Source organism: Chryseobacterium balustinum (assembly GCF_900168205.1).
GTDB lineage: Bacteria > Bacteroidota > Bacteroidia > Flavobacteriales > Weeksellaceae > Chryseobacterium > Chryseobacterium balustinum.
On sequence record NZ_FUZE01000001.1, the window covers coordinates 343633 to 458975 of the forward strand.

A 115343-nucleotide genomic window follows, 5' to 3' on the forward strand; every position below is an offset into this window, starting at 1 on the left:
TTTTAATCATATCTGTAGGATTTTTAAACTCTTGCTATTCTTTTTCAGGCTCATCTCTTACAGATGAAAAAACTGTACAGATCAATGAGTTTCCCAATAATGCAGCGTTAGTAAATCCTACTTTGGCGCAGCAGTTTTCTACAGATATTCAAAACAGATTCTTGCAGCGTACCACTCTAAAAGGAACGAAGCAAAATCCGGATATTTTGATTGAAGGTGAAATTACAGATTATTCAATTACTCCAACTACGATTAGCTCTACAACACAGCCGACCAGTGGTGGCGGAACGATTCAGGAATCACAAAATAAATTGACAATCACGGTGAAAGTTCGTTATGAAAACAAACTACATCCTGAATTGAGCTTTGAGAAAAGCTTTTCTGATGAAGCTGTGTTTAATAGTAGTCTTTCTCAAAGTGATATTGAAACTTCTCAGGTAAAATTGGCTACTGATAGAGTTATCAATAAAATATTTAACGACATTGTAGCGAACTGGTAATATGATGAATACTAGAGTTTTAGAGTTACTAAAAAACCCGAAAAATATACAGTCAGAAGATTTACATCTTTTGAAACAAGAAATAAATTCTTTCCCTTATATTCAAAACATCCGTGCTTTGCATTTATACGGTGTTCATCTTTTTGATAAAGAAAATTATCAGAAAGAATTATCAACTACTGCTGCTTATACCACCGATAAGAAAATTTTGTATCAGTTGATTAACGGGAAAATTTTACAGACAAAAACCGAAACGGTAAAAAAAGAAACTGCGGTTATTGTTGAAAATAAAACAAAAAGTACCAAAGAGCCTTTTTGGTGGGTAAATGAGAAAAAAACCTTCCCTAAACATGATTATAAAGCAATTTCAGAATCTTTGGTTAGTCCGAAAGCTGAAATTAAGCATGTTGTTGTTAATGGTGAACCTAATAGAATCTTATTTGAAGGAGAAGAAAACTTCCTGGATGAAAAACATTCCGAAATCATCGATTTGGAATCTACACTGGAGGCTGGAGTAATTGTTACCCAAAAATCTTCTTTCCCAATTAAACGTGTTGTTGAAGAGGAAAAAACTCCAGATGATACACTTTCTGTAGAAGCTTCTACTGAAATTATTCCTCAGGAAAATACCATTGATTCTGCAGAAACTGCAGAAAAAATAAACGATAATGCTGAGATTAATTTAGATACAGTAGAATCTTTGCCAGTAGAAGATGAAATTTCTACTGAAGGTATTGATTCAGAAAGTATCACAGAAGTTTTAAACCCGGAAAAAATTATTAATGAAGATGCAATTGATTCTGAAAAAACCGAAGAAAAAAGGAGTGATGAATCTGAGGTTAGTTCTGATGCAGTAGAATCTTTGCCAGTAGAAGATGAAATTCTGGAAGAAAAATCTATTGAAAATGAAATTTCTACTGAAAGTATTTCAGAAGCTTTAAATCCTGAAACTATCATTAATGAAGATAAAATTGATTCTGAAGATGTTGCTGAAAAAATCAATGACGAATCTGAATTAAGCTTTCATGGAACAGACTCGTTTTTTCCGGATGTGAAAATAGAAACAACAGTTTCAGAACAAAAAGATTTGAAAGAGGCTCCAAAGTCTACTATCAATAATCATGAAGACGAAATGAGACGTCTGATTGAAGAGGTTGAGAAAAAGATGAAAGCCAATAAAAAAGATTCCGACACAAAGATAGCCGAGCCTGAAGAAGAAATTGGGAAAGAAATCAGTTTTGCCGAAACGCAGGATTTTGTAGTTGAAGCTGCCATTGAAAATGAAGCTAAAGTTAATCAAGAAATAGAAGCTATTCTAAAATTTGAAGAGGATTTTTCTGAAGATAAAAATGAAATACCTGTTTTAGAAGAAATAAAAGAAGAAAATTCTGTCTGGAAACCTATGAGCTTTGAAACGCATACACCAGATTCATTTAGCAAAAAAGTAGAATTAAAAGCTGAACAGACTGATAGTATAGAAGAAATAAAAGAAGTTTCAGGTGAAATTTTTTTAGAAGAAGAAAAATTGGAAACTATTACAGAAAGTATTTTAGAAGAAACGGCCAGTGAAGTTGAAACTCTAGAAGTTGAAGGCACTGATTCTAATGAAAAATTAGAAGCTCCTGTAATGAATTTTTCGTTCTTTGGAGCAGATATTTCAAGTTTGGCAATCAAAAAAGAAGAAGAAAATCAACCAGAAGAAAAAGTAGAAGAACAACCTTCAAAACCTAAGATTCAAACTGTTTTAGATAGTAATGTTCCTAGTTTTATCAATACTTGGCAAAGCTGGCTAAAAATCGACAGAACAGATGAGATTGGAAAGGTCAAAATAGAGAGTAAAAATAAAGTGATTGAATCTTTTATAGAAAACAATCCTAAAATAAGCCAGCTAAAGGATGAAGTGAATTTTGTGGTTAAAGAGAAGACAGATGACATTTCTCACCTGATGACCGAAACTTTAGCTACTCTATACATTGAGCAGAAATTATACACGAAGGCCATTAAAGCATTTCAGGTATTGATCAATAAGTATCCTCACCGAAAAGAACATTTTGAAAATAAAATTAAGGAGATCAAAGATAGCAGAGGAAAAAATTAGAATGAAGGCAAAATTTTGCTGTCAATTCGAATCAAAAAAACAAAAAGCTCATGAAAATGAGCTTTTTGTTTTTTTAATAATTGTAAGAATATTGGTCTTCTTTATTTTCAATGGTGTGATTTGTAATTTTTACGCTGTGTTTAATATTGTCCGGAATAGTATGATAATAAAGAACAGCGGAGTTTCTGCTATCCGTTTTTATAGCAAATCTATCCTTGAAGTTAACTGCTTTTGTTTTTGAAAGTTTCCAGTCTTCTGATTTGTTAGACGCAACAAGGCTATCAATCACAGAATTTTTACCATAATTTACATACTCGGTGTATAAAGAACTTTTTGCTTCATCTGGTGTATCTTCTTTGAAATAAGCATCTTTAATGATATAAACATCAGATAGCATTAATGTTTTTCCTAAAGAATTGATCATCTTTTTTGAAAACGGACTTTTTGATGCAATACTGTTTTTAATTTCCTGTTTGGTTACCCAAATGCTGTCATTGGTATTTTCTTCATCTTTAGAAGAAAGATAATAGCTGATAGAATGAGGGATATTTATCATCATTCCTTTATTTACTTTTTGTAATAAAAATTTGTCTCCTTCTCTTTTTAAAACTGCATAATTGTCTTCACCATAATTATCATTTTCAAAAGACATGATCACACTGTTTTTATTATCTATAGAATCAAGCTGTTTGGTTAATAATACACCTTTGTTTTCCATCTCGGCGACGTACCTTTTTTCAGATTGATAATTGGCTATTTTCTCATAAGTAAAATAACCAAAAAATCCCAAAATTAAGATCAGAGGCAGTGCAAAAGCACCCATATGAACTCGGGAAGGATAGTGGTAAAGAAGCCTGTGTTGCAAATCATTGATAAGATGATACGATTTTCCGTCTTTTCTTAAAACCCACTCTTGCCCAATCGGGAAAACCGGAATAAAATAAAGATGCGCATATTTCTGAATAAGCTGTATCTCTGCATTTTTCATTTCAGGATTATTTTCCAATCCCAGTTCTTTTGGCGATAATCTTTTAATGACAAAGTTATTGTGTCCGAAAACAATACTCATGGTTCAATGTTATTAGTGTTGCAATATAAAAATTTTTGGTTATGTTTATAAAAAAATAACCTATGAAATTCAAAACTACTCTTCAGTTACTTATTTTAATTATAACGATGATTTCCTGCCATAAAGCTTCGGTTGCAGTTGATGTAAGTTATGACCCCGAAACCCAAAAAGGCATATTAAAAGTAGATGATAAATTTACATTTAAGCTTTCAGAAGATTCTACAAGCACAACAATCACCATCACAGAAGGAAGTCATACATTTAAGCTTAATAACGGAAAAGAATTTACTCAGGTAATATCAAGTAAAGGTGGAATTTTGAATCTTAGCAATGAAGATTTTGTAGTAATGAGCCAACCTTACGGGATGGATGTTGAAAATTTGTCAGGACTTAATGCTAATATTGATTTTACAGCAGGAAATCATTTTGTGGTAATAGACAGTATGCTTTATTATTCTAAAACAGATTCTTTGGAAGAAGTTTCTGATGCTCGTTTGAAAAAAGCACTTGATATGAATAAAAGGCTCGATGGGAAAGGAAATTACATGAAATATCATAAACCTGCCAAGTTTATTGTAAAAGATTGGGACTTTGGTTTGAATCAGGATTTTCCGAAAACCATTGAGACAAGATCTTCCGGAGGTGCTTCCGCTTTCAACACTCTTACTTATAAAACAAAAGTGATTCCTGCCACTTTATTCAAATTATATGCTTTGATGAGCCCTCAATATTTTGTAATACGGAATCTTAAAGATATAGAGTCTGGTAAAGAAGATATAAAAGAAGACATTGGAAAAACCAGTAAACAAATGGAATTTGATCAATAAGGCTATGCAAGAACTCTTTTTAGTTTTAAAATAAATAAAAGCTCATGAAAATGGGCTTTTGTTCTTCGTTGTCAATTCCGTATCTTTGCAAACTAAATTTTTAATATGTCTAAATCATTAATTCCAAAATTAGAAGCGATAAAGCAGAGATATAATGAGGTTGCCGATCTTATTATTCAACCTGATGTCATTTCAGACCAGAAAAGATATTCTTCTTTAAACAAAGAATATAGTGATTTGGGGAAAATTGTAAAAGTTTACGATCAATATAAAGGGGCTTTAGATACGATCGAAGAGTCTGATGAGATCATTGCAGATGGTTCTGATAAGGATTTTGTAGAATTGGCAAAAATCGAAAAGTACGAAGCTTTAGAAAAGATCCCTGCATTTGAAGAAGAGCTTAAAGTTCTTTTAATTCCTAAAGATCCTGCAGACGATAAAAACGTTATTGTAGAACTTCGTGCCGGAACCGGTGGTGATGAAGCTGCAATCTTCGTAGAAGATGTCTACAGAGCTTATGCTATGTATTTTAAAACAAAAGGCTGGAAACATGAGATCACAGATTCTAGTGAGGCTGCTAAAGGATACAAAGAACTAATTCTAAAAATTGAAGGAGACGGAGTTTACGGAATCATGAAATTTGAATCTGGTGTACACCGTGTACAAAGAGTTCCTGAAACAGAATCTCAAGGTAGAGTACACACTTCTGCGATTACCGTTGCTGTTTTACCGGAAGCGGAAGAAATAGATTTTGAATTGAATCCTGCAGATATCGAGATGCAGACATCACGTTCAGGTGGAGCGGGTGGACAAAACGTAAACAAGGTTGAAACAAAGGTACAGTTGACGCACAAACCTTCAGGAATGGTGGTCGTTTGTCAGCAAGCCCGTTCTCAGTTGGCAAACCGTGAGTTGGCAATGGAAATGCTTCGTACCAAATTATACGATATAGAAGTTCAGAAATCAGTGGGAGATATCGCTGCACAGCGTAAATCGATGGTTTCTACCGGTGACCGTTCTGCAAAAATTAAAACCTACAACTATCCGCAGGGAAGGGTTACAGATCACAGAATTGGTAAATCAATGTACAATCTAGATGCCTATATGAATGGTGATATATCTGAAATGATTGATGCCGTAATCATGGCAGAAAACGCTGAAAAAATGAAAGGTGAAGAAGATAATTACTAAATTATTTCTTTTAAATAAACACAAAGTTTCTGAGTAATCGGAAGCTTTTTTTGTTAGCAATCTCTTAAGAGTCCCGAAGGGACGGTCTATTAAAGGATAGGATAAAATCCTATCAACATTATTACATTGCATTTTAGTTACAATTATCATTGTTTGTAATCAAAGTAAAAGTTATTTGGTCACAAACAGGGTTGTTTTAAACCAAGTGCAACTGTATTTTATGACAAACAAGGTTGTTTTAGCTTAATGTAAAACAGATTTGATTACAAACAGTACTGTTTTAACCTAATGTAAAATGTATTTACATCTAAACCAACCTGTTTGAGTAAAAACGAAATTTAATACGCCCTCGAATACGATTTTTTCTCTTCTAGATATTCAACTTTATCTCCGTATCCGGTTTTAAAAAGTGTTTTTACAGTAATTCTGTTCTTGTCACCTGTTGCACTTGGTAAATAGGTTACGAAATGCAAATGCGGACCACTGCTCCAACCCGTATTTCCGCTGAGTGCAATAAACTGTCCTTTCGTTACGGTATCACCGATTTTTACTTGTGCTCCATTCTGTTGTAAGTGATAATACTGTGCAATCGTACCATCTGAATGTAAAATTGAAATATAATTTCCATAAGGAGCACAATTTCTGGTTGGGCAACCTTGATTATTGTTTTGTACCACATCAATAACCAAACCTTCTCTTGCTGCTAAAATTTCAGTTCCATCCGGCATGATAAAGTCTAAAGAATTTTCGTTCTGATGAGAAAATGTTCCATTATATCCCTGATGTATCCAAAAGGCTTTTCCTTTGCCAAATGGTAAGTCGTAGACGTAGTTTTTGTCATAGTTTTTTATAGTGATGTCTCCAATATAACTATTATAACCAGGCATTTTCTTTACGCCCCAACCTTTTTGCTTATCATTCACCACAAAATAAGTTACTCTCATTTTTGTGGTTTTTGCAGGAATTACCTGTGTCGTTTTAAAAAGTTCAGGCTTTTTCATATTATTTACTTCAGGTTGACCTTTAAAAACCAAAGAGACAGGATAAATTTCGAGATTGTCTGCATAGTACGTAATAGAGTCGCCGTTTCTTTCGGGATACATTTTTATATTTTTCTGAGCCATTATTGTTACAGCCTGAATAATGAGAATAAATGCAAAAATATTTTTCATAAGTGTTTGGTTTAAAACAAATCCATTACAAGTATAGACCATTTTCATTGATTTTAAAAGCTTATTTTAATGAAAAGTATTATTTTTACCTCTGAAAAATTAATATGGATATTCATCTTTCATTAATAGATTTTGATGAATTTCCGACTGAAAAATATATCAATGAATTCTATCGTAATCAATGTTGGAAACAGCAATATCAGATTTGGTCTTTTTGATGATGACAACTGTGATATTTCATGGATAATCAATACAAAACCTTACCGTACTGCGGATGAACTGCATGGTCAGATGTTGATCTTGTATCAAACCTATAAAATTGATCCTAAGGCTATTAAAAAAGTAATTATAGGCTCTGTAGTACCGCAATTAACAAGAGAAATTACTTCTGCGATCAGAAAAATTCACGGGATCGCTCCTGTAATGGTTGATAGAACGACTCCTTCAGAAGTTGTTGCGAAATCTAAACAGATGGGAACAGATATTTATGCGAATCTTGTGGCGGCTCACAATATGTATCCGGGAAGAAAGAAAATCGTTTTAGATTTCGGCACCGCGCTTACCGCAAGTTGTGTAGCCGAAAATGGTGAATGTTTAGGGGTAATTATCGCTCCCGGAATTATCACTTCTCTAAATTCTCTCATCAGTCAGACTGCTCAACTTCCGGAAATTGAATTGGTAAAACCAAAATCTGTTTTAGGTTTAGACACCGTTACCTGTATGCAAAGCGGAATGGTTTACGGTTTTCTTGGAATGGTAGAAGGTTTTATTGACAGAATAAACAATGAAGTGAATGATGAGTGTTTTGTAATCGCAACCGGTGGAGTTTCCCATGTTTACAAGCCTTTAACGGAAAAAATTCATATTGCAGACCGACTTCACACCTTGAAAGGACTTTATTTCCTTGGAAAAGATTTATAACTAAGGTTGAGATTAAGGTTGAGATTAATGAATTCTTATTCTCAGCCTTAACCTTTACCTCAACACCTTATCTCTTAGCCTTAAAAAACTCTTTCACAATCGTAGAACATTCGTTTTCCATAATTCCTGAAACAATTTCTGTTTTGGGATGTAGGCTTAAATTTTTATTGATAAAACCACGCTGTTCGTCTCTTGCTCCAATCACCACTTTTGAAATCTGCGACCAGGAAAGTGCTCCCGAACACATTACGCAAGGTTCTAAAGTCACATACAAAGTACAGTTGATTAAATATTTTCCGCCCAAATAATTGGCTGCTGAAGTGATTGCCTGCATTTCGGCATGTGCCGTAACATCGTTTAATGTTTCAGTAAGATTATGAGCTCTTGCAATCACTCGATTGTTGGCAACAATTACGCATCCGATAGGAACCTCATCTTTTTCTAATGCAATCTCAGCTTCCTGGAAAGCCATTCTCATAAAATATTCGTCTGTAAACATAAAAATAAAGCTTAGTGCAAAACTAAGCTTTTCAATATAATATTTTTTGGAAATTTAGAATCTATAACCAATATAACACTTACCATCGAGTGAAAAAGCCAATTTAGTTAATTGTATGATTGTCTTTGGTTAGTCAAAATTAAGCACTAAAGGTAATCTGAAACGGTATCTTACAGGGTTTCCGTTAGTGTAAGCGGGAGAAAATTTTTCAGAAACAGAGTATAATGCAATTTCTGCCTGTCGGTTGAATGTGAAGTTGTCGCCTTCAGCTTTTACATCGCTGATCGTTCCGTCTTTTTCAACAATAAATGCAACGTTGGTTTTTATGTTTCCTGTTTCAGAAAATACACCACCTCCATAAAAAAGCTGTGCGACTTCTTTTCGTAAGGCATTCATTCCGCCGGGATAATCTGCAGTTTTTTCAATTGATTTTGGAAAATCCTGCTGTGGAGACAGAGCTGTTTTAGAATTGATTTTTTTTAAATCTTCAAGATTTTTTACTTTAAGCAAAGCTGCAATCAGGGCTACATTTTCGATGCTGTCCATCTTTTTCATAAAAAAAAGGAAATCATTTTTGACAGCAGTTTTATACAAAGGATTTTTTTCAGTATCAAACTTTTTTTTAAACTCCTTATTCAGCATTGTTCTGTGCTGGTTATAATAATTTTTCACCATCTTGAATTCTTCTGTTTGCTGAGAAAAACAAAATGTTGAAATGAGTATAAAAATTAGATATAAAGCCTTCAATACATGATTATTTATGTAAATATAATCAAAAAGATGCAAAATTCTATTCTTTCAAATAACTGTTTAGTGATTCCTGTAAATGTTTTTTGATGTCTTCAACTAGATTTATAGGTTCTAAAACTCTTACTTCCTTTCCGAATGATAAAATTTCCTGCATAAAATCGTAAGTAGGGTGGAGGAAAAACTCAAAATAAATATCCTGCTGAGTTTCTTTAGTCTCTTTCTGAGACAGATGCAAAGGAAAACTTCTGATGTATTCTCCTTGGTGTCGGCTGCATTTCAATACAATTTTTTGTGGATTTTGCTCGGTAAGATTCATCACGCCAAAAGCATTTTTGAAATGTTCTCTAAAGTTATACTTATATTTTTCCCTGAATTTTTGTGGAGTAATATCCAGATAATTGATTCTGTCTAAACCGAAAGATTTCAGTGCTTTGTCTTTGGTGTCAATCGCAATCAGATACCATCGGTCTTTAGATTCTTTTAATGCTAAAGGATGAACTTTTCGGGAAGTCATCAGTTTATTTTTATAATTGTAGTGTTCAAATAGGACAATTCTTTTGTTTCTGATGGCAAAGAAAAGATCATAAAAATGTTCAACTCCGGTTGGTTTTCTGCTTTCAAAAAAGATAAAATTGGCAAAATCGGGATGATTGTTTAATGCATTGCTTACCTGAAAAGATTCTAATAATTTTTGGTTGTACTCATCGACTTCCATCATTGGTCGACTTTCGATATAGTATCGATTGTCACCTTTCTTTTTGTTGTGAATAGATAGATTAAAAAGATTGGATATCTCGCGAATATCCCTTTGCAAAGTACGAATAGAGTAGCTCTTGATTCCCGCATCCTGAAATTCGAAGGAATTCAAAAGATAATCTTCCATCTGCGAATACGTAGCCGGAGCGCTCTCTAATTTCTTAATGATTAAGGCATATCTCGTAAGGTAAAAATCTTTTTTCATTTCGTATCGTTTTCTAAAACAAATATAGGCGGTAAATGCGACAAAGGGTGTCGTGTTTTATTTTTTTCTTTAAAAGTTTAAGCTAAAATATCTTAATTTGTCATTTTGTCATGATACTATCGCTGTATCATCGCTATATGGTCGCTGTATGCTTTTTTTATTTGGAACAAATTTTAAAATTTTATTTATGTCAAAATGACAGGGGATTTTATGTAATTATAAATTTTTGTATTTTGAGCATATAAAAAGCACAGATTCAAAATCTGTGCTTAAAAGTTCTATTAATTAGGATTCCAAACACCATATGACGCAGGTTTCCAAGTGCCATCCTCATATCCTTTAATATAGTAATCAACATCCATGGCAGTGCCAAATGGAATAACAATACCTGTATCATTTCTAACAAGAAAAGGTCCGTTTCCTGCTAATCGATGTTTCTTGTAATCTTTAGCTCCATAAAAATAAATTCTTCCATAAGATTTATCAATTATAACATCTTTGGGAATAATTAACTCTACGTTTATATTTTCAGATATCATTTTTACATATCTTTCTGCGACTTTATCCATTTTTTCATTATTTAACATAATCTTATTTTACTTTTAGATATTCAAAATATTTATAATCTCAAGCATTCTCAGCGGAAATATAAAGTTTAAAAAATAGCTTTCGTTAACAGCAAAAAACCACCCGAAGGGTGTTGTAAATTATTGAAAATCGCTAAGTCTTGGCATATCCGGCAATCTTCCTGCTTCATATTCCTCAATATAAAAATCTATTCCTCTTGAAGTTCCAAACTCAATTATCTTACCTGATTTACTTTCTACCAAAAATGGTGCATTACCTAACAGTTTTTCTTCCCAATCTTTAGTTTCCCAATATTTTTTCGAATGATATATAAAATATATACCATACTTTTTTTTGATCATTAATTCTTGTGGAAGAATAAGTGGCTCTCCAACTTTCTTTTCTATAGCTGCCAAATAGGTTTTGGCAACATTTATTATTTCATTTTCCGATAGCATATAATTACTTTTTTTTAGTTTTTAATAATTTAAAATTATTTGGCATGTATGTCTTTTTAAGGTAATCTATAGTAACAAATTCCTGCGATATTGATTGAGCATCTTTAAGCACCAATCCCCTCTCTTCCATAAAAACATTTAATACATGATCATAATCATTTGGCCCTCGGTCGCAGTATAGAATTCCTTTTTCTCCCACTTTGAAATAATTTTTATTTTGTAATGTTTCCAATTTTAACGTAAGAAAAGGTTCTCCATATTTGTTATTACCCTAAGTTTCTGTGCTTCAGAAACTTTTGCTACAATAATTTTACCAGTTCTTAAGAAGTCTTCTACAGCTTGTACGACATTTACGCAGTTACTATCAGCAATCTGTACCACAATTCCATTTACAACACGGTGATTAAAATAAATTAAAGCCTCGTCAAGGTACTTCATAGCATTTTCAGGGGTAATATTGGCTTTTTGAAGTTTTTTGAGCCCTGCTTCAAATTCCTCTGCAGACATTTTAATATATTTATCAATGTCTTCAGCCATTCCGGCTTTTAGTCTAACTTCTTCACGAATCTGTTTCTTTTCTACTTCATTTAGTTTTCTACTTTTTCCGTTTTCTTCAATAACAGCTTCATCTAATTGCTTTTCAAGTCTAGCAAAGTCTTCTTCTTTACCTACAAGTTTAGTAGCAGAACGTTTAAAGCCATTTCTAATTGCAAGAGTAAGTTCTCCACTCAAATATAATATTTCTATCCATACTTATTTCACAAAAAACCACCCGAAGGTGGTTTAACAAATTAATCAGTATTTAAAATTTAAATATGAATATCTGGTTCAAAATTATTTTCAATAATTTGTCGTATTTCTTTTACTTCATATTGAGTAAGAGATGGGTTAACAATAATAATATTATTTTTGATTAAAAATAAATGTTTTAATTCTTTACAATTTTCAAGTAAGTCATTGTAAACATCTTTGTTTTCTAAAATATTGAATTGTTCAGTATTAAACATACTAAAATTTTTCAATGCTTTTCCTTTTGCCATTGCTCTATAAACAGTTTTTTGCCAAAACAATAAATCAGTTAAAGCATCATGAATCTTTAAAAAGTCTATTTTTTTATTTGATTTCAAAAAAGTAGGAACATTTGAGTAATCTTTTCCAAATTTAATGATTTCATTTACAATTTTTATTGTATCCATATTCTATTTTTTAGGGTATAAAGTTTTGATATGTTGTGTCTGTTGTATTTTTGTTTTAAACATAGGTTCTTGACCTATGGCTTTTTGCCAATCTACTTGATGACTATAAGCCCTTTCTTCTTCATCCCAAAGATTTCCAATAATTTGCTTTACTTCTTTTTGGGATTTACCTTGTGCGATTAATTCTTTTTTTAATATATAATCTCTAGTATGTGATGCTTCATGTGATAAAAAGTCTAATAATTCCCCAGCTGCCGCACGAATCTTTTCGTGTGGTCAATCATCTTAGATATCAAACATTCTAAAAATGACTATATCATCCAAAAGTCCTTTTTCATCAGAATAATCTAAAGCACTGCTATATCTATAATCTTCCGCACGGAAAACCAAACCTGCTTCAACTGGATTTTGGTGCACGTAATTTATTTTTTGATTGATTACATGATTGCTCCACAACTCAATAGGTTTATTATCATGTCTCCAAAATTGATATTGATTTACGTTGGAAGTTTTTGCACACCTTCTTTAAGAAAGAAATTCAAGAGAAATTCTTTTCTGCTTTCTCTAGGGTTTTCTTTAATAGCATTAACAATTGCCTTGCTTGTAAATCGTTTGAAATCACCAATCAGTAGTTCTGGTTTCTGACCATCGATACTTCGAAAAACTAAATGTACATGGCTTGACATAACGCACCATGCATGTATTTCTAAGCCTTTATTCTTCTGACAAAATATTAAACTTTCTAAAAGAATATCTTTGTATTCAGTTCGGATAAATACATCAAGCCAACCCACGACGGCAAAACTTATGAAGTATAAACCTTCAGGATTATGGAATTTGTAATTTCTGCTCATCTTTTATGTTTTTTATAAAAATAAAAAATAATACAATTGGATGAGAAGATTTTTTTTTTTTAAGCCACACGAAGGGATTCGTGCGGCAGCTGGGGTATAAAAAGTAAAACGGCTCTAAAAAAGAGCCGTAAAATTAATTATTGTCATCCGTTATGCTTAAATACACAGGTTTGCCTTCAATTAAACACGAATCAATTAACTCAATTAAATTGTATAATTTCCAAATTAGATGATCACTATCATTATGTCCTGTTGGTCGAGGGTCTAATTCGATTTCTTCTCCTAAAAAAGTAATTGTATAAACAGCTTCTCCTTTTTTATAAAGTTCTCTTGGTACTAAAAGCTCTTTTATTTTGTTTTCCAAAATAAACTTCATTTCTTCGGATTCTTCCTTTGATAAAGGTTGGTCTTTAAACTTTTCTGTATTTATTCGTGAAAGAGTACTTTTAGGAACAATAAACATATCTTCCACATCAAAGGTGGAAGATTTATTTTTAAAATTTTTAGTAAAGTCTTCAAAAGATTGATTAAATCTAACTGTATTTGAAATTAATATCATTTCCATATTTTATTTTTTTAAAAAATTAACAATTACTTCAGTTTCGCTAATCTTGTTTTTGGAAGTATTATACCTCACTTTTCCAAATCCTTTTGCTTTCATTTTAGAACCTGTAAAAGTTTCTAAAGCTGCTTTTTCATAAGACATTCCGTCATCTACAGCTTCCCAGAATTTTTTGAGGTTTATAGATTGTCCGCCGTAGTCTTCATACATACTGGCTTTTTTCCACCAACCAATAACTCCATCTAACCTTCCAAATTTCTTATTAGATTGATAAAAAACTATTGCATCTGAAAGAATCAAATCTCCTAAACCTGAATATCTATATGTTATAGCTGTGGGAATATTAAAATCACCCATCAACATTTTTTCATCTCCAAAAATAGGTAATTCGTTAAGCTTTGCAGCTTTTTCATCTAATAAACGAGTAAAACAATTTAATTTTTTCGGTATTTCCTTTTATTTTAATGCTATACACTAATTTATCTGTTTTTTCTTGCGCTCGCACGAGCTCTCCTATATAGTTTCCGAACTCATCTTTTAAAAGAAAACTGTTTTTAATCCCTTTTTCAGGTGTCTTCTCTAAAAGTGAAATATCATCTGCGATTACAATACGTCTTCTGTTGATAATTCCGTCGAGAATCTCTCCAACTTTTTCCACATCATAACTCACCCTCCTCAAATCCATCAAAGCCTTTTGATACGCTTTGTCATAACGATTACCCTGAGCAACAATTTCTCCTTTATAAACTAAAGCAAATTTTCTACTCGGACTTATTGCTCCTATAATATCAGGATTAATTCCACTTCCTTTATTGATACTTTCCATAATGGCTGCTGCATCCAGCTCCATAAACCACGCTCCATTTTGTACCAAAGCATCGCATTCAACAGTTTTAGAAAAGAATCCACTGTTTGGGATTACCCATTCTGTTTGCTCAAACAATCTCAAATCTTGTCTTTGGAAAGCTCCGCTATTTAAATCCAAAAAAACCGCCTTTTTGACGGTTTTAATTTTACATGTTTTCTATTTCTGAAAGTCTTATAGTATAATCACCACTGAAATATTTATTTAGTTTAAAAATAATACTTTCATAGTATATTTTAAAAAATCTAAAAAGTTCTTCATTGCTATAAGGAGATTCTAATAATTCTTTATAATCATATTCGGGATGTTGTATTATCCATTCAAAAATCTCTTTATTTTTTAAAACGATATCAATTTTTAAATTTGATAGATCCGAGTCGCCTGTCATGTCTTTATACATATCTTTTAAAGTAAAGATTTCTCTAATTTTTTTTCTCCAAACTGCACCGTGTATTGCATCTAGAATTAATTTTTGCTCCATTGTAATTAATAATTTGATTTGAATATAATTTTTTCTTTAGTATTTTCTACATTAAAATAATACCTTGCTTCTAATTCTTTTAAAGTGTTTTTCTTTACAAAGTCTAAAGATGGTATATAATGACCACTATCATTTGTTACTTCCTTAATAACACCTTTCTCTATATATATTTCTCCTGCTACTGAAATAGGTTTTCCTGCTAAAAATGAAGAATGATCAAATTTACCATATGCGTAATTTTTTGAAATATACATTTTACCTTCTTCTGACATTACAAAAATCGCCATATTTGTTGGGATTGAATCACCATCTATGGAAATGTAATTGCTTCCATTGGTATCTACTAAATTTCTTTTAACATCTACAATCTTGTCGTGTTGTACAAAAACCTCATAGGATTCCCTTTCCTTTTCATTAAGGTATTTTACACCTCTTTCAAAATCCTTTTTTGAGCCTTCTTTATAAATTCGTTCCAAGTCTTTTGTTTCATATTTTCCTCCAGAAGCAGGCTCTTTATCCATGTATTTCCAAGTATCATCAAGAGCCTCGTCTATAACATTTACCATTTTCTCTTGGCTGTAGCTGGCCTGTCTTACTTTCCGCATTAAATCGGCATAGTTTTTTACATATTTGTTGCCTTTTGCTACTGGTAATCCTTTGTAAATGAACAAATATTCCTGTTTTGTTGCTTTTCTAGATTCATTAGCTATTTCAATAAAACCTGCGCCAATATTTTCAAGCCACATTGCAGAGTTAGAATCAAAAGAACCACAACTAGGAAGAACCCATTCAGTAGTATCTAAAAATTTTAATTGACTACGTTCAAATCGTCCTGAATTCAAATCCAAAAATAAGGAAATTGCCATAGTCCGCAAACCTTGCTGTACATTTTTTGCAGCTTTAGGCAGTAATATAAAAATACCCTTATAAACAGAAATAATTAACTGTGGTCCTGCTACAATAGCTCCTCCAACACCATAAATGATATCCCATTCTTTTAGAAACTGTTCACCACCCTGTAGCTTTGCAATTTCATGCCGTAAAGCTTGTACCGTGAGATCTATTCCCGCAAGACTTAGATCTGCCATTGCAGCTAAAATAAGATAAGGGTTTCCTGTTGTGGCTAAAGTAACTATTCCTAAAACAACAGCTATAATATCAGCCGTGATACGAATAAGATAATTAATGTCATCCCATTTTTTGGCATCGGCCAAGGCTTTTACATAGATTGCAGGAACATACATTTTTATTGGAGGTAATTCTTCACCAGTTTGAGGATTAAAGTTTTTCTCATCTTCATTTATAAAATATACCATTTCTAAAGGAAAATATTCCTTTCCTTTTGTTAAGGCTTTTGTTCTGCTTTGACTATTAATGGGAATAGAAATTCCAAATTCGTCTGTTTCATATTCAGTTTCTTCATCAGATGTATATATCTGTTGTTGTTGAAGAAAAAATGATTTTTCATTAGACTGTCCAAAGCCTAAATCTTTTCCTGAAAGTTCAGTTACACTCGTAGCTATTTGATAATCCTCACCCACCCGAAATGTAGGAGCATTTTCTTTTGGGCGGTTATGGGAAAACAAACAGTATTGCATTAAAATGTTTGCAAAAATCAAGCGGTTGAGTTGTGGTTTCCCGTTGATAAAACTAATTCCATCCAAATTATAATAGATTCGGTTGCAAAGTTCAGGCTCTGTCTTGAATCTATTAAGAATATATGTATTTGTTGAAAATGCTTTCAATGCATTTACTATAGCAGAACTTCCGTCTTTCCAACCGCTGAAGAACCCGGTGTCATCATATTCTGCTAACATAATAAGATGTTCCATGATTTTTTCATCATCTAATGACATTCTTTCAAAGACAAAATCGGGAGTATTAGTGTAAAGAAATATTAGTTGTTCTGTTGTACTCGCTTGTTTAAAATAGAATTCATAAATTTTAGAAAAATATCCCCAATAATCATACGAAGAATCTTTTTCAAAATCACCATAACCAACATATTGTACTAAATTTTTAAATTCATCATAAGAAAATGTTTCAAGTACAATTGCTTTATTTCTACGTAGCTCTTCAGTATTGGCTTGTCTGTGAAAAAAATACTTTAAACGGAAATATAGTTTTTTTTCATTTAAATCTATATCAAACTCTATTTCGTTTTGTCTTTGCACTAAATCTACGAGCTCTGTGTTTTTATTGAGATAAGTTTTTAATCTTATTGTGTTTTCATTATTGTCTGTAATAGAAGTTTGTTCTGCGTGCCAATCATAATTATCTATGTTATACTCCAAAATATAATAATTAGAAAGAATGTTTCTTCTTCGAAGCTCTGAACATAAATATTGTTTGTTGATAAAATCATCTGTTCTCCAATCTTCTAATATTTTTTTAGGATTTTGTAGTTTTTCCATTTTCTGTGTTTTTATCCATTAAAAATTCCAATTCATTTACAGGAAAAAGCTCTTTGGTGATTTTGTTTTGGCAAAACTTTTTTACCTGGTCTTCATCCAATACTAAAACATCTAAATGATAGTTTTCACCAACTAAAACTCTAGCATTTTTTACCTTACATCTTGCCTGTACCAATATATCCCAGTCTTTTCCTTGTAATTCGTCCCAGCGTTCCACAGGAAGTCTTCCTCTGCTGCCGAAAATGATGATTTTTTCAACTGCAGTAATGTCATTAATCTTGTCCTTTAAGGATGTGAGAATATAAGGCAGCACTTTGTAGTGCTGCCAAATAGACTCAGGTTTTACCTGGCTCATTGTTACTTAATTAAAAATTAATAGTTAATAATTAAGAATTACAGTAAAAATTTGCTTAAAGGAACTTTATCTAAATATTCTGCTTGTGGAATAACCTGACCGTCTTTGTCTAGAATTCTTTCTGCTCCATATGAGCTATATTCCGGAGAATGCATTTTCAGTATATCATGACTATCGTCTCCATCCGGTTTTGTGAAAGAGAAATTTTTAATTTTACTTACATTGATTTTAAATTTAATTCCTCTTTCCATTGGATAGCTTTCTAATCCTTCGATTTGAGAAAGTTCATCGGATAATGCTTTATATACCACAGCAAAAGAATCTGTTTGTTGCCATGTTGCGTCTCGGTCTATCGTAATGCTGTTTCCTAAACACAAATATTGTCTTGGAAAATAACCTTCTTTATCCGCTTCTCCAATATTTTGAACTGTGGTATCCATATTCTTAAAACTAATCTCCATCCATTTATCACCAGACTGGCCAATTTGATTGTTGTTAAGCGCAAAATTACTTCCGCACATTTCACCTAACTGATCGTCAAATTTCACTCCCGGTTCACAGTTGCAAGGCAAAGCTTTTTCTACTCTCAAACCGATAGAATCTGCCTGAAGAATAGTCAATGAAGTAGGGATTTTCTCTCTCCACGGTTCACCTTGTTTTTTACCTAATGCAGAGCGCATTTCGTCTACAATTGATAAGAATAATGGATCGTCAATTACAGGAACTTCACCGCCGTTCCAGATTTGTCCGGTTGCAAGGAAATGTCTTACAGCTTCTTCAAAGCCTGGTCTTACCGTAACAATTACTCTCGCCATACCCGACTGCATAAATGCTCTGAATGTAGGATCGTTATCATCAAATTGGTACATTGCTGCCCATTTTTCTCTGTTACCCCAATAATAAGGATAGAAATAGTAGCTCATAATATCCCATTCAAATGCCTGTTCCATAAACTTTACAAAAGCTGCATACTGATCTAATTTTGCGTCTACTTTAATATCTGTATTTAAGAAAGTTTCTTCCCCTGAAGAATATCCGTTGTTGTGATATTTACCTTTGCCAAATGTTAATTCAACATTTGTATTTTGATTAATCATATAAGAGATACAGTTTCTTCTTAAAATTGTATTCTCAATCTTTCTGTAGAAGCCTGGGTTTGAACCTTTTATTTGTACCCCTAAAGCTTTTGCTTCTGCTAAAGCTTGGTTGTATTTATCCATTTCTACTTGGTAGGCTTCGATAATTTTGTTGAAGGTGGATTGTAGCCAAGCATTTTTTGCTTCAGTAGAAAGATTGCATCGAATGTCTAAACTTCCTTCCATAATTGGACTTTCACCTGCAGCAAATGAGTAAGCTAGTTTGGTTCTAACATTTAGATTTTCTAAGATTCCATATTTTTCTGTATCATGAATAGATTCAATCCAAGGTAAACGTCTTCCGGCGATAGTCATAAATGCTTGATGCGAGCCAAAAAAACCGTGTGGATAGGTGTTGAATGTATAAGTAACCTGATCCGCAATGTAACCTTCGGGGATTTCTACTTCTCCAGAACCATTGGTAACTTGTACTTTACCCTCATCCCCACCTGTGTGTGAAGCATCTCTTTCATGGAACGATTTGTTTATATTAAATGTTGCCATAGGAAATTCATCTATTTCAACATTATATTTACCTGTCCAAAACTTTAAAATTGTTTCACCCGTAAGACCATTTAACGACGTGAAATTTTCCATTTTATTAGTAGGAGATTCTCTTGGGTCAATAGGTTTTACTAATTTTTCGGCTTCATCAATCATTTTTATTCCTAAAGTATGAAGCTTGGCTGGTTCAGGAATCATAAATTCAAACATCATACGTTTGCCATAATTGTAGATTTGGTTTTTTACCACTTTATCTACCCATCTGTAAACTCCTACAACGTGGCTACTTCCTTTGGTGTTATCGAAACCGTGTTTATTATTTTCTTCGTATTCTTCTAAAACTTTATCAATACGCTCTTCTTTTACTTTCGTTACAATTCTGTCTAAAGCTCTTGCTGTGATGTCTTTAGCTTCGGTAACTGCTTGTCGGTTACTTTCTTCTTTAGAGTTGTGAGTAGCATAACTTGCATTTGCACTTGCCCCAAAAGATACTTTTCCTATTCCCCAACTTGCAGTAACCCCAGCTTGTGCTGCAAAATCTTTAGATTCCTGCATGATTTTAGAAATCTCACTCTGCATTTCATACCTTTCGGTAGAAGTAGTGTCTGTCAATTTTTCTTTTTCAGATTCTGAAGACTTTGTGGTTTGAGATTCACTTCGTTTTAATCTTCTGGTAGAACGTTCTTTATATTCACGCGCCATAATGTTTTCGATATGAGCAACGTCTCCTTCTACATAGCAGTACGTACTTTGTTCTACTTTTAAATAATCTGCGACACCAATATTTTTCATTCCAAATCCTGAAGGGATAAAAGAAGATGTTTCAGAAGGATTATACGGCGGGTTCTCTGGATTTTCCGGTGTTTCCGGTTTTGGCGGATCGACAGGCATACATCCATCGGCTCCTCTGAAGGTATATTGCTTAGTTATTCTGTCTAAATTATCCGGATCAATAACTAATTTAACATTGAAACGATAAGTGATCCCATCTTTTGATGTAAATTCTCCTTCTACAACAAACTGTTCAACTCCAGAGGTTTTAGAAACTGGAATTCTAGGTACATCAAACAATAAGTAAGATCCTCCACCTAAAGAAGATAAACTCGTAGAGGAAAGTTCCGTATCTTTTACAAGTACCTTATATTTCGCTGAAGCGATTTCAATATTGCTACTTAAAGCTAAAAGTAAGCTCCATTCGGATGAATTCTGAGCATAAGTTTTTATGCTGAAAGGAATATATCCTGCTGTATATGAATTATTATTTACGGGTATTACAACACCTCCCACTGTAGCAGAAACCTGTTGATCAAGAACGGTATTATTCAATACTGTTTGCTGTAAAACCTGATTATTTTGAGTAATATAGTGGTTCAATTCTTCAAATGAAGTAATTTCAGCTAAAGAATCTATAATGGTAGTTGTTCCAAATAATCTATTTAAAGTGTTTTGGTCTTGTGACTTTAAGGTTCTGCTTAATTGTGCTGCATCAATCTCAGGAATTTCAAATTGGAAATCAAATTCCGGTATTTCTACATCAGGAATTGTGATTTTCATGATCTCATCTTTGATGCGATGAAGCTCCGTATTCAGTTCACTGTTTGCATAGAACTTTTCAGGATCAGCGATACTGAGTTGAGTCAGATAATTAATTCTGTTCTCTAGAATTAACTTTTTTCTATCTGCTTCAGCTGAATCTTTTCTAGCTGATTGAATAATAGGTTTTACTTCTTTTTCATAGCTTGTATAAGCATTTTTGTATGTTTCAGCATATTTTTTTTTGTATGTTTTTTCTAATTTTGATAAAGTATTTGTAAGATTTTCGTTTTCTTTAAGACTTACAAAGGCTTCTGCCAATTTCATTGCTTTATTATCGAACATCACCCTCTGAGTAGATGAAGATGTTGATGTTCCATTAGAACCTGTAGAAGATACTTTAAATAGTTCTTTTGGTAAAACTACTTTTGCTTTTTTCATCTCTTCAAAAGACTCTTCAGACATATCATAATTTTCAAGAATATGTGCCAGATGGAGAAGCTGCATAATAAGTTCTTTCGCATAGAAATCTTTTTGGGTGACTACCTGATAAACGAGATTATCCCAAAGAACAGCATCAACGGTTAAAGCTCCTAATGTTTTGCAAAGTGCAATCTGCTTGTCAAATTCTTGTTTGGTAGCAGTGGATTTATTTCTTGCAACCCAAACCGCAAAATCGTAAAATTTAAGATAAAGAGTTTTTAGAGAGTCTTCAGAATGTACCGTGAGATTGATTGCCGAAGGTTTTCTTAAAATTAAGTTTAGGTTATTTGAAGAGTTTAGGTTAGAATCAATTTTACTATCATCTTTAGCTTTTTTCCCTCTGAAGATAAATCTTTTCTCTTTGTTTTTCGGATCAGATAATTCAGGGTTTCTCATTGCTGCAAATCTGAATAGCGTTTGCGAAGAGTTATTTGTGTTTAAATTTGTTGACATTTTAAAATTGTTTTACTTTTAATATTAAAATTTTTGAAGTCTCTTTTTATTATTGATCTTCAGGTTTTTAGCCTTATTTTTTTAAGGTGGTTTCCGGCAACGGGTTTTCCACCTTTATTTTTAATCGGAAGATTCATTTTTGTGTTTTTAATTGTTGAGTTTTAGACATATTTCGGGCTGTTCAACATTTTGAGAATGTTAAATTCTAAGACTTTTTCATGAAAATTGATATGATGAGTTGTGCTTGGTTACTACATTAAATTTAAGATGTTACAACGACAGAACTTGGCGTATTAGAAAGTTAAATTTTAGTTTCAATTTCTTCTTCAAGAATGTCATTTTCAAAATCGTCTCTGAAGAAATTTTCGATATCATTAAGGTAGTTTTCGTAATCTATTTCTGCGTTTTCGATGTCGCTCCATTCAATTGTAAAGAGGTCTTTTTTGGAGATTGTATCAGAATTGTGATTTGATGTTTCCATGTTTTGTGTCTTTAATTGTGAGGTTTTTTGAACATATTTTGGGCTGTTCAGCATTACTTTGTGTTGAATTCAAATGGATATAAAAGTTGTTTAGATTTGTTTTTGTGTCTTTGTTTATACTGTAAAGATATGGGCGAGGAGCGACAAAACTTGACGTGTTTAAAGTCTAAAATTTTATTTTTTAATTATAATAGAATAAGCTTATATTAGTCAATTATAATCTTAAAAGCTTATATTTTATTTCTAATTAATTTTTGTACAATTTGGTTTAAAATTTCTCTGTTGTCATCAATATAGCTCAATCCTGCCTGAATTAAATTCTCAATATTAGATCTTCTTACATTATCCATCGCAGGAGAAGCGTTTTTCAACGAAGGATTTAGACGATAATAATTCTTTTGATTTCTTTGCCCCAATGTCTGAAACATCTGGCAAAGCTGATAATCTACCGTTTCTGCATTGGCAGACATCAGAATATCAATAATTGGAGTCACCCAGCCGAGCTTTCCGGCTTTTTCCATTTTTTTAAACGAATATTTTTTCGATTCAATTCCGGTTCCGATTGAAATAATAATCATATCATTCACGGTCGGATAATTGGCTTTCTGATGATTTTTCAAAACTTCGGCAAAAGGAACCTTTCTTGCCTCTGCGTAAGCACAAAGTGCCGGATTATTAGCAAACATTCCTCCATCAATTAAGCTGAAAATCTGTCCGTACATCGATTTTATCTGAACTGGAGTAAAATAAGTTGGTGCCGCTGAAGTCGCTCTGCAAACATCTTTTACATAAAAATTATCGGTGATTAAATGGGCTTTCCAGGAATTGAATAATTTTGCTCTTCTGTTTTCTATGTCATAGCTTGTTATTAAGCAGGGTTTTATCAGTTCTTTTAATTCTAAATTTCCAAAAAATTCGTTGAGGTTTTTTTCTAAAGCTTCCTGAGAAATTTTTTCATTCAGCAGTCCAAATGGGTTGATCAGTTTTTCCCAAAAAGAAACCTGAAAGATATCGCCGCCTTTTTCAGAATACAATTCCAAACCTTTCTGAATAGAATATTTTGCTTTTCTATGTTCGTCGGGACACAAAATAATCGCTGCGATTAATGCTCCCGTGCTGCTTCCTGCCACCAGATCAAAATAATCTCCAAGCTTTGCGCTTGGTTTGTCATGAATCTGCAGCTGTTCTTCTATGTAGCGTAAAATAATACAGGTGATGATGCCTCTTATTCCGCCTCCATCTAAAGAAAGTAGGGTTGTCTTTTTCATTTTTCTACTGTTATTTTGGTAGAATAAAGATAGGGGAGGGAGGCGACAGAACTTGACGTGTTATAAAATTTAAGGTAACAAAATTAGTTAAGGATTTTCCTTTTTAACATTGTTTGCCTATCAAATTAAGATAAGTATTTCGAGAAATGAAAAACCGCCTCTAAAGAAGCGGTAATATATTAATTGAATTATATTAAATCTCATTTAATACCTCTTTTAAATCTTCTAAGTTCAGTAGATATTTTTCAATTATTAATTTAGAATCTATATATACTTCAATTTGATTTGAACTGGAAAAAAATATTTCTGCTTTTTGTGATTCTTCTTGTTGGAAGGTCATTGCATTAATTTCTTTCCAACCATTTTTTATTAGATATTCTGTAAATGAATTTTTCATTAATTATTTATTACAATAAATCAAATTTAGACATCCATAATTAAAGACAAAGAAAAGGATTAAGACTAAACCTTACCTTCTTTTAATATTTTGCAATGTTCAGGATGATGCCTTAACCATTCTAACAAATTTTTCCTTTCTTCTTCGTCCCATTTGTCAAATTCATTTTTAATTTTAAAATAATCTGTAGGGTTTAGATTTTCTATTGCTGAAATTGCTACTGTCCATGCTGACTTAATCCCCAATCTTACATTTTGAAAATGTATTTTTTTAGCCATTTCTTCTAATAATAATTTAGAGTATTTTTGATAGTCATTATTAATTCTAAGACCAATTAATATTGCTGCATGTGATCTAGGCATATCGTGGGTTGCGTGTAGAAAGTTGTCAATAATATCTTTAGTGTCTCTATTTTTAATACTATTGATTGTTTCTTGTGAAAATATTTTATTCATTTTATTAAAATTTGATGTTATATAGTTCTTCAAGATATCTTTTCTCATCCAAAGCATTTTCTAATAATTTTTTTGCAGTTTCAAATTCTTTATTTTTTCTTAAGAATTTAATTTCTGTCATGTAAGCATCATATTCCATACTCCATCGTAATTTGGGATTTTCCATTAGTCTTGCCATTCCAGGAAAACCCATTTTAAAATCATCTAAGAAATGTTTTGCTTCATGTAAAAGTGCTGTTATTGAAGCTTCTTCCGTTAATATAAGTCTTCCTGGTTCACCTGGAATAGTACTGGGTCCATATGCTAAATTTCTTTCACTGTATTTAATTTCGCATCCTTTACTAATGATGTCATCAATTGTGTTATTCCATAATTTAGTATGGGATATTTTGCCTGAACCCCATATAATAAATGTAGGATCTGGATCATAGCCATCTTTCCAAAACTTATCATATTTTATTTTTCTGATAATCTTATCTAATTCGTCTGTGGATTTCCCCAAACTCTTCCAAAAATATTTTCTCAAAAAAGCTCCTGCTTCATATTGCCCTCCTTCAAAAATAGAAAAACCTTTGTAAAAAATTTCATATTTTTCTTGAGAAATCTTTTTTACAGAAAGTCCTTTTTTAACAATATCTTCTACAATAAATGCCAGATTTTCTTGTGGAGAAGACACTAGTTTAAGAAGTTTTTTTAAAAGACCATTTTTCTCACCGACGATAACCACTTCTTCAATTACATTAGTAGAATTTCTTACTCGATAAGCTTCTAATTCTGTAATTAATTTCTCCAACTGCTTTGTAAAAGTAAGATAATTTTCTTTTACATTTTTTATGTTTTTAAGTCTTTCTAGAAGTGCAGGACCATGTATAAGAATACCTTCCATTATTACGGCGCTCATTATTCCTGCGCCTACAAAAGCATAGATTAAATCCCAGTTTTCTATAAACCATTTTCCTGCAGAACCTTGATCAGATAACCACTTTTGCACGTCTTCATTCATCAGTATCAAATCTACACTTGCCAAAGTAAGATCTGCAATTGCCACTGCAGAAAATCCTGAAGTTGTTCCTAATGTCATCACCCCTAAAATGATAGCAAAAATATCCCCACCAATACGGATATGATGCATTACTTCCGCCCATTCTTTCTCATCAGCAATCGCTTTTATAAATAACGCAGTCACTAAATGTGAATTTCCTTCTTTATCGAAATAGGTCACCGGACTCATTGGATTGTAGAAATAACCGGGATCTACATTCTCCTCTACAGTAATTGTTTCATCTGTTGCAATATCATTTATTGGCTCTCCGTCTTGTCCTATAAGTGGACGTTCTCTAGTTTTTGCTACCGTTCTTTTCTGTTGTAGGAAAATAGCATCTTTGTAATCAAAATCCCAATCGAAACTGACAATTCCTTTAATGGTATTAAGAGTGTCATTTAGCTCCAAAATATTTGATTCAATATAATAATTACCGTAACTGGTGAGAACATTGGTAATTTTTGTTTTTGCATCTTGATCTTGTTGCGTAAACAAATTTAAGGTAGATGCAAATAGTATACGGTTAGAAATTGGCTGTCCCAAAATTTCAGAATGCCTATCAAGATTATCATAAATTTCATTAACGAATTTTGGATTTTCATTAAGATAATCTACTACTTTGTCATAATCTCGAAACATTGCCAATACTGTTATCAACAAAGAACTGGTATCTTTAGTCCAGCTAAACCAGCCTGTATCATCCACTTCTGTAAGAATTTTGAGATGTTCTACAACTTTTTCAGTAGTGAGATGTATATGTACGATAAAACTTTTTGGCAAATCTGCATATACTTTGTATAAATCATCTGCTGTATTTTTAGTGTCCTTTAGAAAGTCAGTAAACTCCCTAATAAAAAACTTAGATGCATCATAATCGGTTTCCACATCTCCATAACCTAAATAAAGTAATAGATTTCTATATTCTTTAAAGCTATGCGTTCGCAATACGATTGCTACTTGCCTAGATCCTGAGTAACAAAAAGAAAGGGAGTAAGTTAAACGTTGTTTACTATCAAAAAACACTTCCATAAAAGGTTTGTCATTTCCGAGATTTTGAGAAACTTTTATAGAGCCGTTTTTTAATGCGATTTTTGCTGAAATGTCAATATGGTTCTTACTATCATCCATAATGTACATTTGTGGTGTATCATTGAAATATTTTGCAAATGTATATTGCATTTTACTCCTATTTCTGTAGGCGAGCCTAATGCTGTCTAAAAGATTTTTAAGATTAATATATTCATCATCTTTATATTCTGCACTTTCTAGATTTTTTATTCCTTGTAAAGGATTTTTATTTCCTTCGAACCCATTGCTCACTTCTTCAAAAGAAAGCATTTTAAATTCGGATAAATTATCACTCCATTCATCGTTAAATTGTTTCATAATTTTGATTCTTTTGGTTTTTACAAAACTATTCTCTCACAACGCCAAAACTCGACGTATAAAATTTTTTAAAAAACCACATATCCTTCTTCATCTGTTTTCAGCTTTGCAAGTGCTCTCCAAGTCGTTTTTACCAAACCTTTTTTAGTCGGAAAATTCTTCTTTTCAAAGTGGGGGAGATCTTTAAAAGTTTTCCAGTTTCCGCCCCAATCCCAACCGTGTTTTGCGAAAATTTTTACACATTCGTACCAGTCAGCAACTTTGTCATTGTCCCAGTCTTTTACAGTATCCCAACTCGCTATTTTTTTATTAATAATTAAACAGATATCAACGGCTAATCCGTAATTGTGGATGCTTTGTCCGGCTTTGGCATTCGTTACTTTTTTTCCGTTTGTAATTCTTCCGATAGCATAGAGTTTTTCCTGCTCCTCAAAACTTCGAAGCCCTTGAGTAATCTTAATTTTAGCTTTTCCGGTTAATGCTTCATCACATTCTTTGATGATTTGTTTTACTTCCTCCCTCACAAAAGGATGTAATTTTTCTATTCTCTGTAAGGTTATTTTATCCATATTTTTAGTTTCTTTAGAAAACAAATGTAGGGATGCAATACGTCAAAACTTGACGCATTGAGGAGAAAAAAGGGACCATTTAAAATGAAAAAAATAAATTTTCTGGAACCACTGATCAATACATTGGTACGACAAAACTTGACGTGTTTTAAAATATTTAACTGTTTGTATTTCATGTAATTAAATTGAATGTTAAAATCGTTTTTAAACTTAAAATTATCTTTTAAAAGTCATAGATTTGTACTTTCAAATAGTTTTTTTACCTCATGTACGCTCTAGTCGATTGCAATAATTTCTTTGTTTCCTGTGAGAGAACTTTAGATCCTTCGCTTGAAAACAAGCCCGTTGTGGTGCTTTCCAACAACGACGGATGTGTGGTGTCTCGAAGTCGGGAAGCGAAAAAGTTAGGGATCCCGATGGCAGCTCCTGCATTTAAGTATAAAGAACTTTTTAAACAGAATGATGTAAAAGTTTTTTCTGCAAAATTTGAATTGTATAATTTTAAAAGTCAGCAAGTCATTCAGTTGGCTAGTTCTTACGTTTTAGAATTTGAAACATACAGCATAGATGAGCTATTTTTAAATCTCACAGGCTTTAAATACATCAGCATTTATGATTATTGTCTTGAAATACGGGAAAGAATTAAAAATGAAGCAAAGATTCCCGTAAGCATCGGTATTGCACCTACAAAAACCTTGTGTAAAGTTGCCAACAGGATTGTAAAAGATTTTCCAGAACAATTTTATGAAGGGGTCTATATTTTAGATACTCCGGAAAAAATTGAGAAAGCTTTAAAATGGCTCAACATCGGTGATGTTTGGGGAATAGGTAGAAAACTTGCCGTAAAAATGCACGATAATGGTGTTTATAAAGCATGGGATTTGCTTCAAAAACCGGAAATGTGGGTTCGCAAGATCATGGGAATTCATGGCGTAAGAATGATTAATGAGTTGAAAGGAATTCGGCAGTTGGAATTAGATACGCCTTCGCCTAAAAAATCGATTGCCGTGACGAGAAGTTTTATGGAAATGCTTACTCAAAAAGACGATGTACGAGAACGGGTAGAAACATTCGGAATGTATTGTTCTGAAAGACTGAGAAAACAAAATACCTGCTGCAAAATGGTAACAGTTTTCGTGCAGACCAATCGTTTCAGAAAAGATTTACCCGAATATAGAAATGCTAAAACTCAAATTCTTCCGAACCCGACCAACTCATCAATTTTGATTGGTAGAGTCGTGAATGATTTGTTTGAATCTATTTTTGAAGAAGGCTTTCATTATAAAAAAGCAGGAGTTATTGTCAACGATTTTGTTCCGGAAGATCAAAGATTGATTAATTTATTTGAAGAAGATACACAAAATCAGCATTTACCTGTAATGAAAGCGATGGATGCGATGAATAAAAAATATGGTAAAGATAAAGTACGTCTCGGAAGTATGAGTGGACAAAATACTTTCGGTCGTACCCAAATGTCGCCTGAATACGAAGCTTTTCTCAAAAATAATACACTTCCCGAAGCAAATTTCAGATTCCACTAGAAGTTTAGTTAGGGTTTTTCAAAAAATATTTTCAAACTTGTAAACCTCCAGCTTCCATCACCCAATTTCCATCTAATTATTTCTTCTTCTCGTATTTCCAGTTTCTGCCTTTTTCTTCTGAGATCCATTCTATGGCCTGTTCAATCCTTTTATTTCGGGTGCCTTCTGTTTTAGCTTCCGTAATCCAATTGATATATTCTTTTCTGAATGAAGGTGATGCTTTTTCAAAAACGGCCAAAGCTTTTTTATTTTGATCTAAAATATTTTGAAACTCATCAGGAACTGCGATTTCAGTTGTAGACGGTGCTGCTTTTTTCAATTTTACACCCATGTCGGTAAGTTCCATTGCTTCAAGAATAATTTTCTTAAGCTGAGGTTTTAAAGGAAGATCTTCGAGTTTGGTGATCTTTCCTAAACTGAACATATTGGATTGTTCAACATCCGTTTCAAGATTTTTTATGGTCTGCATTTCACCGTGCAACCAAAATCCCATGCTGCAATATTGTTTAAATGAAACCATTGAGCAAAGAATTTTATCTTTATACATAAACGTCGGAAACTTCCATTTAATCGTTTCTTCTGCAACGGGGCAAAACTCGTGAACAATCTCTCGAATGTAATTTAAAATTGGCTTGGCAAAATCCTGAGATTTTTCAATATATTCATCAACTTTTGCGCTGTATTTTTCCATATTTTTAAGCAAATAATTTTACAACTTCATTCACCAAAAACTTCACCTGATCCGGTCTTCCTCTGTCGGTTTTAGGTAAATTGTTGTAGCTTCCGGTTCTTACAATTACCATTTTATTTTCCGGAATCATAATGATATATTGACCTTGAAGACCGAGGAAATAATAATGTTTAATAGGGTTGTCATTGTTGATCCAAAAGCCCATTCCGTAGATCTCATCAGACTTTTCGGTGGGCGTTCTCATCTGTTCGATAAAATCTAAATTCAGGATTTGCTCATCACCAACTTTTCCATCGTCTAAAAATAATTGTCCAAGTTTTGCAAAGTCCCTTGAATTGGAGTGAATACAGCAATATGTTTTTTCCATTCCGCTTTCATCAACGCTCCAATCTGCGTTTTGCTCCATTCCTAACGGGATCCAGAATTTTTCAGATAAATAACTTGATAAAGATTGATTGACTGCTTTTTTTACCGCAAATCCTAAAAGCTGAGTAGAGCCGCTTTGGTATTCAAATCTTTCACCTGGCTTTTCTTTAAATGGCCTCGAAAACGTCGCTTTTAACAAGCTTCTTCCGTAATACGCCCGAGCATTTGGCAAAAAAGGGTTTTTGTAATTTTCATCCCAGTTTAAGCCAGATTCCATTTGGGCAAGATGCTTTAAACTTACTTCTTTACCTAAAGGTTTATTTTTGAATTCATCATAAAATTCAGAGAAATTGGTGTTAATATTTTTAATTTTTCCTTCTTCCAAGGCTTTTCCAAAAAGCATAACGGTAACTGTTTTTGCCATAGAAAATGAATTCGTTTTTGAAAGCTCGTTATAACCATTCCAATATTGTTCGTGTAATAATTTTCCATCTTTTATGACCAAAAATGATGCTGTGTTTGATTGAGCTAAATCGTCAACGATGTTTTTAGGTAAATCTTTTTTGTTGTAATCAGAGTGTTCATCCCAAAGAACAGGTTTAGCTGTATGAATAATGTTGCTTGTAAAAAGTCTTCCATCATCAATATTGGCGCTCGATTTTCCACGAAGATAGGTTTTAGAAATGCCATTAAAAATATAAGCATATCCAAATAAGTAGAAAAGAACTACTACAGAGGCTAAAAAAGCGATTAGATAAATAATAACTATCATAAGAATTGGTCTTAAACAAATTTAAAATAAATTTGAAAAGAAACTCACAAATGTATTTTTAAATGAATTATTTTTGTAATTATTGATTTAGTACATGATATTTTTTTAACCGCAAAAGAATCAAAAGATTTTACTGTGCTTAAGTTATTTAAAAGTTTGCAAAACGAGCGATAACTCAGGTTTTTTACATTTTGTAAACTTTTGAATTTCTATGTTTTAATAATTTTTTTTTTGAATCTTTTGCGGTAAAATATTTTTTGTCATGTACTAAAAATTATTGATGAAAAATATGATGAAAAACTACATTACCTTTTTATTGATCTTTATTGGGGCTGTTTTTTTTGCGCAGACTTATAAACCAATTGATACTGCAGACTATAAGCAGAGAAAAGATTTTATTAAAAACTATTCTTTAAATAATGAACTTTTGGTAAAAAGTCTGAAAGGAAAGTACTCCGGGAAAACGGGTGGTGAGCTGTCTAAAATTTATAATGAGCTTGGGAAAGATTTTGAAAAGCAGGTGAAAAATAAAGACTTTATATTCAATTCGGTTTTTGATGCAAAAGTTAAAAATATCTTGGAACGATTAAGGAAAAATAATCCTCAGATTCCACAAAATCTTAAAATCCTTATTGCTAAAGATAATACACCAAATGCTTACTGTTTTGCGGATGGAACTTTCGTAATTAATATGGGACTTTTTAACTGGCTAAACAATGATGATCAATTGGCTGCTGTGATCTCTCACGAATTAGGGCATAAAATTACAGAGCATACTTTGAAAACTTTTCTCGGTCTCATCAATCAAGATCAGCTTGATAAAATGGTAGTTCAGGATATTAGATCAACTAAAGAAAATCGTAATCAGAGAGCGTTCAGTGTATTGAAAAATAGAGTTTACAAAAAAGGATCTGAAAACAGAAAACAAGAAATGCAGGCAGATTCTTTAGGGTATACCGTTTTTAAAAATAGTGATTTTACAAGAACAGAATTTATCAATACATTGAAAAGACTTGAAGATTTTGACACGATTTCTCCCAAAGAATTGAAAGTAGAAACGTACAAGAAGTTTTTCAATCTTCCAAAACAGGAGTTTAATGACAAATGGCTGAAAAAAGAAGACTTTTCGTTGTATAATTACAATCATTTTAAGAGTAAGCTCAACAAAGATTCGTTGAGATCACATCCGGAAATCACATTGAGAATCAATCATCTGAAAACGCTTTTTCCCGAACTGAAAACAGAAGTTGCCGACGAAAAAGCGTCGGAATCTTACGCAGTTCTTGAGAAAACTGCAAGAATGGAAACACTACCCAATTTTTATCATTCTGAGGATTATGGAATAGGAATTTATGCAAGTCTGCAGTTTTTGCAGGATGGGGAAGAAGAAAAATATTATAAAAACTGGCTCGGAAAGTGTTTCTCGAAAATCTATGAAGCCCGTAAAAATTATAATCTCAACAGATATTTAGATAGGGTAGACCCGAAAAACCAAAGCGAAAGCTATCAGCAATTTCTAAATTTTATGTGGAATCTGAGTTTGGATGAAATAAAAAATATTGCAGATTTTTATCAGAAAGAATCATAGAATTTTTCCATTTTCCTATGGGCTAAAAAAATAAAACCTAACAAATAATTAAAATCTGTTAGGTTTTTTAATGCTTTAATTTCTTAAATTAATAATTCAATCTTTCCAGACGAATCTTATTAAACTTTTCTTTTTCGTTGTACTCGCGTAGTAAAATGTATCCTTCTTTTGCCACATAAGGTGTAACGCTGTAATTGTCTTTTTCTGAAATAGGAACAATTTCCTGTTTAAATTTGCCGTCGATAATGGTATTAATAAAAAGATTCCATTTTTTTTCTTTCGTTACCTGATCTTTCTGATAATCACGGTAAAAGAAAACAACATCTTTTCCGTCATTCAGATATTGAGAAAAAAGATAATCGCTGTTGAACCATTTTGTTTTTTCCTTTTCAAATACCTTTACATCTTTAACTTTGAAATCTTTATCAGTATAAATATAAACCAGATCTGTAGTTTTTGGAGCATTATATTCAGACATTGGTTTGTATTTTTCCGCTAAAATCCCCACACTTCCGTCACTCATAAAATACATATCTCTGGAGTGAAGCATATAGCCGTTTTCTACATATCCGTTGGCATTTATTTTTGGAAGATAGGTGGTAAGATCCTGTTTGAAGTGAATAGATTTTGCACTTGTACTGAAGTCAGATTTATTCACAATCAACCTTGAAAATCCTAATTGATCAAAAGACGGCGAAAAAGTTTTACCTACAATAACCATTTTATCATCAAAAGTTTTGTCATTGTCAAGTTTTCTGTATCCTGCGTAGAAAGTATCTATATTGTCGATGGTCTCATCCGAAAATCCGGTTACGGGTTTGTTTGATACTTCTTTCCCTGTCTGCATATCGATTACGAGAAGGTTAAAAGTCTTTTTATCATCACTTACCTTTTTCATGATGCAGTACATATATTTTTCATCTTTTTCCAGCACGGTAAGAGCAGAAAAGTTCTTTTTGTCTCCGTTGGTATTGTAGCTGTATTTCCAGACTTCTTTTTTCTCCGGATTAAATTTCATCAGGCTGTTATTGCTGATGTATTTTCCAAAATCTTTATATTCTATAGCAAAATATCCACCTTGTTTAAGTTCGCCAACCGCCGAGATATAATTGTAGCCTTTTTCTTTTTTCTCTTCACGGTTTTCTTTGCGTTGTTCCTTCCAGTTTTTAGGTTCGTTAAGTTCTTTGAAAGTTCCGTTTTCCTGATAATCGTAATATATTTTTCGGGTAATGATATTTGCTTTTGGATCTATTACCATTGAAACGGGAGTGAACAAATCTTTGTTTTTCACCAACGTATAATCTATTCCGGAGGGTTTTAAAATAATCTGCCCTTTAGAATCTACATATCCAACATAAGATGCAGCCGTAATATCTCCTTCAAATTCTTTATTGGCAACAGGGTTTAGATTTTTATCTAAAATAACGTATTCGAACTTCTTCGTTTTTTCTCCGGATTTTCCATAAGAATAAATTGATACATAGCCGTAGAGATTATCTTTATCATCAAATAAAGCGTTCATACCGGTGTGTTCTCCCGAAGCTAATGCTGTTAAATCCTGAGTTTGAGAATATGCGAATGCCTGAAGCAGACAAAACATCAACAGTGTTATTTTTTTCATGGTAAAAAATTGATTTCAAAAATAATGATTTCGGGGATAAGTTGAATAAAAAAATAAAGCCCTGATTTCTCAAGGCTTTCAATTTATATTTTAGAAAGTAAATTTCTGAAGTTCGTTTTCTCGTCGATAATTCGTCTCAAATCAGAAACCGGAACTCTTTCCTGCTGCATTGTGTCTCTGTCTCTTATTGTCACGGTATGATCTGTTAGAGAATCATGATCGATGGTGATACAATAAGGTGTACCAATTGCATCTTGTCTTCTGTAACGTTTTCCGATCGCATCTTTTTCTTCGTAGAATAAGTTGAAATCGTATTTCAAGTCATTAAAGATATTCTCAGCATATTCCGCTAAACCATCTCTCTTCATCAACGGAAGAATGGCTGCTTTAATTGGTGCTAAAGCCGGAGGTAAAGATAAAACTGTTCTTTCTGAACCGTCTTCCAAAACTTCATCTTTCAAACAGTTTGAGAAAATAGAAAGGAATAATCTATCCAGTCCAACAGAAGTTTCTACCACATAAGGAACGTAGTTTTCATTTCTTTCAGGATCGAAGAACTGTAATTTTCTACCTGAATGCTTTTCGTGGGCTTTCAAATCGAAATCTGTTCTTGAGTGAATTCCTTCCAATTCTTTAAATCCAAATGGGAAATTAAATTCAATATCAGCTGCAGCATTTGCATAATGCGCCAATTTCTCATGGTCGTGGAATCTGTAGTTGTCATCTCCTAAACCAAGAGCCAAATGCCAATTCAGACGTTTTGTTTTCCACTGTTCGTAGAATTCCAATTCAGTTCCCGGAGCCACAAAAAACTGCATTTCCATTTGTTCAAATTCACGCATTCTGAAGATAAACTGTCTCGCAACAATCTCATTTCTGAAAGCTTTTCCAATCTGAGCAATACCAAAAGGAAGTCTGTGACGTGAAGTTTTCTGTACATTCAAAAAGTTAACGAAAATTCCCTGAGCAGTTTCCGGTCTTAAATAAAGATCCATCGCAGAATCTGCAGAAGCACCTAATTTAGTTCCAAACATTAAGTTGAATTGTCTTACTTCCGTCCAGTTTTTAGAACCTGTATCAGGATCAGCAATTTCCAACTCTTCAATCAAAGATTTTACATCAGCAAGGTCTTCATTTTCTAAAGATTTTGCCAATCGTGATAAAATTTGCTCTCTTTTTGCTCTGTATTCAATAATTTTAGGATTCGTTGCAACAAACTGAGCTTTATCGAAAGACTCACCAAATCTTTTGGCAGCTTTTTCAATTTCTTTATTCTCTTTATCTTCGATTTTTGCACAATAATCTTCTACCAAAACATCTGCTCTGAAACGTTTTTTAGAATCTTTATTGTCTATCAAAGGATCATTAAAAGCATCAACGTGGCCAGAAGCTTTCCAGGTTGTAGGGTGCATCAGAATCGCCGAATCAATACCCACAATATTTTCGTTAAGCTGTACCATCGCTTTCCACCAGTATTGTTTGATATTATTTTTCAGTTCTGCACCGTTTTGTCCGTAGTCATAAACTGCAGATAAACCGTCATAGATCTCACTCGAAGGGAAAATAAAACCATATTCCTTAGCGTGAGAAATCACTTTCTTGAAAACATCTTCTTGCTTTGCCATAAATTTTTCGTCTTGAGTGCAAAAATAGTGAAAATGTAGGAAGTTGGTATCGGGAAGATGGAAGTTTTTATGAAGCTGATTTTTAGGAGCTGTTTCCCGCTGTTCACTGTATCTTTTTTGTAGCGGTCTCCACTTCGCTGCGTCCGCCACAAAAAAGGATGCCGTTTCCATCGCGGCTATTAATAAAACCCGTTAGGTTTAAATTCTTGCGGCATCACAATAAGATAAAAATAAATCTAAAAATCTCTACTTTTGTCTAATGTTAGAAATTCTTTATCGAGACGAACATCTTATTGCCATTAATAAACCCAGTGGGTTACTGGTTCATAAATCATATTATTCAGGACAAGCAGACACCTATGCTATTCAGGAGTTGAGGGATCAGATCGGACAATACGTTTATCCGGTACATCGTTTAGACCGAAAAACTTCGGGTGTTTTGCTGTTTACTTTAGATAAAGATCCTTTGAGGATAATGAGTGATCAATTTGCAGCACGCGAAGTTGAAAAAAAATATCTGGCAATCCTTAGAGGATGGGCTCCCGAAGAAGAAACCATTGATTATGATTTGGTTAATGAAGACGAAATTCAACAAAATGCGATTACCTATTATCACCGTTTACAGACCTCAGAGATAGATCTAGTATTCGGAAAGCATCAGACCTCGCGTTATTGTTTGGTTGAAGCAATCCCCGAAACGGGAAGATTCCATCAATTGAGAAAGCATTTTAAGCATATTTTACATCCTATTTTGGGATGCAGACCTCATGGTTGCAATAAGCAGAATAAACTATGGCTGGAAACCTTTAATATGAATAAACTGATGCTTCATGCTCATCAATTGGTTTTTAATCATCCCGTTACCAACGAAAGAATTACGGTAAACGCTACAATAGATGATGAGTTTAAAAGAGTAGGAGACATATTGCATTTTGATTTAAGCTCGTATTCGTAAATAAACTGATGGACATATCTAAGATTTATTAACGCAAAGATTTATTTTAATATTACAAAATTTCAAGGAGCAAAGAGAAATCAACAAGTTGATTGATAAAGCTAACGTTCAAGCTTTGGTAGCAAATTTATTTGCCTTTGCCTCTAAAAATAAGAAGTTTGCAATAAATCTTTGCGTTAAAAAGCTCTCGCAGATTTTAAAGATTATGTAGACATTAATGTTTTATAGATCATATTCATAATAGATTTTTCATAAAAATATCACACATCAAGAATTCATTTATTTTAAAATGAGTATTTTTGTAAAACTTTTTTTCAATGTACAAATCGCTCATTCGCCCGATTCTTTTCAAATTTGATCCCGAAGAAGTGCATCATTTTACTTTTTCGATGCTTAAAAATTTTGGATTTCTAACAAAATTATTCCTTCCAAAACCAATTGTCGACAAACATCTTGAAAGAGAAGTTTTCGGATTGAAATTCAAAAATCCGGTTGGTTTAGCGGCTGGTTTTGATAAAAATGCTGTTTTGTTCAACGAATTGGGAGACTTAGGATTCGGATTTGTAGAAATAGGAACAGTAACGCCAAAAGCACAAGCGGGAAATCCTAAAAAAAGACTTTTCCGTTTAATAGAAGATGGCGGAATTATCAACAGAATGGGTTTCAACAACGATGGGTTGGAAACTGCCATTGAAAAACTAAAATCTAATAAAGGGAAAATCATCATCGGTGGAAACATCGGAAAAAACACCAATACAACGCCTGAAAATTATACTCAGGATTACTTAGACTGTTTCGAAGGTCTTCATCCTTATGTAGACTATTTTGTTTTGAATGTAAGTTGCCCGAACGTTGGAAGTCATGCGAAGCTGGAAGATGTAGAATATCTGAGAGAATTGATAACAGCTGTTAAGGAAATCAATCAAACTAAAGTAAATCCAAAACCGATTCTTCTAAAAATTGCTCCGGATTTAAATAATCAACAATTAGATGAAATTATCGAACTGATTGCAGAAACAAAAATCGACGGAATTGTGGTTTCAAACACATCAGTCAACAGAGAAGGTCTGAAAACTTCGCCTGAAGTTTTAGCAGAAATCGGAAACGGAGGACTTAGCGGAAAACCGATTCGTGAAAGAAGTACAGCGATGATCAAATATCTTTCTGATAAAAGTAACAGAGCATTTCCAATCATAGGTGTTGGAGGAATTCATTCTGCTAAAGATGCGATTGAAAAATTAAATGCAGGTGCAAGTTTAGTTCAGTTGTACACCGGATTTATTTACGAAGGTCCGCAATTGATTAACGATATTAATCAGGAACTTTTAACGAGAGCTGGTAGAATTTCGAGATAATTTGAATCTTAAAAATATGAAAAGCAAAACTGATGAGGTTTTGCTTTTTTGTTATAAAATATCTCGTTGATTCAGATAAAGCAGATTTTAGAATAAGTTTTATCTGCGAAATTTGTGAGAAAAACTTTAGGTTTCAGAGAAAAAAATGCGAAATCGTATAAATAATCAAACCAACCAATCCACCAACTAAAGTTCCGTTGACACGAATAAATTGAAGGTCTTTTCCAACCTCCAGTTCTAGTTTTTCGCTCAACTCTTTTCCCTGCCAATTTCCGACGGTTGAACTGATGAGGTTTCCGGCTTGATGGGTGTTTTTCAGAATATATTTATAAGCGGTTACTCTTACCCAATGATCGATTTTGTTCTGAAGCTTTTCGTCAGTTTTCAAATTTTGAGAAAATTCATTCAAATTTTTTGTGATGTATTTTTTTAATGAAGATTCGTCTTCCTGCAATTCATTATTCAATGTTTTTTTGATGGAAAGCCAAATATCGTTAGAATATTCTTCTAGTTTATCATTTTTTAGAAAATCATTTTTGATGGTTTTAAATTCATCATTCCATTTCGGATCTTCTTTTAGATCATTAGAAAATTCATAGATTTTTTTTGTGATTAAACCTCTGATTTCGTGATTAGTATCTTCCTCCACCTCTCTGAAGAAATCTGAAAGTCCACTCGCAATTTTATCGGCAATTTTATTATCAACAAAGGAAGGAATAAAAGAATAGCTGCCTTTTTTTACCCTTTCCTGAATCATTCCATCGTTTTCAATAAGATATTCTTTGATCTGTTTTGAAAGATTAGTGACGATTTTCTGATGATCATTTTTATCTAAAAGATAGATAATTCCATTTCCTAAAATTTTATTAAGCTGAATATCATTGGTCATTTCACTAACTTTTTTGCTGATGAAATGGCTTACTTCAGAATCATCCAGTTTGTTGAGAATATCCAAAACGATGTCTGAGAGATTTTTAATTAAAGCGTCCTGATTTCTTTCTTTTGTCAACCATTCGCCGACAAAATTTGAAATTTTTATTTTTTGAATATATGGACGAATTGTTTTTGGCGAAAGAAAATTAGAAACCACAAAGCTTCCCAGGTTATCACCCAGTTTTTCCTTGCTGTTTTCAATAAGATTGGTATGCGGAATTGGAAGTCCTAATGGATGACGGAAAAGAGCGGTCACCGCAAACCAGTCTGCTAAAGCACCAACCATTGCGGCTTCAGAAAATGCACGAACATAGCCAATCCAATGAGAATCAAGTGTTTTTTGCAAAATTGTAGTAATAATAAAGATAATCGCCATCAAGACAAAAAGTCCTGTGGCAAAAGCTTTATATTTTCTAAGCTGTTTTCGTTTGGCTTCGTCATTCATATTCTCAAATTTACTAAATTTGGTTGTAATTCTTTTACCACAAAAGTCGCAAAAGAATTTAAGCTTAATAATATCTTAGAAAAGTACACATCAGTTTTTACAGTTTGTGAGCTTGTCATTTTCAGCAGTCAAAACTTTAATAAGAGGAAAGCTTTTACGATTTTTGTGGTTAGATTTTACATTAATTTCTAATATTTAAATAAATTCTATGCATAACGAAGCAAAAAACAATCCATATTATTCAAGAGCAGATACTGCAAAACTGAACGTGTCAAATGATGAATGGTTTAAAATTCTTTCTCCAGATTTGTACGCAATTGCAAGAGAAGCAGCAACAGAAAGACCATTTACCGGAACATATAATGAGTTTGATGAATTGGGAGAATATTATTGTGCGGTTTGTGGAAATCACCTTTTCCGCTCTAACCAAAAATTTATGAGCAGTTGCGGTTGGCCAAGTTTTTTTGAAGCTGATAAAAATGGAGTAGGCTATAACCGCGATTCAACTCATGGAATGGAAAGAATTGAGGTAGTTTGTAAACGTTGTGATTCTCACTTGGGTCATGTTTTTAATGATGGACCTGCTCCAACAGGTACTAGATACTGCATGAATTCTATAAGTTTAGAGTTTGTTCCAGATTCTGAAGAATAATCTTTGTGAGTTAAAGTTTCTTAAATTGAGTTAAACTTTTTTTATTTTAACTCATTGATAATTATGATTTTATAAATTTGTACCCGGAATTTTAATTTAACATAATATTAATGAAAGGATTTTATAGCGTATTAGGCATTGTGTACATGGTAACGACTTCTTTTTATGTTTCTCCAAAAAACGAGAATGTAAAGAATGAAAATACCAACACAAAAAAAATAGAAACTGCAGTTGAAATTAAATCTGAAAAAAGCACAAATGAAATGAGTTCTTCTGAAGAACTTTATAATTCTATCTTATTCGAATCTGATCATAAACTGAATTTTGATGTTTTTTCTAAAGCTATTTTAGGTTTTTCTAATCTGAAAAAAGCTGGGAAATTAGATGAAAATGCACATTTGCTAACGATTTGTGATTTTTCAATATCATCAAATACCAAAAGACTTTGGGTGATTGATATGAATGAGAAAAAAGTTCTTTTTAACTCTTTGGTTGCTCACGGAAAAAATACAGGGGAAGAATTTGCAACAAATTTTTCTAATACCGAAAGCTCACTTCAAAGTAGTATGGGTTTCTATATAACAGAATCAACCTACAATGGTGACAACGGATATTCTTTAAAACTTTTAGGAATGGATAAAGGTTTTAATGATGCGGCTTACAAAAGAGCTGTCGTAATGCATGGAGCAGATTATGTAAGTGAAGAGTTTGCTGCAGCACACAAAAGAATCGGAAGAAGCTGGGGTTGTCCTGCAATTCCGAGAGCATTAACGGAGCCGATTATCAATACAATAAAAGGAAAAAATGTTCTTTTTATTTATTACCCCGATCAGAACTATCTTTCTTCATCGGAATGGTTGAAAGAAGCATAAAGAAAAAGCAGTCTATATTTAGACTGCTTTTTCTTTTAAAGTTATTCTATTTTTCTTTGTCATTTTGATGAAGAAAGAATTTCTTAATAATCTTAATTACTTAACTAAATCTTAATGGTTTAAATTAAGTCTATGAAAATTTCTTAAACACCAAAGTAGCATTATGTCCTCCAAAGCCGAAGGCGTTACTTAATGCAAATTGAATATTCTTTTCTTTTGCTTCACCAAAAATAATATTTACATCTTTTGGAATGTTTTCATCAATCTTATGAAGATTGATAGTTGGCGGAATAATTCCTTTTTCAATCGCTTTAATCGAAAGAATAGCTTCTGCTGCTCCTGCTGCTCCCAATAAGTGACCCGTCATTGATTTTGTTGCACTTAGATCAAGGTTTTTACTTCCTTTAAATAATTTGCTGATTCCTTTTAGCTCGACCAAATCTCCAAGTGGAGTAGAGGTTGCGTGAGGATTGAGGTAATCAATATCTTCAACGTTTGCTCCGGCTTCATGTAATGCCAATTGCATTGCTTTTATTGCCCCAACTCCGTCAGGATGAGGTGCGGTCATATGATACGCATCGGCAGTCATTGCTGCTCCTGCCAACTCTGCATATATTTTTGCGCCTCTTGCTTTTGCATGCTCATATTCTTCCAAAACCAAAGCTCCGGCTCCTTCTCCCATTACAAAACCGTCTCGGTTTTCATCGTAAGGTCGGCTTGCTGTAGCAAAATCATCATTTCTTGTAGACATTGCTTTCATTACAGAAAACCCACCAACTGAAGCGGGCGTAATTGCAGCTTCCGAGCCACCGCTGATAATTACTTTAGCTTTTCCTAAACGGATATAGTTGAAGGCATCCATCAAAGCGGTATTTCCTGTTGCGCAAGCTGAAATCGTTGTGTAATTAATTCCCTGAAGACCAAACTTCATAGAAATCATTCCCGAAGCCATATTGGCGATAAATTTTGGAACGAAGAAAGGGTTGAATCTCGGATTCTGATCATTGGCTGCAAAATTCATGACTTCGCTTTCGAAAGTCCACATTCCGCCTTGTCCGGTTCCCCAGATTACGCCAGTGTCAAAAGGATCCATTTTTTCAAATTCCAATCCTGAATCGTTTATTGCTTCTGCAGATGAATACATTGCGTACTGAGAAAACAGGTCGCTTCTTTTTATTTCGTTGTGATTTAAATATACCTTTGGGTCAAAGTTTTTTACTTCACATGCAAAGTGTACTTTAAATTTTTCGGTATCGAAGTGAGTGATTTTATTTGCTCCGCTTACTCCGTTGATGCTGTTTTGCCAGAATTCTTCAACATTATTTCCTAAAGGCGTTACTGCGCCCAATCCTGTAATGACAACTCTTTTCATAGATGGCTGTATATATTTTTTAAGTCATTAAAATCACAATTTTTACTGTTTTACTTATCAAAGATATTCAGTAACGGGGATTTTATATTTAGTTATTAATTTTAAATAGATTTGAGGTTCCTCTTGCGATGAGTCTTGTTTTGTCTGCGTTCCAAATTTCGCATTGTGCATTCACAAACTGTTTTCCTCTTTTGATGATTTTGGTTTCGGCTACAATCGTATCATTTTCTTTTGCCGTTGAAAAATAATCGATGCTGTTATTTACGGTTACAATAAAGTTTTTTTCGTTTAAAGAAAACATCGTTGCGCCAATGATATCATCCATAATTGCTGCCGTTAGGCCACCGTGCATATTTCCCATCGGGTTTAGCCATTCTTCTCTTACGATATACTGAAATTCAATTTGACCTTCTTCAGCCGATACGACTACCGGATTAAGCCATCTCATAAAAGGAGAGGGTGATGCGGTAAATTCTTTTCCGATGAATGATTTTAATGCCTGCAGTTTGTCCATACCATTTATATTATAAAGGATTTTTTTTAATTTCTTTGTCGATGAGTAGTAGAATTCTATCTAAAGCAAGGTTTAAGTGTTTTTCATCTTTTGTTGTTTTAGAAAGCAAAATTCCACCTTCAATAAGGATAATAAAAAGCGAAGCATATTGCTCGGAATCTATTTTTTTATTGAACTCATTATTGATTTGCCCGGTTTTAATGATTTCTGAAATAGTTTTTGTCCAGTCTTCAAAAGATAATTTAACCTGATTGTTTAATGCAGGAAAAGTATCGTCAGATTCTGTGGCTGCATTCATCAATGGGCAACCGCCATGTAGAAAAACCAATTGCCAGTTTTTTCTGTAAAAAGATACGAAAGCATACAGTTTATCAGACATTGTTGGAAATTCTTCGCTGAATGATCTCATCAAACTTTTTTTGAGAATTCCCGAATTGTATTTGTAAACTTCGAGCGATACTTCGTCTTTGTTTTCAAAATTTCCGTAGATACTGCCCTTTGTGAGGCCGGTTGCTTCTGTAATATCAGATAAAGACGTAGCGGTGTACCCTTTGGTATTAAACAAAGTGGCCGTTTTCTCGATAATGAATTGTTTTGTCTTTTCTGCTTTTGACATCTTCAATAATCAACATACAAATATACATAAATATACCGATTGGTATATTTTTTATTTTTAAATTAAATATATTGTTGATTTTAAGCTAAAATAATTTGAATTAAATTTAAAAATAAAAAAACGGGCTTTAACCCGTTTTTATTGATGCTATAATTAAGTTTTATCGTATGCTTAGTTTGTTAAAGTAGCATTCAAGCTAATCTCAAAACTGAAAGCCTGACTTACAGGACAGCCTTCTTCAGCGATCTTCGCATATTTTTGAAAATCTTCTTCAGAAATTCCAGGGATTTTAGCGGTTAATGTCAATTCAGATTTAGTGATTTTTCCAGCTGCAGGATCTAGCGTGATTACTGATTTTGTTGTAAGCTCTTCAGGAGTGAAACCTGCTTGAGTCAATTCTGCGCTCAGTTTCATGGTGAAACATCCTGCGTGAGCTGCCGCTAATAATTCTTCAGGGTTGGTTCCAACTCCATCTTCGAAACGGCTTCCGAAAGAATATTGAGTTTGATTTAAAGTTGTGCTTTGGGTAGTTAAATGTCCTTTACCTTCTTTTACAGTGCCATTCCAAACGGCTGTTGCGTTACGTTTCATATTAAAATATTTGATGTTTAAAATTTAAATTAAAGATACAAAAAAGCATGATTTCATAATCATTAATTATCGAAACCATGCCTTTTTATTTGTGAATTTGAAAATGAGCTAATTTGAAAATTATTCAAACCTCTCAATCTCAACCTTAAAATGTTACGTCAAACCCAACATAAAAATTAGCTTTCATAATTGGTGCGTAAACCATTCCGCCATCAAAATAGTTTCCGAAAGGATTTCTGAAATCCATAATCGCATTTTCCTGGTGATAAGAAGTTAGGTTTTCACCTCCTAGATAAGCTCTTAACTTTTTATTGAAATTTCTAGAAATCTGTGCATTCAAAACTGCATAAGATTCAGAATACATCGGCAATTGAAATTCTGCTGGATTGGTTGAAGTATTTGGAAGTCTTTGTTTTCCAACCCAATTCAATGTTGTATCAAAGCTCCAGAATCCTTCGTTTTTATTTTTGTTGGTAGCATAAGCAAGGTTCACAAAGCCTCTGTGTTTTGCCATGAAAGGAACTTCGCGTCTTCCATCCAAATAATCTGCCTGTACGTCATAGTATTTATAAGCCAATCTTACATCAAAATTCTTGAAAGGGGTGAAATCCCACTGCGTCTGAAATGAGTTGGCAAAAGATTTTCCATCAAGATTATAAAACGTTAATTGCTGAGGTGAACGATCAAGATCTACCAAAACCTGATCTTGGAAATCTGTTCTGAAAAAATCAGCAACAATGGTTGATTTTTTACCAAAAATTTTAAATTCCTGTTGTAAGCTCACGCCATAATTCCAAGCAATTTCTGGTCTTAAACCATAAATGTCTCCACCATTTTGTAAAATCTGAATGTTTCTGTTGGATGCAAAATATTGCTGACTTTCTGCAAAAACATTAGCTGTTCTGAAACCTCTTCCCGCAGAAATTCTAAAAATAGTTTGCGGAGTAAAGTCATATTTAAAATTCAATCTCGGTGTGAACTGTGTTCCTGCCAAGTTGTGAAAATCGGCTCTTGCTCCTGCTACCAAAGTATATTTTAAGCCTGTTAAAGTATACTCCGCAAAAATTCCAGGAACAATTTCATTTCTTTTAAAGTTATCAACTAAATAATTTTCTTCATAACCATCGTATAAGAAACTCGCTCCAGCTTTATATTTATGATTGGTATTTCCTAAAATACTTTCAAAAATCAAATTAGAATAATAAGTGTGTTGCTGTCCTGAATAATTTCTCAAACCGAAAAAGCTGTCTTGTTGATGATACACATATTGATTCATCCAGCCTAAACTTTGATAAGGTTTTCCTTTAAAAACATAACCCGTTTTGTTCCAAACCTGAAATCTTGAAATGTCAATTCCAACACCGTAAAGTGACTGCTGGCTTTGAGGAAGTTTTTTATCAAATCCAATTTGTCCTGCAGTTCGTTCGTCTTTTATGAAATTAATTCCGAAATGTGATCCAAAACCAGAACGTTCCAAATCATTATAATTCAATAGATAAGCCGCATTGATCTGTGTTCCTTTCGGACGGTCAAGAAAATTGTCGTCGTTCATATCGGTGTCTCCGAAAGTTCCGTTTCCGTGAAGTAAAAAAGTTTGCGACCATTTATCATTAATCGCTGCTACGTGCGTAACGTTTGCTTCGGCTCTTCCGTTGAAATCGGCAAAAAGGTTTAATGAAGTTTCAGGTGTTTTAGAATTCTTAATAAGCTCTGTGTTGATTTGTCCTGTAATACTTTCATAACCGTTTGTTACAGTACTTCCTCCTTTTGTCAGCTGAATGCTTTCGATCCATCTTCCTGGAATAAAATTTAATCCATAAGCGGAAGCCAAACCTCTGATTTCAGGTAATAATTCTTTCGTTAAGCTTGTGTATTTTTGATCTAAACCTAACATTTTAAGTTGTTTCGTTCCTGTCACAGCATTGCTGAAAGAAACATCAACAGTTGCGTTGGTTTCAAAACTTTCAGATAAATTACAACAAGCTGCTTTTAAAAGTTCTTTAGAATCAATATTAAATACCAAACCGGCTTCCTTTTTACTGATAGAAGTTGCTGCTTTTGTGGCAGTAATCGTTACCCCTTCAATGCTTTTTTCACCAGTTGCATGAGAATTGTGGTTAGAAGCTTCTGTGTTGGCTTGTTTTTCTGCAAATTCCTTTTCTGTTTCGTTAGAATGAACTTTTTCGTTTTTTTCTCCAAACTCAATATCACGGTCGTAAAGACAACATCCCGGAAGCTGCTTGTAAACATCATCCGTTGTTTTATACTTTTCATTATCATGACCTACTTCTGCGATTTTTTTAAGAATTTGATCGGCAGATGTTTTAGATGAGTCAAAGTTTAAAGTTACTGTTTGCTTTTCAGCGCTCCATTCCGCAGAGTTTGCTCCGGCAGATTTTGCTGCTTTTTCTATTCGGGCTTTACAAGATTCGCAATTTCCTTTCACAAAAAATTCATTTTCACCTTTAGAGTGATGATGATTTTCTGTGTCTGACGTTACTGGCTTTAGATCTCTGTCGTAATGGCAACATCCCGGAAGTTTTTCATAAGTTTCATCAGAAGCTTTGAATTTTTCGTTGTCGTGACCGGCTTCTGCAACTTTTTTTAGAATGTCTTCAGGTGAAACTTTTTCTGAAGTTTCAAGTGTAAGAGTTTGTGAGTCGATAGAATATCGAGCTGATTTTGCACCTGCTTTTTTTGCCGTTGTTTCTATTCTCTCTTTACACATCTCGCAGTTTCCTTTTACCTGAAACTGATTTTTAGAAAGATTTTGAGCTGATATGAAGGTTGTAAATAATAAGAATGCGCCAAGAATTACCTTGGTAAAATATAATTTCATTTTGTTTAAAATTTAGATTAATTGAATTAATGTAACATTCTAACAATGTATATAGTGTAACAATCATGGGTAGATTGGTAAACTGATACATCGTTAAATTAATTTTTAATTAACCTAGTTTAGGCGGTTGCCAAATTTCTTTTAAACCGTTTGAAATATAAGGATCAGCATACTGAACCTGAATTTTTGAGATTGTTTTGAATGAGGTGATTTCCCAACTGGTACTTTTCGCAAAATTGTTTTCTACGAAAGTATTGCAGGTCATACAAAACGAGCAACACTCATCGTTGCATGATTTGTGGTCGCTCTTGCTGTTTTTAGAATCATGAGTGTCGTGACTCTTTTCGCAGCACGATTTCTTAGATTCTGCTTTACAGCAGTTTTCCTGTGAAGCCTGAGCATAAAAATTATCTTTAGGAATCAAAAAAATTCCCAAGCAAAAGATAATTAATAATAGCTGTATTGGTTTCACCGTGCAAATTTACAAAAAATAATTAAAGTGCAGCACCTACTTGTTTTGCGCAGTCATGCCAAGGTTGACCATGCGCAGGATTATTCTTTGGTTTTGGTCCTGTATTGGCAACTGCAGCTTGTGGAGCTTGAACTGGTTGTGGAGCTTGCATAGGAGTACTATTCGTCTGAACAGCAGCTGATGCCGGTTTACTGTTTAAAGGTTGTCCAACCGGAATTTCGCATTTGTGACCAGGTTCTCCATGTGGAGGATTCATTCCTGGAGCAGTTTTCACGGGTTGACCATTTTGATTTGGTGTTATTTTCGTTGGACTTACAGCATTTGGATCAATTTGAACCGTATTGTTACCATTCACCTGAACGGCTTGAGGTGCAGAATTTTGAGGTGTAGGAGCGCTATTTAAAGGCTGTCCAACTGGAATATCACATCTGTGACCTGGCTGTCCGTGTGGGGGATTCATTCCTGATGAGGTAACCATTGTAGAACCCGTTGAAGTTTTTATTCCTGCCTGATCGATTAAAGAAGGTTTCGGAGCGGTGTTCATAGCAACATTAGGTTGCTGATTTCCGTTTTCGTCTTTTAAATATGTTGGTTTTTCGTCTTTTTTACATGAAACTGCAACTAAAGAAGTTGCTAAAAGGCCAAAAAGTAAGTTCTTCATAATTAGATTTATATTTTTCATGACAATAATGATTCAAATTTGTATTTACTTTTAATTAAATTTTAGAATTTTTCATCAAAAATTGCCCTGAAAAACAAAATTAGCAAAACATTTTGAATTGTTTTGCTAATTTTAATTTTATGTCGCTATTTTAACGTTCGTTTAGTTCTTAACCAAAAGTCTGAAACCTTCACCGTGTACGTTGATGATTTCTAAACCTTCATCATCTTTCAGTAGTTTTCTAAGTTTGGCAATATAAACGTCCATACTTCTTGCTGTAAAATAGTTTTCCTTTTTCCAGATTTTTCTTAATGCTAAATCTCTAGGCATAAAGTCGTTTCTGTGAAGACAAAGTAATTTTAAAAGTTCATTTTCTTTAGGTGAAAGCTTGTATTCGTTATCACCTACTCTCAATTGTCTCAGCATAGAATCAAAGAAAATATTGCTGATTTTAAACTGTTCCTGTTCTTCGTTTTCCAAAGTAGAACTTCTCTGAAGAATGGCTTTAATTTTATATAAAAGCAATTCGGTATCAAATGGTTTTGTGATATAATCATCAGCTCCCAACTGATATCCTTTCAAAATATCTTCTCTCATATTTCTTGCTGTCAAGAAAATGATTGGTGTGTTTTTGTCAATCTTTTTTACATCTTCTGCTAATGAAAATCCGTCTTTCTTCGGCATCATTACGTCAAAAATACAGATGTCAAATTCGCTTTCTGTAAACTCTTTCAATCCCTGTTCTCCATCTACGGCAAGGGTCACTTCAAAATTGTTTATCGTAAGATAATCTTTCAGTACCGCACCGAAACTCTGATCGTCTTCTACTAATAATATTCTGTTGCTCATATGTTTTATATTTTATTTTTCGTTTAACTTATTTTATGCCATTGGAAGTTTAATGATAAATTTACTTCCTTTATCTTTTTCAGAATCTACAATAATCTGTCCTTTGTGTAGTTCTACAATTTTCTTTACATAGGAAAGTCCGAGGCCTTGTCCTTTTACATTATGAATATTTCCGGTTTCTTCTCGGAAGAATTTTTCGAAAATTTTGGTTTTATTGTGGGTTTCCATTCCCATTCCTTTATCTGAAATTTCTAACACGTACCAATTTCCTTCATTTTTAGTTTTAATACTGATTTCTGGTGCTTCCGGAGAGTATTTGTTGGCGTTATCTAAAAGATTCACCAGCATATTAGAAATATGAAACTCATCGATTTTAAAAGTAAAATGAGTGGCATTAAATTCCTGAATAAGCTTTCCGTTTCTCTGCTGAATAATCAGATTAAATGACTCTGTAGTCTTTTTTATCAATTCTCTTACGTTGGTCTCTTTTAAGAATAATTCTACTTCATTTCTTTCCAATTTAGACATGTTCAGAATATTTTCTACCTGCTTTTTCATCCTCAGATTCTCCTGTTTGATGAGCTGTGAATAGTATTTTACCTTATCAGGATTGGTTGCAATTTTATCATTTGCCAAAGAGTCTGTAGCTACCGAAATTGTTGCTAACGGGGTTTTAAATTCGTGCGACATGTTATTAATGAAGTCTGTTTTCACTTCTGCTAATTTTTTCTGTCTCATCATATAATTAATGGAAATAATATAAATTCCCAAAATGGTCAAAAGTGAAAGAAAAGTTCCCAAAAGCATTGGCCAGTTATTCATTGCCAAAGAATATTCTTTTTTAGGAAAAACCAGAGCCAACGTGTACAAAGTTCTATCTTTTGTATCTGTAAATAAAGGATAAGAATAAGAATTGGTATCTTTTTTCTCTTTAAAAACTTTATTAACAATAGTAGTAAGCTTGTTGTTTTTATCTGAAACCCCGTAGCCAAAATCAGCGGTAATTCCTTTCATTTTAAGTTCTTTGGTAATTACAGAATCTAGAATTTTGGGGTCAACTCTTTTGGTAAGTGGTAAATTGTTTCCATTTACCCTTAAAAATTCTTTGAAATTGTAATCCCCACTTTCAATATCTCGATTGATTTCCGAGGTCAATAATTCGCGTCGTGAAGTGTCTCTTTTTACAGTATATGCATCGTCATCAGTATACATTTTTGTCAGGAGAAGAGAGTCGCCTCTTTTTGAAATGGGTAGCTGTTGAGTCTCAATAATGTTTCTGTAGTAAACGATCGATTTTTGAGTTCCGGAATCCTGGGTTTGCTGAATTGTGGTAAGAGAAGGCTTTTTGCTGTTTGCCCTTACATTGTCTCTTAAATTTGGATAATTCTCATTAAAAAGCTTTTCTGCTTCAATTTCTGCTACGTTTTTTGAAGTATTTTCCAAAGCGGAATAAACTTTGTTAGAAAACTCTTGTTCCAAAGCAACGTAATAATTTTTAAGCCAATAAAACTGCAGCGTGACAAAAACGATAAGGGAGATTGTCATAAAAACCGAGATTATCGGGATGAATTTGTTATTCATTGCATTGGAAAATTAAAGTTGTAAATGTTAAAATTAATCATTTTAAGATTTGATAAACAAAAAATGCGCCAAAATATTGTTTAATTTTTCTTAAAAGTAAAGGTTTTAACATTTTATTATAAATTTACAGCCAATTCCTTAAAGAAACTTATGAAAATTTATTAACCAAAACTAAAATAACTATGAGCTCAACAATTGTTTTTAATCAGGATTTTAATTCGAAGAGTATTTATGTGATGAAGGTTTATGATGAGGAAATATCAAAAGTATGGGACTATTTTACAAAACCTGAACTCCTCGATTTGTGGTGGGCGCCCAAACCTTGGGTGTGTAAAACGGATTCGTTAAATTTCGAGGAAGGTGGCGTTTGGCTATATTCGATGAATGGACCAGATGGGGAGAAAATATTTTCGTTGGTTAAGTATGGTAAAATAGATGAGCATAGAAGTGTTGATGGTATTGATGCTTTTTGCGATGCTAATGGTAATGTAGACGAAAGATTTCCGCAAACACAATGGCTGATTGGTTTCACAGGGGTTGAGCAAGGGACGAAAGTTTCTCTGAACATTCATTTCAAATCTGAAGATGATATGAAAAAACAATTGGAAATGGGATTTGAAGAAGGTTTTAAAATGGGTTTAAACCAACTGGAAGAAATTTTTAATAATCTGAAAATTTGATAGTGTATTGATTTGAAAATTATTTTTTTAATTCGAATAAAAAACTTCTCGATACGATTTTTTCAAAATCTACTCGAAGTGACGATGTATAAAAAACAAAATGGAAAGTAAAACTTACTTTCCATTTTTTATATAATTAATCAATTTTCAAATTATCTCCTTTTCAAATTAATTCTTCATCCTGAAAATACTGAATAATTGCTTTTTTCATCAGGATTTGCTGCTCGTTAGGTTTCAGCTCCGGAAGTTTTTCCGTCTCCTCAAAATGAGGGTAACCGTCGTCATCGTAATGTGAAAATTTAAAATATCCGAAAGGTTCCAGTAAACGGCAAACTGCAATGTGAAGGATATTCAGTTTGTCGTCTTTAGTATATTTCTGCTGTCCGCTTCCCAGTTCCTGGATGCCGATTAAGAATAGATAAGTCTCTATCGGAGCGTTTTTTTCGGTATCAAAATTTTCAATGAAAAATTGTTCTATTTTTTGCCAAATTTCACTTTCTGTCATAATATATAAATGATAAATAATAGTTGATCAATGATAAAGATTAGTCCTTTAGCATTTTACGATACGAAGAAGTCGTTTTCAGAACTTCTTCTGTTTTGATTTTTAAATCTAATAAAATTTCGTTTTGAACATAGTTCAATTCTTCAAGCATTTCAAGCCAAAATAAAGTTTCGTCGGTTTCTTCAATAACGATGGATAGTTTTGAAAAGCGTTCAGCTTTTGATCTTGCTCTACACATTGCTCTGTAATTTGCAGCCATTGATGTAGATGATCGATATATTTGCTTTCTTATTACAGAAAAGGCTTCGTTATAAGGAAGTTTTGAAAATTCCTTAATAATACTTATTGCAATTTGTTTTGTTTTTATTGCGAAAACCTTATTGTAATCTAAGTTATCCATCATTTATAAATTATCGCTTATCATTTATCATTTATCATTAAGAGGAATGCATATTCCAATGCGTCTTCCTTTAATGATTCAAATCTTCCGCTTGCACCGCCGTGTCCCGAACTCATATCGGTTTTGAAAATCAGAAGATTATTGTCCGTTTTTAATTCTCTCAGTTTTGCAGTCCATTTTGCCGGTTCCCAATATTGTACCTGAGAATCATGAAAACCAGTCGTAATCAATGTGTGCGGATAATCTTTTGCTTCAACATTATCATATGGCGAATATTCTTTCATGTAATGATAATATTCTTCGTCATTCGGATTTCCCCATTCGTCATATTCCCCGGTTGTAAGAGGGATGGTTTCGTCTAACATCGTAGAAACAACATCTACAAAAGGAACCTGCGCTACAATTCCGTTGAATAGAGTAGGTTCGTAATTCATCACAGCTCCCACCAATAATCCGCCTGCGCTTCCGCCCATTGCATACAAATGCTTTGAAGAGGTGTAATTTTCTTTAATTAAATGTTTCCCAGCATCAATAAAATCGAAGAATGTATTTTTCTTAAACAGCATTTTTCCGTCTTCATACCATTCTCTTCCAAGATATTCTCCACCACGAATATGAGCGATTGCATAAATAAATCCTCTGTCTAGAATTGATAATCTCACATTAGAAAAACTTGCATCAACAGTATGACCATAACTTCCGTAACCATACAAAAGGACCGGAGTATCTGCAGATTTTTTAGTGTCTTTATGATAAACCAAAGAAATCGGAATTTTTTCTTCACCGTCTCTTGAGTCCGCCCAGATTCTTTCAGAAATATAATTTTCAGGGAAAAATTTCCCACCCAAAACTTCTTGTCGTTTCAGGAGTTTGGTCGTTTTATCTTTTAAATTATATTCGTAAGTCGAGTTTGGCTGAGTTAAAGAAGTATAACCATAACGCAAAACTTCCGTATCAAATTCTAGATTTGTTCCAATGTAAGCGGTGTAAGTAGGGTCTGAAAAAGGTAAATAATACGATTCCTGAGTTTTTTCGTCGATAATTTTTATTTGCAATAAACCTTCCTCTCTTTCTTCAAGAATGAGATAATTTTTAAAAATCTCAAATCCTTCCAATAAGACTTCTTCACGGTGCGGAATTACATCTACCCAGTTTTCCATTCCGCAATTGTCGATTTTTGCTTTTACAATTTTAAAATTGGTAGCGTCGTCTGCATTGGTAATAATGTAAAATTCATCCTCATAATGTTCTACAGAATATTCCAGATCATCAATTCTGGGCTGAATGACTTTCCATTCTGCAAAAACATTATTTGCCGGAATAAAATGATGTTCATCTGAAATTGTACTCGAGCTCGCCATGAAAATGTATTCCATAGATTTTGTCTTGAAAACATTTACATCAAAAGTTTCATCTTCTTCATGGAAAATTAAAACATCTTCAGAAGTGTTGGTTCCTAATTTATGTCTGTAGACTTTGTAAGCTCTTAAACTTTCATCTTTTATAATGTAGAAAACGTGTTCGTTATCATTTGCCCAAACTGCTTTTCCGGTAGTATTTTCAATTTTATCAGGAAGAATTTCATTGGTTTTTAAATCCTTAAAATTTAAAGTGTAAATTCTTCTCCCAACATTATCTGATGAAAATGATGCTAATTTGTTATTTGGGCTTACCGCAACATTGGCAACTTCAAAAAACTCTTCTCCTTCTGCAAGAATGTTAACATCCAGAACAATTTCCTCTTCGTTTTCGAGAGATTTATATTTACGGCAGAAAATCGGGTACTCTTTTCCTTCTTCATAGCGCACGATATACCAATATTCATTAAAGAAATAAGGTAAAGATTCATCATCTTTTTTATATCGGGCTTTCATCTCCTGAAAAAGCTCCTCCTGAAATTCCTCAGAATCTTTCATTACAAAGTCTGCATAGGCATTTTCTTCTTCAAGATATTGTATAACCTCAGGATTTTCTTTTTCATTCATCCAGAAATAATTATCAATTCTTCTGTCATCGTGTATTTCGAGTACTTTTTCTATTTTTTTTGCCGTGGGAGCTTTCATTAATGTTAATTCTTGTTCAAATTTAATTAAAAAAAAACCATCTTTTCTTTTAATCGAAAAGACGGCTATTTTGTATCAGATACTTTAAAACTATTTGTGTAGGCTTTTGATGTATTTTTCAAGTGCCATAGTCATAGAAGGTGTCTCTTTTGTAGGAGCCATTAAATCTACTGTTAAGCCTGCATCTGTTGCTGCTGCTGAAGTAGTGGGTCCGAAAACGCCTATTTTTGTATCTTCCTGTTTGAAGTCAGGGAAATTTTGTTGTAGAGATTTTATTCCTTGTGGACTGAAGAAAATCAACATGTCGTAATCTTTAATGTTGATATCTGTCAAATCACTGCATACTGTTCTGTACATAATTGCTCTCGTCCATTCGATATTGGCTGCATCCAAAGTTTTTGGAATATCCGGGCTTAATACGTCTGAAGAGGGTAATAGGTATTTTTCGGAAGGAAATTTTTTGAAAAGAGGTAAAAGGTCGGCAAAGTTTTTTTCACCAAAACTAATCTTCCTTTTTCTATACACAATATGCTTTTGTAGATAATTGGCAATCGCTTCAGACTGGCAAATGTATCGCATTGTGTCTGGCACGGCAAATCTTAACTCTTCTGCAAGCCTGAAATAGTGGTCTATTGCATTTTTACTGGTAAAAATAATACCGGTATGCTGCGTAAGGTCTATTTTCTGTGTTCTAAGTTCTTTGTTATCTACTCCTTCGACGTGGATAAAAGGGCGGAAGTCAATCTTTATTTTTTCCTTCTTCGCAATTTCCAGATATGGAGAAGACTCACTAGGTGCTGGTTGAGAAACCAATATTGACTTTATTCTCATCATGTACTTTTATTAAATAAATAATAACTTCCAAAGCATCAACAGAGGTGCAATTTGGAGGGTGCAAATATACAAAAATTTATAATACCATTTTTCGGGTAAGATGTTGTTTCTGTGAAACAAATAGAAAAACACCTTGAAAATGAACACAAAAGAAAAAAAATAGATATAATAAATAAATGCACTATTTCTGTCAATCGGGAAGTAGTAGTGGCTTATGCACAAAATAATCAGCAAAGCTGAAAGTATAAAGTGGAATTTTGTGGAGGTAAAGTAAAAAATACTCCATTTTTTGCCGTCGCCTATCGCTTGGTAAAATAAAAAGCCGAGCGCAGTTCGGAATGAATAAAAAAGTGAAATAATTATCGCAGTATATCCTATCTTATTAAGTTGGTATCCAAAAGGTTGAAAGTCGGTTACATATTTCGGAACAATAGGTACATATTGAGAAATAAGAACACTTAAGCTTAAAGCCGTAACGAGCGACGTTATAATCCAGCTGGGAAGATTATTGCTGGCGTCATAATATTTCTGCAGAAGAAAATCTTTAAGATTGGCCTCACGCTCTATCACATTCATCATAAAGATGTATAAAAATAGACATCCGATGAGGATAAAAACCACCCAATCATTATTTTCGGGTATTCTTACTTCGTTTTTAAAATTTTGTAATACAGGCAACGCAATATTTTTTGCAAAATTATCGATTATTTTGTTTAAAATAAAAAGCTTAAATAAACTATCTTTGCAAATTGAAATGAAAAAACTCGTCATAATTCCGACCTATAACGAAAAGGAGAATATAGAAAATATAATTTCCGCTGTTTTTGCATTGGAAGAAGAGTTTCACGTCTTGGTAGTAGACGATTCTTCGCCAGATAAAACGGCAGACATCGTAAAAGAACTTCAAAAAAAGTTTCCTCACACCCTTCATCTTTCCATAAGACATATTAAAGATGGCTTAGGAAAGGCATATATTCATGGTTTCAAATGGGCGCTTCAAAACAATTATGATTACATTTTTGAGATGGATGCCGATTTTTCTCACGACCCAAAAGATTTACCTAAACTTTTTGAATCTTGCAAAAATGCAGATATGGCAGTCGGGTCGCGTTATTCTAAAGGCGTAAATGTTGTGAATTGGCCAATGGGAAGGGTTTTACTTTCATATTTTGCATCAAAATATGTGAGATTTATTTTAGGCCTTCCAATTCATGATACAACGGCAGGTTTTGTATGTTTTTCAAGAAAAACTTTAGAAGAAATTGGCTTGGATAATGTAAAATTGAAAGGATATGGCTTTCAGATTGAAATGAAGTTCCGGGCTTTCAAAAAAGGTTTTAAGATTGTAGAAGTTCCTATTATTTTTACCAACAGAATTTTGGGAGAAAGTAAAATGAATGGTGGAATCATCCATGAAGCCGTATTTGGAGTTTTAAATTTAAAATGGAAATCAATAATCAACAGATTATGAAAAAACTGTTCTTTATTTTTATTTTAATGGGTCTGTTGTCGTGTAACGAGTATATCGATAAACCAAAAAATCTTATCGATAAAACCAAGATGTCTGAGATTATCGCTGATTTAGCGATTAATGACCAGATTATTTACCAGTATCCTGGAAGCAATCTGGAAAGTGGAACAAGATTTATTCTGAAAAAGCATCAGGTGAAGAACGAAGACTTTATTGCAAGTTATCGATATTATATTATCAAACAAAAAATGAAGGGGATTGTAGAAGATGCCCAGAAAATTATTATAGAAAAAGATCCGAAGTCTGAAAAGAAAATTATAGGCGATACTCAATTGAAAGATGTAGAATTGCCAAAAGCAAAACTTGAAAGACAGTAATGAAGTAATGCTTTCCTGGAAAGCAGTTAAAATGTATAAGAATGAATTTTTTTAATATAGAAAAAACCTCAGAAAGTAAAGCAAGAGCCGGAGTTTTAACGACCGATCACGGAACTGTTCAAACACCTATTTTTATGCCTGTAGGAACTGTAGCAAGTGTAAAAACTGTTCACCAAAGAGAAATAAAAGATGATATCAAAGCTCAGATTATTTTGGGGAATACCTATCACTTGTATCTTCGTCCCGGAATGGAAGTAATGGAGGCTGCGGGAGGTTTGCATAAATTTATGAATTGGGATCTTCCGATTCTTACTGATTCAGGAGGTTTTCAGGTATTTTCACTTTCAGGAAGCAGAAAAATGTCTGAAGAAGGGGTGAAATTTAAATCTCATATCGACGGAAGTTATCATTTATTCACTCCTGAAAAATCAATGGAAATCCAGAGACAAATTGGAGCAGATATTTTCATGGCATTTGATGAATGCGTTGCTTATCCCGCACACTATAATCAAGTGAAAAAATCTATGGAAATGACGCATCGTTGGCTAAAAAGATGTATCGATTGGAATGCAGAAAATCCTGAGCTATATGGTTATAAACAAAGATTTTTTCCGATTGTTCAAGGGTCTACCTATTCTGATTTAAGAAAAATTTCAGCAGAAGTAATCTCAGAAGCAGGAGCCGAGGGGAATGCAATTGGCGGACTTTCTGTAGGGGAGCCTGAAGATGAATTGTACAGAATTACCAATGAGGTAACTGATATTTTACCAAAAGATAAACCAAGATATTTGATGGGAGTAGGTACTCCTTGGAATATTTTAGAATCAATCGGTTTGGGAATCGATATGATGGATTGTGTGATGCCGACCAGAAATGCAAGAAACGGAATGCTTTTCACTTGGCAAGGGGTGATCAATATGAAAAATGAAAAATGGAAGAAAGATTTTTCTCCGTTAGACGAATTTGGGACAAGTTTTGTAGATCAGGAATATTCTAAAGCTTATGTACGTCATTTGTTTGTATCTAAAGAATATTTAGCTAAGCAAATTGCATCGATCCACAATCTTGCATTTTACCTAGATTTGGTGAAAGTAGCAAGAGAACATATCTTGGCAGGAGATTTTTACCAATGGAAAGATTCTGTGATTCCTGTATTGAGACAAAGACTTTAGAAATAAAAAGGGAAATCCTGATAAGAACGATTTAAGAGAAAATAGGGTGAAATTCTATTTAAAAAATAAATAAAAATGCTTAAGATAGTAGACGGATATATCGTAAAAAAATACCTTGGAACTTTTAGTTTCATGTTGATATTGCTGTCTATTGTGGTTTTGGTAATTGATGTTCAGCAGAAAATTCCCAGAATAGAAAAAGCAACTGAAATTGATCCTAAATTAGATTTAACCTACTTTCTTATTCACTTTTATCCTTATTGGATTATCAATTTGGTGATAACATTTTTGGCGATTCTTGTTTTTATATCGGTGATTTATTTTACCTCAAGAATGGCAAATAATACCGAGATTGTTGCTATTATAAGCAGTGGTGCCAGTTTTCACAGATTTGCCCGACCATATTTGCTGACTTCTCTATTTATTGCTCTTATTTCTTTAACGGTGAATCATTTCGTTTTGCCTTGGGCAAATGTTAAGAAAAACCAGCTAGAAGCCTATACTTATAATGCCGCTGCTAAAGAGAAAATTCTGGGAACAGCTCCTGTTTCAGCTCAGCTCAGCAAAACGGAATATATTTTCATTAACTCCTGGAATAAAAGAGAAAAACGAGGCTACGGGTTTCTGTATCAGAAGTTTGATAAAGACCGAAAACTCATCTATGAGCTTAAAGCAACTGATGTCATTTGGCAGCAAGATAAAAAAAGTTTTTTGCTGAATAGTTATTTAGAAAAAACGATCAATAAAGATGATACCGAAAAGCTTGGACAAGGTTTTGAGTTGAAAAAAAATTACGGACAAGATCCTGAAGAGCTTTTTCCAAACGAGCTCTTAGGTCAAAATAAAGTAACTCCGGAGCTTGTAAAATTCATTGAGCGTGAAAAAGATAAAGGAAACAGCAATCTAAATTCTCACCTGAACGAGTTGCATCAGCGTACTTCAATGCCTGTTTCTATTATTATTTTGACGTTTTTGGCGCTTTCTCTTTCATCACAAAAGAAAAGAGGAGGTTTGGGAATTAACTTGGCGATAGGTATTTCTTTGGCGTTCGTATTTGTATTCTCTTTTGAAGCCTTAAAAGTGGTTTCCGAGAACAAAAGTATGTCACCAGCATTGGCGATGTGGTTCCCGAATATTATATTCTTCCCGATTACCTTGTTTTTATATCTAAAACGAGCCAATCAATAAAGCAATTTGATTTCTTTGTGGTAAAAAGATTTTAGGCCAGATTCTTCCAATTCAATCCAGATTTCACCATTTTTATCAGCATTTTTTATAATGCCATTTTGTCGTGTTTTATCTAATTCAAAAACAGAAATTTCATCTTTTTTAAATAGGTTTGAATTAAATTCGGCTAAAATTTCATCATCGCTAGGGGTATGAGTGAATTTTTCAATTAAAAATGAATGCAGATTTTCTGTAAATTGTTTTAAATTAAATCTTTTCCCGGTTTGCGTTAAAAGTGATCCTGCATTCGAAATTTTATCAAAATTTTCCTGTAAAATGTTAATTCCTATTCCAATAACAAAATAGTTCTCCTGATTGATTTTTTTCTTTTCAATCAATATCCCGACTACTTTTTTGTTTTTAACGATAATGTCGTTGGGCCATTTTATTTTTACTATCTTTTCAGTCATATTGGCAAGATAATTTTGTACAGCAATTGCGGTATAATAATTGAACAAGAAATCGGAGTGATTAATGCACGAGGTTTTTATGGCCAGTGTGTAAGCAAGATTCTGTTCTGCTACTGATGCCCAGGAGTTTCCGTACTGTCCCCGTCCTTTTATTTGATTAAATGTATAAAGACCAACAAAATTTGATTGCGGATAAAGTAAAACTTCAGTTATTTCGTCATTAGTAGAATAACACGCATTGCGGTAAAATAGCTCACTCATTTAAGAAAACTTTAAGACTTTAAAACGCTAAAAGTAAGGCTAAAGTAAAAGAAAAACAATAAATTTGCAGATTATAGTATATTTTAATGAATAAAACAGCAGAAAAGCAAGCGCTAATAGATAAAATTGTAGAGGCAATTCAAGACGTAAAGGGTGAAGACATTATGATTTTTGACCTGACTAATATTGAAAATTCAGTTGCAGAAACGTTTATAATTTGTAGCGGAAACTCAAATACACAAGTTTCGGCATTAGCAGGAAGTGTAGAAAAAAAAGTGAGAAACGATCTTCAAGACAGACCTTGGCATGTAGAAGGTACAGAAAACTCAATGTGGGTATTGGTAGATTATGTTTCGGTGGTGGTGCATATTTTCCAAAAAGAGACTCGTGAATATTACGATATTGAAGAACTTTGGGGAGATGCAAAAATCACAAGGATAGAAAGTGAAGTATAAATTTTAAAAGTAATAAATGAATAATAAAGGATTTAACTGGTTTTTCCCTGTAATGATTATAGCACTTGTGCTATTTTTTATCGCCACTTCTATGGGTGATAACAGTGCAAAATCGATCGATGAAGATTCGTTCTTCAAAGAGATGCAGGCTGGGAAAATTCAGAAAGTGTTGATAGACAAGCAAAAACAAAATGCTGAAGTCTATTTAACCAAAGCTGCTAAAACGGAAACGGTAAAAGCTCAAGAGAAAAGCTCAAACCCATTCTCATCATTGGGAATGACTCCAAAAGCAGATTATACACTTAAATATGGTGATTTGCAGTTGTTTTTATCAAAGTTTGAAACTTTGAAAACTGAGAATCCCGCATTAAAGACAACAAAAGATTATGCAGAAGGTGAAAGCCCTTTAATGAGTATTCTTATTCAGGCATTGATTTGGATTACAATTCTAGGTCTTTTCTATTTTATTCTTTTTAGAAAGATGGGCGGCGGTGGTGGTCCTGGTGGACAAATTTTTTCTATCGGAAAATCAAAAGCAAAACTTTTTGACGAAAAAGAAAAAATTCAAACAACATTTAAAGATGTTGCAGGTTTAGAAGGTGCAAAAGAAGAAGTACAGGAAGTGGTAGACTTCTTGAAAAATTCTGAAAAATATACAAAATTGGGAGGTAAAATTCCTAAAGGTGTACTTTTGGTAGGCCCTCCGGGAACAGGTAAAACCTTATTGGCAAAAGCTGTTGCAGGTGAAGCTAAAGTTCCTTTCTTCTCATTGTCAGGTTCAGATTTTGTAGAAATGTTTGTTGGGGTAGGAGCTTCAAGAGTGAGAGATTTGTTTGCTCAGGCTAAAGCAAAATCTCCGGCAATTATCTTCATCGATGAGATTGATGCAATTGGTAGAGCAAGAGGTAAAAATAATTTCTCTGGCGGAAACGACGAAAGAGAAAATACGTTAAACCAGCTTCTTACAGAAATGGATGGTTTTGGTACCGATGTCAACGTTATCGTAATGGCAGCGACCAACAGAGCAGATATTTTAGATAAAGCATTAATGAGAGCAGGTCGTTTTGACCGTTCAGTTTATGTTGACCTTCCGGAATTGCATGAAAGAAGAGAGATTTTTGATGTTCATTTAAAGAAAATCAAATTAGACGAAAATATAGACAGAGAGTTTTTATCTAAGCAAACTCCTGGTTTCAGTGGAGCAGATATTGCAAATGTTTGTAACGAAGCAGCACTTATTGCAGCGAGAAACAGCCATGAGTCGGTTACTAAACAAGATTTCTTGGATGCGGTAGACAGAATTATCGGTGGTCTTGAAAAGAAAAATATGGCAATCAAGCCTTCTGAGAAAAGAAGAGTGGCATTCCACGAAGCAGGTCATGCGACAATTTCTTGGTTGGTAGAGCACGCTTCACCACTTCTTAAAGTAACCATAGTTCCGAGAGGAAGATCTTTAGGAGCAGCTTGGTATCTTCCGGAAGAAAGACAATTGTCTACGACTGAGCAGATGCTAGACGAAATGTGTGCTACTTTAGGAGGAAGAGCTGCAGAGCAGGTAATCTTTGATAATATTTCTACGGGTGCCCTTTCTGATCTTGAGACAGTGACGAAAAGAGCTCAGGCGATGGTTACAATCTACGGTCTAAGCCCGAATATTGGGAATATTTCTTATTACGACAGCTCAGGTCAGTCTGAATATAGTTTTGGAAAACCGTATTCTGAAGCGACAGCCTCTAAGATTGATGCCGAAATTAAAGGTATTATCGAAAACCAATATGAGAGAGCGGTAAGAATTCTTACTGAGAATAAAGATAAGTTGAATGCTTTAGCAAATAAACTGTTAGAGAAAGAGGTTATCTTCCGCGAAGATTTGGAAGAGATTTTCGGTCAAAGAGCTTGGGATCCGGAATTGACTGAAAAACCGGTGACCAATACAATTCCTATTCTTGAAAAAGAAGAAGAGCAACCCAACGAAGAACTGAAGGATAGTGAAATTCAGGCTCCTGAAAGTTCTAGTCAAATCTAAAATATCCTCTTTGGATTTTAAAATAACTCCCGACGAATAATCTATTTGTCGGGTTTTTTGTTATTTAAACTATATTCTTAGACGAATTATAATTATATTTTCTATTTTTGTATATAAGTTGACTAAAAATATACTAAGTTGAGTTTATTTAAAAGAATTGTAAGCAGACTTACCAACCAGCCAGAAGATGATGAGAGGCAGAGCCTGGAAAAGCTTGGAGATTCGCTGAAAAATGCTGATCTCGACTACAAGTTTGCGCAATTATTTACGCATTCTGGTGGCTTTTTCAACTATTGTGCAGATGAAGCAGAAGCATTGCAGACTTTGAACCAGATTTTAAAAATCGAAGGGATCAATTCTGTTTTTTGCTGTGATAAAGATCTTCAAGGATTTTTGAATGTAATCAAAATCGATAATACGCCCGAGCTGGAATCGCGTAACGATGCCGCTTTTATATCATGCGAATACCTTATTGCGTACGATGGCAGAATTATGCTTTCGCACAATAATATTCTACATTATCATTCTTCAAGGCTGCCCGGTAAAATAATTATTATGGCGAATGTTTCTCAGATCGTCAATAACTTGAACGACGCGATGGGCAAGATAAAACGTACCGGAAATATCAAAAACCTTACTTCAATTAGCGGAAACCATTCTAAGCTGGATGCTGCTGCAAACAATAATACGAAGCTGTTTTTACTCTTAATTGAGGATTAGCATCATTTTCTAAATTTTAAATTTTGGACAAAAACCTTATTCAGAGAACGCTTTCAGGGCTTGTTTATGTAGCCGTCATATTTCTTTGTGCAACTCCTTTTGGAACGCAGCTTTTAGACTCGGTTTCTCCGGGGCTCGTTCAGCAGCAATATTTATACTATGGTTTAATTAGCTTTCTTTTGCTGGTTGGAACATGGGAATGCATGAAAATTATGAAATTCGGAGATGGCTACGAAAAGTGGGTTGTATTTCCGTTGGTACTCTTTATCTTCTATGTTTTCTCTAAACGATATTTTCAGCATGGGTTTTATTTTGACTTCAGACTGTCTGAAATCTTAGCAATTTCATTAACCCTTATTGCAGTAATTACGCTATTTAAATTCTCAAACGAACTGTACATCGACAGCGGAAAGCTTATTTTTACCGTTATCTATGTCGCTTTGCCGTTTTCTTTTGCTTTAGGTTTGCCTAAATATTCTTCAATTGAAAATACGTTTTCGCTTGAAGTTATTTTCCTGTTTATTTTAATTTGGAGCAGTGACACCTTTGCCTATCTGGTTGGGAAATTCTTTGGAAAACATAAAATGGCACCAAAAATTTCACCAAAAAAAACCTGGGAAGGCTACATTGGAGGTGTTGTTTTAACATTAGTACTGTCTTATTTTGTAGAACAATATCAACCACAGCTTCGTGGAAACTGGATGGTTGTAGGTTTTCTGATTGCTGCATTTGCACCTTTGGGAGATTTGGTAGAAAGTCAACTGAAAAGAAATTTTGGCGTAAAAGACAGCGGAAGCATCATTCCGGGGCACGGTGGAGTATTAGATAGGCTAGACAGTTTTTTAATTTGTGTTCCTGTCGTATATTTGTACTTTATTTTAGAAAAATTTATTTAAACTTATATAATTGTTATGCTTCACAAAGCGTGTTGACCATAACAAACAACAATTAGTATCATTATGAAATTACATAAAGAGTCGAAAGGAACTATTACAGTAGCAACTATACTTTTCGCAATTATTGCTGTGGCATCTATTTATTTTCTAGAGATGTGGGCGCTTTTGATTATTGTACCCTTATTGGTTATTTACAGTTTGGTATTTTGGTTCTTCAGAGTTCCGAATCGTGATATTTTGGATCACGTAGAAAATGTAATTGCTCCTGTAGACGGAAAAGTAGTAATGATTAAAGAAGTAGAAGAGGGTGAGTTTATCAAAGGAAAAGCAATTCAGGTTTCTATCTTTATGTCTCCGTTAAATGTTCATATTTGTAGATATCCGGTTTCTGGAGATGTAATTTATAAGAAATATCATCCAGGGAAATACTTGGTTGCATGGCACGAAAAATCGTCTACAGAAAACGAAAGAACGACTATTGCGGTACAAAGTTTAACCAATCATAAAGTGGTTTTCAGACAGATTGCAGGATATGTGGCGAGAAGAATTGTTTTCTACTGTAATGAAGGTGATGCAGCAAAAGCTGGTCATGAGTTTGGTTTCATTAAATTCGGTTCAAGAATGGATGTTTTCTTGCCGCTCGATACCGAGATTATCTGTAAAATAGGGGATATTACAAAAGGTGGAATCGATGTGATTGCTAAAATGAGAGATTAATATTTAAATAAAAATATATGAAGACTGTTTCGCGAGAAGCAGTCTTTTTTGTTTTGTATAATGAGTTTTTAGAAGTTGGATATAACCTGTGCTTAGATTGTTGTACGAAAATGGGCATATTAAAAAAATTGATAAATCAAATATTTGGGAATTTGGATTTAAATGAGATAGTAAACTGCTATTATTTTGGTTTTATTTTTATTAAATCATAATCATTTTTAATGAAATAATGATGTATTGATACTCATTACATGCTTTAAGTGATATTGGTATTGTTTTAATTGGTATTTTTGGCGTGAAATCAAAAATCTAAATTTTTAAATGAAAAAAATTCTACTTCCTTTATTGGTCTTCACGGGACTTTTTAAAATGCAGGCCCAAACAAACATCAATGTATTTTCACAGATCGTTTTTTATGATGGTTATGCTGCCAACGTTTCTAATCCGGTTCCGGCGAATACAATCCGACTTGCTAATTATAGATATGCTAAAAAATTAACGGATGCAGAGCTGAATTCTTTTCAGAATAAAATTACAATGAATGTTACCATTGGAGCTTTATGTGATAATTATGACAGAATTGGAGGGGTGCATCTGGCTTTAGTTCCGAAAAATCAAACGACCTATGCTTTAAGTGATACGAATGTGAAAAGAATTGAAATCGGAAGATACATCACACCGTTTATGAATAAAAATATTTCTCCGACTTCTGTTCCTTATACGTATAATGTTGATAATCTTTATTCGGTTTTTAGCAATACTGATTTAAGAAATATCTATGATATGTATGTAGAGCTTGATGTTTTTGGAGTTCCTTATGCAGCAAATACCCAAGTCGCAGGTTGCTCGGGAAGAAATGATGTCTTTGCCGGAACGCTTGATTTTGTTACTTCTAATGATCCTGCAATAACGACTTCTTACAATAATTTACTACCGTTATTAGATTCCAATGAATTAAATAATTATAACAATACAGATCAACCTGGTCAAACGGTAAGATTGGTGAATTTTTCCCTTAACCAAAGTACAGATAATGCCAAATTTTTCATTGTTACTACACCACATGGAGCTGGTTCGGGAGGAGAGGAGTATATTAGAAGGCAGAACTTTGTTTCTTTAGATAATTCTCAGGTACTGACCTTTACACCGGGTGGGAAATCTTGTGAACCCTACCGAATGTATAACACGCAGGGAAATGGTATTTATGGAACAAACGCACAAAGTACAACTTGGTGGTCATCTTGGAACAATTGGTGCCCCGGAGATTCAGTACCTATCAGAAGTTTTACCGCAGCATCGCTTTCTGCAGGAAGTCATACTATAAAATATGAAGTTCCGGCAGCGGTTTTTAACGGACAAGACGGAAGAATTGTACTTTCTATGTATATGCAAAGTTCTAATCAGTTTTTGTCTGTGAAAGATGTATCAACGGTTGATGTTTCAGTTTACCCAAACCCTACTGCGGATTTTGTGAATATTAAGTCTGATAAAAAAGTAAGAAATGTAATTATTTATTCGCTTGACGGAAGAAGATTGAATGAAGTAAAAGATTCTAAAATCGATTTTACAGCTTACCCATCCGGAAATTATTTGTTAGATATTACGTTGGAAGGTGGAGCTCAGTTTAAGCATAAAGTAATTAAAAAGTAGTTTAAACATTCATATCAACAGAAAAGAGAAGCCAATTGGTTTCTCTTTTCTATTGTATGTAGCCTTTTACTTCTTTAATTAAGCTTAAAATAAAATCCACAGGCAAATCCTCATTTTCATCAATTAAAAGGATTTTAAACTTCTTTCTGCCTTCGCTGATGAGCTCTGGGTAGTCTAATCGGTCACCATGATAAAAGCTGATGTAGTGTTTTTTATGCTTTTGGCTGTAATAAAGATAGCAGAGCATTTTCTTTTTAAACTTAAAAAATGGTAAGCCGAAACTCAGAGTTTCTGTAATGTTTTCGATGTCAGATTCTAAAATCTTTTTTCTTAAAAACAAAAGAGTACTTCTTTCAGGCTCATCGATTCTGTAGAAGTACTCTTGTATAGGATTCATTTTAAATTAGATTTAAAATAGTTTAGTCAAAATTCTGAAGTTCAACCAATTTGTGGTAAGTTCCTTGTTTAGCAATAAGCTCATGGTGGCTTCCTTGTTCTACAATTTCGCCTTTTTCCATCACAACAATCCAGTCTGCTTTTTGGATGGTAGAAAGTCGGTGCGCAATCACAAGCGACGTTCTGTTTTCCATCATTTTCTCAAGGGCATCTTGTACAAATTTTTCAGATTCTGTATCTAAAGCAGAAGTTGCTTCATCCAAAATCATAATCGGTGGGTTTTTAAGAACCGCTCTTGCGATAGAAACTCTTTGCTTCTGTCCGCCAGAAAGTTTTCCTCCATCGTCTCCGATATTCGTATCATAACCATTTGGAAGCTGAGAAATAAATGAATCTGCGTTGGCAATTTTTGCGGCAGCGATTACTTCATCTCTTGTTGCTTCAGGTTTACCCATCAAAATATTGTTGTAAACGGTGTCGTTAAACAATACAGATTCTTGGGTTACCATTCCTAAAAGTTTTCTGTACTCACTGATTTTTAAATGCTTGATATCGGTGTTGTCAATTAAGATCTGTCCTTCAGAAACATCATAAAAACGTGCTAAAAGATTGGCAATTGTAGTTTTTCCGCTTCCACTTTGACCAACCAAGGCAACAGTCTTTCCTTTCGGAATGATAAGATTAAAATTCTTTAGAATTAAATTAGATTTATCATAATAGAAACCGATATTTTTAAATTCTATTTGTTTATCAAGAGTAGAAATAGAAACCGGTTCTGCAACTTCTTCAATTTTTACATCAGCTTCAAGAATTTCTAAAACTCTGTGTAAAGAAGCTTCTCCTTTTTGAACATTAGAAATAGAAGCTGATAAACTTTTTACAGGAGGTAAAATCTGGAAGAACATTCCTAAAAACACCAAAAAGTCTTCCGGAGCAATACTGTGATCTACAATAATTTGTTTTCCACCATACCAGGCGATGATTAAGAAAGTCACGGATCCTAGAAATTCGCTTATAGGGGAAGCTAATTCTTTTTTTCTACCCAATCTTATCGAGCTGTTGATCCATTTTTGCATAGAACCCATGAATCGGTTGTCCATAATTTTTTCAGCGCTGAAAATCTTAATCACTTTTGATGATTTTAGAGTTTCATCAACGATAGAGAAGATGGTACCCATTTCGTTTTGAGCTTCGTGAGAATCTTTTTTAAGACTTTTTCCGATGAGAGCAATCATGGTTCCCATTACCGGTAAAACCAAAAGCGAGAAAAGGGTAAGTTCCGAACTCAGCCAAAAAAGACTGATTAAGGTACTGATTAGCATAAATGGAGCATTGATTAAATCCACTAAGCTTCCTAAAATGTTTCCTTCAACTTCACCAACGTCATTTGACATACGAGACATCATGTCGCCTTTTCTACTTTCTGTAAAAAATGAAACAGGCAAAGCCAAAACCTTGCGGTACATTTCTCCACGAAGGTCTTTGGTAACCCCAACACGGTAATTAATCAAAAGGTAAGAGCCTAAATATCTGAAAATATTTCTCAGTAAAAACATAAACGCCGTGATAACACAAAGCCAAGCTAAAACATTTAACGTACCATAAGCATCAACTAAAGTCTGAATGTAATAATTAGAGTATGACTTAAGATAAGTAAATAAATCGACGAGGTCTCCCGAATATACAGGAGCAGCTGTAAATTTTTGACGTTTAATAGTTCCAAAAAGCATTCCCAGAACGGGCAATATTGTTCCTAAAGAAGCAATCTGAAATAAAGAATAGAGAAGGTTGAAGAATAAACTCCCGTAAATATATTTCTGATGCGGTCGTGCGAATTTTAGTATTTTTTTATATTCGTTCATTAAATAAAATTGGATAGCAAAATTAATTAAAATATAATGATAAGACGTCTTTAATCGAATTTTACTTTATCATTATATTTTGGGTTGAAATTTTTAGGGCTCAATTTCTCCAAAGTTTTTGCAAAGTTATTGATAATCTGCGTCATATTTTCAGAATTTACGATGCTTATATCGTCATTTGACTGATGATAATGGGTGATTTTACTCATATCTGCAGTAGAAATAGAGTGTGCAATTATTTTCTTTTTCACAAAACTTACATTGTCTGATCTGTAAAACAATTGTTGTTTAGCATACGGGTCTGGGTAGATTTTTAAACCATTCACAGCATTTTTATTAAACAATTCGTCAAGGTCAGAAAACTCGTCACCGGTAATAAATACTGTGTTTTTACCAAATTCTGCTTCTGTTGCCACCATTTCAAAATTAAATAATGCTGAAAGGTTATTGTAAATAGGATCTAAATTTTTATCCTCAGAAATAGCAATCGAACCTAGCATTCCTTTTTCTTCCCCATTAAATGCCATGAAAACCATTGAGAAGTCAGGTTTTTTATTTTTAAAATAATCGGCAATACCTACTAAAGTTGTAATTCCGCTTGCGTCGTCATCTGCACCGTTGTAAATATTGTCACCTGATTTATTGCTTACTCCGATATGATCAAAATGTCCAGAGAATCCTAAAAGCTTCTCAGATTTTCCTTTTTTAATTCCACATACATTGTAAGCTGTTTTTCCTTTATAATCAAATGGAACGAGATAAGATTTTCCGGTACAATATTCTAAATTATTTTCTTTAAAAAGCTGAGCGATGTATTCTGCTGCTTTATCGTTTTCGGGCGTTCCGATTTCACGACCTTTCATTTCGTCTGAAGCAAGCGTTGAAATAATGGTTTTTACTCTCTCTTCCGAAACATCTTGTGCAAAAGCCGAAGCAGAAAAAAGTGAAAGGAAAATATAGGTTAGTTTTTTCATATCTAAATTGATTAGTTTAATTATAATCGAATCTGTCGCAATTTTAGATGAAATGTTGCAAAGTGATTAAAAATATCTAAATAATCTGTTGTGTATTTTTGTATTTCGGAAATAATTGAAACTCCATTGTTTATCTTATTTTCATAATATGAATTGATTTTCTTAGTCTTGCTTTGCGTTTACTTATCGCAATGCTAAACAAAGTCTTTTTGAAAAAGAAATATTTCTTAAAATAAACAAAGGCACTTCATTTTAAATAAATAATACAAAGAAAGTAGTTGTGGTTGATTATTAGCTGGTTCTATTTCTTTTACCCATAAAGGATTAAATTGTTTAATGTCATTTTATTTTCAAAAATCTGTGCAATCTGTGGGAAATAAAAAAACAGCTCCCAAAAAGGAAGCTGTTCTCACTCAAAAAATCGTTGTACGGTTATCGAAGTCTGTCTACAGATTTTACGAGCCTCTCATCTTTTTTGATAAATAGGTTTGCCAAAAACAAACAAATTACCGCAATCAATGGGAAAACTGGCTCAATACCCTTCTCAGGAAAATCTATTCCTCCGGATAAGTTTTGCATCCAGTACACCAATACACCAATCAACAAAGCGTTTATAATAATGCTGATAGTATTCAGCAAGATTTGTCTTTTTCTGTTTTTAAAACTGAATAAACTCAATGCTCCTAGTAAAACTAAAACAATTGATGCAACGCTTACAATCGGAGTTTTTCCGAAAACATCTACATCCTGTCCTGTAATATATAGGAAAGCTGCGGCTAAAACCGAGAGCAAAATCCAAATAGTCTGTATCCTCTGTAACATAGAATTTTAAATTCAGAAGCAAAAATAACATAAATTTTGCACAATTCAAAAATAAGTGTAGATTTGCAACATACAATGTACTTGAAAACAAAAGTCACCCGACTTACTTTTCTTACTCACAACTAATTACATTTTTACATAAATATGTTTAACATAGAAACGTTAAGGTCAAAATCTGTAACGGAATTGACTAAAATCTTAAAAGATTTGGGCGTTAAGGTTGCAAGAACCAGCAATGAAAATGATAAAATTTTTGCTATTCTAGATTTTCAGGCTTCCAACCCTAAAGTTACAAAAGATTACTTCAATACCACAGAAACACCAACTGCTGTTACAGAGGAACAGCCAGTGGAAAAGGTGGTAAAACCAGCTCCTAAAAAAGCTGCTCCCAAAAAAGCTGTAAAACCTAAAGTGGAAATAGCAACGGAGCCAAAAGAAACTCCGCCTGCAAAAACACCGGAAGTTATTGAAATACCGGAAGCGACCAAAGCTGAAGAAGTACCAGCAGAAGAGGTAAAAGCTGAAGCTCCGAAAAATACACCAGAAGAAAAACCTAGTTCTTCCAACAACAGACAAAAAAGAAAAAGAGTTACGCCTCCTCCTGCATCGAATAGTGAAATTGAAGCGCAGGGAACGATAGAACTTCCTTTAAATATAGATTCTCAGCCAAGTGCACCTGCACAGGCAAAAGAGGAGAGACCTAAAAGACCACAACAAGGTCAGTCACAACAAAATCAAAAAGGTCAAAACCATCCACAGCAAAACAGTGGAAATCCTCATAATAGAAATCAGAACAATAACCAAAATCAGAATTCTAATCAAAACAACCCTAATCAAAACCAAAATCCTAATCAGAACAGACAGCAACATGCCGAAAGACCTGAGAGACACGAGGAGCAGCACGAACAGAAAAAAGAGTTCAGCTTCGATGGAATGGTTAGTATTGAAGGAGTTTTAGAGATTTTACCAGATAACTACGGATTTTTACGTTCATCAGACTTTTCTTATATTTCTTCACCGGATGACGTGTATGTTTCGACAGCACAAATCAGAAATTTTGGTTTAAAAACCGGAGATACCGTAAGAGGAATTGTAAGACTTCCGAAAGAAGGCGAAAAATATTTCTCATTACTAAAGCCAACTGAAGTAAACGGTCGCGATTTAGCATATATTAAAGACCGTGTTGCTTTTGAATATCTTACACCGTTATTCCCTGAAGAGAAATTTAACCTATCTGGAGATAATTCTACGATGTCAACAAGAATCGTAGATTTATTTGCACCAATCGGAAAAGGACAGAGAGCAATGATTGTTGCTCAGCCGAAAACCGGTAAAACGATGTTGTTGAAAGATATTGCTAATTCTATCGCAGCCAACCACCCCGAAGTTTATATGATGGTACTTTTAATAGACGAACGTCCTGAAGAAGTTACCGATATGGAAAGAAGTGTGAATGCAGAAGTAATTGCTTCTACATTTGATGAAGCTGCAGATAAACACGTAAAAGTGGCTAACTTAGTTTTAGCGAAAGCTCAGAGAATGGTAGAGTGCGGTCATGATGTGGTGATTCTTTTAGATTCAATTACAAGGTTGGCAAGAGCTTATAATACTGTAACTCCTGCTTCTGGAAAAGTACTTTCTGGTGGTGTAGATGCAAATGCACTTCATAAGCCAAAAAGATTCTTCGGAGCTGCAAGAAAAATTGAAAACGGAGGGTCGCTAACCATAGTTGCAACCGCTTTAATTGATACAGGTTCTAAAATGGATGAAGTTATTTTTGAAGAATTCAAAGGTACCGGAAACATGGAGCTTCAATTAGACAGAAAAATTGCCAACAGAAGAATTTATCCGGCCATCGATTTGATTTCTTCAAGTACAAGAAGAGATGATTTGTTGCTTGACGAGGTAACTTCACAAAGAATGTGGATTTTCAGAAAGTATCTTTCAGAAATGAATCCTATCGAAGCAATGGAATTTGTCAGCAAAAACATCAGAGGAACTTTAAATAATGAAGAGTTCTTGATGTCGATGAACAGATAATAAAGTATTTACTTTAAAAATATAAAAGCAGTCAAATTTTTGACTGCTTTTTTTATTAACTTCTTTTAACCCATTCGTTATGAATTTTTCGAAAGCGGATAAATCTTGGTATACAATCGTTGCCTGTAATGTTCTTACATTTCTGATAATAGATAATTGCCTTCTCACCCGATTTATCGATGATGGGTCGGCTTAAAGTAATTTTGCCAAGAAATTCACTATTTTCGCTTGGCTTTTCTACCTTTTCATAATTTTCAGGAAATCTTATTTTGGTTAAATCTAAAGTCGTTGCCTTTAAGTTTTCTTTTGCCGGAACAATGCTGTCTAATTCTAAAAGAGAACGATACACATTGCTGCTCGCAGAAGAACTTTCGATACTGTCGGAAATTGCAAATTCAAATTTTCTTCTCATTGCAATGGCATCTTCAATTATTTTTGCATCTTTCTCACTCATTGTTTGGTTTAAATCAATTCCGTTATTAGCGGCAATTTCATTCATTTCATCTTGTGAAAGATGAGTCATTCCGTATGGTTTTAGAATTTCATTGACAGATTCATTAAGTAGAGCATATTCATCTTTAGAAATACCGTCATTGTTACAGCTTATCAATAATAAAAATAATGTGGAGATTGTATAAATTTTCTTCATAACGACAAATTTAAAAAAATAATGGTTTTATCAACATTTAGCTATCTTTTTGTTATTATCAATGTTAAAGATTTATTAAAATAATATACAATCTTTGATATTGGCTTGAATATTGGCTAACTTTGAATCATAACATTAAAAATAAACTTATGTCATTTGAATTACCAAAATTAGGATATGCTTACGAAGCTTTAGAGCCAACAATTGATGCAAAAACAATGGAAATCCACCATTCAAAACATCACCAAGCATATGTTGATAACTTAAATAAAGCAATCGAAGGAACTGATCTTGAAGGATTAACAATCGAAGAAATCTGCAGAACAGCTGTTGAAAAACCAGCGGTAAGAAATAACGGTGGTGGTCACTTCAATCACTCTCTTTTCTGGGAAATTTTAACTCCAGGAGGAAGTAAAGAGCCTGTAGGAAGCGTAAAAGCTGCTATCGAAAATTATGGTGGTCTTGAAAAATTCAAAAATGATTTTTCTGAAGCTGCTAAAACAAGATTTGGTTCAGGATGGGCTTGGTTGGTAAAAAATGAAGACGGATCTGTTTCTGTAACTTCTACTCCAAACCAAGACAACCCATTAATGCCGGTTGCTGATGCAAAAGGAACTCCAGTTTTAGGATTGGATGTTTGGGAACACGCTTATTACTTAAACTACCAAAACAGAAGACCTGATTATGTATCTGCGTTCTTCGATGTTGTAAACTGGGATAAAGTAGAAGAATTATTCAACAAATAATCTTCTATTACTTCAAATAAAAAAGGTTCAGAATTTTCTGAACCTTTTTTGTTACCTGAATGTGTCACTTGCTCCAAGTCCATTCATTCTCAGTTTGTATTTCCAATTAACATAGGCAAAAACTTGATATAGTTTATACTCAAACTTGATCCCATATTTTTCTCTTGGGTCGTAGTCGATGGAAGATTCTATTATATTACGGTACTTTCCAGACATGAAATAAGAATTCCATTCGTTGACCAAAATTGCATTTCTGCTTTTCAAATTAGCTTCAGTATATTGATTCATAGGTCTTGCAATGGCATTCATAAAATAATCAAATTGGGTGTCGATTACAATTAAATCCCATTCTCCATCCTCATTTTTTGATGGTTTCATTGCAGAATCTTCCTTTTCGTTTTTAGGATTATTCTGGGCAAATGAATGTAATGGAATAAGAACTATAAGTAATATGATAATTAAATTTTTCATAATGAGTAATTTACATAAAAAAAGCACTCCAAATAGAGTGCCTTTATTTTATTTTTTGATGTATTCTTTCTGAAGAACCGATACAGCAGGGAAGTGGTCGCTGTAACCACCGGTGAATCGGTCGCCATCCCAAGAACGAAGCGGATAACCTTTCCATTGCCCTTCTTTATTTACTAAATAAGACGGAGCATAGATTTCAGCTTTAAAAACACTGTAACCAGGAGTCAATTTTTCTTTTGAATATAAATTCTGAGAAATAATAATCTGATCGAATAAGTTAGGAGCATCTCTGTAAGCCAAAGAAGCAACTCCTGCTTTATATAATTTGTACATTAAATTATAATAAGGAGTTTTATCAGATAAGTCTTGAGGATTTTCAACTGCACCTAAATGTTTTTTCAAACTTGGGCTTACCGGATCATCGTTGTAGTCTCCCATTGAAATTAACTTGATTCCCGGATAATCTGCAGATAGTTTATCCATTTCTGCTTTCAAAACGGCAGCAGCTGCATTTCTTCGTGGTTGTGAAGCTGCTTCACCACCACTTCTTGAAGGCCAGTGATTCATGAAAACCGCAATTTTTTCACCATCTAAAAGTCCGATTGCTACCAAAACATCTCTTGTATATTGTCTTCTTCCATCTTCGTTGTAGACTTTTATTTCTTTAGTGTAAGAATTTTGAACTACAAATCTGTTTTTCTGGTAAATGATTGCAATGTCAATTCCTCTTGCATCATAAGAATTGTAGTGTACAATTCCATAATTACTTTTGGCTAAAACCGGTTGCTTAATAAGGTCTTCAATTACCTGTCTGTTTTCTACCTCAATTAAACCACAAATTGCAGGATTATCGTTGGTGTACTGTCTTCCAAGCTCAGAAATTACCTTTGCTTCGTTCGCTAATTTTTGGTTGTAGTATTTCGTCCCCCATCTTTTTGGGCTGTTTACCGTGAAGTCAGTAGCTAAAATTTGATGACGAATTACTTTTTTTCCTACTAAAAGCTCATTGCTCCATTCTCCTTTATAGTCTTCAGTGGTTTCCAAAAACTTTAGAGAATCGATAGGCACACTTCTATGAAATTTAGGATTAGAAAAAGGAAGCGTTCCGTCAATATAGTCTGCAGATGCGATGGTATCCCAAAGATTTTCTACATTCAGGAAAGCTACGGCTGCTCTTTTAACTTGTTTTTGCTGAGAAAAACCAAAATTAAAACACAATACCGTAAAAATGATAAGATATTTTTTCATGTTTTTTTTAAATTCAAAAATTTGAGGGGCTAAAATTACAACTTTTAAAATCATTTAGAGATTAAATTAATCTTAAGAAGTATTTTTGAATTAAATCATAATAAGGACTTTTTATTGAGAGTATTATTGAGTGTTAAGAATAATTAATAGAATGAAGTAGTAAAAATGTTTTTGTTTATGAAAATAATCCTAAATTTGTTGCCCCTTAAATAAAGAAGGTGAAAAAAATAAGTTTATTATGATTAAAAAACTATCCCTAATCTCTTTGTTTACACTATTACCTGCATCTTATTATTATGCGCAAACTACTGTTTATGCGTACGTTAAAGGTCAGGATGGTAAGCCAGTAGAGAGAGCAGAGGTTGATCTTGAACAATCTGTTGATGACGTAACTGCAGACAAAATCGGTTACTTCCAGTTTGTAGATTTAAAGCCGGGACATTATCTTATTACCGTTACGAAACCAAATTTTGAATCTAAAATTTTAGAGTTTGATGTAACTGCTGATGAGAAAAGAAAAGACTTAGGTGTTATTGTACTAAACAATAGTTTGGGAACAGATGCCGGAGTTGTTGTGATTGATGATTCTGCAACGGATACTGAAGATGGAGGTTCTTCAATGCAGCCTACAGTTGGGCTTTTGAGCTCAGGTAGAGATGCATTTCAAAATGTTTCTGCTTTTGAACTAGGTGCTTATTGGTTTAGACCAAGAGGGGTAGATAACCGTTTTGAAGATGTGATGTTCAATGGTGTTTCGATGTCTAAAAATGATGACGGAAGAATCGACTTCAATAACTGGGGTGGTTTGAATGATGTAACAAGATATCCTTATGAAAATGTGGATAATATTACACCTTCAGAATATGCTTTTGGTAACTTGGGAGGTGTTGCTTATTACAATACTAGAGCTTCTTCTTACAGAAAACAAACATCTTTAGCTTATTCATTTACGAACAGAAGTTATTTGCACAGAGCAATGGCAACTTATTCTTCAGGAATGACTAAGAATGGTTGGGCATTTACAGTTTCTGGAAGCAGAAGATGGGGTGATAATGCAATTATCGATGGAGTGTACCAGGATGCTTATGCTTATTTCGCATCAGTTGAGAAAAAATTCAGCGAAAGACATTCTATTAACTTCACTGGTTTTGGATCTCCTACTTACAGAGCTTCAAACTCGCCAAACACTCAGGAGGTTTATGACATCATGGGTAAAGATTACAACTCATATTGGGGATGGCAAGATGGTGAAAAGAGAAACTCTAGAATCAGAAAAGTATTCGAACCGATGTTTATGCTTACTGATTATTTGAAAATAGGTAAAAATTCAAACTGGATCAATACGGTTTCTTACCAAATCGGAAGCGATGCTAGAAGTAGGTTAGACTGGTTCCATGCACCAGATCCGAATCCTACTTACTACAGAAAATTACCGAGCTTTGGTAATTACACTGCGGATGAATTTAAAGCGCAGTCACAAATCGATTGGAATAGTCTTTATCAGGCAAATTATCTTAATAAGAAAAATATGGATGGTTCTAAAAGAGAGGCTGTCTATACTATTGTAGAGGATGTAAACAGAGATAAGACATTCAATTTTGCGTCTCACTTTGATACAAGATTAAAGGAAAACTGGAAATTGAATATCAATTTTAATTATCAGAATTTAAGATCAGATAATTTTAGAAGAATTAAAGATTTATTAGGAGCAGATTATGCCCTGAATTTAAATGCATTTAATAATGATGCAAAATACAATGCTGATGATGAGAATGTAAAAGTAAGAGTAGGAGACAGAACGCAGTACTCTTATGAACTTTTGAGAGATCATTATTCATTAAACATTTCATCAGAAGTAGATTTTAATAAATTTAATGTTGTAGCATCTATCTTTACGTCGTACTCCGAATCTCAGAGAGATGGTGATTATAGAAGTGGGCTTTTAAGGTTTAAAGATAATTCTAAAGGGAAAAGTAGTGTTTATGATGCTTTAGATGCCGGGCTTAAAGCTAAAGTGACTTACAAAATCAACGGTAAAAACTTTATCGTTTATAATGGCGCATTCTTTAGTTTAGCTCCAACTTTAAACGAAATTTATATCAATCCTAGAGCTGTAGACTATCTTACACCGGGAGTTAAAAACCAAATTATCAACTCTAATGATTTAAGCTACATTATGAGAGGGCAGGTTTTAAAACTTAGGTTAACAGGTTATTATACTACGATTAGTAATTCTACAGAGATTTCAAGATATTATGCTGATGTAAATGACGGTACTTTAGGGAATTCTTTCAGTACATTAGTGAATGAAGCGATGAGTGGAGTAGATAAAAGATATGTGGGAGCAGAACTTGGTTTTGATTTAAAGATTACTCCTACCTTAAATGCTATTGGTGCTGCAAGTATTGGTGAATATAAATATACCAATAATCCTGAGGTTTCTACTTTTGATGATCTTAATGGTTTTAGAAGTTCAGATACCACTTGGGGGAAAGCAAATATTAAAGATTTTAAAGTTGCAGGAACTCCTCAAAAAGCATTCTCTTTAGGATTAAAGTATAATTCACCTAAATATTGGTGGGTGGGTGCATCTGCTAATTATTTAATGGATCAGTATTTAGATTTCTCAGCGTTAAATAAAACGCCATATATGTATACTAATATTTTAGATAACGATCCTTATGCTAACGTAACTCCTGAGCTTCTTCAGCAAATTACCGCTCAGAAAAAATTCGATAATCAGTTTATGTTGAATGCCAATGCAGGAAAGTCATTTCTTTTAGGTAAATATAGAATGGGAATAAGTTTATCAGTTAATAATATTCTTAATAACAGAAATTATGTTACCGGAGGCTTCGAGCAAGGAAGAAATGTCAACTTTAATGAAGCTTTGGTAGACGCTCAGAGGCAAACACCATATTTTGGGCCAAAACTTTGGTATGACAGAGGGACAACATTCTTTACAAATGTTTATTTAAGATTCTAAAATAAAAAGACAATGAAAAAATATAATTCAGTTTTAAAATATATTTTAGTGATGGTTACAGCTTTGTTTATTACAGGCTGTGTACATGATGATAAATATGGTGATCCCGATCTTACAGGATATGAGTGTAAAACAGCAAGTTATTATACTGACCCTAAAAATGGTTTTACAAAGTGGACATTACATGACTTGAAGCTAAAGCCTCAAAACGTAGCAATTGCAGAGAATGCCTATGTTGAAGCCTATGTTTCTTCTTCGGACGAAACAGGAAACATCTATAAAACTCTTTATGTACAAGATGCTCCAGTAAATCCTACAGATGGTTTAACAGTTAGCTTGGATGCAGTAAGTTTATATACTAAATTTCCACAAGGATCAAAAGTTTATATTCAGGTAAAAGATTTAGCAATGACTACTTATGGTGGGGTGAAGCAATTAGGAATGATTACTCCTGCGGGAACTAGAGTTCCTGAAAAAGAAATCAAAAACCGTATTTTCAGAGATTGTGAGATTAGAGAAAATATTATTCCGAAGGTGATGGCTATTTCTGAGATGGTTACTCTAAATGATGATTTTATCGGATGTTTGATACAAATCAATAATGTAGAATTTGACGCAAGAGCACTATGTACTCAATTTGCACCTAATGGTGTAACGGTAGATAAAACTATTGGTGAAGGTTGGGATAGTGTAAATAAAAAATATCTTAAAACAGCAGTGGTAAGAAATAGTGGTTTTGCTTCATTTGCGAACCAAATTGTACCGGCAGGAAAAGGAAAGTTTGTAGGAATCTTCAGTAAATTTCAATCTTCACCAACCTCTACGGCTACTTACCAAATGTACATCAACAGAGTTGCAGATTTGGATATGGAAGGTGATAAAGATGGTGATGGTATAGATGAGCATTTTGCGCGTTTAGATGGATTAACGTCTAATCCTTGTCAATTCAGTGCGAATGGATTAACTGTAAAAACAATTGCAGAAGTAAAACAATTAAACACAGCGGCAAATTGGACTGAGATCACAGGTGATTTCTATATTAAAGCTCAAGTGGTAGCAAACGATGCAACCAATAATTTATATAAATATGTTTATGTAGAAGATGCAACAGGAGGGATCAGAGTTAATATGAACAAACTAGACTTGTTTTTAGACCAACGTTTTAGATTGGGTAAAGATGTTTATATTAAACTAAAAGGATTGTATCTTAAAAATGTAAATGGAGAAATTCAAATAGGAGGTTTATTTACAAATTCAAGTGGTACGCAGTTTGGGCAAGTAGAAGAAGCGAATATGTACAAAAGTTTCTTCGATACTAATACTGTTACTCGTCCGGTTGTTGCAACCGAAAGAACAATTACATCTCTTACAACAGCAGATGTAGGCAGATGGATTAAGATTAAAGATTTACAGTTCATCGATGGAGATTTAGGAAAAACATATGCAAGTGGGACTTCTCAAACCAACAGAACTTTGCAAGATTGTAATGGAAACAAAATTCTTCTTAGAACCAGTGGTCAGGCTGATTTCGGAACCAATACAGATCCTAGAAAAGCAAGTGCTACAGAAATTGAAGGTGGTAAAGGTGATGTATATGCAATAGCAAGTATTTTCAATGGTACGTATCAGCTTTGGATAACAAGATTGAGTGACATCGATTTAGATAACCCAAGATGCGATGGTTCTATTTATACACCACTTCCGGTATTGTACAAAGATGATTTTGCAGCAGGAGGATTCAGTACAGATTGGGCTGTAGTAAATGTGACCGGACCTAATCAGTTTTGGAAAACTTCAAACCAAGGTAACGGAACCAATTATTATGCGATAATGAATGGTTTTGCTTCTGGAAATAATGTTAACGAAGACTGGCTAATTTCTAAAGCAGTAAGTTTAGTGGGAAAAACCAAAGCAGCAGTAAGTTTTACATCTGACGTAAATTATTCTGGACCTGCTCTTCAGGTTTACGCTACAGAAAATTATACAGGAGATCCCGGAACAACTACTTGGGTAGCTTTACCAGCATTATTAGATACGAATAATACTGGATTTGGTGACTGGGTAAGTTCAGGAAATGTAGATCTGTCAGCATTCTTAGGGAAAAATGTAAGAATTGCATTTAAATATACTTCAACAGCTTCCGCGGCGGCCACGTGGGAAATTGATGACTTCAAAATTAAAGGTCAGTAATTCACTGATTCATTTAGATTTATAAAGAACCTGTCTCTTCATTGAGGCAGGTTCTTTTTTATTTAGAAAATTTACAAATAGATATTCTATTTAAAACAGGCTTTATTCGGCATCAATTCTTAAATTTGTTGTTATGAATTATTTGGAAGCTTTAAGCAGAAGATATTCTGTGAAAAAATTCAATCCCGAAATGATTATTCCGCAAGACATTCTTCTCAATATTCTTGAGTCTGGAAAACTAGCGGCAAGTTCTTTGGGACTTCAGCCTTATAAAATATTTGTAGTGGAAAGTCTAGAAATGAAGGAGAAGTTGATACCAGCTTTCTACAATCCTTCACAGATTTCTACATGTTCGCATCTTGTTATTTTAGTTTCTAAAAAAAATATTGAAGAGACATATCTTGATGGATATTTCAGACACATCTCAGAAGTGCGTCATCAGGCTGTAGAAAGTTTAGATTTATTCAGAAATAGCATTACAGGTCATTTTGGAAGACAAGAACATGATGATATTTTAAACTGGGCAGAAAAACAATCTTATATCGTTTTAGCTAATTTAATGTATGCTGCAGCGATTGAAAATATTGATACCTGTCCGATGGAAGGTTTCAGACAAGATATCATTGAAGATATTTTGGATATAGATTCTGAAAAAGAAAAAGTAACGGTTACTTTGGCTTTGGGCTACAGATCAGAAGAAGATCAGTTCCAACACATGAAAAAAGTGAGAAAACCAAACGAAAAATTGTTTAAATTTATTTAATTATTTAGACGATTGTCTTAAAGCAAGAATATGATAAAAGCGGATGTATTAGTGATTGGTTCCGGAATTTCCGGATTATCTTATGCCATAAAAGTTTCAGAACAATTCCCCGATGCCAAAATAATCATTGTAACAAAATCAGACGAAGACGAGAGCAATACCAAATATGCTCAGGGTGGTTTGGCGGTGGTTACCGATTCTAAAAATGATAATTTCGAGAAGCACATCGAAGATACCATGAGAGCCGGAGATGGCGAGAACAAACGCGATGTTGTAGAAATGGTGGTAAAAGAAGCTCCCGCAAGATTTAATGAAATTGTAGAGTGGGGCGCCAATTTTGATAAAAAAAATGGCGAATTTGCTTTAGGAAGAGAAGGCGGTCATACTGAAAACAGAATTGTACACCACAAAGATATTACCGGTTTTGAGATTGAAAGAGCTTTGCTTCAAACGGTTAAAAATAGCCCGAATATAGAAATTCTTGATCATCATTACGTAATCGATATCATTACACAGCACCATGTTCCCGGAAAAGAATTAAATGAAGGTGAAATTAATTGTTACGGTGCCTATATTTTAGATGAAAAATCAAAATCTATAAAAAAAATCACTTCCAAGATTACATTGGTTGCTACAGGTGGAGCTGGTCATGTTTATAAAAACACAACAAACCCTACCATCGCAACCGGAGACGGAATTGCATTTGTAGCCAGAGCAAAAGGAAAAGTGACCAATATGCAATATTATCAGTTTCATCCGACTGCTTTGTATAGCAAAATCGATGGAATGTTATTTTTAATTTCTGAGGCAGTTCGTGGTGATGGAGCAAAATTGAGAACCAAAAGAGGGGAGAAGTTTATGCAAAAATATGACGAGAGAGAAGAATTAGCTTCCAGAGACATTGTTGCAAGAGCTATCGACGCAGAAATGAAAATCACAGGTGACGAATATGTAGGTCTTGATTGCCGTGAGATGAATCAAGAAAGGTTTTTAGAACATTTCCCCAATATTTATAAAAAATGTAAAAGTGAAGGAATCGATCCTTTTATACAACTGATTCCTGTAGTTCCGGCTTGCCATTATTTGATGGGGGGAATTGACGTCGATAAAGACGGACAATCTTCCATCAATAATTTATTTGCTGTCGGAGAATGTACCAATTCCGGACTTCATGGAGCAAACAGATTAGCTTCAAACTCTTTATTGGAAGGCTTGGTTTTTGGTCACAACGCAGCGATGAAAACGGTAGAATTGTTAAAAGAAAATAATTTTAATTTTGATGATTTAAAAGCTGTTCCGGAATGGAATGAAGAAGGAATGAAAATTATTGACGAAATGGTGATTGTTTCTTACCTCAGAAAACAGCTTCAGGAAATGATGAGCAATTTGGTAGGAATTGTAAGAAGCAACAGCAGACTAAAAATGGCATTGCAGAAACATGCAGAAATTGCTGCTGCAGTTGACGAAATTTATCATTACTCTATTCTCTCGCCCCAACTTTCAGAATTGAGAAACTTGACAACAGTTGCACATCTGATTATCACCCAATCAATGGAAATGACTCAAAATAAAGGTGCATTTTACAATAAAGATTTAGTTCAAGCATAATTGATTATTAAATAAGAATCATGAATAGACCAAGCTACGCTACAGATAAAGTTTTAAAGCAGTTCATAAAAAATGCTTTAGAAGAAGATATTCAGGATGGGGATCATTCTACTTTGTCTACAATTCCTAAAGATCTTGAGCAAAGTGCGAAACTTTTGGTAAAAGAAAACTGTATTTTGGCAGGTGTTGAGCTGGCTGAGATTATATTCAAAACTTTTGATAAAAATTTAAAAGTAGAAATTTATATTAAAGACGGAGAGGTTGCAAAAACTGGCGACATCGCATTTATTGTCACCGGAAGCGCAAGATCAATTCTTTCAACTGAAAGATTGGTTCTTAATTGTATGCAGAGAATGAGCGGTATCGCTACATTAACTCATGATTGGGATACTAGATTGATCGGTACAAAAACAAAACTTTTAGACACAAGAAAAACTACGCCTAATTTCAGAGTTTGCGAAAAATGGGCAGTTGCCATCGGTGGTGGAACCAATCACAGATATGGTTTGTATGATATGATTATGTTAAAAGACAACCATATTGATTATAATGGGAGTATTACCAATGCCGTGAAAATGGCCAAAGATTATGTGAAAAAGTCTAAGAAAAAACTGAAGATCGAAGTAGAGACCAGAAATCTTGAAGAAGTACAGGAAGCGATCGATGCAAAAGTCGATAGAATTATGCTCGATAACATGGATGTTACTACAATGAAAAAAGCAGTTAAGCTGATTAATGGCTCATGTGAAAGTGAAGCTTCCGGAGGAATTACAAGAGATCAACTGAAAGAAATTGCTACCACAGGAGTTACTTTTATTTCTGTAGGAGCGCTTACTCATTCAGCAGAAAATATAGATTTAAGTTTAAAAGCTATTATGTAAAACATTGTATTTTTAATAAAAACAACGGTATTTTGTTAAAAATTAAATAATATGATTTTTTTCACCTTAAAATTCAATTTTTATATTTTGTTCTGAAAATCAGTGAATTAAGCTTTGTTAAGAATAGTTAAAAATTAACATTAAGTTAATAATAGTTAAATTTTATTTGTCGAATTTTGCATAAAATTTAAATCTAACTATTACTTACGATTATGAAATTAATCAACAAATCGATGCTAACTGTGTTAATCACACTTTCTACAGCTAGTGTTTATTACGCTCAAGAAACTCAAGACACGGTAAAAACCAAGTCTAAAGATATTGAGGAGGTAATTCTAAGAGGAGTTACTGATATTGCTAAAGATAGAAAAACTCCAGTAGCAGTTTCTACAATTAAAGCTGCACAAATTCTTGAAAGACAAGGAAACCAAGAACTTGTTGAATTGCTGAACACAACGCCATCTGTATATGCTACAAAAGGTGGTGGTGGTTTCGGAGACTCTCAGATTGTTATGCGTGGTTTCGAATCTAGAAATATTGCAGTAATGGTAAATGGTATGCCTGTAAATGATATGGAAGGTGGTACTGTTTATTTCTCAAACTGGACTGGATTATCTGACGTTACAAGTTTCATGCAGGTACAGAGAGGGCTTGGTTCTTCTAAATTAGCTATTGCTTCTGTTGGAGGTACAATGAACTTCATCACGAAGTCAGCCGATATGAAAAGAGGCGGTATCGTAAGATTAGGTGTTGGTAACAACGACTATTTAAAAACATCATTTGCTTACAATACAGGAAAATCTGATAAAGGATGGTCTTCTTCATTCTTAATGAGTAGACAATCTGGAGCAACATATGTTCAAAATACAGATTATGAATCTTACGCATACTATTTTGCATTAGGTTGGGAAGCAAATAAAAAACACAATTTCCAATTTACAATTACTGGAGCTCCACAATGGCATGACCAAAGATCATATGCTCCTTCTATTGGAGATTATATCAGATATAATCCGGATAACGATGGAACTCCTGATAGAACCTATAATTCAGACTGGGGATATTATACAAATGCTGAAGGAAAAAAAGTTGCGCTTTCTAACAGATCAAATTATTATAATAAGCCAGTTATAATGCTTAACTGGGATTTTAATATTGATGAAAAATCAAAATTAAGTACAGTTGCATACATGTCCAATGGTAGAGGTGGTGGAACTGCTGATCTTGGAAGAGTAAATGGTAGAGGACTTACAACTTTAGTTAATGGGCAACCATATTTTAGAGATGCGCAAGGACTTTACAATTATGACAAAGTTTTTGCTGAGAATGCTGCAGTAAATCCAAATACAGCAGCTGCCGGATCAACATTAATAAGAAGAGCTAGTATCAATTCTCATAACTGGTATGGTATTTTAGCAAATTTCCAACATAAGATTAATGATAATTGGAATTTCTCAGTAGGTACTGATGACAGGTATTATTACGGATATCACTATCAAGTTGTTTCTGATTTATATGGTGCTCAAGGATACAAAGATTCTAACAACAAAAATATAGCTCCAAACGTTGTTTCACAAACTTCTGACTATAAAAAATTATCATGGAATCCTTTTGGAGGAAGTCAAGTTCCTTTAAATGAAAGAGTTGGATTTAGTAATGACGGTGAAGTAATATGGTATAGTGGATTTGGTCAAGTAGAATATACCAAAGATAAACTATCTGCATTTTTACAAGGATCAGTTTCTAATCAAGGATACCAAAGAATTGATGAGTTTGTTCAAGATGGTATTACCGTACAAAGAAACCAAACTGTAAACAGAAAAACAGGTTTCAAAAACATTTTTGGATACAACATTAAAGGAGGTGCTAACTATAATATCAATGAAAATCATAATGTTTTTGCAAATATTGGTTACTACAGTAAGCAGCCATTCATGAACACAGTATATCCAAGTAACCAGCAAGTTGTTAACCCTCAGTTAACTAATGAGAAAATTTTCTCTGCTGAAGTTGGATATGGATTCAGATCTGCAAACTTCAGTGCAAATGTTAATGTTTACAGAACTCAGTGGAAAGACAGAGCTTTAAGAAGAACTATTCAGGTTCCTGATGTAACAGATGCTTACGCTGAGATGAATGGTATTACAGAAATTCACCAAGGAGTTGAATTTGATGCAACTTACAAAGTCAATAAGTTTTTAGAACTTAACGGTATGTTCTCTTGGGGAGATTACTTTTATGAAGGAAATGCAACAGGAACAACATTTGATGGAAACAACAATCCTTTAACTGTAGCTGGAAATTCAAATACAACTACGCTTTATCTTGATAAAGTAAAAGTAGGAGGAACAAGCAGTAATAGTATTCCACAAATGACGGCATCATTAGGAGCTACTGTTAAGCCGGTAAAAGACTTAAGCATCTATGCAGGCTGGAGATTTGTAGGTAAGCTTTATTCTTCTATTGACATTGCTACTTTCTCAAACATAGCTAATCAAGACAGAGGAGTATTAAAATTACCAGATTATAATCTAACTGATATTGGTGTATCATATAAAATAAGATTGAAAGATGCTAATCAGTATTTTACTGTTGGAGTTAATGTTTACAACTTGCTTGATACTACTTACATTCAAGACGGAGCAACAAATAATTTTGTAAAAAATGTTGGAGACTTCAAAACTCCTACAAATACCGATGCACAAGCACAGGCATTATATAATACTTACATCAACAATCCAGCGAATTTCTACAATGGAATTGATACTTCAAACAGAGTATTCTTCGGATTCGGAAGAACTTGGGCTGCCAATTTATCTTTCAACTTCTAATAAATTCAGTTTTATTACATATCAAATCCCAGCTTTATCGCTGGGATTTTTTTATATTTGTATACTTTAAAAATAGAAAAAATAGAAGTATGGATTTTTACAAAATTTTACTGAGTGCCCATAAAGGATTTGCTTATTTGGAACTTGGATTAACAGCACTATTCATCGTTGCTTTATTAACCGTAATGTTCGGTTTTAGTGGCAAAGTAAACAAGTTACTGAAGAAAGTTACTTTATTTACTATGATCTTCTTCCACGTTCAGTTTACGATCGGGATCGTTATGCTGATTATGAACTTTACTAAAGGATTGGATATGGGAGCTGTAATGAAAAACGCTGACTTAAGATTTCAGTATGTAGAGCACCCGTTTTCTATGTTAATTGCTGCCGTTTTGATGACCATCATCAATAGAAAAGTAAAATCTAATGACACCATTTCTTTAGGAATCGTGATCATGGGATTGATCGCAGTAGGTTTATTTGCATTCGCATTTCCATGGACAAGGGTCTTTGGAGCTTAATTATATATTAACTTAATAATTTTATTTATTCAATGAAAGTAGCTGTAGTAGGTTCAACAGGAATGGTTGGACAAGTGATGCTTAAAGTTCTCGAAGAGAGAAATTTCCCTGTAACAGAATTAATTCCGGTAGCTTCGGAAAGATCTATTGGTAAACAGGTGAAGTATAAACAGGTAGATTATACTATCGTAAGCATCGACGACGCTATAGCTGCCAAACCGGATATCGCAATTTTCTCTGCAGGAGGCGATACTTCTTTAGAATACGCCCCTAAATTTGCTGAAGCAGGAATTACCGTAATCGATAATTCTTCAGCTTGGAGAATGGATCCCACTAAAAAATTAGTAGTTCCGGAAATCAATGCTGATGTTTTAACAAAAGAAGACAAGATCATTGCAAATCCAAACTGTTCTACCATTCAGTTGGTGATGGTTTTAGGCCCTTTGAATAAAAAATACGATTTAAAAAGAGTAGTTGTTTCGACCTATCAGTCTGTAACAGGTACAGGAAAAGCTGCTGTAGATCAGTTGAACGGAGAGATCAGCGGAGACGATTCTGTCGCTAAAGTTTATCCTTATCAGATCTTCAAAAATGCATTGCCACATTGTGATGTGTTTTCGGATGATGATTATACCAAAGAAGAGATTAAATTAATGAAAGAACCTAAGAAAATTCTAGGTGATGATACATTCAATTTAACAGCAACAGCGGTAAGAGTTCCTGTTCAGGGAGGTCACTCAGAAAGTGTAAATATCGAATTCGAAAACGAATTTGATTTGGATGAATTAAGAAAAATCCTATCAGAGACTCCGGGAGTTGTTGTAATGGATAATGTAAAGAACAACGAATATCCTATGCCTCTTTACTCAGAAGGAAAAGACGAGGTTTTTGTCGGAAGAATCAGAAGAGATCTTTCCCAGCCAAAAACGCTCAACCTCTGGATTGTAGCAGACAATCTCCGAAAAGGAGCTGCAACCAACGCAGTACAGATTGCAGAATACTTAGTAGCAAACAACTTAGTATAAACTAACAAAAAAGAAAAGAGTCTCCAAAAGAGATTCTTTTTTTTATCAAATAATTTTAAGTTGATTGGTTTTAGTTGCTGATTTTAATAAGTCCTGAAAGGACGACTTAACAAAGGATAGGATAAAATCCTATCAAAAAGTGCACAAAAGAATAACATGAGAATTTTGATTAAATTTTCTTAATCGCTTAAAAATCTTAATGGTTCAAATAAATAATGAACATTAAATATCAAGACAAAAAATGGCAACAAAAGATATCAGTAAAGACAAAATAGGCTTCCAGAAAATCATTGCCGTTTTCGGGATCATTTTATTCGTTGGGAAAATCATCGCTTGGAAACTCACAGATTCCGATGCTGTGTTTTCTGATGCAATGGAAAGTATCGTTAATGTCATCAGCGCTTTCATGGGATTGTATTCATTGCATTTAGCTTCAAAACCTAAAGATGAAGACCATCCTTACGGGCACGGAAAAGTAGAATTTGTAACCTCCGGAATTGAAGGCGCATTGATCGTCATTGCAGGGGTAATGATCATCTACGAAGGGATAAACAGTTTAATAACAGGTAAAGTTTTAGGGCAGCTAGATTGGGGGATCGCCATTATTGCAGTTACGGCGATTATTAACTATATCTTGGGCTATATTTCTATTAAAAAAGGAGAAAAAGAGAATTCTTTGGTCTTAATTTCCTCTGGAAAACATTTGCAGTCAGATACGATTACTACTTTGGGAGTTGTCATCAGTTTAGTCATCGTTTACTTTACCAAAATCTATTGGATTGACTCTGTAGTGGCTTTGATCTTCGGTTTCTACATTATTTTTGTGGGCTATAAAATTGTTAGAAAATCGCTTCGAGGAATTATGGACGAACAAGATCCCGAACTTCTAAACAACATTATTGATCTTCTCGAAAAAAACAGAAAAACAGAATGGATTGACATTCACAACATGAAGATCCAGCAGTTTGGTTCGTCGCTGCACATCGATGCGCACATTACTTTGCCGTATTATTACAGTCTTCGTGAAGCACATAAAGAAATGGAAAATGTAATTCTTTTGTTAGCTAAAAACACTAAACGTACCGTTGAATTCAATTTCCATATGGATGATTGCAAGACAATTTCTTGCCCACTTTGCCAGATTATGGATTGCCCTGTAAGAAAACAACCATTTGTAAAAAGGGTCGAATGGACGGCAGAAAATGTAACAAGAGTAGAAAAACACACCGTCGATTAGTTTTTTTAGAAGCTATTTCCCGCTCTACGCTCATACTCCTCACACAGCCGCTTTTCCATCTCTAGTTGCGGGGTAACCGCTGCGATCGGGGCTAGTAAAAACCAAACTTCACCTGTTTTCAAAACCCGTGAGGTTTAAACCCGTTGCTCCAAAGCATAAAAAATTTCTTTATGATAATTAATTTGCTCAAAAATAATTGTTGTTTTTCACGAGAATAATTCGCCTACTTATTGAATTTATAAAGAATCATCCGTATAAATTCTAAAAAAAACACTCCGTAGGAGTGATATCTGTGTAGCAAAAATTAATATCAACACAACGAGGCGTTTCGTAGGAGCGCTATTTTAATATTTAATATTTCTTTTAAATTAATTTGAATTCCTCAACATCATCTGCTTTCTATAATAAAATAAAGGAACGATCAAAAGCAGGATCAAAGGTTGTATCACAAACCTTCTCATATAGAAAGAGAAAAGATAGCCAATATCAAATCTGTCGTAGATACAATAAAGGTAGATTGGGAATGTGATTGCAAAAATAATAGAAATTAAAACCGCTCCTTGAACTGTCCAATCTTTATTCTTAAATAGAAAATGAATGATGATGCACGAGAAAAATAGATTCAAAATAAATCTGAAAAGGTGACTGACAATCAGTTTTCCCCATTCAAATTCCGGAAAAGAAATGTTTTTATTGCCTTCGTGAAAATAATTTAAAAAAGGGTCGTAGAAAATCTGGTCTTCCAGTATTCTCACACCCATGAGTCCGCAAACTCCTAAGATGACTAAAAACCAACTAAGAATTCTCATTTTTTAAAGCAAAAAATTTAATCCAAACCAACCAAAGTATCACCACACTTCCGTAGATCACAGCCGGAAAAACATAATCATGTACCATTCTGTTGTATTCTGGGTAGTCTCTGGTTACAATATTAAGTCCTATAATCCGTAAAATATTCATTACATATAGCACCAAAAGACTTACTGCAATAAAAACGAAAGTTTTAGGTCCTTTATAAAAAGCAAAAATAAATGCAACAAAAAGAATGATCACCGAGATCGCGTTACAGCCCTCTACCATTCGGGTTACATATTTTTCATTGACGTAAAACCAAACCTGCTCTTTAGAAACATCATTGTATAATGATGTGGTGTAGCCTATTTTGTTTTGAATGACAGCTACTTGCTCTGCGATAAGATGTGAATAAGGGTCGAGACCAGACTCTTTAAAACTATTAAGATAAAACTGATATGCAAAAAGCAACACCAAATAAATGATGATAAAGCGTAACAGGATGCTCAAAACAGGTTTAAAGTCTTTTAACATGCTGCAAAGATAGCAATTAGCATGTAAATTAGTATATTTGTTACCATATATGACTTCTGAAAACGCGAAAAGATTTTTTGAAAACCATTTTGGTGAAAAATCAACTGAATTTATTACTTTAGCTCAAAGCGGTTCTGCAAGAGTCAATTTTTTGGCTCAAAATCAAATCGGGAAATACATCATTACCTACAATGAGAACATTGCCGAAAACGAATGTTTTCTGTATTTCTCGAGTGTATTTTCTGAATTGAAACTTAATACGCCAAAAATATTTTCTGTTTCAGAAGACCGGAAATTATATATTCAGGAGTTTTTAGGAGCAAAAACTTTTTCAGAAATCATTGCAGAAGAAAGTTTGTCAGAAAATGTACGAGATTTGGTAAAGCAAACTCTTAAAGAGCTTTTTGAACTTCAGGAAAAGACCAAAGGTAAAATAGACTTTCAAAAAACATTTGAATATGAAAGTTATGACGAGCTTCCAATAATGCATGATCTGTATTATTTCAAAAATTTCGTCGCAGATGTTTTAGAATTAGAATATCACAAATCTTCTTTACTGAAAGAATTTAAAGAGATCATCAATCTCATCGAAAACCTTGCGCCCAAAGGCATCATGATTCGAGATTTTCAGGCAAGAAATATAATGGTGAATGATGATAATAAAGTTTCTTTTATAGATTACCAATCGGCAATGAAAGGACCTTTAATGTATGATGTAATTTCTTTTTTGTTTCAGGCTAAAGCTAATTTTCCTGAAGATTTCAAAAACGAAATGCTTGATTTTTATATTCAACAATTTGAGGATAAGGAAAATCAGTCTCAACTAAGAAACTCGGTAAAGCCAATTCAGATGATGAGGTTTTTGCAGGTTTTGGGAGCGTACGGTTTCAGAGGCTTGATTCAGAGAAAGCAACACTTCATTGCAAGTATTGAAAAAGGAATTCAAAACATCACAGAATTTGCCCAAAATTGGGATGATATCAAAAATTACCCCGAGTTGAAAAAAGTAATTGAACAACTGAGTTCTGAAAAAGTCAAATTTAAAATATTAGAAATATTAAAGGAAAATTAAACCATTAAGGTTTGTCATTCTATAAAAATCTCAGCTCTTGAATGAGGTTATTTTCGCTTAGATTTCTAAGGAATGGCAAAGAGGGTTTAAAATTAAAAAAAAATATCATTGATACTTAGCTAGTAATCAATCATCATTGATCAACAATCAATTATAAATAATAGAATATGCTACACATAGACATTCATAGTTTTTCATACAAAAAAGGAGGAATTCCGAAAGATGACTCAGGTAACGGAGGCGGTTTTACATTTGATTGCCGAGGAATTTTAAATCCGGGAAGAGTAGAAGAGTATAAAATTCAGACCGGAAACGATATTGGTGTTCAGGAATATTTAGAAACAAAAACAGAAATGCCTCAGTTTTTAGAATTAATTAAAAACTTAGTGTCCATTAATATCCACAATTATTTGGGAAGAGGTTTTGAAAATCTGCAAATCAATTTCGGGTGTACGGGAGGTCAACACAGATCAGTTTATTCAGCTATTAAAATTGCTCATTTTATTGAAGAAAAATATGGTGATAAAGTAGAAATAAGTCTTCACCATGACGAGCAACACCAACTTAATCATAAGTAATGAGTGATGTTTAATAAGTAAGATATTAGCTTCGCTATTATTATTTATTTATTTATTTATTTACATGTTTTTAAATTACTCATTACCAATTACTCATTACCCATAATTATGAAGGCATTAATTTTTGCAGCAGGAAAAGGCACCCGTTTAAAACCTTTTACAGACCATCATCCTAAAGCTTTGGCTAAAGTGAATGGTGTTCCTCTTTTAGAAAGAAATATACAATATCTCAAAGGCTTTGGAATTACTGACTTTGTAATTAATATTCATCACTTTGGTGATCAGATCGTTGCGTTTTTAAAAAAAAATGATAATTTTGGCTGTAAGATCGAGGTTTCTGATGAATCGAATGAACTGTTGGAAACTGGGGGTGGTTTGATTTTTGCTAAAGAATTCCTCAATCACGGTGAAGATTTTCTGATTATGAATGCAGATATTTTAACCAAAATCAATATTAATGATTTTGTAAGGTATCACAAAGAAATCAAAGATTTTGTTACCTTAGCGGTTTCAGACAGAGAAAGTTCGAGAAAACTTTTGTTTAATGATGACTTGGTTTTAAGAGGTTGGCTCAATGTACAGACAGGAGAGCAGCGTCTTGCAGAATTCAACAAGGGATTCAGACCTTTATCTTTTAGTGGGGTACATTGCATTAATCCGGTGATTTTTGATAAAATAAAAAGAAAAGGGAAGTTTTCTGTAATGGAAGAATATCTGGATCTGATGCATACCGAAAAAATACACGGTTTTGTACACGACAGTGTTTTGATTGATGTAGGAAGACCGGAATCTGTGATTGAAGCAGAAAAATATTTTAAATAATTTGAATGAGAACTGAAGGTACAAGAGACGAAAGCTTAGAAAATACAGAATTAGATATCAACGAATCTAAATTACATAATAGTTTACGCGAAAAAACCTGGGACGAAACCATTACCAAAGACAGCTGGATGGTTTTCAAAGTAATGGCAGAGTTTGTGGATGGCTACGAAAAAATGGCTAGAATAGGCCCTTGCGTGTCTATTTTCGGGTCTGCAAGATTAAAGCCTGAAAGTAAATATTACAAAATGGCGGTAGAAATTGCCGAAAAAATAACCAAAATAGGTTTTGGTGTAATTACAGGAGGTGGTCCCGGAATTATGGAAGCCGGTAATAAAGGAGCTTTCAATGCAGAAGGAAAATCGATCGGTTTAAATATAGACTTGCCTTTTGAGCAACATTTTAATCCGTATATCAACAAATTATATTCACTGAATTTTGACTATTTCTTTGTAAGAAAAGTAATGTTTGTGAAATATTCTCAAGGGTTTATTGTAATGCCGGGAGGTTTTGGCACTTTAGATGAGCTTACAGAAGCGATGACACTAATTCAGACCAACAAAATAGGGCGTTTCCCAATTGTATTGGTAGGTTCTGAGTTTTGGGGCGGTTTGCTAGGATGGTTTAAAGAAACATTGCTAAAAGAAGGGATGATTTCTGAAGGTGATCTTGATCTTTACCGTGTGGTAGATACTGCTGATGAAGCCGTGGCTCACATTAAAGCTTTTTATGATAAGTATTCTGTAAACGTTAACTTTTAATTGGCATCAAATTTGACCAAACCTATTTAGCAATATGCTGTAAATCTATAAATTGAGATGAAAAAATTTTTATATATATCGGGTATTTTTACATTGATGATACTGATGAGTTTTTCTGTAGCAGACTTTTTCTCTTCGATGACAAAAGTAGACTATATTGACGGCAGCAAAACTCTGAAGTTTACTGCAAAAATGAATACAAGCCATATTTCTGATGCCATAAAGATCAACAGAAATACTGCAGGATTTGAAGCTGAAGTAAAAAAATATGTAAATAATAATTTTGATGTATTTGTAAATGGTTCTCCTAAAACTTTAACTTTCACAGGAAGTCAGGTAAGTGGAGAAACGGTTTGGGTGTATTTTGAAACCGGTGGTGTTTCTGACATCAATAGTTTAAAAATCAAAAACACGATACTTTTAAGCGCATTTCCTAAACAAATAAACCTGGTTAATATTGCCTATAAGGGAAATCAGAAAACGATGAATTTTCAACGCGGAAAAGAGGTAAATGAAGTTTCTTTTTAAAAGATACTTTAACTGAAATACTAAACCATTGCTTTTGCAGTGGTTTTTTTGTTGCCAATTATATTACTTTTCTGATGTTGCAGAGTCTTTTATGGAAGAGTAAATTAAGGTTTATGACAAGATATTTTAGAACATATAAAGAATAAATAGGATTATGTCTAAAGCGAATAAAGGCATAATAAAGTAATGTTCTACATTTTGTAAACTTTTGAATTTCTCTATTTTCAATCATTTCTTTTGATGCTTTTGAGGTAAGTATTTTTATCATTTAAGCTTTAAATATTGATTATTCGCCTTAGGTTTTTGATTAGTAAAATCATTGTATAAAAGAATTTAAATTTTAATATTTTTCTTCAATAAAAAAAGGATCTATCTCACGAATGAGACAGATCCTTTAAAATTAAGTATAGTTGAAAAAAATTATTCTCTGTTTTTTACCATAATCCAACCAGATAATTTTACTGGTGTTTTGGCTTTGTTGTTTTCATTCCATGTTACAGAATACCAGTAGCTTCCTGTAGGAACTTTTCTTCCGTTTGAGGTTCCGTCCCATGTGTAATTATTGGTTTTGTCACCTTGGTGAAGTTTAGCTCCGTATCGGTTGTAAATAGTAAATGTTAAATCTGTTTTACTTCCCAATGCCGAGTAGTCGATTACGTCATTGCGGCCATCTCCGTTTGGTGTAATGACATTAATGATATTAGGAACAGTAATTTCTACTTCCATCGGTTCGCAATTATAAGAATCTTTCACAAAAATCTTATGAATTCCTCTTGCCAAACCTTTGAAAACATTAGAGTTCTGCCAATTTATATTATCTAAAGAATATTGATAAGCAGGCGTTCCTCCATTAGCATAAACAGTAACCGTTGTAGCAGATACGTCAATTGATGTGATGACAGGTTGTTCTGATGCAAATACCTTTACATTTTGAGTAATGGTACAATCTCCAGTTTTAAGTTTTACCCAGTAAGTTCCTACTCCAACATTTGAAATCGTTTGTGTAGTCGCCCCTGTACTCCAAAGGTAAGAAGTGAAACCTACTCCTGCATCTAATGTTGTTTTGTCTTCTACGCAGATGATTTTATCTTTTAAGATTTCTGAATATACAGGTGGAATGACAATTAAAGTCACCTTTGCAATTGCATAACACCCATTGGCATTTGTTACTTTGATGTAAACAAATCCATTTGGAGCAATGTAAGGGTTTGCAGTGATGATTTCATTGCTTCCATTGATGGCATCTTGTAATGATGGGTAGTATTTTTTTGTTCCGGCCTGGGTTGTTACTGTAGCTGTAGTAAGATTAAACGATCCCATTGAAATATTGTCTTCTAAGAAACATGACCGCAATGTTGCATCATTTACAATCACCACAGGAAAATGATTAAGGGTAATCACAGCATTGTCAACACAACCTTGCGGGGTTGTAACTTTTACATGCACTGTAGTTCCGTTTGCTGCAGGGTAGTTTGACCAGTTTAAGATTTCGCTAGTGCCTGCATTAAGATCTGCCAATGTAGGATAATATTTTTTCGTAGCACCCGGTACACCGGTAACTGCAGCGGTACTCAAATCAAAATAAGCTACTCCTGCATTATTATTGTTGCAGGCAGTTATAGTAATGTCATCTGCGGCAAATGGACTTGGGTTTAAAATAATTCTTGCGTCACCATTATCACATAATGTAGATGAAGGGTCTTTTATAACCACCGAAATCGTTGTACTACCAGAATATTGGAAGTTGGTAGGTACAGCAATTGGTGTAGAGCTTCCTAAAACATAGTAAGTGATAATGTAGTTTCCAGGGTTGTTTACAAACTGACTTGCGTAAGAGGTTAAATCTACAAATCCATTTCCTGTTGCGGGGTTGGTGCATACAAATGGAGTAACACTGTTTTGAAGGATTGGAACTTTATCAATATATATTTTAGCATTTTTGATAGAGTGTCTTGCGCTTGCAGCTCCTGTTCCTGCAGAAAACCCAAAATATCCTTGGCCCATCCCTACTGCACCGCCACTTGCAGTGAAAGGTTGATTGGTAATAAGAACGCCATCAATTCTGATTTGAATTAACCAAATATTAGGATTACTGGGATCTATTTCTCCGTTTACTTCAACATGTTTGTAAGTAGCCCCTACAAAAGGTTGAGTGGGGTTAAGGTCTGGCGAGTGAAAAGTACTGTTTGCGGTCGTATTGTACTCGACATTTGGATTTCCTGCAGGCATATTATTGGTTCCATACAGTACGTGTACTTTACTCATTTGCCCCTCTGTAGAATTATTGAATATATCAAATGCCACCATTAGTCCGTTTGCATTTGCCGGAATTCCTAGTCCGCCTCCGGTTGTGAATGTAGTTGGAGGATTAGAAAGGTACCAGAATGTAAGACCGTCGCCTCTTCCGTAGGCGGTTGTTCCGTTTCCGTCGATTCTGAAATCAAACTCAACTTTCCATTTATCACAATATTTTAGATTGATGGGGTTAGAGAGTTTAATGGCTCCAAACTTACTGGTTTGATCTGGGGTAAGCTGCACAAAGTCTCCGGTAGCAGTAGCTGAAGGAACGAGATCCCAGCCTGTAGTGTTAATGACAGGGGTTCCAGTGAGTTGATAAGTTTGAGCTGATAAGCTTGGGCTTATGATTGATAAAAAGAACAAAAAACTGAGGAGTAGAAATTTTTTCATTTTTATATTTAAAAGGTTATTATTTGGTAAAATTATTAGTTTTTTTATTCAGAATGAATGTTTTTTGAGCTAGTAAGTAGCAATAGAGTATGAGGAAGTGTGTGGTTCTGTATGGTGTTTAATTGCGTCTGGATGTTGAATTTTGAGATTTAAAAAAGCGCCACGTTTATTTGGGTGGCGCTTTTTTGTGTTATTCTCTATTTTTCACCAATACCCATCCGTTATAGTTGGTCGGTGTATTGTTTTTGTCATTTTCTATCCAAGTGATCGTGTACCAATATGTGCCTGTTGGTAATTTTTTACCTCCGGAAGTTCCATCCCAGGTGTAGTTTCTCAGCTTGTCTGCTTGATACTTCATGTTTCCATATCTATCATAGACTGTAAAAACAAGATTTTTCTTGTAAGCAAGTGCTGAGTAATCGATAAAGTCATTCACATTATCACCATTAGGAGTAATTGCATTGATGAGATTTGGAACTGTTACCTGAATGTGTGTTGGCTCACAATTATAAAAGTCTTTTACAAAAATTTTATGTTCACCTCTTGGAAGCCCGGTAAATACATTAGAGTCTTGCCAGTTGATTCCGTCTAAAGAATATTTGTAGGGAGCAAGTCCTCCCGAAGCATTCACAGTAATTGTATTGTTGGTGATGTCTATACTTGAAATAACAGGGTTTGTTGCTAGTTTTACAGTTACATTTTGTAATGTATAGCAGTTTCCTGTTTTCAATCTTACCCAATAGCTTCCTACTGGTACATTAATGATAGAAGAAGTTGTAGCTCCCGTGCTCCATTCGTAACCGTCAAATCCCGGGCCCGCATCTAGCGTTGTTCTATCATTAATACAGATTATTTTGTCTTTTAAAATAGAAGATTTTACGGAAGGAATTACTTTTAGAGTTATTTTTTTAATAATATAACAACTGTTGGTACCCGTTATTCTTACATACACATCTGTAGATGGAGAGATATGGGTAATAGGAACTGCAATTTCGTTGGTTCCGCTTAATGCATTGGCTAAAGAAGTGTAAAACTTTTTAGTAATACCTGCTTCTGACGAAACATTAGCAGTTGTAAGATTAAACAATGCTGTATTTGGAGCCGTTGCAATAAAACAAGACTCTAAGATAGCATCAGTAGATACAGGCAATGGATAGAAAACAAGCATGATTTCAGCATTTCCGGTACAACCTTGCGGAGTAGTTACCTTTACATAAACCTTTCCGGGAGCTGAAACATAATCTGTAGGATTTAAGATTTCGTTTGTTCCCGCATTTAAATCAGCTAAAGTCCTATAATATTTCTTTGTAACACCTGGAACAGCTGTCACATCAGCCGTAGAAAGGTTAAATGTTGCGGTAGATGCACCATTATTATTACATGCAGAAAGAGTTTTATTCTCTGCTGTAAATGGCGAAAGGGTAAGGATTATTTTTCCGTCTGGATTGTCACAAAGAACTGCATTATTATCTCTAATAATAACATTTACCGTAGTATTAGCATTAAATTGATAGTTGGTAGGTGTGGTAATAGGAGTACCTCCTACAGTATAGGTAAAAGTATAGTTGGCCGGGGTGGTAACAAACTGAGAATTAAAAGAAGTTAAATTCACTGTCCCGAAGCCTGTAGAAGGGTTTGGGCAAAAAGATTGTGTTGCAGTAGGCTGCAGTATGCTTACTTTATCGGTGTATATTTTTACATTTTTAATAGAATGTCTCGATCTGTTTCCTCCTGTAGAAGCAGAAAATCCAAAATATCCCTGAGTCATTGTAGCGGCTGCTCCAGATGCAGTAAATGGTTGATTGCAGATTTGAGTTCCGTCAATCATTATTTTTATATTCCAAGTATTAGGAATAGATGTATTTACTTCAGCAGTAACCTCTACGTGTTTATATGTAGTTCCCTGGAAAGGAAGAGTTGTATTCATATCTGGAGAATGAAAAGAGCTCCCTGCGGTGTTAAAAAATTCTACATTATTATTGTCTGTAGTGTTAGCAACTTGTCCATAGGCAACATGTACTTTGCTCATTACAGCAGTTGTTGTATTGTTGTAAGTGTCGAATCCTACAATAAGGCCTACGGCATTTTGTGAAACTCCAAGCCCAGAGCCTAAAACACTGGCTACAGGTGGGTTTGCAAGATACCAGAATGCGAGACCGTCACCATTGGCGGTTTGGTTAGAATCCATCCTGAAATCGAATTCTACTTTCCATTTATCGCAATATTTTAGGTTAATAGGGTCGTTTAATCTGATGGATCCAGATTGATTGTTTGTATCCGGAGTTAATTGGATGAAATCATTTCCGGCTCCTACGGCGGTAGGTGAAACCATTGTCCATCCCGTTGTGGTGATAGGATTTCCCGTAAGCTGATAAGTTTGAGCTGAAAAATTTCCGGAGATACAAAGTACAAAAAGGGTAAAATAAAACAGTAATTTTTTATTCATTTATTAGGATACTTTTATTAGACGTGTAAAGATATTAAATCTCTACTAATAAATGAATATAAATAGTTAATTTAGTAGAAAAAAGTAAATTTTATTCAATGAAAAATATTAATGATAACGAAAAGTTGAATATGATAAGTGTTATCTTAGTTTGATTCAAAATAGCGAATTGTTTTCTAAGCTTTCAAAATAAGAATCTACTTCCAGTTTTTCAGAATTTGCTGCTGCTACTGCAAGTTTATCACAAAGCTCATTTTCAAAATGTCCTGCATGTCCCTTTACCCAATGCATTTTTGGACTATGCTGATTATAAAGTACAACAAATCTCTTCCAAAGATCTGGGTTTTTTACATTCTTCCAGCCTCGTTTGATCCACCCTGAAATCCAATTCTGATTAACGGCGTCAGAAACATATTTGCTGTCTGTAAAAACGTGAATGTCATTTTCTATTGATTTCAATTTTTCTAATGCAGTAACCACCGCCAAAAGTTCCATTCGGTTATTGGTTGTTTTTCTGAAACCTTTAGAAAATGTTTTTTGATAATTTTTTTCGGGAACACGCATTAAAATGCCGTAACCTCCTTTTCCCGGGTTTCCGCTGCAGGCTCCGTCAGTGTATATTTCAATTCTCATTTAAATGTTGAGGTAAAGTTTAGGGTAAGGTCGAGATTTTAAACAAAATTAAAAAATTAAAGTCTGTTTAATTTTTCAAAACTGAAATTTTAAACAGACTTTAACTTTTGCTTAATCTTAGTTTTATTTAGAACGGAAAGTCTTCTTCATCATCAAGATCATTCATAGAAGATCCCGAAAGTTTTGAGCTATCTGGTAAATCAAAAGCGGCACCCGGCTGAATGGTCGTTTTTATTTTTTCGAAACCACTCGGTTCGCCAAATGGAGTGGAATGACCCATTCCGTTGGTTGCTTCTTCAATATTTCCAAATTTTGCAAAATGTTTCAGGAAAGATAATCTTACATCCGCTGTAGCACCGTTTCTGTGTTTGGCAATAATTAATTCTGCTTGGTTTTCGGTAGAAGTTTCTGCTCCGTCTTCATCATTATCCCAAACAGTAATTTTATAATATTCAGGTCTGAAAATAAATGATACGATATCTGCATCCTGCTCAATGGCTCCAGATTCCCTTAGGTCAGAAAGCTGAGGTCGTTTTCCTGGACGTGTTTCTACACTTCTCGAAAGCTGAGAAAGTGCAATTACAGGTACGTTTAATTCTTTTGCAATGGCTTTTAATGAACGGGAAATCATTGAAATTTCCTGTTCACGGTTTCCACCTCCTTTTCCGCCACCTCCTGCAGTCATTAGCTGAAGGTAGTCGACCATAATCAGTCTTACTCCGTGCTGCATTACCAGTCTTCGGCATTTTGCTCTAAAGTCAAATATAGATAGGGAAGGAGTTTCGTCAATATATAAAGGGGCATTTTCTAATTCGGATACATTAGAAAATAGTCTTTGCCACTCTTCGTCGTCTAAGGTTCCTTTTCTTAATTTTTCTGATGAAATTTTGGTCTCGGAAGCAATCATTCTAGTGATTAGCTGTACCGATGCCATCTCGAGTGAAAACAGAGCCATTGGGATTTTATACTCAACGGCAATATTTCTAGCCATTGAAAGAATGAATGCTGTTTTCCCCATCGCAGGACGAGCTGCAACAATAATAAGATCTGAATTTTGCCAACCTCCAGTTTCTTTATCTACATCTCTAAACCCGGAAGGTACCCCCGAAATTCCTTCTTTATCTTTTAACGCTTTAATGATATCAATAGCTTCTTTTACTAAGGTATTGGCGGTGTCAAACCCTTTTTTGATGGTTCCATTGGTGATTTCAAAAAAAGATTGTTCGGCTTTATCTAAGAGCTCAAAGACGTCAGTAGATTCTTTGTATGAACTATCTATAACATTAGCTGACACATTAATTAAGCTTCTTAAAATATATTTTTCAAGAATAACACGTACATGATATTCAATGTGGGCAGATGAACTTACTCCCATTGTAAGCTCTATAATATAGTGGTCACCACCTGCGGAGCTTAGTTTGTCTGTTTTTTTCATCTCCTGAATAACAGTCATAATATCTACCGGATGGTTTGCTTCATACAATTTTAGAATCGTAGCAAATATAACCTGATGTCTTGGGTCATAGAATACTTCCGGAGTAAGAAGGTCGATAGAATGATCAAGTCCTTTTTTATCAATTAAAAAAGTACCGATTACCAATCTTTCAAAATCTATTGCATTAGGAGGCATTTTTCCATCAGCAATTGATAGTTCTCTCGCAAAGTTCCCTTGTGTAAGGGAAGAGAGTGTTTCTTTCTGCGCCATTATGCAAAGATAGTTTTTTTAGAAAATAATTTTAAAATAGTAACTAACAATTCTATGGAAAATATAACTCAAGTATGGTAAATAGATGAGGTTTAGTGTTAATAAAAAAATCACCCCATTGCTGAGGTGATTTATTATGATTGCGAAGAAATATTATTCTCTGTTTTTTACCAGTACCCATCCGTCGTATTTGGTAGGTGTACTGTTTTTGTCATTTTCGTTCCATGTAATCGTGTACCAGTAGGTTCCTGTAGGGATTTTTTTACCTCCTGAAGTACCGTTCCATTTGAAGTTTCTTATTTTATCAGCTTCATAGATTTTATTACCGTATCTGTTATAAACAACGAATAATAAATTCTTTTTGTATGCTAATGCAGAGTAGTCTATTTCGTCGTTAACATTATCTCCATTTGGAGTAATTGCATTAACAAGGTTAGGGACAGTAACTTGTATTTGGACAGGGTTACAATCAAATGAATCTTTTACAAAAATTTTATTTTCGCCTCTTGGTAATCCTGAGAATACATTAGAGTCTTGCCAGTCGGTTCCATTCAATGAATATTGGTATGGTGCAGATCCTCCCGATGCGTTTACTGTAATTGTATTATTTGTAATGTCGATGCTTGCAATTACTGGCTGCTGAGTAGCATAAACATGTACTTGCTGAAGTGTAAAGCATTTACCAGTTTTTAATTTTACCCAATAAGCACCTACACCAACATTTGAAATAACTTGTGTTGTAGCACCTGTGCTCCATTCGTACCCGATAAATCCAGCACCTGCATCTAGCGTAGTTTTATCTTCCAAACAAATAGTTTTGTCTTTAAGAACCGTCGATTTTACTGGAGGTAAAACTTTTAATGTAATTTTTGTGATCGCATAACAGCCATCATTATTAGTTACTCTTACATATACATCTGTACTTGTTGTGATATAATTGTTAGCAGGAATAATTTCGTTAGTACCAGCTAAAGCATTTGCCATAGTTGTGAAAAATCTTTTTATAGTTCCTGATTGAGCGGTTACGTTAGCTTGTGTAAGATCAAAAGAAGCAGTTGTAATAGCTCCCTCAATAAAGCAAGACTCTAAAGAAGCTGGTGTAACTACCACTACAGGGAAGAACTCTAAAGTAATCGTAGAGTACGCTGTACAGCCTTCAAGTGACGACACTTTTACGTAAATTGTTTTAGGTGCAGATACATAGGCTGTAAAGTTTGTAATTTCATTGGTCCCTGCATTTAAGTCAGCTAATGTAGGGTAGTATTTTTTTACAGCTGTAGGGTCGTCAAAAACATCTGCTGTGCTAAGATTATAGGTTCCTGTTCCTGCGCCGTTGTTATTACATGCTTTGAGTGTCGCATTCTTAGGTACAATATTTCCTTGTCTAAATTTGAATTTTCCTAATTGAAAGCATCCATTAATAGGATTGGTAGGATTGGTCGGGTCTGTGTATTTAATTCGATAATAATAAATGGTAGTTCCATCTACCATAGCTGTTGTCAAGGGACTTGTTCCTACGATTGCATCATTGTTAGTATCGTGATATGTAACGGTGAAATTAGCATTTCCATTAATGATTCCTGCTGATAATGTCGTGAAATCAAACAAGGTAGGTAAGTTACATTTTAAAATTTCATTTGGAAGAGCAGGGTCTGTTGCATTAGGTATTCCAGGAGTAATAAATGGGTTAGGAGTTAATGCGGGGTCTGTAAAGGCCGAAGTTAGAGTTGCTGTACCTCCCCAGTTTAATGAAAAACCAGTTGTTGATTGAGAGTAGTTATCAATTACCAAATAATAAGTTTCACCGGCAACGACGTCCATAAAACTACTCCATTGTGCAGGTTGTGCAGGTGTTCCTCCACCTCCATTGGGATTAGTTGCTAATAATGAAAGCCCTGTTGGTCCATCGGCTCCTGAATAATTACATCTGATAGGGTTTCCTAAAGCTGCACATGTTACATTGGGTCCGTATACACCAAAGTCGTAGTCATCTGCAAATACAACAGGATCTATAGTAAAAGTTAATGTTCCAGAAGTAGCAATCGTAAATGTATACCAAACTGTATATCTTTCGTCGGTTGCTAAACATCCTCCAAGCTCTTCAGGGATGTTTCCATGACCTTGCGAATTGTATGAAAAGCCAGAATTACCACAAACAGGTATTGCAGATATGCAATCTGATTGTGAATAATAGAGTTGTGAAATAATTAAAATAAAAAAAAGTAGTAGTTTTCTCATTTCCAAATGATTTTAATTACAAATTTAACAAAAAATTAATTAAATAATATATTTATTATTTAAAATTGAAAAAGCCACTTTAATAAGTGGCTTTTCAATTTTATTTTGATTGTTATTCTCTGTTTTTTAATAATACCCATCCCGAGAATTTAATTTGAGTACTTTGTTTGTTGTTTTCATTCCATGTTACAGAATACCAATAGTTGCCTGTTGAAGCTTTTTTACCTCCATTAGAGGTTCCATCCCATTTGTATCCATTCGTTTTATCAGCCTGATAGATTTTTGCTCCATATCTGTCAAAAATACTAAGAACTAAATTTTGTTTTCCTGATAATGCAGAGTAGTCAATTACGTCATTCATACCATCCCCGTTTGGAGTTATTACATTAGTAATATTTGGTACTACTACATTTATTTGAATAGGTATACACTTGTAGTTGTCTCTAACGAAAATAGTGTGGTCACCTCTTGAAATATTGGTGAAAACATTAGAGTCTTGCCAGCTTGTGTTATTATTAAGTGAGTATTGGTAAGAAGGCATACCACCAATAACATGCACAGTAATTGTACTATTTGAAATTTCAATGCTTGAAACAACCGGTACCTCAGATGCATAAACCTTTACATTTTGTTTTGCGGTACAGTCGCCGGTTTTTAATTTTACCCAGTATGTTCCTACTCCTACATTGCTTATCGTTTGAGTCGTAGCACCTGTGCTCCATAGATAACTACTAAATCCAGGACCTGCATCTAAAGTTGTTTTGTCTTCTGCACAGATAATTTTATCTACCAAAACGGTTGAGTATACAGGTGAGATAACAATTAAATTTACTTTTGCAATTTTATAGCATCCATTACCGTTAGAAACTCTTACGTATGCATATCCGGTAGGGGCGATATGATTTGCTGGAAGTACTATTTCGTTGGTCTGGTTTATGGCATCGGCCACTGAAGGATAATATTTCTTCGCCATGCCTTGTGTATTAACAGTTGCTACTGTAAGATCAAATTGTGCTGTTGATGGGTTAATTTCAAGAAAGCAAGATCTCAACGTAGCTTCAGTTACAATAATCTCAGGATAAAAAGTTAATTTGATTTCGGCAATATCAGTACATCCAAATTGTGAAGTCACCAAAACAAAAACAGAACCTACTGCAGACACATATTGATAAGGATTAGTGATTTCACTTGTTCCATTATTCAAGTCTGCAAGCGATGGATAGTATTTTTTTACAACCGTAGGGTCGTTTATTACGTTTGCAGTCGTTAAATCATACATTGCAGTTCCTGCATTGTTGTTGTTACAGCTGGTTAAAGTAGCATCAACTACATTGATTGCACGTTGCACAAATTTAAAGGTTCCAGGGAGTCTACATTTACTGATAGCGCCACCTGGTGCACTTGGATCCACGTAAGTAATTACGTAGTAATAAGTGTCTGTTGTATTTACAGGAATTGGTCCTAATATAGGATTGTTCCCACTAATTGCATCATTTGAATTCTTATAATACGAAGCAACAAAATTAGGATTACCGTTTATAATTCCGCTAGATAATGTGCTAAAATCAAATACAGGAGGTTCAGTACAAACAATAACTTCATTCGGTGCTGTTGGGTTTGCTGCCGGGTTTCCTGGAGCAATGAATGGATTTGGCTGAAATGCAGCAGTAAATGGTGAAACCAATGTTGCTGTTCCACCCCAATTTAATACAAACCCATTGGCAGATTGCGAGAAGTTATCAACAACGATGTAATAGGTTTGCCCCGCCACCACATTCATAAATGAACAAAATGGAGATCCTGTAGCATCAGCAGTAGTATTTGTGTTGGTGAAATTTAATCCGGTAAGACCAGGAGTTCCTGAATAGTTACATCTAATAGGTGTTCCTAAACTACTACAAGCTACATCCGGGCCATACAATGCCCAGTCATAATCATTTGCCATCGCATTGGGAACGATGGTGAATGTTAAAGTTCCTGATGTAGCTACGGTAAAAGTGTACCAGATAGAAAAGTGCTCATCAGATGTCATACATCCTCCTAAATCTTCCTTGATATCACCGGGGCCGGTGGGGGTAAAAGAAATAGGGGTATTTCCGCAAACTTGCACAGTTCCGCCACAGTCTGAGCTGGATTGTGCAAAAATCATCTGCGTTATAATCATTAAAAAAAAGAGTAGAGTTTTTTTCATTTTCGAAAAATTTGTTAATACAAATATAAAGAATTTATTAATTTTACATTAAAGTTTTTATTATATATCATAGTATAACGGTAGAATGCTTTTAATATTGCATTTTCCTTAATTTTGAGTTAGTACTTCCTACAATTAAGGCAATTAAGACGGTCATACTTCCACCAAAAACGACCGACCTTACCACACCTAAAAGTTTAGCCATCACTCCACTTTCAAACTGTCCCATTTCATTACTCGACATAATAAAAATTGAGTTTACACTTAAAACTCTTCCTCTTATATGATCAGGTGTTTTTAGTTGTACAATCGTTCCGCGTATGACAACAGAAATACCGTCCAACATACCGCTCAAAACTAAAAACATAAAAGAAAGCCAATAATAATGTGACAATCCGAAACCGATGATGCACACTCCGAAACCTGCTACAACAGCCAATAGAATTTTACCTTGGTTTTTTCTTAACGGAACCAATGATAATGTCGTAATAATAATCATCGAGCCAATATCTGAAGCAGCATTAAGTAATCCGAAACCTTCAGCTCCAGATTTTAAAATATCTGTAGCGAAAACAGGAATCATGGCAACCGCTCCTCCAAAAAGGACAGCAAACATATCTAAGCAAAGTGCTCCTAAAATTTCTTTAGTTTTAAAAATATAAGAGATTCCCTCACGCATACTTTCCAAAACCTTGATTTCATCTTTTTTATGCTCAGAAAACTGCTTGTTCAACTGCCAGAAAAAAAGCGAGGCAACCAATAGAAGTGATACGATAACCAACAAAGTCCACTTAACGCCAAAAAATCCGATAAGAAACCCTCCTGCAGCGTGACCGCAAACTGAAGAAATCAAAAATGTTGCCTGGTTTAAAGTAATGGCACTCGGAAGGTTGACTTTCTTTACAATTTTGGGAATCATCGACGGAACAATTGGTCCGATAAAAGCTCTTGCAATTCCGGTGAAGAATATTACACCATAAATAAAGTAAGTGATTTCGTGTCCTGTAAAATGAAGCTGTACATCCAAAAATGCAGGAATCATCAATAAGCTGATTAGAAAAACATAAACATAATTACAAATCAAGAGCAGTCTTTTCTTTTCATTCATATCGATAACATGACCGGCATACAATGCACAACTTACTGCAGGAATTACTTCAGATAATCCGATAAGTCCGATGGAAAAAGGATCTTTTGTTAATTGATACACCCACCAACCGAGCAAAGTAGCAAGCATTCTGAAGGCTAAAACAATAAAAAATCTTCCGGTAAGAAGATTCCTGAATTCTACATTTTGCAATGTTTTGAGCGGCAATAATGAAATCATGCTACAAAAATAGCCTTAAATATTCATTTAAGGCTATCAGTATTTTCGATTTTCAAATGATAAATAAAATACCTTTTGAAAGATAATGTCTATTTTAGTCAGCTCTCAAAGAACCTACTACAATGGCAGCAGCAGCGGCTGCTCCAATTACAACAGCACCTCCTGCAACTCTTGCTCTTGATCTGTCTTTTACAGCAGCAACATTAGATTTAGGAATGATTACCTCTGTACTGTCTTTTTTTCCTGCGGTACCGATGATGTTGTCTCCATCGATATTGCGGAATAAGAATTTTTGTTTTTTAGTTCCGTCTTTATGCGTAACGATGTAGATTTTACCTGCTTCAAGGTTAGAGTAATTGTTTTGTGCAATATCTTCACTGTACTTTGTTGTTGCACAAGATGAGATTACAAATAAAGACGTTAATAATGATGATTTTAAAAGTACAGATGCTTTCATTATAATTTTTTAGTTTTCCAAATTTATAATTTTTTTTGAATATACGTTTTCATTAAAAAAGAAAATCTCATATTTTTTGTAATATTAAAGTAGAAAATGAATAAATTTTATATTTGAAAGATTATTTATCTTAATTAATTTAAACCACTTCCAAACGCTGCTGCAGTGTCGGCTAAATCATCTGTCGCTTTTGAGATTCCCACAATTATCACGGTCGCAGCGGCAATACCTCCGCTTGTTGCGATGACGGCAATTGCTGTTTTATCTTTTCTAATTTCTTTAATATCAGTCTTTGCAATAGAAATTCTTTCCTTTTTTCTGGTTCCGATGATGCTGTCTTTTGCAATGGAGCTTATTGTCATGGGGATTTTACTGCCGTCAGCCTGATAAAAAGTATATTTATTCCCTGTTTTTATATTTTTGTAATTGTCAGGATTTTCTTTTGCGCTGTATTTTACTGATGTGCATGATGCCATCGAGATGATTACTAAAAGGAATAAAATTTTTTTCATAGCATGTGATCTTATTTTTTATAAATTTTCAATAAATCGGCTATTTTTCTGTCATTTGCCAATCTTGGAATTTTATTTTGACCTCCCAATTTCCCTTCAGATTTTGCATATTCCTGAAAAGCGTTTTTTTGAAGTTTAGAAATGTGAAGTTTTTGCAGAATATTTCCTGAAATCAGATCATCATAATAGGTGTTGCGTTTTCTCAGCTGATCATCGAGCTCATTTTTAAATACATCTAAATTTTCTGGTTCTTTTTCAAACTCAATAAACCATTCGTGATAAGGTAGTCCTTCTTCGGGATTTACTTCCGGAGCCAAATGGAATTCTGTAACCTGTGCGGGAAATTTTTCCACGGTCGCTTTTATAGCTTCTTCCACTTCAAAAGCAATCACGTGCTCACCAAAAGCTGATGTGAAATGTTTCGTTCTTCCGCTTACTAAAATTCTGTGCGGATTTTTATCAATAAAGCGTACAACATCGCCAATAGAATATGCCCACAAACCTGAATTGGTTGTCAAAATTAAAGCGTAATCTTTATTAAGCTCAATATCTTTTAAAGTTAATCTTTGAGCATTGGGTTTCCCGTATTGTTCTAAAGGAATGAATTCATAAAAAATTCCGTGATTGGTTAAAAGCAACAATCCTTCTTTGGTATAGTCATCCTGAAATGCAAAGAAACCTTCCGAAGCCGGAAACGTCTGTACAATATCTACTTTTCCGCCTAAAAGTTCTTCCATTTTTTCGCGGTAAGGCTCGTAATTTACGCCGCCTGTAACGATGAGTTGAAGATTTGGGAAAAGCTGTTTTATTTTTTTACCGTTTTTCTCAATGAGTTTTTCAAAATACATGATCAACCAAGGTGGAATTCCCGAAATCAACGTCATGTTTTCTTTTTCGGTTTCCTCAACGATTTTATCAACCTTAGCTTCCCAGTCGTCAATTAGGTTGGTTTCCCAGCTTGGTAAGCGGTTTTTCTGAAGATAATTTGGGATGTGATGGGCTACAATTCCTGAAAGTCTGCCGGTTTTTACGCCAAAAACTTCTTCCAATTCCGGGCTTCCCTGCAGGAAAATCATTTTTCCAACTACGAAATCAGCATTGTTTTTCTTAGCAATATAATGGAAAAGCGCACTCTGAGCTCCTTTTACCTGAAAAGGCATTCCTTCTTTTGAAATCGGAATATATTTAGAACCAGAAGTTGTGCCAGAAGTTTTGGCAAAATATTCGGGAGTTTCTGTCCACAAAATATCTCTCTGTCCGCGTTTTACTTTTTCGATATAAGGCTTAAGGTCTTCATAATCTGCAACAGGAACTTTTCCCTGAAAATCTTTTACAGACTTGATGTTTTCAAAATCATATGTTCTTCCAAAAAGAGTTTTTTTAGCAGTGTCTACAAGAGATAACAATAATTCCTCCTGATTCTTCTCAGAATTTTTTTTAAATTCTTCTGCTTTTTGAACATGTTTTTTTGCCCAAATCAACGCTGCATTTTTCTTTAGAAAGTTTAACATGGTTCAAATTTATAAATAAGTATAGAATTCAAAGAATATTTTATTTAAAAATAAAAAAACCGATGATCTAGGCATCGGCTTATTGAAAATTTGATTATGAATAGCAGCTATCTGCCTTTTTTATTTGTTGACTTTATATCTTTTATCCGGAGTTCCGTCTTTTTTCAGTTTCTGATTTTCTTTGTAACGCTTATCTGGCGTACCGTCCTTTTTCATTTTTTGTGCTGGCTTTGCCGTTTTGGCTTCAGTCGCTTTTACAGGCTGTACAGCTTTTGTAGTCGTTGTTTTTACAGCTGTTTTGGTTGCAGGAGCAACTTGTTGTGCGGTTGCAAATCCTAATCCTAAGATGATGGACATCGCAGTAAGAATTTTTTTCATGTCAGATTTATTGTTTTTTGTTTAAGTAAAGTTATATAAAATCTCAAAATGAAAATCAAATTTGAAAGTTTTAACTAAATTTTAATTTTTTACTATCATTTTAATACTGGCGAGATTGTGATTCTTGCTATCGTTCACTTGTACCATGTAAGTACCGCTTAGAAGTTTTTCTTTTAAAGAGATGTGTTGTGACTTGTTTTTTTCTAATATTTGAGAGTGCACCAATTTTCCAGTCATGTCATACAGCTTAAGAGTGCAGATTTCTTTTTCCAATATATTGCCTTTTAATGAAAAATTACCATTATTGGGGTTGTTGTAAAGTGTCAGTTTTTCAGGTTTATTATTCTCAGATGTAGAAAGATTCTTAAGGTCAAATTTTGCCACAAAAGCAACATTCTTTTTTTGGCTGTTTGGGTCTATGATTTGTGGTTGCCAACTATTTGGAGTTGAATAACCCGTGGTAGCAAGTGTTTCTCCGTATAAATATAAAGATGAATTATTAACAGCGATGTTTATAGGAAGATTATAGCCAAGACTTGAATCTCCATAATAAGAGGCCCAGATTCTTTGTCCGTTACTATTGAATTTTACAAAAAATTGATTGGTAGCCAAATTTGTATTTAATGTTGGTGATGATTTGTAGGTTTCTGGTGTTGCCAGATTATTTCCAAGTCCGTATGTCCAGCCCGTAATATAAATGTCATTTCCGTTTAAAGCGAGCGGTTGCATACAAGAGTAAGCCTGGTCTAAACCGGTACCCCCAAAATAAGTACTCCAGATGCGTTCTCCAGAATAATTAAATTTACTAAGAAATAAATCATAACTTCCAGCATTCGTTGCTTGGTGCGTTCCCGAAGTTCCGAAGTAGCCTTGTGTAATGGTATTAGATTGTGCATCTCCCATTACATAAACTCCGGTTTCGTTAACGTCTATACTGTTGATTCTACTGGATCCGTCAGAATGCCCATAATAAGTGCCCCATAGTCTTGTGCCGTTTTCTGCATTGAATTTTTGAAGGTTAAAATTAGCAGGAGCCGTTTGGAATGCATTTGTAGATGAAATGTTGTATTGATTGCCTGTTGGTTCTTGTCCTCCTACAATATATAGTGAATTGTTATAATATTTTAAATTATAAATTTGGCTAGGGAAATAAGTGCCCCAGATTTTCTCACCATTGGAGTTTAATTTTACAATGTATCCATTAAAAATTTCAGTAGTTTGATTGTATAAAAGTTGATAAGTGTCTTGAAATGTACCCGGAGTTGCAATATTTTGTTTAATATCACTGGAGCCTGCAAGATAAATATTTCCCGATTCGTCTTCAGCAATACTTATGTTAGTATGAAGATTATAAATATAAGTTTGATTACCTACAGGTAGATAAGTTGCCCAAAGCAAAGTGCCATTTGGGGAATGTTTGGCTAAAACTGTACCTAATTGTGGGTGATTGGCATTTTGCAGCCAGGCATTTTGTGTCGGTGTAACGGGTAGATTAATTATTGTTGCAGCATACTCATAATAATGATTGTTGTTATTATCAATGTATTTTAGTTTTTTCTTATAGCCGTCATTGTCTAGTAAATAATTGTAATATTCATAAGTTTGTACATTGCCAGAGGGGTTCAGTTTGGCAGCGACGGTATTGGTTGTATTCATTATCAATGGGTTTATTTTAAAACCCTGGCCGCCATTTCCAACCCTAAACTGATCATAATAAGAAGTGGGGTAGTTGTTGGGATATCCTCTTGCTGTACCAGTAAGATGAATGTTATTTTGGTTGTCAAATAGCATAGTCTTCGTAGCGCTTTCTGTCCATGATGTTACATCTACGGGACCAATGTAAGTACCCCAGCTTCGTGAATATTCAAAGCTCTGAGCGTTAAATGAGATAAATGCAATGAGATTGAGAAAAGATAATAGAATTTTCGACATATTTGATGTTGTTTTGTGAGTTTAATTGTAAAAGTATAAAAAATATTGAATATTTCCCCGGTTATTGATGTGGTTTTGTTTGTGGTTTTTCTTTTTAGAATAAATTGTAGTTATGTTTTAAGGCATTTATTTTGAGAATATTATATTAAAATAAAGCCCGCCTCCAAATTTGGAAACGGGCAACATATGAATGAATAGTTATAATATTATCTTGTACAGTTGGCTCTCCAGGTTTTACCATCTGCAGTGTAAATCATCTTAAGTTCGTTGTTGTCAATTCTTACGTAAACAAGCGCATTAGAATTCACCATTACTAAAGTGTTATCACCTTGTTTTTGAAATTCTAATCCGTTAAGGTCAGGAATTCCGTTAGAGAATCTAAAGTTGTACTTCGTTCCGCTTGCGATTTTCGTAACGAAAACTTCGCCATTATCCGTTGCAATATCATTGTCGTTATCATTGTATGAAATGCTTCCTTTATAAGTTCCTGCGAAAAAATCATTGTCTGCCGGGTCATCATCATCTCGGCACGACGAAAGTGAAAAGGCAGTAAAAAGAAGCACAAAAACTCCTAGAATTTTGAATACATTTTTCATAATATTTTATTTTTTGGTTTATAAACTGAGAAGTTCCAAAGATTATGCCCTAAAGCTAATGCCTTAATTTTTTTAACTTATTTTAAAACATTTTGTATTGATATTAAGAAATGGGTTCTTTTATGTTAAAATTTGATTGAATTGTTGAATTTTAAAAAATAAAAAAATAACGTATCTTTGATGAAATCAAACGGTTTCGGAGCTCTCCCGAAATCGATTTTGTCGTTTTATACCTACATTATTTATGCAGTTAAAAAATATCAGCGAAAAGTTCCTTCCCGATTTACTAAAAAATGAATTTGGAAAAGAAATTTTCTCACAAATTGATACCCAGCCGCATCTTTCTGTAAGAGGAAGTGCAGGTTCTTCAGCTTCTGTTTTTGCAGCCGAGCTCTTTCTTACTCACAAAAAAACGGTTCTTTTTCTTTCAGATGACAAAGAAGAAGCATTATACATCAACAGTGAAATGGAAGATTTGTTGGGAAAAGAAAGTGTACTTTATTTTCCGGCCACTCACATGGAGCCTTATCAGGTTGAGAAAACTCAGAATGCCAATTTGGTATTGAGAACTGAGGTTTTGAATAAAATAAATTCAGAAAAATCTCCAAAAGTTATTGTCGCTTACATTGGAGCTTTGTCTGAAAAAGTGTTGAAGAAAGAAGATTTTAAAGCGATTTCTCATCAAATAAAAACCGGAGACCATCTCGATTTTGATTTTGTTGATGAATTGCTTAATCATTATCAGTTCAATCAAACAGATTTTGTTTCCGAACCGGGAGAATTTTCTGTACGAGGGGGTATTGTCGACGTCTTTTCTTACTCTAACGAAAAACCTTACCGGATCACTTTCTTTGGAAATGAAGTAGAAAATATTAAAACCTTCGATATAGAAACCCAGCTTTCAGTTGATAAAGTAGACGGTTTTCAATTGGTTTCTAATATGAATTTTTCAGTTTCGGGAACGAGAGTTTCTTTCCTTGAAATTTTGCCTAAAGAAAGTTTCGTTATTTCCAAAAATGGAATTGTTGGTCTTCAAAAGCTGAGAACATTTTATGAAAAATCTTTAGAGAAATTTGAAAATCTAAATAAAGATATTGCGCACAGAAGTCCGCAGGAGTTATTTATTTCGGATGAAGAATTTCTTTTCGATTATAAGAAATTCAAAACCGTTGATTTCAGCAGCGTAGGAATTGAAAGCATAAAATCTCAAGAAGTAAAACTTAATCAAACTGCACAACCTTCGTTTCACAAGAATTTTCAGTTATTAATTGAAGATTTGCAGGAGAAAAAAGAGGAAGGTTATGATATATGGATCTCTTTTTCTACTGAAAAGCAAAAAGAAAGATTGGTGTCTATTTTTGATGAACTGGGACATCAGTTGGCTTTTAAAAGTTTTAAATCTGAACTTCACGAAGGTTTTGTAGATCCCGATCACAAAATTCTGGTCTACACCGATCATCAGATTTTTGACCGTTACCAAAGATACAAAGCGAAAAATACATTTGCCAAATCTGAGCAGCTAACGCTGAAAGATTTGATGTCGCTGAAAGTAGGAGATTATATTGCCCACATCGATCATGGTATCGGAAAATTTATGGGATTGGTAAAAGTCAACAACGACGGAAAAATTCAAGAATGTTTTAAATTGACGTATAAAAATGGAGACTTATTATATGTAAGTATTCATTCCCTTCATAAAATTTCAAAATATAATGGTCCGGATGGAAAAGAGATTGTTCTAAGCAAGCTCGGTTCTCCTGCATGGAAATCATTAAAACAAAAAACAAAAGCGAGAGTAAAACAGATTGCTTTCGATTTGATTAAATTATATGCGGAAAGAAAAACCGCAAAAGGATTCCAATATTCGCCAGATTCTTATCTTCAAAATGAGTTGGAAGCAAGTTTTGCTTATGAAGATACGCCAGATCAGGAAAAAGCAACTCTTGATGTCAAAAAAGATATGGAAGATGAAGGAGTGATGGATCGTTTGATTTGTGGTGATGTTGGTTTCGGAAAAACGGAAGTTGCCATTCGTGCTGCATTTAAAGCGGCTACAGATGGTAAGCAAGTTGCTATTTTGGTGCCCACTACCATTCTGGCTTTTCAACATTACAGAAGTTTCAAGGAAAGATTAAAAGATTTTCCGGTGAATATTTCTTATCTTAATAGATTC

General features: G+C 33.9%; 106 protein-coding genes (2 of these 106 only partly in view). 39 read left to right on the forward strand and 67 right to left on the reverse strand.

Annotated features, from left to right (window positions below; translation table 11 throughout):
• Nucleotides 1-500 carry the 3' portion of an LptE family protein gene (locus B5X64_RS01700; protein WP_079463602.1) on the forward strand. 25 nt of this gene lie to the left of the window's left edge, so 500 of the gene's 525 nt are visible here — the last part of the coding sequence; its start codon lies off the left edge, out of view; its stop codon occupies nucleotides 498-500.
• Between the two features lies 1 nt (nucleotide 501).
• Entirely contained in the window at nucleotides 502-2598 is a 2097-nt protein-coding gene (locus B5X64_RS01705) for a tetratricopeptide repeat protein (protein ID WP_079463603.1), read from the forward strand.
• Between the two features lie 73 nt (nucleotides 2599-2671).
• Here B5X64_RS01705 and B5X64_RS01710 read toward each other — a convergent pair whose 3' ends face one another.
• A complete protein-coding gene (locus B5X64_RS01710; RefSeq protein ID WP_079463604.1) occupies nucleotides 2672-3667 on the reverse strand; it encodes a hypothetical protein in 996 nt (331 codons plus the stop codon).
• 62 nt (nucleotides 3668-3729) lie between these two features.
• Here B5X64_RS01710 and B5X64_RS01715 point away from each other — a divergent pair, with 62 nt between their 5' ends.
• Both B5X64_RS01715 and prfA read left to right on the forward strand, forming a co-directional pair.
• A complete protein-coding gene (locus tag B5X64_RS01715; protein WP_079463605.1) occupies nucleotides 3730-4494 on the forward strand; it encodes a hypothetical protein in 765 nt (254 codons plus the stop codon).
• Nucleotides 4495-4599: 105 nt separating this feature from the next.
• A complete protein-coding gene (prfA, locus tag B5X64_RS01720) occupies nucleotides 4600-5685 on the forward strand; it encodes a peptide chain release factor 1 (RefSeq protein WP_079463606.1) in 1086 nt (361 codons plus the stop codon).
• 338 nt (nucleotides 5686-6023) lie between these two features.
• On the opposite strand, the gene B5X64_RS01725 is transcribed toward prfA, so the two are convergent.
• The gene (locus B5X64_RS01725) at nucleotides 6024-6857 is read right to left on the reverse strand and encodes a M23 family metallopeptidase (RefSeq protein WP_228418685.1); all 834 of its coding nucleotides are present in this window, start codon (nucleotides 6855-6857) and stop codon (nucleotides 6024-6026) included.
• Nucleotides 6858-7019: 162 nt separating this feature from the next.
• On the opposite strand from B5X64_RS01725, the gene B5X64_RS01730 reads away from it, so the two are divergent.
• Complete coding sequence (locus tag B5X64_RS01730; protein WP_079463607.1) at nucleotides 7020-7778, forward strand: type III pantothenate kinase; 759 nt, start codon at nucleotides 7020-7022, stop codon at nucleotides 7776-7778.
• Between the two features lie 67 nt (nucleotides 7779-7845).
• Here the strand turns inward: B5X64_RS01730 and B5X64_RS01735 are convergent, their stop codons facing one another.
• The 23 genes from B5X64_RS01735 to B5X64_RS01840 form a co-directional block, all read right to left on the reverse strand.
• Nucleotides 7846-8277, reverse strand: a complete 432-nt coding sequence (locus B5X64_RS01735) for a nucleoside deaminase (RefSeq protein WP_079463608.1) — start codon at nucleotides 8275-8277, stop codon at nucleotides 7846-7848.
• A 129-nt stretch (nucleotides 8278-8406) separates the two neighbouring features.
• Nucleotides 8407-8823, reverse strand: a complete 417-nt coding sequence (locus tag B5X64_RS01740) for an energy transducer TonB (protein WP_228418687.1) — start codon at nucleotides 8821-8823, stop codon at nucleotides 8407-8409.
• 244 nt (nucleotides 8824-9067) lie between these two features.
• A complete protein-coding gene (locus tag B5X64_RS01745; RefSeq protein WP_079463609.1) occupies nucleotides 9068-9988 on the reverse strand; it encodes a helix-turn-helix transcriptional regulator in 921 nt (306 codons plus the stop codon).
• A 281-nt stretch (nucleotides 9989-10269) separates the two neighbouring features.
• On the reverse strand, nucleotides 10270-10575 hold the full coding sequence (locus tag B5X64_RS01750; RefSeq protein WP_079463610.1) for a hypothetical protein: 306 nt from the start codon (nucleotides 10573-10575) through the stop codon (nucleotides 10270-10272).
• A 120-nt stretch (nucleotides 10576-10695) separates the two neighbouring features.
• The gene (locus B5X64_RS01755) at nucleotides 10696-11013 is read right to left on the reverse strand and encodes a YrhB domain-containing protein (protein WP_079463611.1); all 318 of its coding nucleotides are present in this window, start codon (nucleotides 11011-11013) and stop codon (nucleotides 10696-10698) included.
• A 4-nt stretch (nucleotides 11014-11017) separates the two neighbouring features.
• Nucleotides 11018-11245 carry a hypothetical protein gene (locus B5X64_RS01760; protein WP_079463612.1) on the reverse strand — a complete coding sequence of 76 codons (228 nt, stop codon included), beginning with the start codon at nucleotides 11243-11245 and terminating at the stop codon, nucleotides 11018-11020.
• 2 nt (nucleotides 11246-11247) lie between these two features.
• Nucleotides 11248-11745: a hypothetical protein gene (locus tag B5X64_RS01765; protein ID WP_079463613.1), complete on the reverse strand. Its 498-nt coding sequence runs from the start codon at nucleotides 11743-11745 to the stop codon at nucleotides 11248-11250.
• Nucleotides 11746-11822: 77 nt separating this feature from the next.
• Nucleotides 11823-12209: a hypothetical protein gene (locus B5X64_RS01770; RefSeq protein ID WP_079463614.1), complete on the reverse strand. Its 387-nt coding sequence runs from the start codon at nucleotides 12207-12209 to the stop codon at nucleotides 11823-11825.
• Between the two features lie 285 nt (nucleotides 12210-12494).
• The gene (locus B5X64_RS23245; RefSeq protein WP_338030658.1) at nucleotides 12495-12626 is read right to left on the reverse strand and encodes a hypothetical protein; all 132 of its coding nucleotides are present in this window, start codon (nucleotides 12624-12626) and stop codon (nucleotides 12495-12497) included.
• Nucleotides 12627-12706: 80 nt separating this feature from the next.
• Nucleotides 12707-13063 carry a transposase gene (locus B5X64_RS23250; protein WP_338030657.1) on the reverse strand — a complete coding sequence of 119 codons (357 nt, stop codon included), beginning with the start codon at nucleotides 13061-13063 and terminating at the stop codon, nucleotides 12707-12709.
• Between the two features lie 133 nt (nucleotides 13064-13196).
• Entirely contained in the window at nucleotides 13197-13628 is a 432-nt protein-coding gene (locus B5X64_RS01780) for a hypothetical protein (protein ID WP_079463615.1), read from the reverse strand.
• Nucleotides 13629-13631: 3 nt separating this feature from the next.
• The gene (locus tag B5X64_RS01785) at nucleotides 13632-13982 is read right to left on the reverse strand and encodes a hypothetical protein (RefSeq protein ID WP_079463616.1); all 351 of its coding nucleotides are present in this window, start codon (nucleotides 13980-13982) and stop codon (nucleotides 13632-13634) included.
• 52 nt (nucleotides 13983-14034) lie between these two features.
• Nucleotides 14035-14610 carry a hypothetical protein gene (locus tag B5X64_RS01790; protein WP_079463617.1) on the reverse strand — a complete coding sequence of 192 codons (576 nt, stop codon included), beginning with the start codon at nucleotides 14608-14610 and terminating at the stop codon, nucleotides 14035-14037.
• Nucleotides 14611-14638: 28 nt separating this feature from the next.
• Nucleotides 14639-14971 (reverse strand): hypothetical protein, encoded by a 333-nt coding sequence (locus B5X64_RS01795; RefSeq protein ID WP_079463618.1) that lies wholly within the window; start codon nucleotides 14969-14971, stop codon nucleotides 14639-14641.
• Nucleotides 14972-14976: 5 nt separating this feature from the next.
• Nucleotides 14977-17385: a hypothetical protein gene (locus B5X64_RS01800; protein WP_079463619.1), complete on the reverse strand. Its 2409-nt coding sequence runs from the start codon at nucleotides 17383-17385 to the stop codon at nucleotides 14977-14979.
• Complete coding sequence (locus B5X64_RS01805; RefSeq protein ID WP_079463620.1) at nucleotides 17363-17740, reverse strand: hypothetical protein; 378 nt, start codon at nucleotides 17738-17740, stop codon at nucleotides 17363-17365. The genes B5X64_RS01800 and B5X64_RS01805 overlap by 23 nt, the downstream gene beginning before the upstream one ends.
• Before the next feature lie 38 nt (nucleotides 17741-17778).
• Nucleotides 17779-21849 (reverse strand): hypothetical protein, encoded by a 4071-nt coding sequence (locus B5X64_RS22495; protein ID WP_111944893.1) that lies wholly within the window; start codon nucleotides 21847-21849, stop codon nucleotides 17779-17781.
• A 301-nt stretch (nucleotides 21850-22150) separates the two neighbouring features.
• Nucleotides 22151-22330, reverse strand: coding sequence for a hypothetical protein (locus B5X64_RS01815; protein ID WP_123921013.1), 180 nt, complete (start codon nucleotides 22328-22330; stop codon nucleotides 22151-22153).
• A 230-nt stretch (nucleotides 22331-22560) separates the two neighbouring features.
• The gene (locus tag B5X64_RS01820) at nucleotides 22561-23598 is read right to left on the reverse strand and encodes a patatin-like phospholipase family protein (protein ID WP_079463622.1); all 1038 of its coding nucleotides are present in this window, start codon (nucleotides 23596-23598) and stop codon (nucleotides 22561-22563) included.
• A gap of 193 nt (nucleotides 23599-23791) precedes the next feature.
• Nucleotides 23792-23995, reverse strand: coding sequence for a hypothetical protein (locus tag B5X64_RS01825; protein ID WP_079463623.1), 204 nt, complete (start codon nucleotides 23993-23995; stop codon nucleotides 23792-23794).
• A gap of 65 nt (nucleotides 23996-24060) precedes the next feature.
• The gene (locus B5X64_RS01830) at nucleotides 24061-24450 is read right to left on the reverse strand and encodes a hypothetical protein (protein ID WP_123921011.1); all 390 of its coding nucleotides are present in this window, start codon (nucleotides 24448-24450) and stop codon (nucleotides 24061-24063) included.
• A 4-nt stretch (nucleotides 24451-24454) separates the two neighbouring features.
• Nucleotides 24455-26878, reverse strand: coding sequence for a hypothetical protein (locus B5X64_RS01835; protein WP_079463625.1), 2424 nt, complete (start codon nucleotides 26876-26878; stop codon nucleotides 24455-24457).
• A gap of 68 nt (nucleotides 26879-26946) precedes the next feature.
• Nucleotides 26947-27447 carry a M15 family metallopeptidase gene (locus B5X64_RS01840; protein ID WP_079463945.1) on the reverse strand — a complete coding sequence of 167 codons (501 nt, stop codon included), beginning with the start codon at nucleotides 27445-27447 and terminating at the stop codon, nucleotides 26947-26949.
• 266 nt (nucleotides 27448-27713) lie between these two features.
• Here B5X64_RS01840 and B5X64_RS01845 point away from each other — a divergent pair, with 266 nt between their 5' ends.
• Nucleotides 27714-28988 carry a Y-family DNA polymerase gene (locus B5X64_RS01845; protein WP_079463626.1) on the forward strand — a complete coding sequence of 425 codons (1275 nt, stop codon included), beginning with the start codon at nucleotides 27714-27716 and terminating at the stop codon, nucleotides 28986-28988.
• A gap of 76 nt (nucleotides 28989-29064) precedes the next feature.
• On the opposite strand, the gene B5X64_RS01850 is transcribed toward B5X64_RS01845, so the two are convergent.
• Together B5X64_RS01850 and B5X64_RS01855 are read right to left on the reverse strand one after the other, a co-directional pair.
• Nucleotides 29065-29679, reverse strand: coding sequence for a YdeI/OmpD-associated family protein (locus B5X64_RS01850; RefSeq protein WP_079463627.1), 615 nt, complete (start codon nucleotides 29677-29679; stop codon nucleotides 29065-29067).
• 4 nt (nucleotides 29680-29683) lie between these two features.
• Nucleotides 29684-30817: a serine hydrolase domain-containing protein gene (locus B5X64_RS01855; RefSeq protein WP_079463628.1), complete on the reverse strand. Its 1134-nt coding sequence runs from the start codon at nucleotides 30815-30817 to the stop codon at nucleotides 29684-29686.
• A 289-nt stretch (nucleotides 30818-31106) separates the two neighbouring features.
• On the opposite strand from B5X64_RS01855, the gene B5X64_RS01860 reads away from it, so the two are divergent.
• Nucleotides 31107-32405: a M48 family metalloprotease gene (locus tag B5X64_RS01860; RefSeq protein WP_079463946.1), complete on the forward strand. Its 1299-nt coding sequence runs from the start codon at nucleotides 31107-31109 to the stop codon at nucleotides 32403-32405.
• An 88-nt stretch (nucleotides 32406-32493) separates the two neighbouring features.
• On the opposite strand, the gene B5X64_RS01865 is transcribed toward B5X64_RS01860, so the two are convergent.
• Entirely contained in the window at nucleotides 32494-34026 is a 1533-nt protein-coding gene (locus tag B5X64_RS01865) for a hypothetical protein (protein ID WP_079463629.1), read from the reverse strand.
• An 83-nt stretch (nucleotides 34027-34109) separates the two neighbouring features.
• Nucleotides 34110-35651, reverse strand: coding sequence for a glycine--tRNA ligase (locus B5X64_RS01870; RefSeq protein WP_079463947.1), 1542 nt, complete (start codon nucleotides 35649-35651; stop codon nucleotides 34110-34112).
• A 259-nt stretch (nucleotides 35652-35910) separates the two neighbouring features.
• Between B5X64_RS01870 and B5X64_RS01875 the strand changes: the two genes are divergently transcribed.
• Both B5X64_RS01875 and B5X64_RS01880 read left to right on the forward strand, forming a co-directional pair.
• Nucleotides 35911-36606: a pseudouridine synthase gene (locus B5X64_RS01875; RefSeq protein WP_079463630.1), complete on the forward strand. Its 696-nt coding sequence runs from the start codon at nucleotides 35911-35913 to the stop codon at nucleotides 36604-36606.
• A 317-nt stretch (nucleotides 36607-36923) separates the two neighbouring features.
• Complete coding sequence (locus B5X64_RS01880; protein WP_079463631.1) at nucleotides 36924-37961, forward strand: quinone-dependent dihydroorotate dehydrogenase; 1038 nt, start codon at nucleotides 36924-36926, stop codon at nucleotides 37959-37961.
• 133 nt (nucleotides 37962-38094) lie between these two features.
• Here the strand turns inward: B5X64_RS01880 and B5X64_RS01885 are convergent, their stop codons facing one another.
• On the reverse strand, nucleotides 38095-39339 hold the full coding sequence (locus B5X64_RS01885; RefSeq protein WP_079463632.1) for a DUF445 domain-containing protein: 1245 nt from the start codon (nucleotides 39337-39339) through the stop codon (nucleotides 38095-38097).
• A 208-nt stretch (nucleotides 39340-39547) separates the two neighbouring features.
• Here B5X64_RS01885 and msrB point away from each other — a divergent pair, with 208 nt between their 5' ends.
• Nucleotides 39548-39991 (forward strand): peptide-methionine (R)-S-oxide reductase MsrB, encoded by a 444-nt coding sequence (msrB, locus tag B5X64_RS01890; RefSeq protein ID WP_079463633.1) that lies wholly within the window; start codon nucleotides 39548-39550, stop codon nucleotides 39989-39991.
• Between the two features lie 110 nt (nucleotides 39992-40101).
• Nucleotides 40102-40863 (forward strand): murein L,D-transpeptidase catalytic domain family protein, encoded by a 762-nt coding sequence (locus tag B5X64_RS01895; protein ID WP_079463634.1) that lies wholly within the window; start codon nucleotides 40102-40104, stop codon nucleotides 40861-40863.
• A gap of 130 nt (nucleotides 40864-40993) precedes the next feature.
• On the opposite strand, the gene fabF is transcribed toward B5X64_RS01895, so the two are convergent.
• The 9 genes from fabF to B5X64_RS01940 form a co-directional block, all read right to left on the reverse strand.
• Nucleotides 40994-42235, reverse strand: coding sequence for a beta-ketoacyl-ACP synthase II (gene fabF, locus B5X64_RS01900; protein WP_079463635.1), 1242 nt, complete (start codon nucleotides 42233-42235; stop codon nucleotides 40994-40996).
• An 88-nt stretch (nucleotides 42236-42323) separates the two neighbouring features.
• The gene (locus tag B5X64_RS01905) at nucleotides 42324-42749 is read right to left on the reverse strand and encodes a PaaI family thioesterase (RefSeq protein WP_079463636.1); all 426 of its coding nucleotides are present in this window, start codon (nucleotides 42747-42749) and stop codon (nucleotides 42324-42326) included.
• A gap of 10 nt (nucleotides 42750-42759) precedes the next feature.
• Nucleotides 42760-43365, reverse strand: a complete 606-nt coding sequence (locus B5X64_RS01910) for a TetR/AcrR family transcriptional regulator (protein ID WP_079463637.1) — start codon at nucleotides 43363-43365, stop codon at nucleotides 42760-42762.
• Between the two features lie 171 nt (nucleotides 43366-43536).
• Nucleotides 43537-43956, reverse strand: coding sequence for an OsmC family protein (locus B5X64_RS01915; protein WP_079463638.1), 420 nt, complete (start codon nucleotides 43954-43956; stop codon nucleotides 43537-43539).
• A gap of 145 nt (nucleotides 43957-44101) precedes the next feature.
• Complete coding sequence (locus B5X64_RS01920) at nucleotides 44102-46795, reverse strand: TonB-dependent receptor domain-containing protein (RefSeq protein ID WP_079463639.1); 2694 nt, start codon at nucleotides 46793-46795, stop codon at nucleotides 44102-44104.
• 109 nt (nucleotides 46796-46904) lie between these two features.
• Nucleotides 46905-47267: a hypothetical protein gene (locus B5X64_RS01925; protein ID WP_079463640.1), complete on the reverse strand. Its 363-nt coding sequence runs from the start codon at nucleotides 47265-47267 to the stop codon at nucleotides 46905-46907.
• A gap of 22 nt (nucleotides 47268-47289) precedes the next feature.
• Entirely contained in the window at nucleotides 47290-47928 is a 639-nt protein-coding gene (locus B5X64_RS01930) for a polyadenylate binding domain-containing protein (RefSeq protein WP_079463641.1), read from the reverse strand.
• Between the two features lie 162 nt (nucleotides 47929-48090).
• Complete coding sequence (locus tag B5X64_RS01935; protein WP_074230805.1) at nucleotides 48091-48777, reverse strand: response regulator transcription factor; 687 nt, start codon at nucleotides 48775-48777, stop codon at nucleotides 48091-48093.
• A gap of 33 nt (nucleotides 48778-48810) precedes the next feature.
• Complete coding sequence (locus B5X64_RS01940; protein WP_079463642.1) at nucleotides 48811-50358, reverse strand: sensor histidine kinase; 1548 nt, start codon at nucleotides 50356-50358, stop codon at nucleotides 48811-48813.
• A gap of 182 nt (nucleotides 50359-50540) precedes the next feature.
• Between B5X64_RS01940 and B5X64_RS01945 the strand changes: the two genes are divergently transcribed.
• Complete coding sequence (locus tag B5X64_RS01945) at nucleotides 50541-51038, forward strand: SRPBCC family protein (RefSeq protein ID WP_079463643.1); 498 nt, start codon at nucleotides 50541-50543, stop codon at nucleotides 51036-51038.
• Nucleotides 51039-51201: 163 nt separating this feature from the next.
• On the opposite strand, the gene B5X64_RS01950 is transcribed toward B5X64_RS01945, so the two are convergent.
• From B5X64_RS01950 to B5X64_RS01970, 5 genes are all read right to left on the reverse strand, one after another.
• On the reverse strand, nucleotides 51202-51543 hold the full coding sequence (locus B5X64_RS01950) for a hypothetical protein (RefSeq protein WP_066676445.1): 342 nt from the start codon (nucleotides 51541-51543) through the stop codon (nucleotides 51202-51204).
• Between the two features lie 40 nt (nucleotides 51544-51583).
• A complete protein-coding gene (locus B5X64_RS01955) occupies nucleotides 51584-51943 on the reverse strand; it encodes a four helix bundle protein (protein WP_228418689.1) in 360 nt (119 codons plus the stop codon).
• Between the two features lie 20 nt (nucleotides 51944-51963).
• On the reverse strand, nucleotides 51964-54006 hold the full coding sequence (locus B5X64_RS01960; RefSeq protein WP_079463645.1) for a S9 family peptidase: 2043 nt from the start codon (nucleotides 54004-54006) through the stop codon (nucleotides 51964-51966).
• A 90-nt stretch (nucleotides 54007-54096) separates the two neighbouring features.
• Nucleotides 54097-54837 carry a uroporphyrinogen-III synthase gene (locus B5X64_RS01965; RefSeq protein ID WP_079463948.1) on the reverse strand — a complete coding sequence of 247 codons (741 nt, stop codon included), beginning with the start codon at nucleotides 54835-54837 and terminating at the stop codon, nucleotides 54097-54099.
• Between the two features lie 12 nt (nucleotides 54838-54849).
• Nucleotides 54850-55518, reverse strand: coding sequence for a DUF4271 domain-containing protein (locus tag B5X64_RS01970; protein WP_228418691.1), 669 nt, complete (start codon nucleotides 55516-55518; stop codon nucleotides 54850-54852).
• A gap of 76 nt (nucleotides 55519-55594) precedes the next feature.
• Between B5X64_RS01970 and B5X64_RS01975 the strand changes: the two genes are divergently transcribed.
• The 4 genes from B5X64_RS01975 to B5X64_RS01990 all read left to right on the forward strand — a co-directional run bounded on the left by B5X64_RS01975 (nucleotide 55595) and on the right by B5X64_RS01990 (nucleotide 59048).
• Complete coding sequence (locus tag B5X64_RS01975) at nucleotides 55595-56311, forward strand: polyprenol monophosphomannose synthase (protein ID WP_079463949.1); 717 nt, start codon at nucleotides 55595-55597, stop codon at nucleotides 56309-56311.
• Nucleotides 56308-56688, forward strand: coding sequence for a DUF4296 domain-containing protein (locus B5X64_RS01980; RefSeq protein WP_111944896.1), 381 nt, complete (start codon nucleotides 56308-56310; stop codon nucleotides 56686-56688). The genes B5X64_RS01975 and B5X64_RS01980 overlap by 4 nt, the downstream gene beginning before the upstream one ends.
• A 41-nt stretch (nucleotides 56689-56729) precedes the next feature.
• Nucleotides 56730-57860, forward strand: a complete 1131-nt coding sequence (tgt, locus tag B5X64_RS01985) for a tRNA guanosine(34) transglycosylase Tgt (RefSeq protein WP_079463648.1) — start codon at nucleotides 56730-56732, stop codon at nucleotides 57858-57860.
• A gap of 75 nt (nucleotides 57861-57935) precedes the next feature.
• A complete protein-coding gene (locus B5X64_RS01990; protein ID WP_079463649.1) occupies nucleotides 57936-59048 on the forward strand; it encodes an LptF/LptG family permease in 1113 nt (370 codons plus the stop codon).
• Here B5X64_RS01990 and B5X64_RS01995 read toward each other — a convergent pair.
• Nucleotides 59042-59758 (reverse strand): biotin--[acetyl-CoA-carboxylase] ligase, encoded by a 717-nt coding sequence (locus tag B5X64_RS01995; RefSeq protein WP_079463650.1) that lies wholly within the window; start codon nucleotides 59756-59758, stop codon nucleotides 59042-59044. The two genes, B5X64_RS01990 and B5X64_RS01995, sit on opposite strands and share 7 nt — an antisense overlap.
• An 86-nt stretch (nucleotides 59759-59844) precedes the next feature.
• Here B5X64_RS01995 and rsfS point away from each other — a divergent pair, with 86 nt between their 5' ends.
• The 6 genes from rsfS to B5X64_RS02025 all read left to right on the forward strand — a co-directional run bounded on the left by rsfS (nucleotide 59845) and on the right by B5X64_RS02025 (nucleotide 66222).
• Nucleotides 59845-60213, forward strand: coding sequence for a ribosome silencing factor (gene rsfS, locus B5X64_RS02000; RefSeq protein ID WP_079463651.1), 369 nt, complete (start codon nucleotides 59845-59847; stop codon nucleotides 60211-60213).
• A 16-nt stretch (nucleotides 60214-60229) separates the two neighbouring features.
• A complete protein-coding gene (gene ftsH, locus B5X64_RS02005) occupies nucleotides 60230-62239 on the forward strand; it encodes an ATP-dependent zinc metalloprotease FtsH (RefSeq protein ID WP_079463652.1) in 2010 nt (669 codons plus the stop codon).
• 138 nt (nucleotides 62240-62377) lie between these two features.
• Nucleotides 62378-62959, forward strand: coding sequence for an LUD domain-containing protein (locus tag B5X64_RS02010; RefSeq protein WP_079463653.1), 582 nt, complete (start codon nucleotides 62378-62380; stop codon nucleotides 62957-62959).
• 23 nt (nucleotides 62960-62982) lie between these two features.
• Nucleotides 62983-63855: a phosphatidate cytidylyltransferase gene (locus tag B5X64_RS02015; protein ID WP_079463654.1), complete on the forward strand. Its 873-nt coding sequence runs from the start codon at nucleotides 62983-62985 to the stop codon at nucleotides 63853-63855.
• Nucleotides 63856-63918: 63 nt separating this feature from the next.
• On the forward strand, nucleotides 63919-64572 hold the full coding sequence (locus B5X64_RS02020; RefSeq protein WP_079463655.1) for a phosphatidylserine decarboxylase family protein: 654 nt from the start codon (nucleotides 63919-63921) through the stop codon (nucleotides 64570-64572).
• 321 nt (nucleotides 64573-64893) lie between these two features.
• Nucleotides 64894-66222 (forward strand): peptide-N-glycosidase F-related protein, encoded by a 1329-nt coding sequence (locus B5X64_RS02025; protein WP_079463656.1) that lies wholly within the window; start codon nucleotides 64894-64896, stop codon nucleotides 66220-66222.
• A gap of 49 nt (nucleotides 66223-66271) precedes the next feature.
• Here B5X64_RS02025 and B5X64_RS02030 read toward each other — a convergent pair whose 3' ends face one another.
• The 4 genes from B5X64_RS02030 to B5X64_RS02045 form a co-directional block, all read right to left on the reverse strand.
• Nucleotides 66272-66619 carry a DUF1801 domain-containing protein gene (locus B5X64_RS02030; RefSeq protein ID WP_079463657.1) on the reverse strand — a complete coding sequence of 116 codons (348 nt, stop codon included), beginning with the start codon at nucleotides 66617-66619 and terminating at the stop codon, nucleotides 66272-66274.
• A 22-nt stretch (nucleotides 66620-66641) separates the two neighbouring features.
• The gene (locus B5X64_RS02035) at nucleotides 66642-68480 is read right to left on the reverse strand and encodes an ABC transporter ATP-binding protein (protein WP_079463658.1); all 1839 of its coding nucleotides are present in this window, start codon (nucleotides 68478-68480) and stop codon (nucleotides 66642-66644) included.
• Nucleotides 68481-68530: 50 nt separating this feature from the next.
• Nucleotides 68531-69454 carry a M28 family peptidase gene (locus B5X64_RS02040; protein ID WP_079463659.1) on the reverse strand — a complete coding sequence of 308 codons (924 nt, stop codon included), beginning with the start codon at nucleotides 69452-69454 and terminating at the stop codon, nucleotides 68531-68533.
• Between the two features lie 432 nt (nucleotides 69455-69886).
• Nucleotides 69887-70276: a DUF4293 domain-containing protein gene (locus B5X64_RS02045; protein WP_079463660.1), complete on the reverse strand. Its 390-nt coding sequence runs from the start codon at nucleotides 70274-70276 to the stop codon at nucleotides 69887-69889.
• 144 nt (nucleotides 70277-70420) lie between these two features.
• Here B5X64_RS02045 and rho point away from each other — a divergent pair, with 144 nt between their 5' ends.
• On the forward strand, nucleotides 70421-72316 hold the full coding sequence (gene rho / locus B5X64_RS02050) for a transcription termination factor Rho (protein WP_079463661.1): 1896 nt from the start codon (nucleotides 70421-70423) through the stop codon (nucleotides 72314-72316).
• Between the two features lie 55 nt (nucleotides 72317-72371).
• On the opposite strand, the gene B5X64_RS02055 is transcribed toward rho, so the two are convergent.
• The gene (locus B5X64_RS02055; RefSeq protein ID WP_079463662.1) at nucleotides 72372-72965 is read right to left on the reverse strand and encodes a hypothetical protein; all 594 of its coding nucleotides are present in this window, start codon (nucleotides 72963-72965) and stop codon (nucleotides 72372-72374) included.
• Nucleotides 72966-73114: 149 nt separating this feature from the next.
• Here B5X64_RS02055 and B5X64_RS02060 point away from each other — a divergent pair, with 149 nt between their 5' ends.
• Complete coding sequence (locus B5X64_RS02060) at nucleotides 73115-73711, forward strand: superoxide dismutase (protein ID WP_079463663.1); 597 nt, start codon at nucleotides 73115-73117, stop codon at nucleotides 73709-73711.
• Nucleotides 73712-73762: 51 nt separating this feature from the next.
• Here B5X64_RS02060 and B5X64_RS02065 read toward each other — a convergent pair whose 3' ends face one another.
• Nucleotides 73763-74182, reverse strand: coding sequence for a DUF6146 family protein (locus B5X64_RS02065; protein ID WP_079463664.1), 420 nt, complete (start codon nucleotides 74180-74182; stop codon nucleotides 73763-73765).
• A gap of 48 nt (nucleotides 74183-74230) precedes the next feature.
• Complete coding sequence (locus B5X64_RS02070) at nucleotides 74231-75430, reverse strand: endonuclease/exonuclease/phosphatase family protein (RefSeq protein WP_079463950.1); 1200 nt, start codon at nucleotides 75428-75430, stop codon at nucleotides 74231-74233.
• A gap of 238 nt (nucleotides 75431-75668) precedes the next feature.
• Here B5X64_RS02070 and B5X64_RS02075 point away from each other — a divergent pair, with 238 nt between their 5' ends.
• From B5X64_RS02075 to B5X64_RS02115, 9 genes are all read left to right on the forward strand, one after another.
• Entirely contained in the window at nucleotides 75669-78416 is a 2748-nt protein-coding gene (locus B5X64_RS02075; protein WP_079463665.1) for a carboxypeptidase-like regulatory domain-containing protein, read from the forward strand.
• A gap of 12 nt (nucleotides 78417-78428) precedes the next feature.
• On the forward strand, nucleotides 78429-80606 hold the full coding sequence (locus B5X64_RS02080) for a DUF5689 domain-containing protein (RefSeq protein WP_079463666.1): 2178 nt from the start codon (nucleotides 78429-78431) through the stop codon (nucleotides 80604-80606).
• 133 nt (nucleotides 80607-80739) lie between these two features.
• Entirely contained in the window at nucleotides 80740-81369 is a 630-nt protein-coding gene (locus tag B5X64_RS02085) for an NAD(P)H-dependent oxidoreductase (RefSeq protein WP_079463667.1), read from the forward strand.
• A 30-nt stretch (nucleotides 81370-81399) separates the two neighbouring features.
• Nucleotides 81400-82977: an L-aspartate oxidase gene (gene nadB / locus B5X64_RS02090; protein ID WP_079463668.1), complete on the forward strand. Its 1578-nt coding sequence runs from the start codon at nucleotides 81400-81402 to the stop codon at nucleotides 82975-82977.
• A 20-nt stretch (nucleotides 82978-82997) separates the two neighbouring features.
• Nucleotides 82998-83858: a carboxylating nicotinate-nucleotide diphosphorylase gene (nadC, locus tag B5X64_RS02095; RefSeq protein ID WP_079463669.1), complete on the forward strand. Its 861-nt coding sequence runs from the start codon at nucleotides 82998-83000 to the stop codon at nucleotides 83856-83858.
• 212 nt (nucleotides 83859-84070) lie between these two features.
• Nucleotides 84071-86689, forward strand: a complete 2619-nt coding sequence (locus B5X64_RS02100; RefSeq protein WP_079463670.1) for a TonB-dependent receptor — start codon at nucleotides 84071-84073, stop codon at nucleotides 86687-86689.
• Nucleotides 86690-86778: 89 nt separating this feature from the next.
• A complete protein-coding gene (locus B5X64_RS02105) occupies nucleotides 86779-87210 on the forward strand; it encodes a hypothetical protein (RefSeq protein ID WP_079463671.1) in 432 nt (143 codons plus the stop codon).
• A gap of 32 nt (nucleotides 87211-87242) precedes the next feature.
• Complete coding sequence (locus tag B5X64_RS02110; RefSeq protein WP_079463672.1) at nucleotides 87243-88235, forward strand: aspartate-semialdehyde dehydrogenase; 993 nt, start codon at nucleotides 87243-87245, stop codon at nucleotides 88233-88235.
• A 241-nt stretch (nucleotides 88236-88476) separates the two neighbouring features.
• Nucleotides 88477-89472, forward strand: a complete 996-nt coding sequence (locus B5X64_RS02115; protein ID WP_079463673.1) for a cation diffusion facilitator family transporter — start codon at nucleotides 88477-88479, stop codon at nucleotides 89470-89472.
• 368 nt (nucleotides 89473-89840) lie between these two features.
• Here the strand turns inward: B5X64_RS02115 and B5X64_RS02120 are convergent, their stop codons facing one another.
• Nucleotides 89841-90281 (reverse strand): exosortase F system-associated membrane protein, encoded by a 441-nt coding sequence (locus B5X64_RS02120; RefSeq protein ID WP_079463674.1) that lies wholly within the window; start codon nucleotides 90279-90281, stop codon nucleotides 89841-89843.
• Complete coding sequence (gene xrtF, locus B5X64_RS02125) at nucleotides 90268-90798, reverse strand: exosortase family protein XrtF (RefSeq protein WP_079463675.1); 531 nt, start codon at nucleotides 90796-90798, stop codon at nucleotides 90268-90270. Before xrtF ends, B5X64_RS02120 begins: the two co-directional genes overlap by 14 nt.
• 49 nt (nucleotides 90799-90847) lie before the next feature.
• On the opposite strand from xrtF, the gene B5X64_RS02130 reads away from it, so the two are divergent.
• The 5 genes from B5X64_RS02130 to B5X64_RS02150 all read left to right on the forward strand — a co-directional run bounded on the left by B5X64_RS02130 (nucleotide 90848) and on the right by B5X64_RS02150 (nucleotide 94556).
• The gene (locus B5X64_RS02130) at nucleotides 90848-91870 is read left to right on the forward strand and encodes an aminoglycoside phosphotransferase family protein (protein ID WP_079463676.1); all 1023 of its coding nucleotides are present in this window, start codon (nucleotides 90848-90850) and stop codon (nucleotides 91868-91870) included.
• Between the two features lie 167 nt (nucleotides 91871-92037).
• Nucleotides 92038-92448: a RapZ C-terminal domain-containing protein gene (locus tag B5X64_RS02135; RefSeq protein WP_079463677.1), complete on the forward strand. Its 411-nt coding sequence runs from the start codon at nucleotides 92038-92040 to the stop codon at nucleotides 92446-92448.
• Nucleotides 92449-92556: 108 nt separating this feature from the next.
• Nucleotides 92557-93270 carry a nucleotidyltransferase family protein gene (locus B5X64_RS02140; protein ID WP_079463678.1) on the forward strand — a complete coding sequence of 238 codons (714 nt, stop codon included), beginning with the start codon at nucleotides 92557-92559 and terminating at the stop codon, nucleotides 93268-93270.
• A gap of 5 nt (nucleotides 93271-93275) precedes the next feature.
• On the forward strand, nucleotides 93276-94028 hold the full coding sequence (locus tag B5X64_RS02145; protein WP_079463679.1) for an LOG family protein: 753 nt from the start codon (nucleotides 93276-93278) through the stop codon (nucleotides 94026-94028).
• Between the two features lie 57 nt (nucleotides 94029-94085).
• Nucleotides 94086-94556, forward strand: a complete 471-nt coding sequence (locus B5X64_RS02150) for a DUF6702 family protein (RefSeq protein ID WP_079463680.1) — start codon at nucleotides 94086-94088, stop codon at nucleotides 94554-94556.
• 420 nt (nucleotides 94557-94976) lie between these two features.
• Here the strand turns inward: B5X64_RS02150 and B5X64_RS02155 are convergent, their stop codons facing one another.
• From B5X64_RS02155 to B5X64_RS02215, 13 genes are all read right to left on the reverse strand, one after another.
• On the reverse strand, nucleotides 94977-97244 hold the full coding sequence (locus tag B5X64_RS02155) for a T9SS type B sorting domain-containing protein (RefSeq protein WP_079463681.1): 2268 nt from the start codon (nucleotides 97242-97244) through the stop codon (nucleotides 94977-94979).
• Between the two features lie 190 nt (nucleotides 97245-97434).
• The gene (locus tag B5X64_RS02160) at nucleotides 97435-99690 is read right to left on the reverse strand and encodes a T9SS type B sorting domain-containing protein (RefSeq protein ID WP_079463682.1); all 2256 of its coding nucleotides are present in this window, start codon (nucleotides 99688-99690) and stop codon (nucleotides 97435-97437) included.
• A 156-nt stretch (nucleotides 99691-99846) separates the two neighbouring features.
• On the reverse strand, nucleotides 99847-100323 hold the full coding sequence (gene rnhA / locus B5X64_RS02165) for a ribonuclease HI (protein WP_079463683.1): 477 nt from the start codon (nucleotides 100321-100323) through the stop codon (nucleotides 99847-99849).
• Nucleotides 100324-100450: 127 nt separating this feature from the next.
• On the reverse strand, nucleotides 100451-102028 hold the full coding sequence (dnaB, locus tag B5X64_RS02170) for a replicative DNA helicase (protein ID WP_079463684.1): 1578 nt from the start codon (nucleotides 102026-102028) through the stop codon (nucleotides 100451-100453).
• Between the two features lie 153 nt (nucleotides 102029-102181).
• Nucleotides 102182-104266, reverse strand: a complete 2085-nt coding sequence (locus tag B5X64_RS02175) for a T9SS type B sorting domain-containing protein (protein ID WP_079463685.1) — start codon at nucleotides 104264-104266, stop codon at nucleotides 102182-102184.
• A 112-nt stretch (nucleotides 104267-104378) separates the two neighbouring features.
• Nucleotides 104379-106457 carry a T9SS type B sorting domain-containing protein gene (locus B5X64_RS02180; RefSeq protein ID WP_079463686.1) on the reverse strand — a complete coding sequence of 693 codons (2079 nt, stop codon included), beginning with the start codon at nucleotides 106455-106457 and terminating at the stop codon, nucleotides 104379-104381.
• Nucleotides 106458-106548: 91 nt separating this feature from the next.
• Nucleotides 106549-107784: an MFS transporter gene (locus B5X64_RS02185; protein WP_079463687.1), complete on the reverse strand. Its 1236-nt coding sequence runs from the start codon at nucleotides 107782-107784 to the stop codon at nucleotides 106549-106551.
• A gap of 94 nt (nucleotides 107785-107878) precedes the next feature.
• Nucleotides 107879-108241: a hypothetical protein gene (locus B5X64_RS02190; RefSeq protein ID WP_079463688.1), complete on the reverse strand. Its 363-nt coding sequence runs from the start codon at nucleotides 108239-108241 to the stop codon at nucleotides 107879-107881.
• Nucleotides 108242-108375: 134 nt separating this feature from the next.
• Complete coding sequence (locus tag B5X64_RS02195; RefSeq protein ID WP_079463689.1) at nucleotides 108376-108753, reverse strand: hypothetical protein; 378 nt, start codon at nucleotides 108751-108753, stop codon at nucleotides 108376-108378.
• 11 nt (nucleotides 108754-108764) lie between these two features.
• Complete coding sequence (locus tag B5X64_RS02200) at nucleotides 108765-110264, reverse strand: GH3 auxin-responsive promoter family protein (RefSeq protein WP_079463690.1); 1500 nt, start codon at nucleotides 110262-110264, stop codon at nucleotides 108765-108767.
• 120 nt (nucleotides 110265-110384) lie between these two features.
• Complete coding sequence (locus B5X64_RS02205) at nucleotides 110385-110642, reverse strand: hypothetical protein (RefSeq protein WP_079463691.1); 258 nt, start codon at nucleotides 110640-110642, stop codon at nucleotides 110385-110387.
• Nucleotides 110643-110723: 81 nt separating this feature from the next.
• Nucleotides 110724-112574, reverse strand: a complete 1851-nt coding sequence (locus B5X64_RS02210; protein WP_079463692.1) for a T9SS type A sorting domain-containing protein — start codon at nucleotides 112572-112574, stop codon at nucleotides 110724-110726.
• Between the two features lie 206 nt (nucleotides 112575-112780).
• A complete protein-coding gene (locus tag B5X64_RS02215) occupies nucleotides 112781-113170 on the reverse strand; it encodes a hypothetical protein (RefSeq protein ID WP_079463693.1) in 390 nt (129 codons plus the stop codon).
• A gap of 244 nt (nucleotides 113171-113414) precedes the next feature.
• Between B5X64_RS02215 and mfd the strand changes: the two genes are divergently transcribed.
• Nucleotides 113415-115343, forward strand: the 5' portion of a protein-coding gene (gene mfd, locus B5X64_RS02220; protein WP_079463694.1) for a transcription-repair coupling factor. It continues 1434 nt past the right edge of the window; 1929 of the gene's 3363 nt are visible here — the first part of the coding sequence; its start codon is at nucleotides 113415-113417; its stop codon lies beyond the right edge, outside the window.

Bases quoted from the DNA above. Each gene is read 5' to 3' on its own strand.
- B5X64_RS01705 (WP_079463603.1), top strand. From the start codon at position 502: ATGATGAATACTAGAGTTTTAGAGTTACTAAAAAACCCGAAAAATATA.
- B5X64_RS01710 (WP_079463604.1), bottom strand. From the start codon at position 3,667: ATGAGTATTGTTTTCGGACACAATAACTTTGTCATTAAAAGATTATCG.
- B5X64_RS01715 (WP_079463605.1), top strand. From the start codon at position 3,730: ATGAAATTCAAAACTACTCTTCAGTTACTTATTTTAATTATAACGATG.
- prfA (WP_079463606.1), top strand. From the start codon at position 4,600: ATGTCTAAATCATTAATTCCAAAATTAGAAGCGATAAAGCAGAGATAT.
- B5X64_RS01725 (WP_228418685.1), bottom strand. From the start codon at position 6,857: ATGAAAAATATTTTTGCATTTATTCTCATTATTCAGGCTGTAACAATA.
- B5X64_RS01730 (WP_079463607.1), top strand. From the start codon at position 7,020: ATGAATTCTATCGTAATCAATGTTGGAAACAGCAATATCAGATTTGGT.
- B5X64_RS01735 (WP_079463608.1), bottom strand. From the start codon at position 8,277: ATGTTTACAGACGAATATTTTATGAGAATGGCTTTCCAGGAAGCTGAG.
- B5X64_RS01740 (WP_228418687.1), bottom strand. From the start codon at position 8,823: ATGGACAGCATCGAAAATGTAGCCCTGATTGCAGCTTTGCTTAAAGTA.
- B5X64_RS01745 (WP_079463609.1), bottom strand. From the start codon at position 9,988: ATGAAAAAAGATTTTTACCTTACGAGATATGCCTTAATCATTAAGAAA.
- B5X64_RS01750 (WP_079463610.1), bottom strand. From the start codon at position 10,575: ATGTTAAATAATGAAAAAATGGATAAAGTCGCAGAAAGATATGTAAAA.
- B5X64_RS01755 (WP_079463611.1), bottom strand. From the start codon at position 11,013: ATGCTATCGGAAAATGAAATAATAAATGTTGCCAAAACCTATTTGGCA.
- B5X64_RS01770 (WP_079463614.1), bottom strand. From the start codon at position 12,209: ATGGATACAATAAAAATTGTAAATGAAATCATTAAATTTGGAAAAGAT.
- B5X64_RS23250 (WP_338030657.1), bottom strand. From the start codon at position 13,063: ATGAGCAGAAATTACAAATTCCATAATCCTGAAGGTTTATACTTCATA.
- B5X64_RS01780 (WP_079463615.1), bottom strand. From the start codon at position 13,628: ATGGAAATGATATTAATTTCAAATACAGTTAGATTTAATCAATCTTTT.
- B5X64_RS01785 (WP_079463616.1), bottom strand. From the start codon at position 13,982: ATGGGTGATTTTAATATTCCCACAGCTATAACATATAGATATTCAGGT.
- B5X64_RS01795 (WP_079463618.1), bottom strand. From the start codon at position 14,971: ATGGAGCAAAAATTAATTCTAGATGCAATACACGGTGCAGTTTGGAGA.
- B5X64_RS01800 (WP_079463619.1), bottom strand. From the start codon at position 17,385: ATGGAAAAACTACAAAATCCTAAAAAAATATTAGAAGATTGGAGAACA.
- B5X64_RS01805 (WP_079463620.1), bottom strand. From the start codon at position 17,740: ATGAGCCAGGTAAAACCTGAGTCTATTTGGCAGCACTACAAAGTGCTG.
- B5X64_RS22495 (WP_111944893.1), bottom strand. From the start codon at position 21,849: ATGTCAACAAATTTAAACACAAATAACTCTTCGCAAACGCTATTCAGA.
- B5X64_RS01815 (WP_123921013.1), bottom strand. From the start codon at position 22,330: ATGGAAACATCAAATCACAATTCTGATACAATCTCCAAAAAAGACCTC.
- B5X64_RS01820 (WP_079463622.1), bottom strand. From the start codon at position 23,598: ATGAAAAAGACAACCCTACTTTCTTTAGATGGAGGCGGAATAAGAGGC.
- B5X64_RS01825 (WP_079463623.1), bottom strand. From the start codon at position 23,995: ATGAAAAATTCATTTACAGAATATCTAATAAAAAATGGTTGGAAAGAA.
- B5X64_RS01830 (WP_123921011.1), bottom strand. From the start codon at position 24,450: ATGAATAAAATATTTTCACAAGAAACAATCAATAGTATTAAAAATAGA.
- B5X64_RS01835 (WP_079463625.1), bottom strand. From the start codon at position 26,878: ATGAAACAATTTAACGATGAATGGAGTGATAATTTATCCGAATTTAAA.
- B5X64_RS01840 (WP_079463945.1), bottom strand. From the start codon at position 27,447: ATGGATAAAATAACCTTACAGAGAATAGAAAAATTACATCCTTTTGTG.
- B5X64_RS01845 (WP_079463626.1), top strand. From the start codon at position 27,714: ATGTACGCTCTAGTCGATTGCAATAATTTCTTTGTTTCCTGTGAGAGA.
- B5X64_RS01850 (WP_079463627.1), bottom strand. From the start codon at position 29,679: ATGGAAAAATACAGCGCAAAAGTTGATGAATATATTGAAAAATCTCAG.
- B5X64_RS01855 (WP_079463628.1), bottom strand. From the start codon at position 30,817: ATGATAGTTATTATTTATCTAATCGCTTTTTTAGCCTCTGTAGTAGTT.
- B5X64_RS01860 (WP_079463946.1), top strand. From the start codon at position 31,107: ATGATGAAAAACTACATTACCTTTTTATTGATCTTTATTGGGGCTGTT.
- B5X64_RS01865 (WP_079463629.1), bottom strand. From the start codon at position 34,026: ATGAAAAAAATAACACTGTTGATGTTTTGTCTGCTTCAGGCATTCGCA.
- B5X64_RS01870 (WP_079463947.1), bottom strand. From the start codon at position 35,651: ATGGCAAAGCAAGAAGATGTTTTCAAGAAAGTGATTTCTCACGCTAAG.
- B5X64_RS01875 (WP_079463630.1), top strand. From the start codon at position 35,911: ATGTTAGAAATTCTTTATCGAGACGAACATCTTATTGCCATTAATAAA.
- B5X64_RS01880 (WP_079463631.1), top strand. From the start codon at position 36,924: ATGTACAAATCGCTCATTCGCCCGATTCTTTTCAAATTTGATCCCGAA.
- B5X64_RS01885 (WP_079463632.1), bottom strand. From the start codon at position 39,339: ATGAATGACGAAGCCAAACGAAAACAGCTTAGAAAATATAAAGCTTTT.
- msrB (WP_079463633.1), top strand. From the start codon at position 39,548: ATGCATAACGAAGCAAAAAACAATCCATATTATTCAAGAGCAGATACT.
- B5X64_RS01895 (WP_079463634.1), top strand. From the start codon at position 40,102: ATGAAAGGATTTTATAGCGTATTAGGCATTGTGTACATGGTAACGACT.
- fabF (WP_079463635.1), bottom strand. From the start codon at position 42,235: ATGAAAAGAGTTGTCATTACAGGATTGGGCGCAGTAACGCCTTTAGGA.
- B5X64_RS01905 (WP_079463636.1), bottom strand. From the start codon at position 42,749: ATGGACAAACTGCAGGCATTAAAATCATTCATCGGAAAAGAATTTACC.
- B5X64_RS01910 (WP_079463637.1), bottom strand. From the start codon at position 43,365: ATGTCAAAAGCAGAAAAGACAAAACAATTCATTATCGAGAAAACGGCC.
- B5X64_RS01915 (WP_079463638.1), bottom strand. From the start codon at position 43,956: ATGAAACGTAACGCAACAGCCGTTTGGAATGGCACTGTAAAAGAAGGT.
- B5X64_RS01920 (WP_079463639.1), bottom strand. From the start codon at position 46,795: ATGAAATTATATTTTACCAAGGTAATTCTTGGCGCATTCTTATTATTT.
- B5X64_RS01930 (WP_079463641.1), bottom strand. From the start codon at position 47,928: ATGAAGAACTTACTTTTTGGCCTTTTAGCAACTTCTTTAGTTGCAGTT.
- B5X64_RS01935 (WP_074230805.1), bottom strand. From the start codon at position 48,777: ATGAGCAACAGAATATTATTAGTAGAAGACGATCAGAGTTTCGGTGCG.
- B5X64_RS01940 (WP_079463642.1), bottom strand. From the start codon at position 50,358: ATGAATAACAAATTCATCCCGATAATCTCGGTTTTTATGACAATCTCC.
- B5X64_RS01945 (WP_079463643.1), top strand. From the start codon at position 50,541: ATGAGCTCAACAATTGTTTTTAATCAGGATTTTAATTCGAAGAGTATT.
- B5X64_RS01950 (WP_066676445.1), bottom strand. From the start codon at position 51,543: ATGACAGAAAGTGAAATTTGGCAAAAAATAGAACAATTTTTCATTGAA.
- B5X64_RS01955 (WP_228418689.1), bottom strand. From the start codon at position 51,943: ATGGATAACTTAGATTACAATAAGGTTTTCGCAATAAAAACAAAACAA.
- B5X64_RS01960 (WP_079463645.1), bottom strand. From the start codon at position 54,006: ATGAAAGCTCCCACGGCAAAAAAAATAGAAAAAGTACTCGAAATACAC.
- B5X64_RS01965 (WP_079463948.1), bottom strand. From the start codon at position 54,837: ATGAGAATAAAGTCAATATTGGTTTCTCAACCAGCACCTAGTGAGTCT.
- B5X64_RS01975 (WP_079463949.1), top strand. From the start codon at position 55,595: ATGAAAAAACTCGTCATAATTCCGACCTATAACGAAAAGGAGAATATA.
- B5X64_RS01980 (WP_111944896.1), top strand. From the start codon at position 56,308: ATGAAAAAACTGTTCTTTATTTTTATTTTAATGGGTCTGTTGTCGTGT.
- tgt (WP_079463648.1), top strand. From the start codon at position 56,730: ATGAATTTTTTTAATATAGAAAAAACCTCAGAAAGTAAAGCAAGAGCC.
- B5X64_RS01990 (WP_079463649.1), top strand. From the start codon at position 57,936: ATGCTTAAGATAGTAGACGGATATATCGTAAAAAAATACCTTGGAACT.
- B5X64_RS01995 (WP_079463650.1), bottom strand. From the start codon at position 59,758: ATGAGTGAGCTATTTTACCGCAATGCGTGTTATTCTACTAATGACGAA.
- rsfS (WP_079463651.1), top strand. From the start codon at position 59,845: ATGAATAAAACAGCAGAAAAGCAAGCGCTAATAGATAAAATTGTAGAG.
- ftsH (WP_079463652.1), top strand. From the start codon at position 60,230: ATGAATAATAAAGGATTTAACTGGTTTTTCCCTGTAATGATTATAGCA.
- B5X64_RS02020 (WP_079463655.1), top strand. From the start codon at position 63,919: ATGAAATTACATAAAGAGTCGAAAGGAACTATTACAGTAGCAACTATA.
- B5X64_RS02025 (WP_079463656.1), top strand. From the start codon at position 64,894: ATGAAAAAAATTCTACTTCCTTTATTGGTCTTCACGGGACTTTTTAAA.
- B5X64_RS02030 (WP_079463657.1), bottom strand. From the start codon at position 66,619: ATGAATCCTATACAAGAGTACTTCTACAGAATCGATGAGCCTGAAAGA.
- B5X64_RS02035 (WP_079463658.1), bottom strand. From the start codon at position 68,480: ATGAACGAATATAAAAAAATACTAAAATTCGCACGACCGCATCAGAAA.
- B5X64_RS02040 (WP_079463659.1), bottom strand. From the start codon at position 69,454: ATGAAAAAACTAACCTATATTTTCCTTTCACTTTTTTCTGCTTCGGCT.
- B5X64_RS02045 (WP_079463660.1), bottom strand. From the start codon at position 70,276: ATGTTACAGAGGATACAGACTATTTGGATTTTGCTCTCGGTTTTAGCC.
- rho (WP_079463661.1), top strand. From the start codon at position 70,421: ATGTTTAACATAGAAACGTTAAGGTCAAAATCTGTAACGGAATTGACT.
- B5X64_RS02055 (WP_079463662.1), bottom strand. From the start codon at position 72,965: ATGAAGAAAATTTATACAATCTCCACATTATTTTTATTATTGATAAGC.
- B5X64_RS02060 (WP_079463663.1), top strand. From the start codon at position 73,115: ATGTCATTTGAATTACCAAAATTAGGATATGCTTACGAAGCTTTAGAG.
- B5X64_RS02065 (WP_079463664.1), bottom strand. From the start codon at position 74,182: ATGAAAAATTTAATTATCATATTACTTATAGTTCTTATTCCATTACAT.
- B5X64_RS02070 (WP_079463950.1), bottom strand. From the start codon at position 75,430: ATGAAAAAATATCTTATCATTTTTACGGTATTGTGTTTTAATTTTGGT.
- B5X64_RS02075 (WP_079463665.1), top strand. From the start codon at position 75,669: ATGATTAAAAAACTATCCCTAATCTCTTTGTTTACACTATTACCTGCA.
- B5X64_RS02080 (WP_079463666.1), top strand. From the start codon at position 78,429: ATGAAAAAATATAATTCAGTTTTAAAATATATTTTAGTGATGGTTACA.
- B5X64_RS02085 (WP_079463667.1), top strand. From the start codon at position 80,740: ATGAATTATTTGGAAGCTTTAAGCAGAAGATATTCTGTGAAAAAATTC.
- nadB (WP_079463668.1), top strand. From the start codon at position 81,400: ATGATAAAAGCGGATGTATTAGTGATTGGTTCCGGAATTTCCGGATTA.
- nadC (WP_079463669.1), top strand. From the start codon at position 82,998: ATGAATAGACCAAGCTACGCTACAGATAAAGTTTTAAAGCAGTTCATA.
- B5X64_RS02100 (WP_079463670.1), top strand. From the start codon at position 84,071: ATGAAATTAATCAACAAATCGATGCTAACTGTGTTAATCACACTTTCT.
- B5X64_RS02105 (WP_079463671.1), top strand. From the start codon at position 86,779: ATGGATTTTTACAAAATTTTACTGAGTGCCCATAAAGGATTTGCTTAT.
- B5X64_RS02110 (WP_079463672.1), top strand. From the start codon at position 87,243: ATGAAAGTAGCTGTAGTAGGTTCAACAGGAATGGTTGGACAAGTGATG.
- B5X64_RS02115 (WP_079463673.1), top strand. From the start codon at position 88,477: ATGGCAACAAAAGATATCAGTAAAGACAAAATAGGCTTCCAGAAAATC.
- B5X64_RS02120 (WP_079463674.1), bottom strand. From the start codon at position 90,281: ATGAGAATTCTTAGTTGGTTTTTAGTCATCTTAGGAGTTTGCGGACTC.
- xrtF (WP_079463675.1), bottom strand. From the start codon at position 90,798: ATGTTAAAAGACTTTAAACCTGTTTTGAGCATCCTGTTACGCTTTATC.
- B5X64_RS02130 (WP_079463676.1), top strand. From the start codon at position 90,848: ATGACTTCTGAAAACGCGAAAAGATTTTTTGAAAACCATTTTGGTGAA.
- B5X64_RS02135 (WP_079463677.1), top strand. From the start codon at position 92,038: ATGCTACACATAGACATTCATAGTTTTTCATACAAAAAAGGAGGAATT.
- B5X64_RS02140 (WP_079463678.1), top strand. From the start codon at position 92,557: ATGAAGGCATTAATTTTTGCAGCAGGAAAAGGCACCCGTTTAAAACCT.
- B5X64_RS02145 (WP_079463679.1), top strand. From the start codon at position 93,276: ATGAGAACTGAAGGTACAAGAGACGAAAGCTTAGAAAATACAGAATTA.
- B5X64_RS02150 (WP_079463680.1), top strand. From the start codon at position 94,086: ATGAAAAAATTTTTATATATATCGGGTATTTTTACATTGATGATACTG.
- B5X64_RS02155 (WP_079463681.1), bottom strand. From the start codon at position 97,244: ATGAAAAAATTTCTACTCCTCAGTTTTTTGTTCTTTTTATCAATCATA.
- B5X64_RS02160 (WP_079463682.1), bottom strand. From the start codon at position 99,690: ATGAATAAAAAATTACTGTTTTATTTTACCCTTTTTGTACTTTGTATC.
- rnhA (WP_079463683.1), bottom strand. From the start codon at position 100,323: ATGAGAATTGAAATATACACTGACGGAGCCTGCAGCGGAAACCCGGGA.
- dnaB (WP_079463684.1), bottom strand. From the start codon at position 102,028: ATGGCGCAGAAAGAAACACTCTCTTCCCTTACACAAGGGAACTTTGCG.
- B5X64_RS02175 (WP_079463685.1), bottom strand. From the start codon at position 104,266: ATGAGAAAACTACTACTTTTTTTTATTTTAATTATTTCACAACTCTAT.
- B5X64_RS02180 (WP_079463686.1), bottom strand. From the start codon at position 106,457: ATGAAAAAAACTCTACTCTTTTTTTTAATGATTATAACGCAGATGATT.
- B5X64_RS02185 (WP_079463687.1), bottom strand. From the start codon at position 107,784: ATGATTTCATTATTGCCGCTCAAAACATTGCAAAATGTAGAATTCAGG.
- B5X64_RS02190 (WP_079463688.1), bottom strand. From the start codon at position 108,241: ATGAAAGCATCTGTACTTTTAAAATCATCATTATTAACGTCTTTATTT.
- B5X64_RS02195 (WP_079463689.1), bottom strand. From the start codon at position 108,753: ATGAAAAAAATTTTATTCCTTTTAGTAATCATCTCGATGGCATCATGC.
- B5X64_RS02200 (WP_079463690.1), bottom strand. From the start codon at position 110,264: ATGTTAAACTTTCTAAAGAAAAATGCAGCGTTGATTTGGGCAAAAAAA.
- B5X64_RS02205 (WP_079463691.1), bottom strand. From the start codon at position 110,642: ATGAAAAAAATTCTTACTGCGATGTCCATCATCTTAGGATTAGGATTT.
- B5X64_RS02210 (WP_079463692.1), bottom strand. From the start codon at position 112,574: ATGTCGAAAATTCTATTATCTTTTCTCAATCTCATTGCATTTATCTCA.
- B5X64_RS02215 (WP_079463693.1), bottom strand. From the start codon at position 113,170: ATGAAAAATGTATTCAAAATTCTAGGAGTTTTTGTGCTTCTTTTTACT.